The sequence below is a fragment of the Streptomyces sp. NEAU-sy36 genome (assembly GCF_013423905.1).
GTDB lineage: Bacteria > Actinomycetota > Actinomycetes > Streptomycetales > Streptomycetaceae > Streptomyces > Streptomyces misionensis.
The window spans coordinates 1,959,274-2,072,363 of record NZ_CP058977.1; the positions used below are offsets into that span (position 1 = coordinate 1,959,274).

The 113,090-nt window shown below is 72.5% G+C and carries 102 protein-coding genes, 3 rRNA genes and 4 pseudogenes (2 of these 109 only partly in view); 73 read left to right on the forward strand and 36 right to left on the reverse strand.

Annotated features, from left to right (window positions below; genetic code table 11):
• The 4 genes from HZZ00_RS08915 to HZZ00_RS08925 all read left to right on the forward strand — a co-directional run.
• Positions 1-221: the 3' portion of a CynX/NimT family MFS transporter gene (locus HZZ00_RS08915; RefSeq protein ID WP_180333435.1), read on the forward strand. Its footprint begins 1,138 nt before the window's first position; only the last 221 of its 1,359 coding nucleotides appear in the window; its start codon lies off the left edge, out of view; the stop codon is at positions 219-221.
• Positions 222-264: 43 nt separating this feature from the next.
• Positions 265-384, forward strand: coding sequence for an SGM_5486 family transporter-associated protein (locus HZZ00_RS38245; RefSeq protein WP_257585720.1), 120 nt, complete (start codon positions 265-267; stop codon positions 382-384).
• 211 nt (positions 385-595) lie between these two features.
• Positions 596-802, forward strand: coding sequence for a hypothetical protein (locus HZZ00_RS08920; protein WP_180331695.1), 207 nt, complete (start codon positions 596-598; stop codon positions 800-802).
• A 78-nt stretch (positions 803-880) separates the two neighbouring features.
• The gene (locus tag HZZ00_RS08925) at positions 881-1,399 is read left to right on the forward strand and encodes a histidine phosphatase family protein (protein ID WP_180331696.1); all 519 of its coding nucleotides are present in this window, start codon (positions 881-883) and stop codon (positions 1,397-1,399) included.
• Between the two features lie 67 nt (positions 1,400-1,466).
• Here the strand turns inward: HZZ00_RS08925 and serB are convergent, their stop codons facing one another.
• Positions 1,467-2,675: a phosphoserine phosphatase SerB gene (gene serB, locus HZZ00_RS08930; protein ID WP_180331697.1), complete on the reverse strand. Its 1,209-nt coding sequence runs from the start codon at positions 2,673-2,675 to the stop codon at positions 1,467-1,469.
• 286 nt (positions 2,676-2,961) lie between these two features.
• Here serB and HZZ00_RS08935 point away from each other — a divergent pair, with 286 nt between their 5' ends.
• The gene (locus HZZ00_RS08935) at positions 2,962-5,616 is read left to right on the forward strand and encodes an FHA domain-containing protein (protein ID WP_180331698.1); all 2,655 of its coding nucleotides are present in this window, start codon (positions 2,962-2,964) and stop codon (positions 5,614-5,616) included.
• A gap of 77 nt (positions 5,617-5,693) precedes the next feature.
• Here HZZ00_RS08935 and HZZ00_RS08940 read toward each other — a convergent pair whose 3' ends face one another.
• The 3 genes from HZZ00_RS08940 to HZZ00_RS08950 form a co-directional block, all read right to left on the reverse strand.
• The gene (locus HZZ00_RS08940) at positions 5,694-6,452 is read right to left on the reverse strand and encodes a transglycosylase SLT domain-containing protein (RefSeq protein WP_074991946.1); all 759 of its coding nucleotides are present in this window, start codon (positions 6,450-6,452) and stop codon (positions 5,694-5,696) included.
• Between the two features lie 302 nt (positions 6,453-6,754).
• On the reverse strand, positions 6,755-7,834 hold the full coding sequence (locus HZZ00_RS08945) for an S-adenosylmethionine:tRNA ribosyltransferase-isomerase (RefSeq protein WP_180331699.1): 1,080 nt from the start codon (positions 7,832-7,834) through the stop codon (positions 6,755-6,757).
• The gene (locus HZZ00_RS08950) at positions 7,831-8,526 is read right to left on the reverse strand and encodes an SDR family oxidoreductase (protein ID WP_180331700.1); all 696 of its coding nucleotides are present in this window, start codon (positions 8,524-8,526) and stop codon (positions 7,831-7,833) included. The genes HZZ00_RS08945 and HZZ00_RS08950 overlap by 4 nt, the downstream gene beginning before the upstream one ends.
• Before the next feature lie 238 nt (positions 8,527-8,764).
• Here HZZ00_RS08950 and HZZ00_RS08955 point away from each other — a divergent pair, with 238 nt between their 5' ends.
• From HZZ00_RS08955 to HZZ00_RS08965, 3 genes are all read left to right on the forward strand, one after another.
• A complete protein-coding gene (locus HZZ00_RS08955) occupies positions 8,765-9,910 on the forward strand; it encodes a GAF domain-containing sensor histidine kinase (protein ID WP_180331701.1) in 1,146 nt (381 codons plus the stop codon).
• Entirely contained in the window at positions 9,903-10,544 is a 642-nt protein-coding gene (locus HZZ00_RS08960; RefSeq protein WP_070025952.1) for a response regulator transcription factor, read from the forward strand. Before HZZ00_RS08955 ends, HZZ00_RS08960 begins: the two co-directional genes overlap by 8 nt.
• A 167-nt stretch (positions 10,545-10,711) precedes the next feature.
• Entirely contained in the window at positions 10,712-10,951 is a 240-nt protein-coding gene (locus tag HZZ00_RS08965) for a chaplin (RefSeq protein ID WP_180331702.1), read from the forward strand.
• A 984-nt stretch (positions 10,952-11,935) separates the two neighbouring features.
• Here the strand turns inward: HZZ00_RS08965 and HZZ00_RS08970 are convergent.
• Positions 11,936-12,724 carry a hypothetical protein gene (locus tag HZZ00_RS08970; RefSeq protein WP_180331703.1) on the reverse strand — a complete coding sequence of 263 codons (789 nt, stop codon included), beginning with the start codon at positions 12,722-12,724 and terminating at the stop codon, positions 11,936-11,938.
• Between the two features lie 150 nt (positions 12,725-12,874).
• On the opposite strand from HZZ00_RS08970, the gene HZZ00_RS08975 reads away from it, so the two are divergent.
• The 3 genes from HZZ00_RS08975 (at position 12,875) to HZZ00_RS08985 (ending at position 15,277) form a co-directional block, all read left to right on the forward strand.
• Entirely contained in the window at positions 12,875-13,672 is a 798-nt protein-coding gene (locus HZZ00_RS08975) for an ABC transporter ATP-binding protein (protein WP_180331704.1), read from the forward strand.
• A 70-nt stretch (positions 13,673-13,742) separates the two neighbouring features.
• Positions 13,743-14,174: an NfeD family protein gene (locus tag HZZ00_RS08980; RefSeq protein ID WP_180331705.1), complete on the forward strand. Its 432-nt coding sequence runs from the start codon at positions 13,743-13,745 to the stop codon at positions 14,172-14,174.
• 125 nt (positions 14,175-14,299) lie between these two features.
• Positions 14,300-15,277, forward strand: a complete 978-nt coding sequence (locus HZZ00_RS08985; protein ID WP_180331706.1) for an SPFH domain-containing protein — start codon at positions 14,300-14,302, stop codon at positions 15,275-15,277.
• A 141-nt stretch (positions 15,278-15,418) separates the two neighbouring features.
• Here the strand turns inward: HZZ00_RS08985 and HZZ00_RS08990 are convergent, their stop codons facing one another.
• The 3 genes from HZZ00_RS08990 to HZZ00_RS09000 form a co-directional block, all read right to left on the reverse strand.
• Entirely contained in the window at positions 15,419-15,925 is a 507-nt protein-coding gene (locus HZZ00_RS08990) for an HNH endonuclease (RefSeq protein ID WP_180331707.1), read from the reverse strand.
• 169 nt (positions 15,926-16,094) lie between these two features.
• The gene (locus HZZ00_RS08995) at positions 16,095-16,634 is read right to left on the reverse strand and encodes a YbhB/YbcL family Raf kinase inhibitor-like protein (protein WP_180331708.1); all 540 of its coding nucleotides are present in this window, start codon (positions 16,632-16,634) and stop codon (positions 16,095-16,097) included.
• 45 nt (positions 16,635-16,679) lie between these two features.
• A complete protein-coding gene (locus HZZ00_RS09000) occupies positions 16,680-17,462 on the reverse strand; it encodes a sporulation protein (RefSeq protein WP_070025960.1) in 783 nt (260 codons plus the stop codon).
• Between the two features lie 113 nt (positions 17,463-17,575).
• Here HZZ00_RS09000 and HZZ00_RS09005 point away from each other — a divergent pair, with 113 nt between their 5' ends.
• From HZZ00_RS09005 to HZZ00_RS38090, 5 genes are all read left to right on the forward strand, one after another.
• The gene (locus HZZ00_RS09005; RefSeq protein ID WP_180331709.1) at positions 17,576-18,226 is read left to right on the forward strand and encodes a DNA-3-methyladenine glycosylase; all 651 of its coding nucleotides are present in this window, start codon (positions 17,576-17,578) and stop codon (positions 18,224-18,226) included.
• A gap of 601 nt (positions 18,227-18,827) precedes the next feature.
• A 16S ribosomal RNA gene (locus HZZ00_RS09010) occupies positions 18,828-20,352 on the forward strand.
• Positions 20,353-20,655: 303 nt separating this feature from the next.
• Positions 20,656-23,774, forward strand: a 23S ribosomal RNA gene (locus tag HZZ00_RS09015).
• 105 nt (positions 23,775-23,879) lie between these two features.
• Positions 23,880-23,996 (forward strand): 5S ribosomal RNA (rrf, locus tag HZZ00_RS09020).
• Together the 16S, 23S and 5S rRNA genes form the textbook arrangement of a ribosomal RNA operon.
• A gap of 1,259 nt (positions 23,997-25,255) precedes the next feature.
• The gene (locus HZZ00_RS38090; RefSeq protein ID WP_219014078.1) at positions 25,256-26,032 is read left to right on the forward strand and encodes a tetratricopeptide repeat protein; all 777 of its coding nucleotides are present in this window, start codon (positions 25,256-25,258) and stop codon (positions 26,030-26,032) included.
• A 74-nt stretch (positions 26,033-26,106) separates the two neighbouring features.
• Here HZZ00_RS38090 and HZZ00_RS09030 read toward each other — a convergent pair whose 3' ends face one another.
• Complete coding sequence (locus tag HZZ00_RS09030; protein ID WP_180331711.1) at positions 26,107-27,390, reverse strand: DUF1015 family protein; 1,284 nt, start codon at positions 27,388-27,390, stop codon at positions 26,107-26,109.
• Positions 27,391-27,464: 74 nt separating this feature from the next.
• Here HZZ00_RS09030 and HZZ00_RS09035 point away from each other — a divergent pair, with 74 nt between their 5' ends.
• The 4 genes from HZZ00_RS09035 to HZZ00_RS09050 all read left to right on the forward strand — a co-directional run bounded on the left by HZZ00_RS09035 (position 27,465) and on the right by HZZ00_RS09050 (position 31,701).
• Entirely contained in the window at positions 27,465-28,493 is a 1,029-nt protein-coding gene (locus tag HZZ00_RS09035; RefSeq protein ID WP_180331712.1) for an HAD-IIA family hydrolase, read from the forward strand.
• Between the two features lie 78 nt (positions 28,494-28,571).
• Positions 28,572-29,615 (forward strand): iron ABC transporter permease, encoded by a 1,044-nt coding sequence (locus HZZ00_RS09040; protein ID WP_180331713.1) that lies wholly within the window; start codon positions 28,572-28,574, stop codon positions 29,613-29,615.
• A complete protein-coding gene (locus HZZ00_RS09045; protein ID WP_180331714.1) occupies positions 29,612-30,658 on the forward strand; it encodes an iron chelate uptake ABC transporter family permease subunit in 1,047 nt (348 codons plus the stop codon). Before HZZ00_RS09040 ends, HZZ00_RS09045 begins: the two co-directional genes overlap by 4 nt.
• Positions 30,659-30,888: 230 nt before the next feature.
• Positions 30,889-31,701: an ABC transporter ATP-binding protein gene (locus HZZ00_RS09050; protein WP_180331715.1), complete on the forward strand. Its 813-nt coding sequence runs from the start codon at positions 30,889-30,891 to the stop codon at positions 31,699-31,701.
• On the opposite strand, the gene HZZ00_RS09055 is transcribed toward HZZ00_RS09050, so the two are convergent.
• Positions 31,685-32,032: a sterol-binding protein gene (locus HZZ00_RS09055; protein WP_070028021.1), complete on the reverse strand. Its 348-nt coding sequence runs from the start codon at positions 32,030-32,032 to the stop codon at positions 31,685-31,687. The two genes, HZZ00_RS09050 and HZZ00_RS09055, sit on opposite strands and share 17 nt — an antisense overlap.
• A gap of 42 nt (positions 32,033-32,074) precedes the next feature.
• Here HZZ00_RS09055 and HZZ00_RS09060 point away from each other — a divergent pair, with 42 nt between their 5' ends.
• From HZZ00_RS09060 to HZZ00_RS09090, 7 genes are all read left to right on the forward strand, one after another.
• A complete protein-coding gene (locus HZZ00_RS09060; protein WP_180331716.1) occupies positions 32,075-32,389 on the forward strand; it encodes a hypothetical protein in 315 nt (104 codons plus the stop codon).
• 7 nt (positions 32,390-32,396) lie between these two features.
• Positions 32,397-33,212, forward strand: a complete 816-nt coding sequence (locus tag HZZ00_RS09065) for a TlyA family RNA methyltransferase (protein ID WP_070028019.1) — start codon at positions 32,397-32,399, stop codon at positions 33,210-33,212.
• The gene (locus HZZ00_RS09070) at positions 33,209-34,114 is read left to right on the forward strand and encodes an NAD kinase (RefSeq protein WP_070028018.1); all 906 of its coding nucleotides are present in this window, start codon (positions 33,209-33,211) and stop codon (positions 34,112-34,114) included. Before HZZ00_RS09065 ends, HZZ00_RS09070 begins: the two co-directional genes overlap by 4 nt.
• 110 nt (positions 34,115-34,224) lie before the next feature.
• On the forward strand, positions 34,225-35,187 hold the full coding sequence (locus HZZ00_RS09075) for an IS481 family transposase (RefSeq protein WP_180331717.1): 963 nt from the start codon (positions 34,225-34,227) through the stop codon (positions 35,185-35,187).
• A 290-nt stretch (positions 35,188-35,477) separates the two neighbouring features.
• Positions 35,478-37,220 carry a DNA repair protein RecN gene (gene recN / locus HZZ00_RS09080; protein WP_180331718.1) on the forward strand — a complete coding sequence of 581 codons (1,743 nt, stop codon included), beginning with the start codon at positions 35,478-35,480 and terminating at the stop codon, positions 37,218-37,220.
• A 40-nt stretch (positions 37,221-37,260) separates the two neighbouring features.
• Positions 37,261-38,007, forward strand: a complete 747-nt coding sequence (locus tag HZZ00_RS09085) for a hypothetical protein (protein ID WP_180331719.1) — start codon at positions 37,261-37,263, stop codon at positions 38,005-38,007.
• Positions 38,008-38,276: 269 nt separating this feature from the next.
• Complete coding sequence (locus tag HZZ00_RS09090) at positions 38,277-39,413, forward strand: glycosyltransferase family 4 protein (RefSeq protein WP_180331720.1); 1,137 nt, start codon at positions 38,277-38,279, stop codon at positions 39,411-39,413.
• A 4-nt stretch (positions 39,414-39,417) separates the two neighbouring features.
• Here the strand turns inward: HZZ00_RS09090 and HZZ00_RS09095 are convergent, their stop codons facing one another.
• Genes HZZ00_RS09095 through HZZ00_RS09105 form a run of 3 tightly spaced genes read right to left on the reverse strand, consistent with a single transcriptional unit; the run spans position 39,418 to position 44,339 of the window.
• Positions 39,418-41,067, reverse strand: a complete 1,650-nt coding sequence (locus HZZ00_RS09095) for a PucR family transcriptional regulator (RefSeq protein ID WP_180331721.1) — start codon at positions 41,065-41,067, stop codon at positions 39,418-39,420.
• Positions 41,068-41,111: 44 nt separating this feature from the next.
• Positions 41,112-42,494: an FAD-binding oxidoreductase gene (locus HZZ00_RS09100; protein ID WP_180331722.1), complete on the reverse strand. Its 1,383-nt coding sequence runs from the start codon at positions 42,492-42,494 to the stop codon at positions 41,112-41,114.
• 42 nt (positions 42,495-42,536) lie between these two features.
• Positions 42,537-44,339 carry a glycoside hydrolase family 15 protein gene (locus HZZ00_RS09105; RefSeq protein ID WP_180333436.1) on the reverse strand — a complete coding sequence of 601 codons (1,803 nt, stop codon included), beginning with the start codon at positions 44,337-44,339 and terminating at the stop codon, positions 42,537-42,539.
• Positions 44,340-44,942: 603 nt separating this feature from the next.
• Between HZZ00_RS09105 and HZZ00_RS09110 the strand changes: the two genes are divergently transcribed.
• The 11 genes from HZZ00_RS09110 (at position 44,943) to HZZ00_RS09160 (ending at position 57,499) form a co-directional block, all read left to right on the forward strand.
• Entirely contained in the window at positions 44,943-46,592 is a 1,650-nt protein-coding gene (locus HZZ00_RS09110) for a CTP synthase (RefSeq protein WP_180333437.1), read from the forward strand.
• Positions 46,593-46,675: 83 nt separating this feature from the next.
• Positions 46,676-47,305, forward strand: a complete 630-nt coding sequence (locus HZZ00_RS09115; protein ID WP_070028011.1) for an NUDIX hydrolase — start codon at positions 46,676-46,678, stop codon at positions 47,303-47,305.
• Between the two features lie 172 nt (positions 47,306-47,477).
• A complete protein-coding gene (locus HZZ00_RS09120; protein WP_180331723.1) occupies positions 47,478-49,565 on the forward strand; it encodes a tetratricopeptide repeat protein in 2,088 nt (695 codons plus the stop codon).
• A gap of 134 nt (positions 49,566-49,699) precedes the next feature.
• On the forward strand, positions 49,700-50,824 hold the full coding sequence (gene ald, locus HZZ00_RS09125) for an alanine dehydrogenase (RefSeq protein ID WP_180331724.1): 1,125 nt from the start codon (positions 49,700-49,702) through the stop codon (positions 50,822-50,824).
• A 414-nt stretch (positions 50,825-51,238) separates the two neighbouring features.
• Positions 51,239-52,372: a ParA family protein gene (locus HZZ00_RS09130; protein ID WP_146465362.1), complete on the forward strand. Its 1,134-nt coding sequence runs from the start codon at positions 51,239-51,241 to the stop codon at positions 52,370-52,372.
• Positions 52,357-52,899 carry a hypothetical protein gene (locus tag HZZ00_RS09135; RefSeq protein WP_180331725.1) on the forward strand — a complete coding sequence of 181 codons (543 nt, stop codon included), beginning with the start codon at positions 52,357-52,359 and terminating at the stop codon, positions 52,897-52,899. The genes HZZ00_RS09130 and HZZ00_RS09135 overlap by 16 nt, the downstream gene beginning before the upstream one ends.
• A gap of 18 nt (positions 52,900-52,917) precedes the next feature.
• Positions 52,918-53,943 (forward strand): ScpA family protein, encoded by a 1,026-nt coding sequence (locus HZZ00_RS09140; protein WP_180331726.1) that lies wholly within the window; start codon positions 52,918-52,920, stop codon positions 53,941-53,943.
• Positions 53,940-54,587, forward strand: coding sequence for an SMC-Scp complex subunit ScpB (gene scpB / locus HZZ00_RS09145; RefSeq protein ID WP_180331727.1), 648 nt, complete (start codon positions 53,940-53,942; stop codon positions 54,585-54,587). Before HZZ00_RS09140 ends, scpB begins: the two co-directional genes overlap by 4 nt.
• Positions 54,588-54,599: 12 nt before the next feature.
• Complete coding sequence (locus tag HZZ00_RS09150; RefSeq protein WP_180331728.1) at positions 54,600-55,664, forward strand: pseudouridine synthase; 1,065 nt, start codon at positions 54,600-54,602, stop codon at positions 55,662-55,664.
• Positions 55,665-55,734: 70 nt separating this feature from the next.
• Positions 55,735-56,742 (forward strand): ADP-ribosylglycohydrolase family protein, encoded by a 1,008-nt coding sequence (locus tag HZZ00_RS09155; RefSeq protein WP_180331729.1) that lies wholly within the window; start codon positions 55,735-55,737, stop codon positions 56,740-56,742.
• Positions 56,743-56,746: 4 nt separating this feature from the next.
• Positions 56,747-57,499 carry a DNA polymerase beta superfamily protein gene (locus HZZ00_RS09160; protein WP_180331730.1) on the forward strand — a complete coding sequence of 251 codons (753 nt, stop codon included), beginning with the start codon at positions 56,747-56,749 and terminating at the stop codon, positions 57,497-57,499.
• Positions 57,500-57,542: 43 nt separating this feature from the next.
• Here HZZ00_RS09160 and HZZ00_RS09165 read toward each other — a convergent pair whose 3' ends face one another.
• Both HZZ00_RS09165 and HZZ00_RS09170 read right to left on the reverse strand, forming a co-directional pair.
• Positions 57,543-58,241: a DNA polymerase beta superfamily protein gene (locus HZZ00_RS09165; protein ID WP_180331731.1), complete on the reverse strand. Its 699-nt coding sequence runs from the start codon at positions 58,239-58,241 to the stop codon at positions 57,543-57,545.
• A 21-nt stretch (positions 58,242-58,262) separates the two neighbouring features.
• Positions 58,263-58,733, reverse strand: coding sequence for a Rieske (2Fe-2S) protein (locus HZZ00_RS09170; protein WP_180331732.1), 471 nt, complete (start codon positions 58,731-58,733; stop codon positions 58,263-58,265).
• Positions 58,734-58,910: 177 nt separating this feature from the next.
• Between HZZ00_RS09170 and aroH the strand changes: the two genes are divergently transcribed.
• The 5 genes from aroH (at position 58,911) to der (ending at position 63,382) form a co-directional block, all read left to right on the forward strand.
• Positions 58,911-59,273 carry a chorismate mutase gene (gene aroH, locus HZZ00_RS09175; RefSeq protein WP_180331733.1) on the forward strand — a complete coding sequence of 121 codons (363 nt, stop codon included), beginning with the start codon at positions 58,911-58,913 and terminating at the stop codon, positions 59,271-59,273.
• On the forward strand, positions 59,270-60,355 hold the full coding sequence (locus HZZ00_RS09180; RefSeq protein WP_180331734.1) for a prephenate dehydrogenase: 1,086 nt from the start codon (positions 59,270-59,272) through the stop codon (positions 60,353-60,355). The genes aroH and HZZ00_RS09180 overlap by 4 nt, the downstream gene beginning before the upstream one ends.
• Positions 60,356-60,473: 118 nt before the next feature.
• Complete coding sequence (gene cmk, locus HZZ00_RS09185) at positions 60,474-61,169, forward strand: (d)CMP kinase (RefSeq protein ID WP_180331735.1); 696 nt, start codon at positions 60,474-60,476, stop codon at positions 61,167-61,169.
• Positions 61,170-61,222: 53 nt separating this feature from the next.
• On the forward strand, positions 61,223-61,825 hold the full coding sequence (locus HZZ00_RS09190; protein ID WP_257585930.1) for a 1-acyl-sn-glycerol-3-phosphate acyltransferase: 603 nt from the start codon (positions 61,223-61,225) through the stop codon (positions 61,823-61,825).
• Positions 61,826-61,900: 75 nt separating this feature from the next.
• Positions 61,901-63,382, forward strand: a complete 1,482-nt coding sequence (gene der, locus HZZ00_RS09195; protein WP_180331737.1) for a ribosome biogenesis GTPase Der — start codon at positions 61,901-61,903, stop codon at positions 63,380-63,382.
• 69 nt (positions 63,383-63,451) lie between these two features.
• On the opposite strand, the gene HZZ00_RS09200 is transcribed toward der, so the two are convergent.
• Together HZZ00_RS09200 and HZZ00_RS09205 are read right to left on the reverse strand one after the other, a co-directional pair.
• On the reverse strand, positions 63,452-63,850 hold the full coding sequence (locus HZZ00_RS09200) for a hypothetical protein (protein ID WP_180331738.1): 399 nt from the start codon (positions 63,848-63,850) through the stop codon (positions 63,452-63,454).
• Between the two features lie 67 nt (positions 63,851-63,917).
• Entirely contained in the window at positions 63,918-64,700 is a 783-nt protein-coding gene (locus HZZ00_RS09205) for a hypothetical protein (protein ID WP_180331739.1), read from the reverse strand.
• Positions 64,701-65,239: 539 nt separating this feature from the next.
• Between HZZ00_RS09205 and HZZ00_RS09210 the strand changes: the two genes are divergently transcribed.
• Complete coding sequence (locus tag HZZ00_RS09210; RefSeq protein WP_180331740.1) at positions 65,240-65,902, forward strand: transglycosylase family protein; 663 nt, start codon at positions 65,240-65,242, stop codon at positions 65,900-65,902.
• Positions 65,903-66,312: 410 nt separating this feature from the next.
• A complete protein-coding gene (locus HZZ00_RS09215; protein WP_070027992.1) occupies positions 66,313-66,528 on the forward strand; it encodes an I78 family peptidase inhibitor in 216 nt (71 codons plus the stop codon).
• A 104-nt stretch (positions 66,529-66,632) separates the two neighbouring features.
• Here HZZ00_RS09215 and HZZ00_RS09220 read toward each other — a convergent pair whose 3' ends face one another.
• Entirely contained in the window at positions 66,633-67,664 is a 1,032-nt protein-coding gene (locus HZZ00_RS09220; RefSeq protein WP_180331741.1) for a phosphatase PAP2 family protein, read from the reverse strand.
• 238 nt (positions 67,665-67,902) lie between these two features.
• Complete coding sequence (locus HZZ00_RS09225) at positions 67,903-69,144, reverse strand: glycosyltransferase family 39 protein (protein WP_180331742.1); 1,242 nt, start codon at positions 69,142-69,144, stop codon at positions 67,903-67,905.
• A gap of 254 nt (positions 69,145-69,398) precedes the next feature.
• Between HZZ00_RS09225 and HZZ00_RS09230 the strand changes: the two genes are divergently transcribed.
• Positions 69,399-71,024 (forward strand): MFS transporter, encoded by a 1,626-nt coding sequence (locus HZZ00_RS09230; RefSeq protein WP_180331743.1) that lies wholly within the window; start codon positions 69,399-69,401, stop codon positions 71,022-71,024.
• Positions 71,025-71,143: 119 nt separating this feature from the next.
• Positions 71,144-72,334: an acyl-CoA dehydrogenase family protein gene (locus tag HZZ00_RS09235; RefSeq protein ID WP_180331744.1), complete on the forward strand. Its 1,191-nt coding sequence runs from the start codon at positions 71,144-71,146 to the stop codon at positions 72,332-72,334.
• A gap of 36 nt (positions 72,335-72,370) precedes the next feature.
• On the opposite strand, the gene HZZ00_RS09240 is transcribed toward HZZ00_RS09235, so the two are convergent.
• On the reverse strand, positions 72,371-72,808 hold the full coding sequence (locus HZZ00_RS09240; protein ID WP_070027982.1) for a cell division protein SepF: 438 nt from the start codon (positions 72,806-72,808) through the stop codon (positions 72,371-72,373).
• A gap of 271 nt (positions 72,809-73,079) precedes the next feature.
• Here HZZ00_RS09240 and HZZ00_RS09245 point away from each other — a divergent pair, with 271 nt between their 5' ends.
• Positions 73,080-74,312 carry a DUF5685 family protein gene (locus HZZ00_RS09245; protein ID WP_180331745.1) on the forward strand — a complete coding sequence of 411 codons (1,233 nt, stop codon included), beginning with the start codon at positions 73,080-73,082 and terminating at the stop codon, positions 74,310-74,312.
• 7 nt (positions 74,313-74,319) lie between these two features.
• Here HZZ00_RS09245 and HZZ00_RS09250 read toward each other — a convergent pair whose 3' ends face one another.
• Complete coding sequence (locus tag HZZ00_RS09250) at positions 74,320-75,267, reverse strand: ABC transporter substrate-binding protein (protein WP_180331746.1); 948 nt, start codon at positions 75,265-75,267, stop codon at positions 74,320-74,322.
• A gap of 472 nt (positions 75,268-75,739) precedes the next feature.
• On the opposite strand from HZZ00_RS09250, the gene HZZ00_RS09255 reads away from it, so the two are divergent.
• The 9 genes and pseudogenes from HZZ00_RS09255 (at position 75,740) to HZZ00_RS39025 (ending at position 88,108) form a co-directional block, all read left to right on the forward strand.
• Entirely contained in the window at positions 75,740-76,597 is an 858-nt protein-coding gene (locus tag HZZ00_RS09255; protein WP_180331747.1) for an amino acid ABC transporter permease, read from the forward strand.
• On the forward strand, positions 76,594-78,351 hold the full coding sequence (locus HZZ00_RS09260) for an FAD/NAD(P)-binding domain-containing protein (protein WP_180331748.1): 1,758 nt from the start codon (positions 76,594-76,596) through the stop codon (positions 78,349-78,351). The genes HZZ00_RS09255 and HZZ00_RS09260 overlap by 4 nt, the downstream gene beginning before the upstream one ends.
• A 29-nt stretch (positions 78,352-78,380) precedes the next feature.
• Positions 78,381-79,142, forward strand: coding sequence for an amino acid ABC transporter ATP-binding protein (locus tag HZZ00_RS09265; protein WP_306856155.1), 762 nt, complete (start codon positions 78,381-78,383; stop codon positions 79,140-79,142).
• A gap of 44 nt (positions 79,143-79,186) precedes the next feature.
• Positions 79,187-80,041, forward strand: a pseudogene (locus tag HZZ00_RS09270) (FMNH2-dependent monooxygenase); the annotation flags it as partial.
• Between the two features lie 639 nt (positions 80,042-80,680).
• Positions 80,681-80,764: pseudogene (locus HZZ00_RS39180) on the forward strand (hypothetical protein); the annotation flags it as partial.
• Between the two features lie 285 nt (positions 80,765-81,049).
• Positions 81,050-81,949, forward strand: a complete 900-nt coding sequence (locus HZZ00_RS09275) for a S1 family peptidase (protein ID WP_180331749.1) — start codon at positions 81,050-81,052, stop codon at positions 81,947-81,949.
• 342 nt (positions 81,950-82,291) lie between these two features.
• Complete coding sequence (locus tag HZZ00_RS09280; RefSeq protein ID WP_180331750.1) at positions 82,292-83,374, forward strand: S1 family peptidase; 1,083 nt, start codon at positions 82,292-82,294, stop codon at positions 83,372-83,374.
• Positions 83,375-83,615: 241 nt separating this feature from the next.
• Positions 83,616-87,068, forward strand: coding sequence for a DNA polymerase III subunit alpha (locus HZZ00_RS09285; RefSeq protein ID WP_180331751.1), 3,453 nt, complete (start codon positions 83,616-83,618; stop codon positions 87,066-87,068).
• Entirely contained in the window at positions 87,065-88,108 is a 1,044-nt protein-coding gene (locus tag HZZ00_RS39025) for an ImpB/MucB/SamB family protein (RefSeq protein WP_180331752.1), read from the forward strand. Before HZZ00_RS09285 ends, HZZ00_RS39025 begins: the two co-directional genes overlap by 4 nt.
• Positions 88,109-88,126: 18 nt before the next feature.
• Here the strand turns inward: HZZ00_RS39025 and HZZ00_RS09295 are convergent.
• Positions 88,127-88,243: pseudogene (locus tag HZZ00_RS09295) on the reverse strand (cupin domain-containing protein); the annotation flags it as partial.
• A gap of 24 nt (positions 88,244-88,267) precedes the next feature.
• On the opposite strand from HZZ00_RS09295, the pseudogene HZZ00_RS09300 reads away from it, so the two are divergent.
• Together HZZ00_RS09300 and HZZ00_RS09305 are read left to right on the forward strand one after the other, a co-directional pair.
• Positions 88,268-88,625, forward strand: a pseudogene (locus HZZ00_RS09300) (MarR family transcriptional regulator); the annotation flags it as partial.
• 161 nt (positions 88,626-88,786) lie between these two features.
• Complete coding sequence (locus HZZ00_RS09305; RefSeq protein ID WP_180331753.1) at positions 88,787-89,647, forward strand: triacylglycerol lipase; 861 nt, start codon at positions 88,787-88,789, stop codon at positions 89,645-89,647.
• Positions 89,648-89,665: 18 nt separating this feature from the next.
• Here the strand turns inward: HZZ00_RS09305 and HZZ00_RS38255 are convergent, their stop codons facing one another.
• A complete protein-coding gene (locus HZZ00_RS38255; protein WP_107409100.1) occupies positions 89,666-89,800 on the reverse strand; it encodes a hypothetical protein in 135 nt (44 codons plus the stop codon).
• A 124-nt stretch (positions 89,801-89,924) separates the two neighbouring features.
• Between HZZ00_RS38255 and HZZ00_RS09310 the strand changes: the two genes are divergently transcribed.
• Positions 89,925-90,545: a bifunctional 2-polyprenyl-6-hydroxyphenol methylase/3-demethylubiquinol 3-O-methyltransferase UbiG gene (locus tag HZZ00_RS09310; protein WP_180331754.1), complete on the forward strand. Its 621-nt coding sequence runs from the start codon at positions 89,925-89,927 to the stop codon at positions 90,543-90,545.
• A 16-nt stretch (positions 90,546-90,561) separates the two neighbouring features.
• On the opposite strand, the gene HZZ00_RS09315 is transcribed toward HZZ00_RS09310, so the two are convergent.
• A complete protein-coding gene (locus HZZ00_RS09315) occupies positions 90,562-91,062 on the reverse strand; it encodes a DUF402 domain-containing protein (RefSeq protein ID WP_180331755.1) in 501 nt (166 codons plus the stop codon).
• Positions 91,043-91,972, reverse strand: a complete 930-nt coding sequence (locus HZZ00_RS09320) for a GNAT family N-acetyltransferase (RefSeq protein WP_180331756.1) — start codon at positions 91,970-91,972, stop codon at positions 91,043-91,045. The genes HZZ00_RS09315 and HZZ00_RS09320 overlap by 20 nt, the downstream gene beginning before the upstream one ends.
• A gap of 71 nt (positions 91,973-92,043) precedes the next feature.
• On the opposite strand from HZZ00_RS09320, the gene HZZ00_RS09325 reads away from it, so the two are divergent.
• Positions 92,044-92,412, forward strand: coding sequence for a GntR family transcriptional regulator (locus HZZ00_RS09325; protein ID WP_180331757.1), 369 nt, complete (start codon positions 92,044-92,046; stop codon positions 92,410-92,412).
• Between the two features lie 86 nt (positions 92,413-92,498).
• Here the strand turns inward: HZZ00_RS09325 and HZZ00_RS09330 are convergent, their stop codons facing one another.
• The 3 genes from HZZ00_RS09330 to HZZ00_RS09340 all read right to left on the reverse strand — a co-directional run bounded on the left by HZZ00_RS09330 (position 92,499) and on the right by HZZ00_RS09340 (position 94,677).
• The gene (locus tag HZZ00_RS09330) at positions 92,499-92,714 is read right to left on the reverse strand and encodes a hypothetical protein (RefSeq protein ID WP_180331758.1); all 216 of its coding nucleotides are present in this window, start codon (positions 92,712-92,714) and stop codon (positions 92,499-92,501) included.
• Between the two features lie 82 nt (positions 92,715-92,796).
• Positions 92,797-93,567 (reverse strand): DUF72 domain-containing protein, encoded by a 771-nt coding sequence (locus HZZ00_RS09335; protein WP_180331759.1) that lies wholly within the window; start codon positions 93,565-93,567, stop codon positions 92,797-92,799.
• A 15-nt stretch (positions 93,568-93,582) separates the two neighbouring features.
• Positions 93,583-94,677, reverse strand: coding sequence for a DUF5925 domain-containing protein (locus HZZ00_RS09340; protein WP_180331760.1), 1,095 nt, complete (start codon positions 94,675-94,677; stop codon positions 93,583-93,585).
• Positions 94,678-94,948: 271 nt separating this feature from the next.
• On the opposite strand from HZZ00_RS09340, the gene HZZ00_RS09345 reads away from it, so the two are divergent.
• A complete protein-coding gene (locus tag HZZ00_RS09345; RefSeq protein WP_180331761.1) occupies positions 94,949-95,752 on the forward strand; it encodes an SGNH/GDSL hydrolase family protein in 804 nt (267 codons plus the stop codon).
• A gap of 575 nt (positions 95,753-96,327) precedes the next feature.
• Positions 96,328-96,609, forward strand: coding sequence for a hypothetical protein (locus HZZ00_RS09350; protein ID WP_070027941.1), 282 nt, complete (start codon positions 96,328-96,330; stop codon positions 96,607-96,609).
• 158 nt (positions 96,610-96,767) lie between these two features.
• Here the strand turns inward: HZZ00_RS09350 and HZZ00_RS09355 are convergent, their stop codons facing one another.
• The 3 genes from HZZ00_RS09355 to HZZ00_RS09365 are packed head-to-tail and all read right to left on the reverse strand — an operon-like array spanning position 96,768 to position 99,745.
• Positions 96,768-97,964, reverse strand: coding sequence for a CaiB/BaiF CoA-transferase family protein (locus HZZ00_RS09355; RefSeq protein ID WP_180331762.1), 1,197 nt, complete (start codon positions 97,962-97,964; stop codon positions 96,768-96,770).
• A 48-nt stretch (positions 97,965-98,012) separates the two neighbouring features.
• On the reverse strand, positions 98,013-98,792 hold the full coding sequence (locus HZZ00_RS09360) for an ABC transporter permease (RefSeq protein WP_257585721.1): 780 nt from the start codon (positions 98,790-98,792) through the stop codon (positions 98,013-98,015).
• On the reverse strand, positions 98,789-99,745 hold the full coding sequence (locus tag HZZ00_RS09365; protein ID WP_180331763.1) for an ATP-binding cassette domain-containing protein: 957 nt from the start codon (positions 99,743-99,745) through the stop codon (positions 98,789-98,791). Before HZZ00_RS09365 ends, HZZ00_RS09360 begins: the two co-directional genes overlap by 4 nt.
• Positions 99,746-99,808: 63 nt before the next feature.
• Between HZZ00_RS09365 and HZZ00_RS09370 the strand changes: the two genes are divergently transcribed.
• On the forward strand, positions 99,809-100,519 hold the full coding sequence (locus HZZ00_RS09370) for a TetR/AcrR family transcriptional regulator C-terminal domain-containing protein (protein ID WP_180331764.1): 711 nt from the start codon (positions 99,809-99,811) through the stop codon (positions 100,517-100,519).
• 36 nt (positions 100,520-100,555) lie between these two features.
• Here HZZ00_RS09370 and HZZ00_RS09375 read toward each other — a convergent pair whose 3' ends face one another.
• The 3 genes from HZZ00_RS09375 to hmgA are packed head-to-tail and all read right to left on the reverse strand — an operon-like array spanning position 100,556 to position 103,841.
• Positions 100,556-101,710, reverse strand: coding sequence for a type ISP restriction/modification enzyme (locus HZZ00_RS09375; protein ID WP_180331765.1), 1,155 nt, complete (start codon positions 101,708-101,710; stop codon positions 100,556-100,558).
• Positions 101,711-101,736: 26 nt separating this feature from the next.
• Positions 101,737-102,486 (reverse strand): GntR family transcriptional regulator, encoded by a 750-nt coding sequence (locus HZZ00_RS09380; RefSeq protein ID WP_180331766.1) that lies wholly within the window; start codon positions 102,484-102,486, stop codon positions 101,737-101,739.
• A 44-nt stretch (positions 102,487-102,530) separates the two neighbouring features.
• Positions 102,531-103,841, reverse strand: a complete 1,311-nt coding sequence (gene hmgA / locus HZZ00_RS09385; RefSeq protein WP_180331767.1) for a homogentisate 1,2-dioxygenase — start codon at positions 103,839-103,841, stop codon at positions 102,531-102,533.
• Between the two features lie 194 nt (positions 103,842-104,035).
• Between hmgA and HZZ00_RS09390 the strand changes: the two genes are divergently transcribed.
• The 6 genes from HZZ00_RS09390 (at position 104,036) to HZZ00_RS09415 (ending at position 109,656) form a co-directional block, all read left to right on the forward strand.
• A complete protein-coding gene (locus HZZ00_RS09390) occupies positions 104,036-104,608 on the forward strand; it encodes a hypothetical protein (protein WP_180331768.1) in 573 nt (190 codons plus the stop codon).
• Positions 104,609-104,690: 82 nt separating this feature from the next.
• Positions 104,691-105,308, forward strand: coding sequence for a TetR/AcrR family transcriptional regulator (locus HZZ00_RS09395; protein ID WP_180331769.1), 618 nt, complete (start codon positions 104,691-104,693; stop codon positions 105,306-105,308).
• 451 nt (positions 105,309-105,759) lie between these two features.
• Complete coding sequence (locus HZZ00_RS09400; protein WP_074991905.1) at positions 105,760-106,428, forward strand: hypothetical protein; 669 nt, start codon at positions 105,760-105,762, stop codon at positions 106,426-106,428.
• Complete coding sequence (locus HZZ00_RS09405) at positions 106,415-107,077, forward strand: class F sortase (RefSeq protein ID WP_180331770.1); 663 nt, start codon at positions 106,415-106,417, stop codon at positions 107,075-107,077. Before HZZ00_RS09400 ends, HZZ00_RS09405 begins: the two co-directional genes overlap by 14 nt.
• An 89-nt stretch (positions 107,078-107,166) precedes the next feature.
• Entirely contained in the window at positions 107,167-108,558 is a 1,392-nt protein-coding gene (locus HZZ00_RS09410) for an aldehyde dehydrogenase family protein (RefSeq protein ID WP_180331771.1), read from the forward strand.
• 15 nt (positions 108,559-108,573) lie between these two features.
• Complete coding sequence (locus tag HZZ00_RS09415) at positions 108,574-109,656, forward strand: Zn-dependent alcohol dehydrogenase (RefSeq protein ID WP_180331772.1); 1,083 nt, start codon at positions 108,574-108,576, stop codon at positions 109,654-109,656.
• A gap of 23 nt (positions 109,657-109,679) precedes the next feature.
• Here HZZ00_RS09415 and HZZ00_RS09420 read toward each other — a convergent pair whose 3' ends face one another.
• Together HZZ00_RS09420 and HZZ00_RS09425 are read right to left on the reverse strand one after the other, a co-directional pair.
• The gene (locus tag HZZ00_RS09420; RefSeq protein ID WP_180331773.1) at positions 109,680-110,393 is read right to left on the reverse strand and encodes a helix-turn-helix transcriptional regulator; all 714 of its coding nucleotides are present in this window, start codon (positions 110,391-110,393) and stop codon (positions 109,680-109,682) included.
• A 50-nt stretch (positions 110,394-110,443) separates the two neighbouring features.
• Entirely contained in the window at positions 110,444-111,085 is a 642-nt protein-coding gene (locus HZZ00_RS09425; protein ID WP_180331774.1) for a TetR/AcrR family transcriptional regulator, read from the reverse strand.
• A 67-nt stretch (positions 111,086-111,152) separates the two neighbouring features.
• On the opposite strand from HZZ00_RS09425, the gene HZZ00_RS09430 reads away from it, so the two are divergent.
• The 3 genes from HZZ00_RS09430 to HZZ00_RS09440 all read left to right on the forward strand — a co-directional run.
• The gene (locus HZZ00_RS09430; protein ID WP_180333440.1) at positions 111,153-112,304 is read left to right on the forward strand and encodes an acyl-CoA dehydrogenase family protein; all 1,152 of its coding nucleotides are present in this window, start codon (positions 111,153-111,155) and stop codon (positions 112,302-112,304) included.
• A 61-nt stretch (positions 112,305-112,365) separates the two neighbouring features.
• Positions 112,366-112,656, forward strand: coding sequence for a YiaA/YiaB family inner membrane protein (locus HZZ00_RS09435; RefSeq protein ID WP_070027918.1), 291 nt, complete (start codon positions 112,366-112,368; stop codon positions 112,654-112,656).
• Positions 112,657-112,747: 91 nt separating this feature from the next.
• Positions 112,748-113,090, forward strand: the 5' portion of a protein-coding gene (locus HZZ00_RS09440; RefSeq protein WP_180331775.1) for a TetR/AcrR family transcriptional regulator. 281 nt of this gene lie beyond the right edge of the window; only the first 343 of its 624 coding nucleotides appear in the window; its start codon is at positions 112,748-112,750; its stop codon lies off the right edge, out of view.

Here is a 113,090-nt window from a genome sequence, read left to right on the forward strand (position 1 = left end):
CCCGCAGCGGTGCGGGGGTGGCCCAGCTGTCCGCGTTCGCGCAGAGCACCGGCTATCTGATCTCCATCCCCGGGCCGCTGCTGGTCGGCGTGCTCTACCAGCACAGCGGCGGCTGGGGACTGCCGATCGCCCTCATGGCGGCGCTGATGGTGCCCCAGATGGTGGTGGGCTTCCTCGCCGGACGCGACCGCACCGTGGAGGAGGAGGCCGCCGCGCGCTGACCCCCGCGCACGGAGACCGGGGGAGAGGTGCGAGACTGGGCGCATGCAGCCTGTGCTCGACCCGAACCCCCGCAACGGTCAGAAGAAGATGCTGCTCGTCTTCGGCTCCTTCTTCGCGATCTTCGTCCTCATCGCCATCGTCGCGACCGTCGCGTCCCCGTGACGCCGATCGCCCCGTGACGCCGCCCGCCCCGGGCCCTTCCACCACGGCTTTCCCGGCGGATGGTGGGGCTGGCCCCCCTGTCCCCTAGGGGGCAGGGCTCAGGGGTAACTGGGTGGAAAACCTGATGGGTTGGCGGCCATGGATTCCGTACCTTCGAGTGGTGACCGCACCGCGCGGTCACCGAACCGCTCGAAGGACCTCGGAGGCGATCATGTCCGCCCGCACCCACCACCGGACCCACCCGGCGACCACGGGCGGCGCCGACATACGGCTGCCCTGGTGGGCCCTCGCGCTGCCTGCGCTCGCCTTCGTCTTCCTGTTCCTGCTGATACTCAGCCCGTCCGACGCGCGCGCGGCCGGCTCCGACCCGGCCATACCCCGGCTCGTCGAGCACGCGCAGCAGCTGCTCGGACACTGACCGAGACCTGCCGTGCGCGGCTGGTTCGCGTGTCAACTCCCTGCGCCCCGTGGCCTGTTTCATGCGAAGCTGGGACGCATGAGCGTCGCAGAACCCCGCAGGATCGCCCTTTTCCGGCATGCGAAAGCCGACTGGCCCCAGGTGTCCGACCATGAGCGCCCGCTCGCCGAGCGGGGCCGCAAGGACGCGGCGGTCGCCGGACGCAAGCTGACCGACTCCGGCCTCACCTTCGACCTTGCCCTGTGCTCCACCGCGACCCGGACCCGCGAGACCTGGAAGCTCGCCGTCCACGAGCTGGCGCACCGGCCGAAGACCGTCTACGAGGAGCGGATCTACGAGGCCTCGCCCGGCGAGCTGATCGCCCTGCTCAACGAGGTCCCGGACGAGGTGGCGACGGTGATCCTGATCGGCCACAACCCGGGAGTGCACGGCCTCGCCGAGATCCTGTCCGGCTCGGCCGACGACGAGGCCCGCGAGCGGATGAACCGGCGGGGCTTCCCCGCCGCCGCCTTCGCCCTGCTGTCCTTCGAGGGTCCCTGGAAGAGCCTGGAGCCGGGGGCGGCCAGGCTGACCGGCTACTGGGCGCCCTCGGAGTGACCCGGAACCGGCGGCAGGGGCCCGGCACCGGCCGGACCCCTGACGTACGGCGGTGGGGCGGCGGGGCTCAGTCCTCGGCGTGGGTGTCGGCCGCCTCGACCTCTTCCCGGGTGATGCCGAGGAGGTAGAGAACCGTGTCGAGGAAGGGGAAGTTCACCGCGGTGTGCGCCGCCTGGCGGACCACGGGCTTGGCGTTGAAGGCGACCCCCAGTCCGGCCGCGTTCAGCATGTCCAGGTCGTTGGCGCCGTCGCCGATCGCCACCGTCTGCGCCAGCGGCACCCCCGCCTCCGCGGCGAACCGGCGCAGCAGCCGCGCCTTGCCCGCGCGGTCCACGATCTCCCCGGTGACCCGGCCGGTCAGCTTGCCGTCCACGATCTCCAGCGTGTTCGCCTGGGCGAAGTCGAGGCCGAGCCGCTCCCGCAGATCGTCGGTGACCTGGGTGAAGCCGCCGGAGACCACCCCGACCTGGTAGCCCAGCCGCTTCAGGGTGCGGATCAGGGTGCGGGCGCCCGGGGTCAGCCGGACCTCGTTGCGCACCTTCTCCACCACCGAGGCGTCGAGACCCGCCAGCAGCGCGACGCGCGCGTGCAGGGACTGCTCGAAGTCCAGCTCACCGCGCATCGCCGCCGCGGTCACCTCGGCGACCTTGTCCTCGCAGCCCGCGTGTGCGGCGAAGAGCTCGATGACCTCGTCCTGGATCAGGGTGGAGTCCACGTCCATCACGACCAGGCGCTGCGCGCGTCGGTGCAGGCCCGCCGCGACCACGGCGATGTCCACACCCAGGGCCGCGGCGTCCTGCGCCAGCGCGGTGCGCAGCGGCTCGGTCTCCACGCCGGAGACCGCGAACTCCACGGCGGTCACGGGGTACTTGGCGAGCCGGAAGATGCGGTCGATGTTGCCGCCGACCTTGGCGATGCGGGCGGCGATGGCCGCGGTCGACTCGGCGGTGAGCGGATGGCCGAGAACGGTCACCAGGGAGCGACCGAGGCCGCGCGGGCGGTTGTCGCCGTGTCCCGAGATGATCTCCGCCTGCATCTTCATCGACTCGGCCCAGCTGTGCACGGTGGCCCGCAGATCGCCCTCGATCCCGGCCGGCGGCTGGCTCACCAGCGCGCACAGGACCAGGCGTCCCCGCGTGACGACCTGCTCGATGTCGACCACGTCGACGGAGTACGCGGCAAGGGTGTCGAAGAGCCCGGCCGTGATGCCCGGCCGGTCCTTGCCGAAGATCTTGACGAGGAGAGTGGGGACCTCGGGGGTCTGCGCAGCATCCATGGTCCTCCCACCGTATCCGGCGCCCCGTGCCGCCCGCCCGCGAGGTCCGCCTGACGGACACGGAACAATAGGTGGCGAGGGGGCGTCCGGGACGTTGCGGACGGGAGGCCGCGAACCCCCAACTCCGCGCCGCCGTCCCCGGCGAGAGGCGGAGCGGACGTGGGCGCTCCGGGCAAGCCCGGGTTTCGGTCAGGGGGGCGGGCCTGAAATAGTTCCCCACGATGTTCGACATCCCTAGACTCCCCGCGATGGGGGCAATTCGGGGGACAACTCAGTGGGGCATGGAGTGCCGGAACTCGTACTGGAAACAAACGGACGTACCTGGACGCTCGATCCGTCCAGGCATTACACCCTGGGCAGGGATCCGCAGGGTGACATCGTCTTCGAAGACGCCAGGGTCTCCTGGCGGCACGCCACGGTCAGCTTCGACGGCCGCAGTTGGGTCGTCGAGGACCACGGCAGCACCAACGGCACGTATCTGCGGGGGCAGCGGATCCAGCGGTCCGAGATAGGCCCGGGCGTCTCGCTGCACCTCGGCAACGCGACCGACGGGCCGCGGCTGGATCTCGCCGGTGCCGCGATCGCCGCCGGCCTGCCGCAGCAGCCGCAGGCGCAGCAGGCGCCGTACGCCCAGGGCGCGGGCGCCGCGGCCTGGGCCCAGCAGCCCGCCGCGCCCGCCCACCAGGCGCCCGCCCAGGCCGTGCCCCACCAGGCACCCGCCCAGGCCGTGCCCCACCAGGCGCCCGCCCAGGCCGTGCCCCACCAGGCACCCGCCCAGGCCGTGCCCCACCAGGCGCCCGCCGCCCAGGTCCCGGGCCCCGGCTGGCAGCAGGCACCGCAGGCCGGCCCCTTCCCGCAGCAGCAGGCCGGACCCGGTGCCGCCCACACGAGGCCGGCGTCCGGGCCGGTGCACGGGGACCGCAGCCCGACCACGTTCCACCAGTTCTCGCTCGGCCGCGTGATGCGCATCGGCCGTGCCCTGGAGAACGAGCTGGTCGTCTCGGACCTCCAGGTGTCCCGGCACCACGCGGAGTTCCACTCGACGCCCGACGGCCGCTTCGAGATCCGCGACCTCGGCTCGCACAACGGCACGTACGTCAACGGTCACCCGGTGCCCAAGGGCGGCTCGGTACAGCTCGGCCCGGCCGACATCGTCGGCGTGGGCCACTCCACCTTCCGGATCGTCGGCGACCGCCTTGAGGAGTTCGTCGACACCGGTGAGGTCTCCTTCTCCGCGCGCCACCTGACCGTGACGGTCGACGGCGGCAAGCAGATCCTGAAGGACGTCTCCTTCGGTGTCCCGGAGAAGTCCCTGGTCGCGGTCATCGGACCGTCCGGCTCCGGCAAGTCCACGCTGCTCAAGGCGCTCACCGGCTACCGGCCCGCCAACCAGGGCGAGGTGCTGTACGACAACCGGAACCTGTACAAGCAGTTCGCCGAGCTGCGCCAGCGCATCGGCCTGGTCCCGCAGGACGACATCCTGCACAAGGAGCTGAGCGTCCGGAAGGCCCTGAAGTACGCGGCCAAGCTGCGCTTCCCGGCCGACACCACCGCGCAGGAGCGCGACGCGCGCATCGACGAGGTGCTGCGCGAGCTGAAGCTCGACATCCACAAGGACAAGAAGGTCACCTCCCTGTCCGGCGGTCAGCGCAAGCGCGTCTCGGTCGCCCTGGAGCTGCTGACCAAGCCGTCGCTGATCTTCCTGGACGAGCCGACCTCGGGCCTGGACCCGGGCATGGACCGCGATGTCATGCAGCTGCTGCGCGGTCTCGCCGACGACGGCCGGACCGTGCTCGTCGTCACCCACTCGGTGGCCGAGCTGGCGTTGTGCGACAAGCTGCTGGTGATGGCGCCGGGCGGCGCGGTGGCGTACTTCGGGCCGCCGGAGGAGGCGCTGAACTTCTTCGGCTACGACAGCTGGGCCGATGTGTTCTCCGCCTTCGAGAACTACCGCGACTACGACTGGGCGGGCCGCTGGAAGGGCTCGCAGCACTACACGATGTACGCGGCGGACATCGACGCCGTGGCCCCGCAGGCCGCGCACACGCCGCCGCAGGTCATCAAGCCGCCGAAGCCGCAGGCCTGGGGCTCGCAGCTGCTCACCCTCATCCGGCGCTATGTGTCGGTCATCGTCTCCGACAAGGGCTTCCTGGCGCTGACGGTGATCCTGCCCGCGGTGCTCGGCTCGGTCAGCCTGCTGATCAACCACGACCACGGGCTGCTGGTCAACCCGAAGATCGACCCGCGCACCGGCTTGCACGCCCCCAACGGCACCGCCACCACCGTGCTGCTGATCCTCGCGGTCGGCGCGTGCTTCGCGGGCGCCGCGAACTCCGTGCGTGAGCTGATCAAGGAACGGGTGATCTACGAGCGGGAGCGGGCGACCGGCCTGTCCCGGTCGGCCTACCTGATGTCCAAGGTGGTCGTGCTCGGCGCCGTCACCGTGCTCCAGGGCCTGATGGTCGGCCTGATCGGCTTCTCGTCCCGCGAGATCCCGGACCAGGGCGTCGTCCTCGGCGGCTCGACCCTGTTCGAGCTGTGCCTGCCGATCATGGCGCTCGGCTTCACCTCGATGATGGTCGGCCTGGTGATCTCCTCGCTGGTGAAGACCGCCGAGAAGACCATGCCGCTGCTGGTGATGTTCGCGATCATCCAGGTCGTCTTCACCGGCTGCCTGTTCACCCTGCACGGCACGCTCGGCGTCAACGAGTTCTCGTACCTGATGCCCTCGCGCTGGGCGGTGGCCGCGGCCGGCGCCACGCTCGACTTCAACGACATCGCCCCGAACAGCGACGACCCGGGCAGCACCGACCCGCTGTGGAACCACACCGCCTCGGCCTGGGGCCTGGACATGATCGTGCTGGTCGCGCTCGGTGTGATCTGCGGCTTCTTCGTCTCCCGCTTCCTGCGCCGCCACGAACCCGAGGTCATGCGCAAGTAGCCCCCGGTACGTCGAGAAGGGCGGCACCCCGCAACGGGGTGCCGCCCTTCGGCGTTCGTCAGAGGTCCGCGCCGACCTCAGTACGCGCTGTTGACGTTGTCCATGGAGCCGTAGCGGTGGGCCGCGTAGTTGCAGGCGGCGGTGATGTTGGCGACCGGGTCGTAGATGTTCCACGAGGTGCCGGGCACGTGGTACGTGTTGAAGGTGGGCTGGATCACCTGGAGCAGGCCCTTGGACGGGATGCCGTTGCGGGCGTTGATGTCCCAGTTGTTGATGGCCATCGGGTTGCCCGAGGACTCCCGCATGATGTTGCGGTGCAGGCCGCTGTAGCTGCCCGGGATGCCCTTGGCGCGCATGATGTCCAGGGACTGGCGGATCCAGCCGTCGAGGTTGTTCGCGTAGGTCTTCGCGGCGACGGTCTGCATCTGCGGGCGCTGCGCGGAACGGCCCGCGGCCTGCTTGGCGGAGCGCTCCTGGGCGGCCTTCTTGGCGGCGGCGTCGGCGGCGGCCTTCTTCGCGGCGGCCTCGGCGCGCTGCTTGGCGACGAGCTGGTCGGCGGCCTTCTTCTGCGCGGCGATCGCGTCGAGCTTGATGTTCTGCGTGCCGGCCCGGTCGGTGATCGGACCCTTGACGCTCGTCAGCGGGGCGTCCTGGGTGGCGACCTTGGCGACCTGGGCGGCGGTGGCGGGGGAACCGGTGGTGACGGTGTCCGCGTTGCCGGGGACGGCCGACAGGGCGATGGCGGCGGTGCCGAGAGCGGCGACACCGGCGACGGCGATCTTGTGCTGCTTGGTCAGGTTCCGACTATGAGCACGACTGAGGATGTTCTTGGGCATAGCTGTGGACCTCTTCGATAGCGCGGAGGTCGCTCCTGCGTCCGCCGGGGGAATCGGTTCCTCCCGCACAAAAGCCGCGGGCTGGACCCACGGCGCTGAGCGACGGAAGCAATTCTTAGCGGGCGCAAAATGCCCTGGCAAAGGTGTGACGTACGATCCTGGGTAGTGGATCAGGGAAGGGCAAAACGGGACAGATTGGACCATCTGTCCCGTTCGTGCGGGGGTGTTTATCTCCTATGCGCTTTCGTACGTGATGTGGGCCCTATGTGCGGGCTCACAGCGGGGGCAGAGCGTTCTCACCGTTAGTTGCCATCGCAACGCGTGCTGTGAGTGTCCTCCTCCGGAAGGAGGAGATGGAGGTCCCCGAACTCGTGCCACAGGTAGGGCCCTCGCAGCGCCTCCTCGTAGGCCCGGTCCACCGCGGCCCGACCGGCGATCGCCCGCAGCATCAGCAGGTGCGAGGCCTCCGGCTCGTGCAGCCCGGTCAGCAACCCGTCCACCACCCGCACCCCGCGCTCGGGCGTGACCACGAGATCCGTCCACCCCCCGGCCGCCCGTACCACCCCGTCCGGCCCCGCGGCCGACTCCAGCGCCCGCACGGCCGTCGTCCCCACCGCGAGCACCCGGCCCTCCCCGGCCGCCACCGCGTTCACCAGCCGCGCCGACGACTCCGGCACCGAGAAACGCTCCGGGTACGGCGGCTCGTGCGCCTCCGCCGACGCCACCCCCGTGTGCAGCGTGACCCGCGCGAACCCCACCCCCCTGCGCACCAGCTCCGCCACCAGCCGCGCGGTGAAGGGCCGCGCCGCGCTCGGCATCTCCGCGCTGCCCGCACCGTCCGGCGACGGCAGCGCGAACAGCGTCTGGTACGCCGACAACGGCTGGTCCCGCTCCGTGTAGGAGTAACGGATGGGCCGCCCGTGCTCCCGCAGCAGCTCCAGCACCCGGCCACCCACGGCCCGCGCCCACCACAGCCGATCCCCGCGCGCGCTCACCGGCTCCTCGACCACCAGCCGCGCTCCGTCCGCCAGCGCCACCTCCATCCCCGCACGCGTGCCCGTACGCGCGCGCGTGGTTCCCCTTCCATCCGGCTCCCGCAGTTCCACCGCCCAGCGCCCGTCGTCCCCGCGGGTGGAGAAGTGCACCACCACCCGGCCCGGCCCGAGCCGCCCGTCCACCGCCGCGGCCAGCGTCGGGGAGGTGTTCACCACCAGCAGGTCCCCGGCCCGCAACAGCGACGGCAGCTCCCGGAACGCGTGGTGCGCGACCCGTGTCCCCCGCGACACCAGCAGCCGTACGTCGTCCCGGTCCAGCCCCGGCCCCCGCTGCTCGGCCGGCACCTCCGCCGAGCGCTCCCGCGGGACCCGTACGACCGTGCTCATCGGCCCGCCACCAGCGCCTGCGCCGCGTACCGCCCGCTGGCCGGCCGCTCCGCCAGCAGCCGCAGGAACCCGGGCACGACGGCGGCGGGCGCCACACCCAGGTCCTCCTCGCCCGGCACGGCCGCCGCGTGCAGCTCGGTCGCCATGTCCCCGGGGTCCACCGCCCACACCCGCAGGCCCGGCTCCTCCACGGCCAGCACCGCCGCCAGCTGTTCCAGGGCCGCCTTGGAGGCGCCGTAACCGCCCCAGGTCTCGTACGCCTCCGTCGCCGCGTCCGAGCCCACCGCGATCACCGTGCCGGCCGCCGACGCCCGCAGCAGCGGCAGCGCCTCCTGGACCAGGCCCAGCGCGGCGGTCACATTGACCTCCAGTGCCCGTCGCAGCCCCGTCAGCGGCAGCTCCGCCAGCCGCACCAGCGGCTCGGCGCCGAGCGCGCTCGCGTTGTTCACCAGCAGATCGACCCCGCCCAGCTCCCGGGCGGCGGCCACCAGCGCGGCCCGGTGCCCGGCGTCCGTCACGTCCCCGGGCAGCGCCACCACCCGGGTGCCGTGCCCGCCGACGGCCGCCTCGGCCTTCCGCAGCGCCGCCGCGCCGCGCGCGTCCAGCACCAGGTCCCAGCCGAGCCCCGCCAGCGCCTCGGCGAGCGCCCGCCCCAGCCCCTTCGAGGCCCCCGTGATGATCCCTACCGGCATGACTACCGTCTCCCCTCGTCGCGGTCCGCCCCCTCGGGCGGCAGGGATCAACCTAGGAACGCACCCCGCGGCACCACCTCGGCCGCGAGCCGCAGAGCCGGCGGTCCCTTCGGCGTACATCACCGGTCCGGGGCCCCGGAGCGCCGGGGCCTGGGCCGTCCGTCCTAGGTCCAGCGGACGGGGCCGGTGCCGCGGTGGGCCGATCCGCCCCGACCGGCCCCGCCGGTACCGTGAGGACATGAGTCACGGCCCCCGGTCCGGCCTCGCCGCGGTGAGTTCCGCGCTGCTGGCCATGAGCAGGCACCTGGAGACGCGCGACGTCCTCAAGACGATCGTCGCCTCCGCCCGCGAGCTGCTCGACGCGCAGTACGCCGCCCTCGGCGTCCCCGACGACCACGGCGGTTTCGCCCAGTTCGTGGTGGACGGCGTCAGCGACGCCCAGTGGAAGGCGATCGGCCCGCTGCCCCGCCAGCACGGCATCCTCGCCGCGATGCTGCACGAGGCCCGCCCCCAGCGCCTCGCCGACGTGCGCCGGGACCCCCGCTTCGAGGGCTGGCCCCAGGCCCACCCCGACCTCGTCGACTTCCTCGGCCTGCCCATCCGCGCCGACGACGAGGTCATCGGCGCGCTGTTCCTCGCCAACAAGAACTGTCCCAAGCCGGACGGCGGCTGCGGCTTCACCGAGCAGGACGAGGAACTGCTCGCCCTGCTCGCCCAGCACGCCGCGATCGCCCTCACCAACGCCCGCCTCTACGAACGCAGCCGCGAACTCACCATCGCCGAGGAACGCTCCCGGCTCGCCCACGAACTGCACGACGCGGTCAGCCAGAAGCTCTTCTCGCTGCGCCTGACCGCCCAGGCGGCCGCCGCCCTCGTCGACCGCGACCCCGCGCGCGCCAAGGGCGAACTCCATCAGGTCGCCGCGCTCGCCGCCGAGGCCGCCGACGAACTGCGCGCCGCCGTCGTGGAGTTGCGGCCCGCGGCTCTGGACGAGGACGGCCTGATCGCCACCCTGCGCACCCAGATCCAGGTCCTCGACCGCGCCCACAGCGCCCGCGTCACGTTCACCGGTGCCGGCTACCGGGCGCTGCCCGCCGCCCAGGAGGAGGCCGTGCTGCGGGTGGCCCAGGAGGCCCTGCACAACGCGCTGCGCCACGCCCACGCCGAGCACGTCGACGTCAGCGTGGAGCGGCGCGGGGGCGGCGCGGTGCTGCGCGTCGCCGACGACGGCGACGGCTTCGACCCGGCCGCGGTGGGCCGCGCCGGACGGCACCTCGGGCTGGTCTCGATGCGCGACCGGGCGAGCGGGGTCGGCGGCACGCTGACCGTGGAATCGGCGCCCGGCAAGGGCACCACGATCGAGATGGAGGTCCCCGGTGGCTGAGCCCATCAAGGTGCTGATCGTCGACGACCACCAGGTCGTCCGCCGGGGTCTGCGCACCTTTCTGGAGGTGCAGGAGGACATAGTCGTCGTCGGCGAGGCGGCCGACGGCGCCGAGGGGGTCGAGCGCGCCGGGGAACTGCGGCCCGACGTCGTCCTCATGGACGTCCGGATGCCGGGCACGGACGGCATCGACGCCCTGCGCCGGCTGCGCGAACTTGCCAACCCCGCACGGGTGTTGATCGTCACCAGCTTCACCGAGCAGCGCACCGTGGTGCCCGCCCTGCGCGCGGGCGCCGCGGGGTACGTCTACAAGGACGTCGATCCCGACGCCCTGGCCGGCGCCATCCGCTCCGTGCACGCCGGGCACATCCTGCTCCAGCCCGAGGTCGCGGGCGCGCTGCTGTCCCAGGAGGAGGCCAACTCCGGTCAGGGCAGGGGCGGCTCGCTCACCGAGCGGGAGCGGGAGGTGCTGGGCCTGATCGCGGACGGCCGTTCCAACCGCGAGATCGCCCGTGCGCTGGTGCTGTCCGAGAAGACCGTCAAGACGCACGTCTCCAACATCCTGATGAAGCTCGACCTCGCCGACCGCACCCAGGCCGCGCTGTGGGCCGTGCGGCACGGGGTGAGCAGCTGAGGCGACCACGGCGCGTCAACCTGACGCCGCGCCGACACTCCCGTCCGGGCTGAGATTCATACCGTCGTGGGAATGTCACCCGGATGGCGCATCCCCCGGCGGTCTCCGCCGTTCTCCAGTGCGTGCCACGGAGAACCGCCGTGGCGAAGCTCAAGAGGGGTTGGAAAGTGAAGAACCTGAAGAAGGCAGCGGCCGTGACGATGGTGGCGGGTGGCCTGGTGGCCGCCGGTGCCGGCCTGGCCTCCGCCAACAGCCAGGCGGCCGGTGCGGCGCAGGGCTCCCCGGGCGTGATCTCGGGCAACACCGTTCAGGCCCCGGTGCACGTCCCGGTGAACGCGGTCGGCGACAGCGTCAGCGTCATCGGCGTGCTGAACCCGGCCTTCGGCAACCTCGGCCTCAACCACTGAGGAACCACCGCGTCGCCGTCGTCTGAGGCACAGGCCCCCCGGTCCAGCGGGGGGCCTTGTCACATCACCGGCCCGTACGAGCCCCGCTCACCCCGGCCCGGCGACACCCAGGGTGCCGGTGCCGCACCGGGCCGGCGGCTCCGCGCAGGACCAGTCGCCCCGGCGCCGCTCGTCGGCCCCCGGCCTCGCCCGGCCCGCCCGGCGGCACGCGGTAGCGGCGTCGGGCCTCCCGCCAGGGGCGGTGGGTTCGCCGCCGGCCCACTTGCGGCGGGCGGGTGCGGGGATGGTTCCGGGGTCGGTGCTTCCGTCCGGCCGGGGTCCCGGGGTTTCGTGCGGCCGACGGCCCAGGGGTGCCGGTGCCGTACCGGGCCGGTGGCTCCGCGCAGGATCAGTCGCCCCGGCGCCGCTCGTCGGCCCCCGGCCTCGCCCGGCCCGCGCCGCCGATCCACCACCTCGGCCCCACGCGGCCGGTCGGCGCACACGACCCCGCCGGCCCCGCACCCCGCGGCTCCGAGTCCGGTCGGACGATCCCCAGCGCGCTGCGTCCCCATTCGCCCCGGCGGGCCGGCCGCTGCCACCCGCGATCCCACACGCCGCGGCAACGCCCCAGAACCTCCCCGTCGGCCCGGCAGCCCCCGGACCCGGTCGGTCGCCGTACGCCGGGTTCGGGCCTCCCGCTGGTCCACATGCGGAGGCACCTCGGCCGCCCCGAACCCGCCCGCTCGTCGCCAACGCAGCCTCCGGCCGCCGCACCCCGGGCGAGTGCCGCCCCTGAGCCCCGGCCGCAGCGCCCCGCGCCGCCCCCGCCAGGTGTTTACGCCGTGCTCCCGGCCCTCCGCCCCCTGCGTGGGTACCGCCGGTTCCCGGGCCCCGGTCGCCGCGCCCCGTGAGCGCCGCTCCCGAGCCCGGCCGCCCGACGTCCACCGTCCCCCCGGCCTCCCCGGGCCCCCTACACCCGGCACTCCCGGCCAAAGCCCCGCAGGGTCACCGCACGCCCCGCTCCCGTTCCTCCACGATCGAGTTGTACGCCGCCACCTGCGCCCGGCGGGCCGTGCGCTCCACCGGGCGCAGGGCCTCGGTGCGGGCGGCGATCTCGGCGGCGGTGACCGCGGCGCCGTGGCCGTTGTCCTCGGCCAGGGAGATCAGGAAGGCGACCCGTTGGGCCAGCTCCAGGACGCGCACCGCGCGCGGCGGATAGCCGGGGGCCAGGACCTCGCGGCCGCGCTCCGCCCGGGCCCGGTACGCGTCGATCGCCGCCTCCGCCACCGGCCCCGACGCGGCGACGTCCAGCCGGGCGAGCACCGCCGTCGCGTCCCGCAGCGCCTCCGCCAGCTCGCGCTCCGCCTCGCCGAGGGAGGGCACGTCCGCGGGCGGGGCCTCCCGCACCGGCAGCACATGCCAGACCACCTCGGCATGGACGTCACCGGCCGGCCCCACCTCGTACGGCTCGGGCACCAGGCCGAACGCCGCGCCGAAGCAGACCACCGCCTCCTCCGCCTCCAGCGCCCGCGCGTTGAACTCCGGCGGCCCGCTGAGCCCCAGCGGATGCCCCGGCGCCGGCAGCGCCACCCGCAGCCCCGTCGTCCCCAGCGCCCGCAGCCGCCCCAGCGCGAGCGTGAGCCCGACCGGAGCGGCCTCCCCGGGCAGCCCCGCCACCCGGTGCACCGTGTCGTCGCCCACAATGGCGAGCGCTGCGTCATCCGGAGAGACAAGTCCGGCCAAAAGGGCATTTCCCCAAGCGGCGAGGCGCCCTGAACGTGGTTCCGTGAGCATGCCCCCACCCTAAGGACCGGACCGATGGAATGGACCGGTGCACTCGTGGCGTAGATTTCATATGGGCTGCGCCCACCGGCGCGGCGGACCGAGCCACAGGCGTACGCGACAGCCGGAACCGGCCACACTGCAAGGGGAGACAACGCGCTCATGAGCGATGTTCTGGAGCTTCAGGACGTATCCGTGGTCCGCGAGGGCCGGGCTCTGGTGGACCAGGTCTCCTGGTCGGTGAAGGAGGGCGAGCGCTGGGTCATCCTCGGCCCCAACGGCGCCGGCAAGACCACCCTCCTGAACGTCGCCTCCAGCTATCTCTACCCCACCAAGGGTTCCGTCACCATCCTCGGTGAAACCCTGGGCAAGCCCGGCACCGACGTCTTCGAGCTGCGCCCCCGCGTCGGCGTGGCCGGCATCGCCCTCGCCGAGAAGCTCCCCAAGCGCCAGACGGTCTTCCAGACGGTCCTCACCGCCGCCTACGGCATGACCGCCGGCTGGCACGAGGAGTACGAGGACGTGGACGAGCAGCGCGCCCGCGCCTTCCTCGACCGCCTCGGCATGAGCGACTACCTCGACCGCCGCTTCGGCACCCTCTCCGAGGGCGAGCGCAAGCGGACCCTCATCGCCCGCGCCCTGATGAGCGATCCCGAGCTGCTGCTCCTGGACGAGCCCGCCGCCGGCCTCGACCTCGGCGGCCGCGAGGACCTCGTGCGCCGCCTGGGCCGGCTCGCCCGCGACCCCATCGCACCCTCGATGATCATGGTGACGCACCACGTCGAGGAGATCGCCCCCGGCTTCACCCACGTCCTGATGATCCGTCAGGGCAAGGTGCTCACCGCCGGCCCGATCGAGCTGGAACTGACCTCCCGCAACCTCTCGCGCTGCTTCGGCCTGCCGCTCGTCGTCGAGCAGGTCGGCGACCGCTGGACCGCCCACGGCCTGCCCCTGTCCTGACCCCGCGCAAACCGGCCCCGCCCCTCAACGCGCCCTGTCCGCGGCCCGAACGGGGCCCTACGATGACCACGTGAACGACATCGACGCATGGGTGTGGTGGCTCGTCGGCGCGGCGGCGCTCGGAATCCCGCTCGTCGTCACCGCCATGCCCGAGTTCGGCATGTTCGCGGTGGGGGCCGTCGCGGCCGCCGTCGCCGCCGGTCTCGGCCTCGGCGTGGTCGGCCAGGTGCTCACGTTCCTCGTCGTCTCCGTCGCCCTCATCGCCGTCGTACGGCCCATCGCGGCCCGGCACGGCCGGCAGAGCCCGCAACTCGCCACCGGTGTGGAGGCGTTGAAGGGCAGACAGGCCGTCGTCCTGGAGCGGGTCGACGGCTCCGGCGGCCGCATCAAGCTCGCCGGGGAGGTCTGGTCGGCGCGCGCCCTGGACTCCGGCCGGGCTTACGAGGCGGGCCAGGAGGTGGACGTCGTGGACATCGAAGGAGCCACCGCGATCGTCATCTGAGCGATCCTGCCCACGAGTTGGGCCGGGGTCTGTCAGACTCGACGGGCAAGATCCTTTGAACTGCACGAGCAGCACGCACGAGATCGTCCGAAGGCGCCCAGGCGGAGAGGGGTACGGGGAACACGATGGAACCGGTCATCATCGTCCTGATCATTCTGGTGGTGTTGGTCTTCATCGCCCTGATCAAGACCATCCAGGTCATCCCACAGGCCAGCGCGGCCATCGTCGAACGCTTCGGCCGCTACACGCGGACCCTGAACGCGGGCCTGAACATCGTGGTCCCGTTCATCGACACCATCCGCAACCGGATCGACCTGCGTGAACAGGTCGTGCCGTTCCCGCCCCAGCCGGTGATCACCCAGGACAACCTGGTCGTCAACATCGACACCGTCATCTACTACCAGGTGACGGACGCCCGCGCGGCCACCTACGAGGTCGCCAGCTACATCCAGGCGATCGAGCAGCTCACCGTCACCACGCTGCGCAACATCATCGGCGGCATGGACCTGGAGCGCACCCTGACCTCCCGCGAGGAGATCAACGCCGCCCTGCGCGGCGTCCTGGACGAGGCCACCGGCAAGTGGGGCATCCGCGTCAACCGCGTCGAGCTGAAGGCCATCGAGCCCCCGACCTCCATCCAGGACTCGATGGAGAAGCAGATGCGCGCCGACCGTGACAAGCGCGCCGCGATCCTCACCGCCGAGGGCACCCGCCAGGCCGCGATCCTCACGGCCGAGGGCGAGAAGCAGTCCCAGATCCTGCGCGCCGAGGGCGAGGCCAAGGCCGCCGCCCTGCGCGCCGAGGGCGAGGCCCAGGCCGTGCGCACGGTCTTCGAGGCCATCCACGCCGGCGACCCCGACCAGAAGCTCCTGTCGTACCAGTACCTCCAGATGCTCCCGAAGATCGCCGAGGGCGACGCCAACAAGCTCTGGATCGTCCCCAGCGAGATCGGCGACGCCCTCAAGGGCCTGTCCGGCGCCATGGGCAACTTCGGCCCCCTCGGCGGCGGAGGCAACGGCGGCAACGGCAACGGCGGCGCCACCCTCCCGGCCCAGAACAACGGCCCGGCGACGGAACGCCGCGAGAAGCCCAGCATCGACTGAGGACCACCGCACGAACGCCGGCACCCTGCCCGCGCCCCTCACGGACGCGGGCAGGGTGATCGATCAAGCAGGAACGGACGACGGCCGGCCGGGCGGAACCCGCGGCCGCCGGGGAACGTCACGAGACGTCACTGCGCTCGGTCAGGCGGCGTCCTGGGCCAGCCAGTCGGGCAGTGCCGCCAAGTCCTCGGCGCCCAGCGCGAGCAGCATCGCGTCCGCCGGCGTCGGCTCGAACGGAGCCCTCAGCAACGTCATCCCGGCCTCCTCCGGAGTCCGGTCCGCCTTGCGGTGGTTGTCCTCCGCGCACGCGGCCACGGTGTTCAGCCACGTGTCCTGCCCGCCCTGCGCCCTCGGCACCACGTGATCCACCGTCGTCGCCCTGCGCCCGCAGTACACGCACCGGTGCCGGTCCCGCACCAGCACCCCCCGCCGCGACCACGGCGCTTGTCTTCGGAACGGCACCCGCACGTACCGGCACAGCCTGATCACCCGGGGTGCGGGTATGTCCACCGCGGCCCCGCGCATGCGCAGTTCGGGATGGGCCTGCTCGACCACCGCCTTGTCCTGGAGCACCAGGACGACGGCTCGGTTCAGAGTCACCGTAGACAGCGGCTCGAAGCTCGCGTTCAGCACCAACGTGTCACGCATCCGGCCCACCTCCCGTGTGGCAGCCGCCCACCCCCCGGCGGGCTTGGCTCAACTCTGGACGGGCGCGCCGAGATGGACAACGCAATAAAAAATGCCCGCCTCCGGTCGCTTCCAAGACCGGAGACGGGCGAACGTTCCATGAACGCCCGGCTGACTCGACGTGCCGCGCTCAGCCCTGCGCGGGGTTCTCGTACTCGCCGATGAGCTGCGCCCGCGCGAGGGTGTGGAACCGCAGGTTGAAGCCGACGACGGCCGGCGACGCGTCCGCGTCCGGGCCCAGCTTCTCCTGGTCCACCGCGTACACGGTGAAGACGTAGCGGTGCGGGCCGTCCCCGGGCGGCGGCGCGGCACCGCCGAAGTCCTTCGTGCCGTAGTCGTTGCGCGCGTGCACGGCGCCCTCGGGCAGCCCCTCGAACGTGCCGCTCCCCGCGCCCGCGGGCAGCTCCGTCACCGAGGCCGGGATGTCGAACAGCACCCAGTGCCAGAACCCGCTGCCGGTCGGCGCGTCCGGGTCGTAGCAGGTCACGGCGAAGCTCTTGGTCTCGGGCGGGAAGCCCTCCCACCGCAGCTGCGGCGAGGTGTTGCCCTCCGCGTGCACCTGAGCGCTCTTCAGCGTCGCGCCCTCCTCGACGTCCGCGCTCGTCACCGTGAACGACGGCACGGGCGGATGGAAGTCATGGGGGAGCGGCCGCCGCTTGAGCTCGGTCACCTCGGTACCTCCTGATCGATGATCTGGAATCAGCAGTTCCCGAGCCTAGAACCAGTTGCGCCTGCTGCCGACCTCGGACAGCCACTGGTTGAGGTACGCCGCCCAGTCGGTCCCCTGCCAGTCGTGCAGTCCCACCTGGAACGAGCGGTAGGTGTCCGAGCCCTCGCTGAACAGGCCCGGCTTCTTGTCCATCTCCAGCACGACGTCCATGGCGTGCCCGTCGGCGACGAAGCTCAGCTCCACCTGGTTCAGCCCCCGGTACTGCTGCGGCGGGTGGAACTCGATCTCCTGGTAGAACGGCAGCGTCTGCCGGGTGCCCCGGATGTGACCGCGTTCCATGTCGGCGCTCTTGAAACGGAAGCCCAGCTGGATGAACGCGTCCAGGATCGCCTGCTGCGCCGGCAGCGGGTGCACGTTGATCGGGTCGAGGTCGCCGGAGTCCACGGCACGGGCGATCGCCAGCTCGGTCGTCACCCCGATGTGCATCCCGCGCAGCGCCTGCCCGTCGATCATCGTGACCGGCGTCTCCCAGGGGATCTCCAGCCCGAACGGCACCGCGTGCAGCGCACCGGCCTGGAGCTCGAAGGCACCGCCGAGCCGCACCTTGGTGAACTCGACGTCCTGCTTGTACTCCTGGTCGCCGCTCTCGACCTCGACCCGCGCCTGAAGCCCGACGGAGAGACCCTCGATCGCCTGGTTCACGGAACCGCCCTGGATCCGCACCTCTCCCTGGACCACGCCGCCCGGTACGACGTTGACCTCGGTCAGCACCGTCTCGACCGAGGCCCCGCCGGCCCCGAGGCTCGCGAGCAGCTTCTTGAACGCCATTGACTCTCCCTTTACGAACGGACCTCGCCCCTACATACGCGCGCCGCCCCCTGGCCGGTTCCGCCCTGGTCGTGACCCGTCGGGATCACCCCCGTGGACTACCCTCGGAGGGCATGATCGCGCCCCCGGACCGTATGCCACTGCCCCGTGCCTTCTTCGACCGCCCGGTTCTCGAGGTCGCACCCGACCTCCTCGGCCGCGTCCTGGTCCGTACGACGCCCGACGGCCCGATCGCGGTACGCCTCACCGAGGTCGAGGCGTACGACGGCCAGAACGATCCCGGCTCCCACGCCTACCGGGGCCGCACCGCCCGCAACGCGGTGATGTTCGGCGAACCGGGCCACGTGTACGTCTACTTCACCTACGGCATGTGGCACTGCATGAACCTCGTCTGCGGGCCCGAGGGCACCGCGAGCGCCGTGCTGCTGCGCGCCGGCGAGATCGTCGAGGGCGCGGAACTCGCCCGCAAGCGCCGTCCCTCGGCCCGCAACGACAAGGAACTGGCCAAAGGCCCGGCCCGCCTCGCCACCGCGCTGGAGGTCGACCGCGCCCTGGACGGCACGGACGCCTGCGCCGTCGGTGAGACGCCGATGCGGATACTGACCGGCACCCCGGTCCCCGCCGCGCAGGTACGGAAGGGGCCGCGCACGGGGGTCGCCGGTGAGGGCGGGAGGGGCGACATCCACCCCTGGCGCTACTGGGTCGCGGACGACCCGACGGTGAGCCCCTACCGGGCCCACGTCCCGAGGCGCAGGCGAAGTTGACTCGCACCCGGAAGATGCGTAACGTATCCCGAGCCGCTGAACCGGGTACGGCGATCGCCTGCAGCCGGAGCGGCAAACCCACTACCAAGCTCCAACCCCTTCACCGGGGTCGTTTTCGACGTGTCCGCATGTGCGAATTCGAAGCCGAGGGACTCGATTATGAGCCTCCTTGGAAATGGGCTAACGTAGTGAATGTCGAAAGGGCGGCGGCGAAAGCCAAAAGCCCCGAGACAATCCCGCCGACCGGGAATCGGACGCCGAAAGGATCTGATAGAGTCGGAACCGTCGGAAAGGGAAACGCGGAAGCGGGAACCTGGAAAGCACCGAGGAAATCGGATCGAGAAAAGATCTGATAGAGTCGGAAACACCGAAGGGAAGCGCCCGGAGGAAAGCCCGAGAGGGTGAGTACAAAGGAAGCGACCGTTCCTTGAGAACTCAACAGCGTGCCAAAAGTCAACGCCAGATATGTTGATACCCCGTCCATCGGATCACCGATGGTCGAGGTTCCTTTGAAAAAACACAGCGAGGACGCTGAGGACCGAGGGGACTATTCCTCCTCTTGGTTCCGCTCCCGTGTGTGTCACCGGATCACCGGTAAACATTCACGGAGAGTTTGATCCTGGCTCAGGACGAACGCTGGCGGCGTGCTTAACACATGCAAGTCGAACGATGAAGCCCTTCGGGGTGGATTAGTGGCGAACGGGTGAGTAACACGTGGGCAATCTGCCCTGCACTCTGGGACAAGCCCTGGAAACGGGGTCTAATACCGGATATGACCATCTTGGGCATCCTTGATGGTGTAAAGCTCCGGCGGTGCAGGATGAGCCCGCGGCCTATCAGCTTGTTGGTGAGGTAATGGCTCACCAAGGCGACGACGGGTAGCCGGCCTGAGAGGGCGACCGGCCACACTGGGACTGAGACACGGCCCAGACTCCTACGGGAGGCAGCAGTGGGGAATATTGCACAATGGGCGAAAGCCTGATGCAGCGACGCCGCGTGAGGGATGACGGCCTTCGGGTTGTAAACCTCTTTCAGCAGGGAAGAAGCGAAAGTGACGGTACCTGCAGAAGAAGCGCCGGCTAACTACGTGCCAGCAGCCGCGGTAATACGTAGGGCGCAAGCGTTGTCCGGAATTATTGGGCGTAAAGAGCTCGTAGGCGGCTTGTCACGTCGGTTGTGAAAGCCCGGGGCTTAACCCCGGGTCTGCAGTCGATACGGGCAGGCTAGAGTTCGGTAGGGGAGATCGGAATTCCTGGTGTAGCGGTGAAATGCGCAGATATCAGGAGGAACACCGGTGGCGAAGGCGGATCTCTGGGCCGATACTGACGCTGAGGAGCGAAAGCGTGGGGAGCGAACAGGATTAGATACCCTGGTAGTCCACGCCGTAAACGGTGGGCACTAGGTGTGGGCAACATTCCACGTTGTCCGTGCCGCAGCTAACGCATTAAGTGCCCCGCCTGGGGAGTACGGCCGCAAGGCTAAAACTCAAAGGAATTGACGGGGGCCCGCACAAGCGGCGGAGCATGTGGCTTAATTCGACGCAACGCGAAGAACCTTACCAAGGCTTGACATACACCGGAAAGCATTAGAGATAGTGCCCCCCTTGTGGTCGGTGTACAGGTGGTGCATGGCTGTCGTCAGCTCGTGTCGTGAGATGTTGGGTTAAGTCCCGCAACGAGCGCAACCCTTGTCCCGTGTTGCCAGCAGGCCCTTGTGGTGCTGGGGACTCACGGGAGACCGCCGGGGTCAACTCGGAGGAAGGTGGGGACGACGTCAAGTCATCATGCCCCTTATGTCTTGGGCTGCACACGTGCTACAATGGCCGGTACAATGAGCTGCGATACCGTGAGGTGGAGCGAATCTCAAAAAGCCGGTCTCAGTTCGGATTGGGGTCTGCAACTCGACCCCATGAAGTCGGAGTCGCTAGTAATCGCAGATCAGCATTGCTGCGGTGAATACGTTCCCGGGCCTTGTACACACCGCCCGTCACGTCACGAAAGTCGGTAACACCCGAAGCCGGTGGCCCAACCCCTTGTGGGAGGGAGCTGTCGAAGGTGGGACTGGCGATTGGGACGAAGTCGTAACAAGGTAGCCGTACCGGAAGGTGCGGCTGGATCACCTCCTTTCTAAGGAGCACTTCTTACCGGGCTTGCCTGGTCAGAGGCCAGTACATCAGCGAATGTCTGATGCTGGTTGCTCATGGGTGGAACGTTGACTACTCGGCACGGTTCAGGATGGACCAGGCGCTAGTACTGCTCTTCGGAGCGTGGAACGCTGATCTGGTTGGCTGATCGTGTCGGGCACGCTGTTGGGTGTCTGAGGGAATGAACTTCTCCTCAGTCGCCGGCCCCGGTAAAGGTCCGCTTCGGCGGGTTGTGACGGGTGGCTGGTCGTTGTTTGAGAACTGCACAGTGGACGCGAGCATCTGTGGCCAAGTTTTTAAGGGCGCACGGTGGATGCCTTGGCACCAGGAACCGATGAAGGACGTGGGAGGCCGCGATAGTCCCCGGGGAGTCGTCAACCAGGCTTTGATCCGGGGGTTTCCGAATGGGGAAACCCGGCAGTCGTCATGGGCTGTCACCCGCTGCTGAACACATAGGCAGTGTGGAGGGAACGAGGGGAAGTGAAACATCTCAGTACCCTCAGGAAGAGAAAACAACCGTGATTCCGGGAGTAGTGGCGAGCGAAACCGGATGAGGCCAAACCGTATGCGTGTGAGACCCGGCAGGGGTTGCGTGTGCGGGGTTGTGGGATCTCTCTTCTGCGGTCTGCCGGCCGTAGGGCGAGTTAGAAACCGTTGATGTAGGCGAAGGACATGCGAAAGGTCCGGCGTAGAGGGTAAGACCCCCGTAGTCGAAATGTCAGCGGCTTGCTTGAGAGACACCCAAGTAGCACGGGGCCCGAGAAATCCCGTGTGAATCTGGCGGGACCACCCGCTAAGCCTAAATATTCCCTGGTGACCGATAGCGGATAGTACCGTGAGGGAATGGTGAAAAGTACCCCGGGAGGGGAGTGAAATAGTACCTGAAACCGTGTGCCTACAAGCCGTGGGAGCGTCGGAATGTGCTTGCACATTCTCGTGACTGCGTGCCTTTTGAAGAATGAGCCTGCGAGTTTGCGGTGTGTTGCGAGGTTAACCCGGGTGGGGAAGCCGTAGCGAAAGCGAGTCCGAATAGGGCGATTTAGTAGCACGCTCAAGACCCGAAGCGGAGTGATCTAGCCATGGGCAGGTTGAAGCGGAGGTAAGACTTCGTGGAGGACCGAACCCACCAGGGTTGAAAACCTGGGGGATGACCTGTGGTTAGGGGTGAAAGGCCAATCAAACTCCGTGATAGCTGGTTCTCCCCGAAATGCATTTAGGTGCAGCGTCGTGTGTTTCTTGCCGGAGGTAGAGCACTGGATAGGCGATGGGCCCTACCGGGTTACTGACCTTAGCCAAACTCCGAATGCCGGTAAGTGAGAGCGCGGCAGTGAGACTGTGGGGGATAAGCTCCATGGTCGAGAGGGAAACAGCCCAGAGCATCGACTAAGGCCCCTAAGCGTACGCTAAGTGGGAAAGGATGTGGAGTCGCACAGACAACCAGGAGGTTGGCTTAGAAGCAGCCACCCTTGAAAGAGTGCGTAATAGCTCACTGGTCTAGTGATTCCGCGCCGACAATGTAGCGGGGCTCAAGCGTACCGCCGAAGTCGTGTCATTGCAGCATATAGCCCTAACGGGTGTTGTGATGGGTAGGGGAGCGTCGTCTGCCGGGTGAAGCAGCACCGGAAGGTAGTTGTGGACGGTTGACGAGTGAGAATGCAGGCATGAGTAGCGATTCACACGTGAGAAACGTGTGCGCCGATTGACTAAGGGTTCCTGGGTCAAGCTGATCTGCCCAGGGTAAGTCGGGACCTAAGGCGAGGCCGACAGGCGTAGTCGATGGATAACCGGTTGATATTCCGGTACCCGCTGTGAAGCGTCAAACATCGAGCATCGTGATGCTAAGGCCGTGAAGCCGCCCTGGATCCTTCGGGTGAAGGGGAGTGGTGGAGCCGCTGAACCAAGCGGTTAGTAGGTGAGTGATGGGGTGACGCAGGAAGGTAGTCCATCCCGGGCGGTGGTTGTCCCGGGGTAAGGGTGTAGGCCGCAAGGTAGGCAAATCCGCCTTGCATACGGCTGAGACCTGATGCCGAGCCGATTGTGGTGAAGTGGATGATCCTATGCTGTCGAGAAAAGCCTCTAGCGAGTTTCATGGCGGCCCGTACCCTAAACCGACTCAGGTGGTCAGGTAGAGAATACCGAGGCGTTCGGGTGAACTATGGTTAAGGAACTCGGCAAAATGCCCCCGTAACTTCGGGAGAAGGGGGGCCACACCTGGTGAGAACACTTGCTGTTCGAGCTGGGGGTGGCCGCAGAGACCAGCGAGAAGCGACTGTTTACTAAAAACACAGGTCCGTGCGAAGCCGTAAGGCGATGTATACGGACTGACGCCTGCCCGGTGCTGGAACGTTAAGGGGACCGGTTAGCTTCACTTCGGTGGGGCGAAGCTGAGAACTTAAGCGCCAGTAAACGGCGGTGGTAACTATAACCATCCTAAGGTAGCGAAATTCCTTGTCGGGTAAGTTCCGACCTGCACGAATGGCGTAACGACTTCTCGACTGTCTCAACCATAGGCCCGGTGAAATTGCACTACGAGTAAAGATGCTCGTTTCGCGCAGCAGGACGGAAAGACCCCGGGACCTTTACTACAGTTTGATATTGGTGTTCGGTTCGGCTTGTGTAGGATAGCTGGGAGACTTTGAAGCGGCCACGCCAGTGGTTGTGGAGTCGTCGTTGAAATACCAGTCTGGTCGTGCTGGATGTCTAACCTGGGTCCGTGATCCGGATCAGGGACAGTGTCTGATGGGTAGTTTAACTGGGGCGGTTGCCTCCTAAAGGGTAACGGAGGCGCCCAAAGGTTCCCTCAGCCTGGTTGGCAATCAGGTGTTGAGTGTAAGTGCACAAGGGAGCTTGACTGTGAGACCGACGGGTCGAGCAGGGACGAAAGTCGGGACTAGTGATCCGGCGGTGGCTTGTGGAAGCGCCGTCGCTCAACGGATAAAAGGTACCCCGGGGATAACAGGCTGATCTTCCCCAAGAGTCCATATCGACGGGATGGTTTGGCACCTCGATGTCGGCTCGTCGCATCCTGGGGCTGGAGTCGGTCCCAAGGGTTGGGCTGTTCGCCCATTAAAGCGGTACGCGAGCTGGGTTTAGAACGTCGTGAGACAGTTCGGTCCCTATCCGCTGTGCGCGTAGGAGTCTTGAGAAGGGCTGTCCCTAGTACGAGAGGACCGGGACGGACGAACCTCTGGTGTGCCAGTTGTTCTGCCAAGGGCATGGCTGGTTGGCTACGTTCGGGAGGGATAACCGCTGAAAGCATCTAAGCGGGAAGCCTGCTTCGAGATGAGGACTCCCACCCACTTGATGGGGTAAGGCTCCCAGTAGACGACTGGGTTGATAGGCCGGATCTGGAAGCCAGGTAACTGGTGGAGGTGACCGGTACTAATAGGCCGAGGGCTTGTCCTCAGTTGCTCGCGTCCACTGTGTAAGTTCTGAGGCAACGAACGGTTGCCGGCTCAGAGCAGAACGCATAACTACAAAGTGTGCTTGTTCGCTCGAAACCATTAGGGTTTCGGTGGTTATAGCGTGAGGGAAACGCCCGGTTACATTCCGAACCCGGAAGCTAAGCCTCACAGCGCCGATGGTACTGCAGGGGGGACCCTGTGGGAGAGTAGGACGCCGCCGAACAATCTTTGGAGGACCCCTGGTCCCAGCGTTCAGCTGGGACCAGGGGTCCTTTCGTTTTTACAATGCTTGCGGTACCGAAGACAGGAGTCACCATGTCCACCAACTCTCCCGACGACCGACCGGAGCGCGACCAGCGGCGACGGGACAGTGGTGACCGGGGCGACCGCGGCGGCTACCGCGGCGACCGTGGTGACCGCGGTGGCTTCCGTCGCGACGACCGTCGCGATGACAACCGTGGTGGCGGCTACGGCCGTCGCGACGACAACCGCGGCGGCTTCCGTCGCGACGACGACCGTGGTGACCGCGGTGGCTTCCGGCGTGACGACCGCCGTGACGACAACCGTGGTGGCGGCTACGGCCGTCGCGACGACCGTGACCGTGGTCCGCGCCGTGACGACCGGGGCGACCGTGGCTTCCGCCGCGACGACGACCGCGGCGGCTTCCGCCGTGACGACCGCCGCGACGACCGCCGTGACGACCGTCCGTCGTACCGTCGTGACGACTCCCGTCCGTCCTACCGGCGCGACGACGACCGCGGTGACCGCGGCGGCTTCCGTCGTGACGACCGCCGCGATGACAACCGTGGTGGCGGCTACGGCCGGCGCGACGACAACCGCGGCGGCTTCCGCCGTGACGACCGCCGTGGCGACGACCGCGGTGAGCGCGGTGGCTTCCGGCGTGACGACCGGCGTGACGACCGCCGCGAGGGCGAACGTTCCTCGCGTCCGGCGTTCCAGCGGGACGACCGCGACCGCGGTCCGCGCCGTGACGACCGGGGCGACCGTGGCTTCCGCCGCGACGACGACCGCGGCGGCTTCCGCCGTGACGACCGCCGCGACGACCGTCCGGCGTACCGCCGCGACGACTCCCGTCCCTCCTACCGGCGCGACGACGACCGCGGCGGCTACGGCCGGCGGGACGAACGCCGTGATGACCGCCGTGACGACCGTCGGGACGAGCGTCCGGCGTACCGTCGTGACGACTCCCGTCCGTCCTACCGGCGCGACGACGACCGCGGTGACCGCGGTGGCTTCCGCCGTGACGACCGCCGTGGCGACGACCGGGGTGACCGCGGTGGCTTCCGCGGCCGGGACGACCGAGGCGGCCGTGGCCCCCGTCGTGACGACCGCGGCGGCCGCCCGGGTGGCTTCCGCGGCCGGGACGACCGAGGCGGACGCGACGACCGTCGTGGCGACGACCGCCGTGGCGGTGGCCGCTTCCGCGACGAGCGGGACCGCGACCGCGAGCCGATCAAGCGGCTGCCGATCCCGGAGGACGTCACCGGCGACGAGATCGACAAGGACGTCAAGCAGGAGCTGCAGAGCCTGCCCAAGACGCTCGCCGAGGACGTCGCCCGCAACCTGGTGATGGTCGCCCGGCTGATCGACGAGGACCCCGAGGGTGCCTACGGCTACTCCAGGGTCGCGCTGCGCCTGGCCTCCCGAGTGGCCGCCGTGCGCGAGGCCGCCGGCTTCGCCGCGTACGCGAACCAGAAGTACAGCGAGGCACTCGCCGAGTTCCGGGCCGCCCGGCGGATGACCGGCACCGTGGAGCTGTGGCCGGTGATGGCCGACTGCGAGCGCGGGCTCGGCCGCCCGGAGAAGGCGCTGGACATGGCCGGCGCCCCGGAGGTGCACAAGCTGGACAAGGCCGGCCAGGTCGAGATGCGGCTGGTCGCGGCCGGCGCCCGGCGTGACATGGGCCAGCTGGACGCGGCCATCGTCACCCTCCAGAGCTCCGAGCTCGCCTCGAACTCCATCCAGCCGTGGACCGCGCGCCTGCGCTACGCCTACGCCGACGCCCTGCTGGCGGTCGACCGGCGGGACGAGGCGCGGGAGTGGTTCGCCAAGGCCGTCGAGGCCGACCGGGACGGCAGCACCGACGCCTCCGACCGGCTCGCCGAGCTGGACGGCGTGGAGTTCGTGGACGCCCTGGACGAGCACGAGGACGAGCACGAGGACGAAGGCGAAGGCGAGAACGGCACCGGCGGCGAGTCCGCCGACGCCGCCCCGCAGCAGGACGGCGACAAGGACTGACGCGCGTCCGTGAAACGAGAGAAGGGGGCGGGTTCCCGAATGGAACCCGCCCCCTTCCGCATGTCCGGGAAGGCTCAGATCTCCAGCGCCCGCAGCACCAGTCCCGTCGCCGGCTTCGGCCCGAACGACGTCGACTTGCGGGGCACCGTCACGCCCTGGCGGGCCAGCTCGCGCACGACCTCCTCGCGCACCGGGTGCATCAGCACGGCCGTACCGCCGTCGTGCTCGGCCTTCGCGACGGTCGCGGCCGTGTCGTGGATGTAGGCGATATGGGCGGGGGAGTCCTCGGGGATGTGCCAGACGTGTTCCAGCAGGGTCGCGTGCAGCACCGTCGCGTCCATCGAGCGCCAGGCGGCCGGGCGGTCGGCCGGCACCGTGCGGGCCAGCAGGCCGGGGTCCGGGCGGTCCAGCAGGTGGAAGGCGCCGTCGCCGGCCAGCAGGAAGGCGTTGCTCGCGCAGGACGCGTCGGCCAGCGCCGCCAGCGCCTCGGGCAGCGGCACCCGGAGGTGCCGTACCCGGAACAGGCCCTCCACGGCGGCCAGCGCGTCCGCCACCGGCAGGCCGTGCAGCAGGCGGTGGATGGCGCGGACGCGCAACGGGTAGCGGGCCGTGTCGACCAGCAGGACCAGGCCGTAGTCCCAGGGGCCCGGCGTCTGCTGCTCGGCGCGCAGCCGCAGATAGGTGGCCCAGCGGTGGTGGCCGTCGGCGATCAGCGCCTGGTGGTGGGACAGGTCGTCCTGGACGCGGGCCACGTCGGCGGCGTCGGTGACGGCCCACAGCCGGTGCCGGACACCGTCCTCGGTGGTGGTGGCCAGCAGCGGAGGCTTCTCCACGGTGCGCTCCACGACCTCGGCGGCGGTGCCGTCGCCGCGGTAGCTCAGCAGCAGCGGCTCCAGGTTGGCGCGGGTGGCGCGCAGCAGGGCGGCGCGTTCGGCGACCACGGGGGGCATGACGTCCTCGTGCGGCAGCACCACGCCCTCGGCGGGTTCGCAGACCCGCAGGGCGCCGATGACGCCGCGCTGGAGCATGCCGTCGCCGTCCTGCTGCTCGTACACGTACAGGGCGGGTTCCGGGTCCGCGGCGAGGACGCCCTCGTCCAGCCAGCGGCGCAGCGTGTCGGCGGCCTGCTCGGTGCGGGCGCTCGGGGTGCCCGCCTCGGGGAGGATCAGCCGGACGATGTTGTACGGGTCCGCCGACTGGAGGTGGTGCACCCCGTCGGGCCGCACGACGACGTCGTACGGAGGGGAGGTGACGGAGGCCAGGCTGCCGACCCGGTCGGGGTCGTAACGAAGGCCGCGGAACGGGGTGAGTTCCAGGCCCCGGCGCGCCATTGCTTCCGAGTGACCTGCAGTGTCCATCCCGGCATCGTACGTGTGCCGGCGGCATGCGGGATGATCGGGGGAAAGGCGAGTGAACGAGGAGAGACACGGATATGAGCCAGGGCGTCGGTACCGGTCCGCGGGGCAGTGAGCGGCCCCTGAACGAGGCGTACGACACGGCACTGCTCGACCTGGACGGGGTGGTGTACGCGGGCGGGCGGGCGATCGCGCACGCGGTCTCCTCGCTGGAGCGGGCCCGCGCGGGCGGTATGCAGCTGGCGTACGTCACCAACAACGCGCTGCGGACGCCGCAGGCGGTCGCGGAGCATCTGACCGAGCTGGGGATACCGGCGGGCGCCGACGACGTCATCACCTCGGCGCAGGCGGTGGCGCGGCTGATCGCCGAGCAGGTGCCGGCCGGGTCGCGGGTGCTGGTGATCGGCGGCGAGGGGCTGCGGGTGGCGCTGCGCGAGCGGGGCCTGGTGCCGGTGGAGTCGGCGGACGACGATCCGGCGGCGGTCGTGCAGGGGTACGGCGGGATGGAGCTGCCCTGGGGGCGGTTCGCGGAGGCCTCGTACGCGGTGCGGCGCGGGGTGCCGTGGTTCGCGTCGAACACCGATCTGACGATCCCCAGCGGACGCGGGATCGCGCCGGGCAACGGCGCGGCGGTGGAGGTCGTGCGGATCGCGACGGGCAAGGAGCCGCAGGTGGCGGGCAAGCCGCTGCCGCCCATGCACCGGGAGACGATCCTGCGGACCGGTGCGCGGCGCCCGCTGGTGGTCGGGGACCGGCTGGACACCGACATCGAGGGCGCGTTCAACGGCGGGGTGGACTCGCTGCTGGTGCTGACCGGGGTCACCGACGGGGCCCGGCTGCTGGCCGCGTCCCCGGAGCACCGGCCGACGTACGTGGACGCGGACTTGCGGGGGCTGCTCACCGGCCAGCCGGAAATCACCCGAGAGGGTGAGGGTTTCCGGTGCGGTGGATGGACGGCGACGGCCGGGGCGGACCGGCTGGAGCTGTCCGGCGACGGCGAATCCCTGGACGGGCTGCGGGCCTTGTGCGCGGCGGCCTGGACGGCGGCCGGGGAGGGCTCCTGCGAGCTGGACGGGGGGAAGGCGCTGGCGCGGCTCGGACTCTGAGGCCCCCTCAGTTCGACGGCGGGGGCTTTCCGCACCCGGGGATCTCGACCTGAAGCGAGGATAGGCTAACCTAACCTCGTGTTGGTCGACAGTCCTCCGGAACAGCGCGCGGAGACCTCCCCCGCGTCCCCGACTCGCCGGGCGGTACGGCCCCTTGGGCTGGTGCTCGCCGTCGCGGTCCTGGTGCTCGTCGCCCTGGCGAGCATCGCGATCGGGGCGAAGGCGCTCTCCCTGGACCAGGTCTGGCACGGCCTGTTCCACGACACGGGGACGTACGGCGACGTCGTGGTGGACGAGCGGCTCGCGCGCACCGTCCTCGGGCTGCTCGCCGGTGCCGCGCTCGGGCTGTCGGGCGCGGTGCTCCAGGCCCTCACCCGCAATCCGCTGGCCGACCCCGGGCTGCTCGGCATCAACGCCGGCGCCTCGGCGGCCGTCGTCACCGCCATCACCTTCTTCGGCGTCACCAGCCTCTCCGGCTATGTGTGGTTCGCCTTCCTCGGCGCGGCGGCGGTGGGCGCGCTGGTGTGGTTCCTCGGCGGCAGCCGGGGTGCCACCCCGGTCCGGCTCGCGCTCGCCGGCACGGCGATCAGCGCGGCCCTGTACGGCTACCTCCAGGCCGTGATGATCATGGACGACGCGGCGCTGGGCCGGATGCGCTTCTGGACGGTCGGCTCGCTGGCCTCGGCCACGAACACGACGATCGCGCAGGTGCTGCCGTTCCTCGCGGCGGGCACCCTGCTCGCGCTCGCGCTGGCCCGGCCGCTGAACGCCATGACGATGGGCGACGACACCGCCCGCGCCCTCGGCGCCCGTCCGCACCGCACCCGGGCCCTGGCCATGCTGGCCGCCACCGTGCTGTGCGGCGCCGCGACCGCCGCCTGCGGCCCCATCGTCTTCGTCGGCCTCATGGTCCCGCACGCGGTGCGCTCCTTCACCGGCCCCGACCTCCGCTGGATCCTGCCGTACGCGGCCGTCCTGTCGCCGGTGCTGCTGCTCGGCGCCGACGTCGTCGGCCGGGTGGTGGCCCGCCCGGCCGAGCTGCAGGTCGGCATCGTCACCGCGGTCATCGGCGGCCCGGTCTTCATCTTTCTGGTACGACGACGGAGGACGGCCCAGCTGTGAGGACACACCCCAGGAGCCGTGCCGTACGCGTCCCCGGCGGCCTCTCGCTGCGCCTGGACCCGCGGGCGCTGATCGTCGTCGTCCTGCTGCTGGCCGCCGCGCTCGCGGCCGGAGTGGCGCTGATCGGCACGGGTGACGCGAAGATCCCGGCGGCCGACGTGCTGCGCACCCTCGCCGGGGACGGCACCGCCTACCAGGACTTCATCGTCCGCGAGCTGCGCCTGCCCCGTGTCCTGGTCGGGCTGCTGGTCGGCGCCTCGCTCGGGCTCGGGGGCGCGCTGTTCCAGTCCGTCTCGCGCAATCCGCTGGGCAGTCCGGACGTCCTCGGTCTGTCCCAGGGGGCGACGGCGGGCGCGCTGGTGGTGATCGTGCTCATGTCCGGCAGCGCCGCCGCGGTCACCGCCGGAGCGCTGGCCGGGGGACTGGTGACCGGGCTCGCCATCTACCTGCTGGCCTGGAGGCAGGGCGTGCACGGCTACCGCCTCGTCCTGGTCGGCATCGGCGTCGGCGCGATGCTCACCGCCGTCAACGGCTATCTGCTCACCAAGGCCGACATGGTCGACGCGGCCCGCGCCGTCGTGTGGATGACCGGCTCCCTCAACGGCCGCGACTGGGACCAGGTCTGGCCGCTGCTCGCGCTGTGCGCCGTCCTCGTCCCGCTGGTCCTCGCCCACGCCCGGGGCCTGCGGATGCTGGAGATGGGCGACGACACCGCCGGCGCCCTCGGCGTGCCGGTGCAGCGCGTGCGGCTGGTGGTGATGACCGGCGCCGTGCTGCTGACCGCGGCCGCCACCGCCGCCGCCGGCCCCGTCGGCTTCGTCGCCCTCACCGCGCCCCAGCTCGCCCGTCGGCTGACCCGCTCGCCGGGCCCCAACCTGGTGCCCTCCCTCTGCATGGGCGCCGCCCTGCTGGTCACCGCCGACTGGGCCGCGCAACGCGCCTTCGGCGCCGACCAGCTGCCCGTCGGGGTGGTCACCGGCGTCCTCGGCGGCGGCTATCTGCTGTGGCTGCTGGTCACCGAGCGCCGGGCGGGCCGGATATGACCGTCCCGCGCACGAACACCCCTAGGGCCTCTCGTCTGGATCATGCCGGGCTCGCGGGCTCTGGCACGCACATCTGCGGCGTTGTCGTCGGTCGCCAACTCCCCCACGCTCGGCTTCGCTCGCGCGGGGGCACCCCCATCGCGTTGACTCCCTCCTCCGCCTTGCATCTGCACGCACCAGACCCCGCTCCCTGATCCGGCCTGATCCAAACGAAAGACCCTAGGAGCACCGTGAACCGCCTGTCCGCCGAGCACGTCACCCTCGCCTACGACCAGCGCGTCATCGCCGAAGAGCTGTCGGTGGAGATCCCCGACCGTTCCTTCACCGTGATCGTCGGCCCCAACGCGTGCGGCAAGTCGACGCTGCTGCGGGCACTGTCCCGGATGCTCAAGCCGGACCGGGGCCGGGTCCTGCTGGACGGGCAGGCCATCCAGTCGCTGCCCGCCAAGCAGGTCGCCCGCACCCTCGGCCTGCTCCCGCAGTCGGCCGTGGCACCGGACGGCATCACCGTCGCCGATCTGGTCGGCCGGGGCCGCTACCCGCACCAGGGCCTGCTGCGCCAGTGGTCGGCAGAGGACGAGCGGGTCGTGGAGGAGTCCATGCGGCAGACCGGCGTGGACGGGCTCGCCGACCGGTACGTGGACGAACTCTCCGGCGGGCAGCGGCAGCGGGTGTGGATCGCCATGGCGCTCGCCCAGCAGACCCCGCTGCTGCTCCTGGACGAGCCCACCACCTACCTCGACATCCAGCACCAGATCGACGTCCTCGACCTGTGCGCCGAACTCCACGAGACGCAGGGCCGCACCCTGGTCGCCGTGCTGCACGACCTCAACCACGCGGCCCGCTACGCCACCCACCTGATCGCCCTGCGCGGCGGCGAGGTGATCGCCGAGGGCGCCCCCCACGACATCGTCACGGCCGACCTGGTCGAGCGGGTCTTCGGGCTGAAGTGCCAGGTCATCGAGGACCCGGAGACGGGCACCCCGCTGATCGTGCCGGCGGCGCGCAAGGCCCGTGGTCAGCGGGTCACAGCAGCTTCCTGAGCCGGAACAGGTCCAGCAGGCCCGCCTCCAGCCGCACCCGGCCCTGTCCCCAGGCGGTCGCGAAATGCAGCGTGCCGTCCACCAGTGCCAGCAGATCGTCGCCGGCCATCGCCAGCCGGATCTGCGCCCGCTCGCGCGGGGGCCCGGACAGGGTCTCGTCCACCACCAGGCGGCCCCCGGTCATCCGCCCGGCGAAGGTGATGCCGAGGTCGGTGATGTGGCAGCTCACCGAGCGCTCCAGGGCGGCCGCGGCGCCCACGTCGCCCTCGGCGCCCCGCATGTTGTCCGAAAGCTTCTCCAGTGCGGCACGGCACTCATCGATCGTGGCCATCGCCACCGACGGTACCGCAGCGGTTCGCGGTAGCGTCTGGGCATGAGCGAGTCCGCGTCCGAGGCCGAAGCCGGCGAGAACACCGCCCCGGCCGTTCCCGGGGGCGCACCCCCGAGCGAGCCCGAACCCGAGTACGAGCCCGCGGCCCCGGCCCCCCTGAACCTCCCGCGCCCCCCGACCGGCGACGCCGGGATCGACGCCCGGCTGGCGCGGCTGGCCGATGCCGACCACCTGCCCACCGACGGACATGTCGAGGTGTACGAGGATGTACACCAGGGGCTGCGCGACGCGCTCACCGCGCTCGACGCCCGCCCGGGACCACCGGCGCCCCCACCGTCGCACCAACACAGGAGCTGAACCGAACGTGGCAGGAGTCGCACGCCGTCGTCTGGACGCGGAGCTGGTCCGCCGGAAGCTCGCGCGCTCGCGCGAGCACGCCAGCCAGCTGATCGCCGCGGGACGGGTCACCGTCGGCAAGACCGTCGCGACCAAGCCGGCCACGCAGGTGGAGACCGCCGCCGCGATCGTGGTCCAGGCCGACGACAGCGATCCCGACTACGTCTCCCGGGGCGGCCACAAGCTCGCGGGCGCGCTGGCGGCCTTCGTTCCCCGGGGACTGGTGGTGGAGGGCCGGCGCGCGCTCGACGCCGGCGCGTCCACCGGCGGGTTCACCGACGTCCTGCTGCGCGCGGGCGCCGCCCATGTGGTCGCCGTGGACGTCGGCTACGGGCAGCTCGCCTGGTCCCTCCAGCAGGATGCCCGGGTCACCGTCAAGGACCGCACCAACGTACGGGAGTTGACGCTCGACGCGATCGACGGGGAACCTGTTGATCTGGTGGTGGGCGACCTGTCCTTCATCCCGCTCGGGCTGGTGCTGCCCGCCCTCAAGCGGTGTGTGAAGCCGGACGCCGACCTGGTGATGATGGTCAAACCGCAGTTCGAGGTGGGCAGGGAACGGCTCGGCAGCGGGGGTGTCGTACGGAGTCCGCAGCTGCGGGCGGAGGCCGTGCGAGGGGTGGCCGAGAAGGCATGGGAGCTGGGGCTCGGGGCGCGCGGCGTCACCGCGAGCCCGCTGCCGGGCCCCTCGGGCAACGTCGAGTACTTCCTGTGGCTGCGGTCCGGCGCCCCCCGCCTGGACCCGGCCGACGTCGATCGCGCAGTGGCGGAGGGGCCGCGTTGACACAGAATCTGGCGCGTACTGTTTTCCTGCTCGCCCACACCGGGCGGCCGGCGGCGATCCGCAGCGCGGAACTCGTCGTCAAGGGCCTGCTGCGGCACGGCATCGGTGTGCGCGTGCTGGAGGAGGAGGCGCGTGACCTGCCGCTCCCGGACGAGGTGGAGCTGGTGGGGGAGGCGACCCCGCGGTGCCTCGACGACTGCGAGCTGCTGATCGTGCTCGGCGGCGACGGCACGCTGTTGCGGGGCGCGGAGTTCGCCCGCGCCTCCGGGGTGCCCATGCTCGGCGTCAACCTGGGGCGCGTCGGGTTCCTCGCGGAGGCGGAACGCGATGACCTCGATCGGGTGGTCGACCGGGTGGTGGAGCGGTCGTACGAGGTCGAGGAGCGGATGACCGTCGACGTGGTGGTGCACCGCAACGGTGACGTGGTGCACACCGACTGGGCGCTGAACGAGGCGGCCGTGCAGAAGGCCGGCGCCGAGAAGCTGCTCGAAGTGGTCCTGGAGATCGACGGGCGGCCGGTGACGGGGTTCGGCTGCGACGGGGTGGTGCTGTCCACGCCGACCGGCTCCACGGCGTACGCGTTCTCCGCCGGCGGGCCGGTGGTGTGGCCCGAGGTGGAGGCGCTGCTGATGGTGCCGATCAGCGCGCACGCCCTGTTCGCCAAGCCGCTGGTGACCTCGCCGGACTCGGTGCTCGCCGTCGAGGTGCTGCCGCACATCCCGCCGGGGGTGCTGTGGTGCGACGGGCGGCGGACGATCGAGCTGCCGCCGGGGGCGCGGGTGGAGGTGCGGCGGGGCGCGGTGCCGGTGCGGCTGGCCCGGCTGCACCACTCGTCGTTCACCGACCGGCTGGTCGCGAAGTTCGCGCTGCCCACCACCGGGTGGCGCGGCGCCCCGCACTAGGTGTGTTGTCCCGGGACGTTGGTGACACGCGGGCTGGGTGCTTGAACAGGTGAGGGCCTTCTGGGTTCGGTGTGGATTGCGAAGTCTGCACCGACGTCCAGGAGGCCCTCGTGTCCCACCGTAATGCCCCGCTGACCCCGACCGGCAGGCTGCGGCTGGCCCGGTGTGTCGTGGACGACGGCTGGCCGCTGCGCAGGGCCGCGGAACGCTTCCAGGTCAGCCACACCACCGCCGCCCGCTGGGCAGGCCGCTACCGGCAGCTGGGCGCCGAAGGCATGCACGACCGCTCCAGCCGCCCGCACCGTCAACCCCACCGGACCCCGGCCGCCATCGAGGCACAGGTCGTGCGGCTGCGGCGCGAACACCGCATCGGCCCGCTGCGACTCGCGGCCCGAACCGGTATCGCCACCTCTACCGCCCACCGCATCCTGGTCCGGCACGGCCTGCCGGCTCTGGCCGCCTGCGACCGGTCCACCGGCGAGCCCGTGCGCCGCTACGAACGGGCCCGGCCCGGCGAACTGGTCCACATCGACGTCAAGAAACTCGGCCGCATCCCCGACGGCGGCGGCCACAAATTCCTCGGCCGCGCGGCCGGCCGGGCCAACCAGGACCGCCGCAGCGGCACCGGATACGCCTACCTGCACACCGCCCTGGACGACCACACCCGCCTGGCCTACACCGAAGACCTGCCCGACGAAAAGGCCGCGACCTGCGCCGCCTTCCTCACCCGGGCAACGGCCTGGTTCGCCCAGCGGGGCGTCACCGTCGAACGCGTCCTGACGGACAACGCCTGGGCCTACACGAAGAACACCTGGCGCGACACCTGCCGCGAGCTGGGCATCAGGCCCCGCTGGACCAGGCCCTGGCGACCGCAGACCAACGGCAAGGTCGAACGCTTCCACCGCACCCTGCTCGACGAGTGGGCCTACATCCGGCCCTACACCTCAGACGCCGAACGGCAGGCCGCGTTTCCCGACTGGCTGGACTGGTACAACTACCACCGACCCCACACCGGCATCAGCGGTTACCCACCAGCCAGCCGCGTCACCAACCTGTCCGAACAGCACAACTAGGGCCTCTCGTCTGGATCATGCCGGGCTCGCGGGGTCTGGCACGCACATCTGCGGCGTTGTCGTCGGTCGCCAACTCCCCCACGCTCGGCTTCGCTCGCGCGGGGGCACCCCCATCGCGTTGACTCCCTCCTCCGCCTTGCATCTGCACGCACCAGACCCCGCTCCCTGATCCGGCCTGATCCAAACGAAAGACCCTAGAGGCCCCGGGCAGGGCCCCGGCGCCGGGCCCGTCCGCCGCGGCCGCTCACCGGAAAGAGCGGCCTGTGTGCGCGCGACGCCCGAGACCTCGTATGGTCTGTTCCGTGTTGGAGGAGATGCGGATACGGTCGCTCGGAGTCATCGACGATGCCGTCGTCGAGCTGTCGCCGGGGTTCACCGCGGTCACCGGTGAGACGGGCGCGGGCAAGACCATGGTGGTCACCAGCCTGGGACTGCTGCTCGGTGGCCGGGCCGACCCGGCGCTCGTGCGGATCGGGGCCGGGAAGGCGGTCGTGGAGGGGCGGATCGCCGTGCCCGCCGACGCCGCTGCCGTGGTACGGGCCGAGGAGGCCGGTGCCGAGCTGGACGACGGCGCCCTGCTGATCAGCCGCACCATCTCCGCCGAGGGCCGCTCCCGGGCGCACCTGGGCGGGCGCAGTGTGCCCGTGGGACTGCTCGCCGAGCTGGCCGACGACCTGGTGGCCGTGCACGGCCAGACCGACCAGCAGGGGCTGCTGAAGCTGTCCCGGCAGCGCCAGGCGCTGGACCGGTACGCGGGCGACGCGGTCGCCGTGCCGCTTGCCAAGTACACCGGGGCCTACCGGCGGCTGCGCGCCGTCTCCGCCGAGCTGGAGGAGATCACCACCCGGGCGCGGGAGCGGGCACAGGAAGCCGACATGCTCCGCTACGGCCTCGACGAGATCGCCGCCGTGGAGCCGCGCGCCGGGGAGGACGCGGAGCTGGCCGAGGAGGCGGACCGGCTGGGGCACGCGGAGGCCCTGTCGTCCGCCGCGACCGCCGCGCACGCCGCGCTCGCGGGCAACCCCGAGGACCCCGAGGGCATCGACGCCCAGGCCCTCGTGGCGGGCGCCCACCGGGCCCTGGAGGCCGTGCGCTCCCACGATCCGGCGCTGGCCTCGCTCGCCGAGCGGATCGGGGAGATCGGCATCCTGCTCGGCGATGTGGCCGGCGAGCTGGCCGGGTACGCGGACGACCTGGACGCCGACCCGCTGCGGCTGTCCGCGGTCGAGGAGCGCCGGGCCGCCCTGAACGCGCTGACCCGCAAGTACGGCGAGGACGTGAACGCGGTCCTCGCCTGGGCCGAGCAGAGCGCCGCCCGGCTGACCGAGCTGGACGGCGACGACGAGCGGATCGCGGAGCTGACCGCCGAGCGGGACGCGCTCCGCGCCGAACTGGGCGGTCTCGCGCAGGCGCTGACCGACGCCCGCACCGAGGCCGCCGAGCGGTTCGCCGCCGCGGTGACCGCCGAGCTGGCCTCGCTGGCCATGCCGCACGCGCGCGTCTCCTTCGACATCCGGCAGACCGAGGACCCGGAGGGCGTCGAGGTCGGCGGGCGACCGGTCGCCTACGGCCCCGCGGGCGTGGACGAGGTCGAGCTGCTGCTCGCCCCGCACCCGGGCGCCCCGCCGCGGCCCATCGCCAAGGGCGCGTCCGGCGGCGAGCTGTCCCGGGTGATGCTCGCGGTGGAGGTCGTCTTCGCGGGCACGGACCCGGTGCCGACCTACCTGTTCGACGAGGTCGACGCGGGCGTCGGCGGCAAGGCCGCGGTCGAGATCGGCCGCCGGCTGGCCAAGCTCGCCAAGAGCGCCCAGGTCGTGGTGGTCACCCATCTGCCCCAGGTCGCCGCCTTCGCCGACCGGCAGCTGCTGGTGGAGAAGACCAGCGACGGCTCCGTCACCCGCTCCGGCGTCAAGGTCCTGGAGGGCGAGGAACGCATCCGGGAACTCTCCCGCATGCTGGCCGGCCAGGAGGACTCGGAGACGGCCCGCGCCCACGCGGAGGAACTGCTGGCGACCGCGCGGGCGGACCGGTAGCGGGAGCCGGCACACCGGGAGCGGGACTTAGGGTGACGGGATGACCGGCACCCGAAAGACCCGCTCCTTCCTGCTGTCCGCCGCCCTCACCCGGGCCGGCTACGCCCTGCTGCGCGCCAACCGGCCCGGCGCTCCCGGGCGTTGGCAGCGGACGAACCACGCCGGACGGGACGTCGAGCTGTACGCCGGGCCCGCCACGGCGCTGGGCACGGCGGTCGCCGCCGCCCGGGTGCACCCCGGGGCCGGGCTCGCCGTCCTGGCGGCGGGCTGCTGCGGGGCGTACGACGACGCGGCCGGCGACCACCGGCGCGGCTTCCGGGCCCACCTCGGCGCGCTGCGCGAGGGCGAGGTCACCAGCGGTGCCGTGAAGCTGTTCGGGATATCGGCGGCCGGACTGGTCGCGGGCGCGCTGCTCAAGGAGCGCCCGCTGGACAAACTGCTCGCCGGGGTCGTCATCGCGGGCGCCGCCCACTTCGTGAACCTGGTCGACGTACGGCCGGGCCGGGCGCTCGGCGCGGTGCTCGCGCTCGGGGCGCCCGGACTGCTGCGCGGCGGGCCCGGCGGGGAGCTGGCCGCCGTCGCCACGGGCGGTGCGGCGGCCGCGCTGCGCGAGGACGTCGGCGAGCGGACGATGCTCGGGGACACGGGGGCGCACGCGCTCGGCGCCACGCTGGGGGCGGCCGTGGTGGCGGGCAACGGGCGCGTGGGACTGCTCGCGCACGCCGTCGCCGTCGTGACCGCCGCCGTGTACGGGGACCGGGTCACCGCCTGGGCGAAGGCACTGTGAGCGCCTGACCTCGGGGGACGCGGAGGAGCGGCGTCAGCGGACACCGGGCCCTCTTCACCCGTGTGGGTGATGTGCTCCGGCGCATTGCCCCGGCCCGCCGTCCTGTGCGCCCATCCGCAATTCCCCAGCGGACACCGCCTGCTGGCATGCTGGACGGGGACACCGCCCGCGCGGGAGGCGCGCGAGGTGCGTTCCTCCGCCCCCGTGCGCCCGCTACTTTCTGTACGTTGCCTCGTGACCGCCCCACGCCGAACCAGGAGCCCGGCCCTGTGAGCCCCCTGAGCAGCAACGCACCGCACGGCCGGCCGCCGCTGCGCACCGTGCAGGTGCTGGGCGGGGGCAACGCCGGCAGTGGCGCGCACGTGCGCTCCCTGGCCGCCGGGCTGGTCGCCCGGGGCGTGCGGGTCACGGTGTGCGCCCCCACCGAGGCCGACCGTACCTACGACTTCACCGGCGCCGGCGCCAGTCACATCCACGTGCCGCGCAGCAGCGACCCCTCCTCGGTGACCGCGCTCCGGGCGGCCTGCGCCGACGCCGACCTGGTGCACGCGCACGGCCTGCACGCCTCCTTCCGGACCGCCCTCGCCCTCGGCGGCCGCACCACCCCGCTGGTCGTCACCTGGCACAACCGGTCGTACGCCGAGGGCGCGCGGGCTCAGCTGCTGCGCATGCTGGAGCGCCGCGTGGCCCGCTCCGCGACCGTGGTCCTCGGTGCCAGCCCCGATCTGGTCGACCGCGCCCGCCGCACCGGCGCCCGGGACGCCCGGCTCGCCGCCGTCACCCTGCCGGGCCGCCCCCGCCCCGCGGCCGTACCCGACGAGCGGGACCCGCGGCGGCCCAAGGCGCGCGCCGAACTGGGCGCCACCGGACGCCCGTTACTCCTCGCCGCCGGCGCCCTCGACAGGCACCGCGGGCACGAGACCCTGCTGGAGGCGGCGCGCGCCTGGCGGGACCTGGACCCGGTGCCCCTGGTCGTCGTCGTGGGGGAGGGCCCGCTGCGGCCGGCGCTCCAGCAGCGGATCGAGGCCGAGGAACTGCCGGTGCGGCTCCTCGGCGACCGCGACGACCTGCCCGCACTGCTCGGCGCCGCCGACCTGGCGCTGCTGACCGGCCGGTGGGAGTCCCGCCCGGTGCTCGCCCAGGAGGCGCTGTACGCGGGCGTCCCGCTGGTCGCCACCCGCGTCGGCGGCGTCCCCGACCTCGTGGGCGACGCGGCCGAACTCGTGCCGTACGGCGACCCGTCGGCGCTCGCCACCGCCGTCCGGCGCCTGCTCGCCGACCCGGCACGCCGGGAACTGCTGCGGGAGCGGGGCGGACGGCAGGCCGCGGGCTGGCCGACCGACGAGGAGACGGTGGCCCATGTGCTCAGCGTGTACGACGAGTTGACCCAGCCGCTGATCCTGTGAGCGGTCAGGGCACGTGGCGGCGGGCCCGCAGGGCGAGGCTCAGGGCCAGCACCGTCTGCGGGTCGTCGAGGTCGGTGCCCAGCAACTCGCCGATGCGGGCGAGCCGGTTGTAGAGGGTCTGCCGGTTCAGATGGAGTTCGCGGGCCGTCTCCGCCTTGCGGCCCGCGTGCGCGAGATAGGTCTCCAGGGTGGGCAGCAGCGGCGGCTTGGAGCGGCGGTCGTGGTCGCGCAGCGGACCGATCGCCCGGTCCACGAAGGCCGCGAGGTCCGGATGGTCGCGCAGCCGCCACAGCAGCAGATCGATGTCGAGGCGGCGGGCGTCGTACCAGGGGCGGTCGACGAGGCCCTGCGCCGCCGCCGCCGTCTCCGCCGCGTGCCGCAGCCCCGCCGAGGCCGCCGCCCAGCCGCCCGCCACCCCGACCACCACCACCGGCGGCGGACTGCCGGCCCGCCGCATCCCGGCACGCTCCACGCCCGCCCGCAGCGCCGCCGCCACCCGGTCCGCGACCGCCGATCGCTCCGGCTCCGCGCGCAGCCCGAGCAGCACCAGCACCCGGCCCTCCACCGGCCGCACCCCCAGCAGCACCGGCACGCCCACCGCGGCCAGCTCCTCGGAGACGGCCCGCGCGAGGACCGCCCAGCCGCCCCCGGCGGGGGACAGGGGGTCGCCGACCCGCATCACCACCGGCAGCAGCGGGCTGCCACCCGGTTTGAAGCCGAGCACCCGGGCCTGGGCGGGAGCGTCCTCCGCCGAGATCCGGCCCTCGGCCAGATCGGTGAGGAAGTCGCCGCGCCCGCGCGCCGCCAGCTCCTCCTCCTGCCGGGCCTGCATCAGCACCACGGCCAGGATGCCCGCGGCCCGCTCCGCGGCCATCCGGTGCACCGGCGCCAGCGGGGAACGCACCGGCAGCAGCACCAGCCGGGCCCGCACCGCGCCCGTGGTGCCGGGGCCGCCGCCGGGCACGTCCACCAGCACCGAACCGGCGGGCGGCGGGGCGTTCTTGTGCGGGCCGCGCAGCCCCTCCCACACCTGCAACGGGTCCGCGCCCTCGGGCCCCTCCCCGGCCGCGTACAGCAGCCGCCCGTCGGGGGTCTCCAGGAACACCGGGTTGCCGCCGAAGCCGGCCAGGATGCCCAGCACCTGCGGCACCCCGCCGCCGCCCAGCAGCGCCTCGGTACAGCGCCGGTGCACCTCCTCGGCCCGCTGGAGCAGCGCGTAGTGACCGTTGACGATCTCGGTGTGGATCTCCTCGGTGACCGCCACGAACGGCACCTCGCGGTGCAGCTGGACCAGCGGCAGCCCGGCCGCGCGCGCGGTGTCCACCAGCGCCGCCGGCAGCCGGCTGAAGCGCGGGCCCAGCTCCACCACCAGGGCGGCGATCCCGCGCTCGGCCAGCGTGCGCACGAACGCCCGCTGCTCGGCCGGGCGGGTGCCGAGCCCGTACCCGGTGGTGAGCAGCAGCTCGCCGCCCTTGAGCAGCGAGGCGATGTTGGGCACCTCGCCCGCGTGCACCCAGCGCACGGTGCGGCCGAGCCGGTCCGCGCCCGCCAGGATCTCCGGCAGCCCACTGCGCAGCCCGGGCAGCTCCAGGGCCCGCTGAACGGTGATCCCCGCGCCCTGCGCCTCGGGCCTGCTGTCCGTACCGCTGTCCATGCTGCGGACGCTACCTGCGAAAACGCAGGAATTGAATCTTCTGGCTAGACCGGCCTGATGTTGTGGTTGAAGCGGAAGACGTTGTCGGGGTCGTACCGCCGCTTCACCTTCTCCAGCCGCAGCGTGTTCCCCGCGCCGAGGCCCGCCCGGGCCCGCTCGGGGCCCTCGTCGCCGATCAGGTTCTGGCAGACGGCCCCGGTGCTCCACGGCCCCGCGGCGGTGCGCACCCGCCGCACCCAGCCGGTGCACCGCTCGTCGTCGGCCGGGTCCGTCCAGACGGCGAGCGGGTGCACCAGCCAGGGCGCGTCCCGGTACGCCACCGGGTAGGCGTGCGCGCCGGCCGCGACCGCCCCGCCCAGCGGGAACAGCGCCAGCCGGGTACCGGGCAGGGCCGGCATGTCCTCACCGAGGGCGCAGAAGACGTCGACCGCCGCGTCCGGCAGCGCGCCGAGGCACTCCGCCGAGCCGTGGCCGCGCAGCCCCGGCGGGATGTCGAGCAGGCGCTGCGCGTCGGCGTACGGCACCTCGCCCAGCAGGTGTGCCCCGTGCGGCAGCGCGAGCAACGGCGCGGCCAGGGCGCGCAGTTCCTCCGTGGCGCCCGCGCAGGTCAGCAGTGCCGCGCACAGCCGCCTGCCCGCCAGGCCGGGCGGCACCGACTCCGGTGGCGGGCCGGTGAGATACAGCACCGCTCCGCCCACCGCGTCCGGGGCGGCCCCCAGGACCTCCCGGAAGGCGCGCACCACCCGGGGCCCCGACTCCGCCGGACACAGCGTCAACGCCAGGCAGAAACGCGGAAGTTCGTGCAGTTCCAGGGTGAGTGCGGTGGCGACGCCGAAGTTGCCGCCCCCGCCGTGCAGCGCCCAGAACAGCTCCGGGTCGTCGTCGGGGCTCGCCCGCAGCCGCTCCGCGTCCGCGCTCACCAGCTCCACGGCGGCGAGGTTGTCCACGGCCGTCCCGAAGACGCGCTCCAGCCACCCGGAGCCGCCGCCGAGCACGAATCCGCCGACCCCGGCGCCGGAGGCCCTGGACCCCGTCGTCGCGAGGCCGTACGGCCGGACCGCCCGGTCCAGATCGCCCGTCGTGGCCCCGCCCCCGACCCGGACCGCCTCCGCGGCCGGATCGACCGTGACCTCCCGCATCCGCGACAGGTCCACCACGAGCGCGTTGTCACCGAGCGCGCGGCCGCCGAGGTCGTGACCGCCGCCGCGGACCGCCACCGGCAGATCCAGATCGCGTGCGAAACGCACCGCGCGGACCACGTCGGCCGTGTGCGCGCACCGCGCGATCACGGCCGGTCGCCGGTCGATCACCGCGTTGAAGACGGCCCGGGCTCCGTCGTAGCCGGTGTCTTCGGGCGCGAGGACGTCGCCGAGCAGGTCCTCGCGGAGTGCGGCGAGGGCCGTGCGCGCCTTCGAGCGGGGTGCCACGGTTTCCAGCGTGGCACCCCGGAGCGCGTCGGGGCACGGCCGTCAGCCGCCGTACGCCCCCGAGGCCGTCAGCCGCAGCGCCGTGTCGATCAGCGGCACGTGGCTGAACGCCTGCGGGAAGTTGCCCACCTGGCGCTTGAGGCGGGGGTCCCATTCCTCCGCGAGCAGACCGAGGTCGTTGCGCAGGGCGAGCAGCTTCTCGAAGAGCCTGCGGGCCTCGTCCACGCGGCCGATCATCGCCAGGTCGTCGGCCATCCAGAACGAGCACGCCAGGAAGGCGCCCTCGTCGCCGGGGAGGCCGTCGACGCCCTCGTCCTGGCCCTCGGTCGGGTAGCGCAGGATGAAGCCGTCGGAGGTGGACAGCTCGCGCTGGATCGCCTCGATGGTGCCGATGACGCGCTTGTCGTCCGGGGGCAGGAAGCCCATCTGCGGGATCAGCAGCAGGGAGGCGTCCAGCTCCTTGGAGCCGTAGGACTGGGTGAAGGTGTTGCGCTCCTTGTCGTAGCCCTTCTCGCACACGTCCCGGTGGATGTCGTCGCGCAGTTCGCGCCAGCGCTCCAGCGGGCCGTCCGCGTCACCGGACTCGATCAGCTTGATGGTGCGGTCCACCGCGACCCAGGCCATCACCTTGGAGTGCACGAAGTGCCGGCGCGGGCCGCGCACCTCCCAGATGCCCTCGTCCGGCTCCTGCCAGTGGTCCTCCAGGTAGCGGATCAGCTTCAGCTGGAGCAGGGACGCGTAGTCGTTGCGGGCCAGGCCCGTCATGTGGGCCAGGTGCAGGGCCTCGGTGACCTCGCCGTACACGTCCAGCTGGAGCTGGTGGGCCGCGCCGTTGCCGACCCGGACCGGGGCCGAGCCCTCGTAGCCAGGCAGCCAGTCCAGCTCGGCCTCGCCCAGCTCGCGCTCGCCCGCGATGCCGTACATGATCTGCAGGTTCTCCGGGTCGCCCGCGACCGCCCGCAGCAGCCACTCGCGCCAGGCGCGGGCCTCCTCGCGGTAGCCGGTGCGCAGCAGCGAGGACAGGGTGATCGCCGCGTCGCGCAGCCACGTGTAGCGGTAGTCCCAGTTGCGCACGCCGCCGATGTCCTCGGGCAGCGAGGTGGTGGGGGCGGCGACGATGCCGCCGGTGGGCGCGTAGGTCAGTGCCTTCAGCGTGATCAGGGAGCGGATCACCGCCTCGCGGTACGGGCCGTGGTACGTGCACTGCTCCACCCACTCGCGCCAGAAGTGCTCGGTCGCCTCCAGCGACTGCTCCGGCTCCGGCAGGGCGGGCGGCTCCTTGTGCGAGGGCTCCCAGGAGATCGTGAACGCGATCCGGTCACCGGGGGCGACCGTGAAGTCCGCGTAGGTGGTCAGCGACTTCCCGTAGGTCTCGACGTCGGTGTCGAACCACACGGAGTCGGGCCCGGCGACGGCGACCGTGCGGCCCTCGTGCTTGTGCACCCAGGGCACGACCCGGCCGTAGGAGAAGCGCATCCGCAGCACCGAGCGCATCGGCACCCGGCCGGTGACGCCCTCCACGATCCGGATCAGCTGGGGGGCGCCGTCGCGCGGGGGCATGAAATCGGTCACGCGGACGGTGCCGCGCGGGGTGTCCCACTCCGATTCCAGGATCAGCGAGTCGCCCCGGTAGCCGCGGCGGGCCGCCGTGGGCGGCTGGGAGTCGGCCGCGTGCGCCGGGCCGAGCCGCCAGAAGCCGTGCTCCTCGGTGCCCAGCAGGCCGGCGAAGATGGCATGCGAGTCGAAGCGGGGCAGGCACAGCCAGTCCACCGTGCCGTCCCGGCAGACCAGTGCGGCGGTCTGCATGTCTCCGATGAGTGCGTAGTCTTCGATGCGCCCGGCCACGTGCAACTCCAGTCGAACGGCCACGTCACCCCCGCGCAAGGGGGGCTGTCGCTAGTGCGGTCAAGGGGTCGTTGTTGTGCGTCGTTGAGCGGTGAAGCAAAGCAGCCCGCCGAGCCCTGAGGCAAAACGACAGTCTTTGCTCAACGAACTGCCGCGCTCTCGTTGTTCCGGGTGATTCGGGCGGGGGTGTGCCGTCGTCCGGCCGGGCCCGGCAGTGAATGTCCGAGCAGGATACGACGCACCCGGGTGATCCGCGTGCCGCTCCGGGCAACCTGTGTGCGCCGAACGAGTGAGCCCTTGGTGATGATCGTGTGGGGCGCACGGGACTGTGCTTACCCCTGGGGCGCAGGGGGCCGACGGGTCCTCCGCACCCCCGGTTCCGGTGCCACTGGGTGCGCGTCCGTACGCACAAGGTGGCCGAAAGTCGACGTATCCGTGCACGGAGCGTGGCCGGAAGCCATTGCCTCCGGGCGCTGATACCCTGGTAGCCCGTGGACCGGTGGGCCGAAACCCCCGAACCGCAGCGACGGCACCCTCGGAGCGATCCGGGGCGGACAGCCGCACCGCACGACAGCCAGCGACCACGGGAGCCCCCTCTTGGCCATGCCGCCGAAATCTACGACGACCAAGCACATCTTCGTCACCGGGGGTGTCGCCTCCTCGCTCGGCAAGGGCCTCACCGCCTCCAGCCTGGGCATGCTGCTCAAGGCCCGTGGCCTGCGCGTCGTGATGCAGAAGCTCGACCCCTACCTGAACGTCGACCCGGGCACGATGAACCCCTTCCAGCACGGTGAGGTGTTCGTCACCAACGACGGCGCCGAGACCGACCTGGACATCGGCCACTACGAGCGCTTCCTCGACCGCGACCTGGACGGCTCGGCCAACGTGACCACCGGCCAGGTGTACTCGACGGTGATCGCCAAGGAGCGCCGCGGCGAGTACCTGGGCGACACCGTGCAGGTCATCCCGCACATCACCAACGAGATCAAGCACCGCATCCGCCGCATGGCGACCGACGCGGTGGACGTCGTCATCACCGAGGTCGGCGGCACCGTCGGCGACATCGAGTCGCTGCCGTTCCTGGAGACCGTCCGCCAGGTCCGCCACGAGGTGGGCCGGGACAACGTCTTCGTGGTGCACATCTCCCTGCTGCCCTACATCGGCCCCTCCGGCGAGCTGAAGACCAAGCCGACCCAGCACTCCGTCGCCGCGCTGCGCAACATCGGCATCCAGCCGGACGCCATCGTGCTGCGCTGCGACCGCGAGGTCCCCACCGCCATCAAGCGCAAGATCTCGCTGATGTGCGACGTGGACGAGGCCGCCGTGGTGGCCTGCCCGGACGCCCGCTCGATCTACGACATCCCGAAGGTCGTGCACACCGAGGGCCTGGACGCCTATGTGGTGCGCAAGCTCGACCTGCCCTTCCGGGACGTGGACTGGACGACCTGGGACGACCTGCTGGACCGGGTCCACAACCCGGAGCACGAGGTCACCCTCGCCCTGGTCGGCAAGTACATCGACCTGCCCGACGCCTACCTCTCGGTCACCGAGGCGATGCGCGCCGGCGGCTTCGCCAACCGCGCCCGCGTGAAGATCAAGTGGGTCACCTCCGACGACTGCAAGACCCCGGCCGGCGCCAAGGCGCAGCTCGCCGACGTCGACGGCATCTGCATCCCGGGCGGCTTCGGCGACCGCGGTGTGCTCGGCAAGGTCGGCGCCATCCGCTACGCCCGCGAGAACAAGATCCCGCTGCTCGGCCTCTGCCTCGGCCTCCAGTGCATCGTCATCGAGGCCGCGCGCAACCTGGCCGGCATCCCGGACGCCAACTCCACCGAGTTCGACCCGGCCACCGCCCACCCGGTGATCTCCACCATGGCCGAGCAGCTGGACATCGTGGCCGGCGAGGGCGACATGGGCGGCACGATGCGCCTGGGCATGTACCCGGCCAAGCTGGCCGAGGGCTCCCTCGTGCGCGAGGCGTACGACGGCAAGGAGTACGTCGAGGAACGGCACCGTCACCGCTACGAGGTGAACAACGCCTACCGCGCGGAGCTGGAGAAGAAGGCGGGCATCCAGTTCTCCGGCACCTCCCCGGACGGCAAGCTCGTGGAGTACGTCGAGTACCCGCGTGAGACGCATCCCTACCTGGTCGCCACCCAGGCGCACCCGGAGCTGCGCTCGCGGCCGACCCGCCCGCACCCGCTCTTCGCCGGTCTGGTGAAGGCCGCGGTCGAGCGGAAGATCGCGGAGTAACGAGGGAGTTGTACGGTGGCCGGGGCGCGCGTGTCCGCGAGGACCGCGTCCCGGCCGTTCGTGCACATGGGGAAGGACAGGGCATGACGACGATCAAGGACACCCGCGAGGAGTGGGAGATCCGGGCGACGGAGACCCCCTTCGTCGGCAACAAGACCTCGGTGCGCACCGACGAGGTGGTCATGCCGGACGGCTCGGTGGTCCGCCGCGACTACCAGGTCCACCCGGGCTCGGTCGCCGTCCTCGCCCTCGACGAGGAGGACCGGGTGCTGCTGATCAACCAGTACCGCCACCCGGTGCGCCACAAGCTGTGGGAGATCCCGGCCGGGCTGCTCGACGTGCCGGGCGAGAACCCGCTGCACGCCGCCCAGCGCGAGCTGTACGAGGAGGCCCACGTCAAGGCCGAGGACTGGCGGGTGCTCACCGACGTGTACACCACCCCCGGCGGCTGCGACGAGGCCGTGCGGATCTTCCTCGCGCGCGATCTGTCCGAGGCCGAGGGGGAGCGCTTCGCGGCGGAGCACGAGGAGACCGACATGCAGCACGCGCGGGTGCCGGTCGACGAGCTGGTGCGCCTCGTGCTCGCCGGTGACGTGCACAACAACTGCCTGGTCGTCGGGGTGCTCTCCCTGGTGGCCGCGCGCGGCGGGGACGGGCTGGACGCGCTGCGCCCGGCGGACGCGCCCTGGCCGGCCCGCCCGTTCTCCTCCTGAGACCGCGCTGAACCCTATTGGTGTGACCATCGCCTGATCCGATCGGGCGATGTCCCCGTCGTCCTCGCCGTGCTCCGAGCGGAACGTCGCAGAGCGTGAACTAGGCTCTTCAACGCCCGTACCGGAAGATCCGGCGGGCTTGCGCGTGCGGTGTGGGACGGGAGTGTGGCCCGTGACGGATCAGGCGGTGGACACAGGCGGTGCGCGGCTGTCCGCGCCCTCGGCCGACGGGGACCATTTCCTGGGCCGCGCACGGGAGTTGAAGGAGCTGCGCGCCGACATCGAGCGCGCGGGCCTGGACACCATCTCCGGCCGGAAGGCGCCCCGCGCGCGGGTCCTGCTGATCGCCGGGCGCCCCGGTTCCGGCCGCACCACCCTCGCCGCCGAACTGGTCCGCCAGGTCGCGCACCGTTACCCCGACGGGGTGCTGCGCGCCCGGCTCGGCGAGGCCGACGGCACCCCGGTCCCGGTGGAGCGCGTCGCCCGCGAGCTGCTGGCCGCGCTGCGGGTGCCCGCGCCGGCCGGCGCCGCCGAGGACGATCTTGCCGAGGCCCTGCGCACCGCCCTCGCCGGCCGCCGGGCACTGCTGTTCCTGGACGACGCGGCCGGCGCCGAACAGGTCGACGCGCTGCTCCCGGACGCCCCGGACTGTTTGGTGGTGGCCGTCTCCAAGGGCCCGCTCACCGGCATCGCGGACGTCCGCCCCTGCACCCTGGGCGGCCTCGACACCAAGTCCGCCGTCGAGCTGCTCACCCGCTACACCGGCTCGGTCCGCGTCACCGTCGACCCCCGCTCCGCCGAGAGTCTGGCGGAGGCCTGCCAGGGCCACCCGGCCACCCTGGTGCTGGCCGGCGGCTGGCTCGCCGCCCGCCCCAAGGCCGCCGTCTCCGACCTCGCCAAGCGGATGCACACCTATGGGCAGGACGGCGCGGACGACGCCGACGCCACCCCACTGGCCCGCGTCTTCCGGCTGGTGCACGAGGAGCTGCCCGGCCCCGCCGCCCGGATACTGCGACTGCTCAGCCTGGCCCCGGCCGGCCCGGTCGACGACCAGACCGCCTCCGCGCTGGCCGGCTGCTCGGTGGAGGCCGCCCGTGCCACCCTGGACGACTTCGTCGCCCTCGGCCTGCTGCGGCGGGTGGACTCGCCGCTCGCCGAGTACGAGGTGCCGGGCTGGCTGCACCCGCTGCTGCGCGCCCTGGCCGAGGCACAGGAGCGGCCGGGGGAGCTCCAGCTGGCCCGGGCCCGGATGCTGGAGCGCACGGTACGGCTGCTGCACTCCTGCCGGGCCGTCACCGAGACCGACAGCCCGCAGTCCCGCGAGAAGATCCAGGCCCTGCCCCCGGCGGTGCGCTTCGCCGACCCCCGCGCGGCCGCCGAGTGGCTGCGCGTGCGCAGGCCCGCGCTGCTGGCCTCCGCCCGGCTCGCGGTGGCCGACGGAGAACTGGACACCCTGGCCAGGCGGCTGCTGTCGCAGCTGGTCAGGGCCTTCGCGGCGCATGTCGGCACCCAGGCCGCGGCCGCCGACCTGTACGGCGTGCACGGACTGGTGCTGGATGTCGCGCAGCGGCGCGGGCTGCCCCGGGAGCGGGCCGCGGCGCTGCTGAACCTGGGCGACCTGGACGCCCAGACCGGCCGCACCCGGGACGCGCTGGCCCGCTACCGGGACGCGCTGGACGCCGGACGCGAGGCGAACGACCCGTACGCGACCGGCCGCGCGATGGAATCCGTAGGCGGTGCCCACCAGGAGCTGGGGGACTACGACCGGGCCGCCGACTGGTTCGGGCGGGCGCTGGCGGACCGGCTGGCCCGCGGCGAGCGCACCGAGGCCGCCCGGCTGTACGGCCGGATCGCCACCGCCCACACCTACGCGGGCCGCTACGGCGAGGCGCTGCGGAACTGGCGGGCGGCCTGCGCGGCCTACCGCAAGAGCGGTGAAGTCGCGGCCCACGCAAGGGCGTTGAGCGAGATGGCCCGGGTGCAGGAGTACGCGGGACGGCCGCAGGAATCGCTGCGCACCTGCCAGGAGGCGGTGGAGTGGGCGCGGCGCGCGGACGACGTCCGCCTCCAGGCCGCGTTGCAGCTGCGCCTGGCCGACACCCTGGAGCGCCTCGGCGACCCGACGGCGGCCCGCTTGCACCGGGCCGCGGCCGGGCGTCTGCTGGGTGAGGAGGGCCCGGAACGGCCGTCACAGCAGGACACAAGCCTGGAACAGGACGCGAACGCCTACGAAATCCGAGGTGCATCGTCAGAAGATTGATGCAATGAAAGGCTAGACAGGCGGAACACCTTCATTAAACTGGCTCTGCCGCATGTTCCTGCGGTGTCTCCCGGTATGCCAAGGCATGTCTGGGTACGTCTGTAATGCACCCCCATACCCCTGAGCCAAGGACCGTGATCGACGTGAAGGTCGGCATCCCCCGCGAGGTCAAGAACAACGAGTTCCGGGTGGCCATCACCCCCGCCGGCGTGCACGAGCTGGTGCGCAACGGCCACCAGGTCGTCATCGAGCGGGGCGCCGGCATCGGCTCCTCGATCACGGACGCCGAGTACGTGGCCGCCGGTGGCCAGATCCTGGACACCGCCGACGAGGTGTGGGCCGCCGCCGACCTGCTGCTGAAGGTCAAGGAGCCCATCGCGGAGGAGTACCACCGCCTTCGCAAGGACCAGATCCTCTTCACCTACCTGCACCTGGCCGCCTCCAAGGAGTGCACGGACGCGCTGATCGAGTCCGGCACCACGGCCATCGCCTACGAGACGGTCGAGCTGCCCAACCGCTCGCTGCCGCTGCTCGCCCCGATGTCCGAGGTCGCGGGCCGGCTGGCCCCGCAGGTCGGCGCCTACCACCTGATGCGCGCCAACGGCGGCCGTGGTGTGCTGCCCGGCGGTGTCCCGGGCGTGACCCCGGCCAAGGCCGTGGTCATCGGCGGCGGCGTCTCCGGCTGGAACGCCACCCAGGTCGCCGTCGGCATGGGCTTCGACGTGACCCTGCTCGACCGCGACATCAACAAGCTGCGCGAGGCCGACAAGATCTTCGGCACGAAGGTCAAGGCGATCATGTCCAACGCCTTCGAGCTGGAGAAGGCCGTCCTGGACGCCGACCTGGTCATCGGCGCGGTGCTGATCCCGGGCGCCAAGGCCCCGAAGCTCGTCACCAACGAGCTGGTCGCCCGCATGAAGCCCGGAAGTGTCCTTGTCGACATCGCGATCGACCAGGGTGGCTGCTTCGAGGACTCCCGTCCCACCACGCACGCCGAGCCGACCTTCGAGGTCCACAACTCGGTCTTCTACTGCGTCGCCAACATGCCGGGCGGTGTGCCGAACACCTCCACCAACGCCCTCACCAACGCGACGCTGCCGTACATCGTCTCCCTCGCCAACAACGGCTGGGTCGAGGCGCTGCGCCGCGACGCCGCGCTCGCCAAGGGTCTCAACACCCACGACGGCAAGGTGGTTTACAAGGAGGTCGCCGAGGCCCACGGCCTGGAGCACGTCGAGCTGGCCTCGCTGCTCGGCTGACCTCCGCGACCAGGTGGGTCGCCAAGTCGCTCACCGGCAAAAGGCGATTCGTCAACACGTCTCGTCAACCGCCCACGCCCGGCCGGACCTTGCCCGACAAGGTCCGGCCGGATGTGTGTATGGTCACTTTGCGACTCTCGGTCAACTCGCCTCGAACGTAACCGTTCAACCGATTCGCACCCCGGTGAAACCTGCTGTGCGACGGCCGTACGCCCTTGACAGCGACATGTTTCATTGCCGACACATCCTGCCGGGTCCGGCGGATTGTGTTGCTGCGGACCGCCGACACGCCATAGAGTCGCCAACCGTCGGCATGGTGCCACGCTGACCTTGTCTAGAAGTTTCCTGGTCACCAAGGAGGTAAGACGACTTGTGAATGAGTCGACATTTTCTCCCGGGGGTGGTCAACCAGGAATGCCCGCAGGGGGCCAGGGGCCCGCGGGATTCGAGGCTGTCGGCTCCGTAGCTGTGCGCACCTTCGCAGCCCACCAGAGTCCGGGAGCGCCCAGGCCCCGGACAGCACACCAGAGCATGGATGGCCATCACGTGAACGCCATGGCCGGCGACGGAAGTGGCGCGCCCCACAACCACTTCGCCGACTACGACGAACTGCCCGAGGGGCACTTCTACGACCCCGACGCCGAGTACGAGCCCGATCCGGAGTACGCGGCCACGCTCGCGCCCGACGCGGCCCGCCAGCGCCGTGAGCGCATCGGTCCCACCGGACGCCCGCTGCCGTACTTCCCGATCCCGGGCCCGCTGACCGACCACGGCCCCGCGAAGATCATCGCGATGTGCAACCAGAAGGGCGGCGTCGGCAAGACGACGTCGACCATCAACCTGGGTGCCGCGCTCGCGGAGTACGGCCGGCGCGTGCTGCTCGTGGACTTCGACCCGCAGGGCGCGCTGTCGGTGGGTCTCGGCGTCAACCCCATGGAACTCGACCTCACGGTCTACAACCTGCTCATGGAGCGGGGCATGTCCGCGGACGAGGTCCTGCTGAAGACCGCGGTCCCCAACATGGACCTGCTGCCCTCCAACATCGACCTGTCGGCCGCCGAGGTCCAGCTGGTCTCCGAGGTCGCGCGCGAGTCCACGCTCCAGCGGGCGCTCAAGCCGCTGCTGCCCGACTACGACTACATCGTGATCGACTGCCAGCCCTCGCTCGGCCTGCTCACGGTGAACGCGCTGACCGCCGCGCACAAGGTGATCGTGCCGCTGGAGTGCGAGTTCTTCGCGCTGCGCGGTGTCGCGCTGCTGACCGAGACCATCGAGAAGGTCCAGGAACGGCTCAACCCCGAGCTGGAGCTGGACGGCATCCTCGCCACCATGTACGACTCGCGCACGGTGCACAGCCGCGAGGTCCTCGCCCGGGTGGTCGAGGCGTTCGACGACCACGTCTACCACACGGTCATCGGGCGCACGGTCCGTTTCCCGGAGACCACGGTCGCCGGTGAGCCGATCACCACGTACGCCTCCAACTCCGTCGGTGCCGCCGCCTACCGCCAGCTCGCCAGGGAGGTGCTCGCCCGGTGTCACGCCGAGTGAGTCTGCCGGGGGCCGACGAACTCTTCCGTACGACAGGGGGGACGGCGTTGCAGCCGTCGACTCCCCGGCGCGCGGCGGGCGGTGAGGCCCGGGTGCCGGCTCCCGCGCAGGAGAGCGACGACGTGGCCGCCGCCGAGGACGCGCCGCAGGCCGTGCCCGTGCAGAGCGGCGACGGCGAGGGCGTGGAGCACGTGGCGGCGGAGGCGGAGCCCGCCGACGCCGAGTCCCGCGGCCGGCGCCGGCAGTCCGCGGCGGACGGCCCCGCGGCCGCCGCCCAGCCGCGCAAGCGGGGACGGGCGGCGAGCCGCCGGCCCAGCGGGCGCGAGCGGCACGACGAGAAGATCACCGTGTACGTGTCCGCCGAGGAACTGATGGACCTGGAGCACGCGCGGCTGGTGCTCCGGGGCGAGCACGGACTCGCGGTGGACCGCGGGCGCATCGTGCGCGAGGCGGTGGCCGTGGTGCTGGCCGACCTGGAGTCCCGGGGGGACGCGAGCATCCTCGTGCGACGGCTGCGGGGACGTTAGCGGTAGCCTGCGGGGGCCATGACCTCGTTCGACCTCCCCGACCCCGGTACCGCCGGCCGTCGGCGTGCGCTGGGTCGGGGACCGGGCGCCGCGGCGCTCGAAGAGGCCCACGGGACGGTCGTACCGGAGGAAGGTCCTGCCGCCGGACCGGAACCCGAACCCGGGCCCGGACCGGAGCCGGCGCCCGAACCAGGGCCGCAACCCGCGCCCGACGAGGCACCCGACGACGCACCCGACGGCGTCTTCAAGGTCCGCCTCTCCAACTTCGAGGGCCCCTTCGACCTGCTGCTCCAGCTGATCTCCAAGCACAAGCTGGACGTCACCGAGGTCGCCCTGTCGAAGGTGACCGACGAGTTCATGGCGCACATCAGGGCGATGGGCCCGGACTGGGACCTGGACCAGACGACGGAGTTCCTGGTCGTGGCCGCCACCCTGCTCGATCTGAAGGCGGCCCGGCTGCTGCCCGCCGCCGAGGTGGAGGACGAGGCCGACCTCGCGCTGCTGGAGGCGCGGGACCTGCTGTTCGCGCGGCTGCTCCAGTACCGGGCGTACAAGCGGATCGCCGACATTTTCAACGCGCGCGTCGAGGAGGAGGCCCGGCGCCACCCCCGTACCGTCGGTCTGGAGCCCGAGCACGCCGAGCTGCTGCCCGAGGTCGTGATCAGCATCGGCCCCGAGGGGTTCGCCAGGCTCGCGGTCAAGGCGATGCAGCCCAGGCCCAAGCCGCAGGTCTACGTCGACCACATCCACGCCCCGCTGGTCAGCGTGCAGGAGCAGGCGCGGATCGTGGTGGCGCGGCTGCGGGAGCTGGGCGAGGCCGGCTTCGGGGCGCTGGTCGAGGACGCCGACGACACCCTGACCGTCGTCGCCCGCTTCCTGGCCCTCCTGGAGCTGTACCGGGAGAAGGCCGTCGCCCTGGAGCAGGAGACGGCCCTCGGCGAGCTGCTGGTGCGCTGGACCGGCGGGGACGGGGACGCGGCCCCGGTGGTCACCGACGAGTTCGACCGGCCACCCCGGCAGACCGAGGAGGAGAAGCAGCCGTGAGCGAGACGACCGAGGCCGCCGCGGGGGACGGCACCGTCGCCGGGCTGGAGCTCAAGCCCGCCCTGGAGGCCGTCCTCATGGTCGTGGACGAGCCCGCGACCGAGGACCACCTCTCCAGGATCCTGGAGCGGCCCCGGCGGCAGATCGCCGACGCGCTGCGCGCACTGGCCGACGAGTACACCGTGCAGGGCCGCGGCTTCGAGCTGCGCCACGTCGCGGGCGGCTGGCGCTTCTACACCCGCGCCGCCTACGCGCCCGCCGTGGAGCGGCTGGTCCTGGACGGCCAGACCGCCCGGCTCACCCAGGCCGCGCTGGAGACGCTCGCGGTCGTCGCCTACCGCCAGCCGGTCAGCCGCAGCCGGGTCTCCGCCGTGCGCGGGGTCAACTGCGACGGCGTGATGCGGACCCTGCTCCAACGGGGTCTGGTCGAGGAGGCGGGCGCGGAACCCGAAACAGGTGCGATCCTGTACAGGACGACGAACTACTTCCTGGAGCGGATGGGCCTGCGTGGCCTGGACGAGCTTCCGGAGCTCGCGCCCTTCCTCCCGGAGGCGGAGGCGATCGAGGCCGAGACCGAGGAAGGGGTCCCGTCGTTCGACCCGGACGCGCCCGACGCGCCGGGCGTAGAGGACGCAGACGACTAAGACGGAACTTTGATGCGAAGCAGCGGCAGCGGCAAGAGTGGCGGGCGCGGTAACTACCGCGGCGCCGGCAACAACCGGGACGAGCGGCAGGGGCAGGGCCGTCCCCGCAAGCCCCGCCCCGAGGAGCGCCGCTACGACGTGGGCCCCGGCGCGACCCAGGACGGCCCCAAGTCCGGGCGCGGCGGTTCGGCGCGCGGCGGCGCCAAGGGCGGCCCCAAGCAGCGGCCCCAGCAGGGCGGTCGTACGGCGCCCGCGCGCTCGCGTGAGTACGAGACGCGGGTCGAGGAGCGCAACCGGGAGCGGTACGCGGGCAAGAAGGACGTCAAGCTGCCCAAGACCTTCCCGGGCGCCGAGCAGGAGGGCGAGCGGCTCCAGAAGGTGCTCGCGCGCGCGGGCTACGGCTCCCGGCGCGCCTGCGAGGAGCTGATCGAGCAGGCCCGCGTCGAGGTCAACGGCGAGATCGTCCTGGAGCAGGGCAAGCGGGTCGACCCGGAGAAGGACGAGGTCAAGGTCGACGGCCTGACCGTGGCGACCCAGTCGTACCAGTTCTTCTCGCTGAACAAGCCGGCCGGCGTCGTCTCCACCATGGAGGACCCGGAGGGCCGCCAGTGCCTCGGCGACTACGTCACCAACCGGGAGACCCGGCTCTTCCACGTCGGCCGGCTGGACACCGAGACCGAGGGCGTCATCCTGCTCACCAACCACGGTGAGCTGGCCCACCGTCTCACCCACCCCAAGTACGGCGTGCGCAAGACCTACCTCGCGCACATCGTCGGGCCGATCCCGCGCGACCTCGGCAAGCGCCTGAAGGACGGCATCCAGCTGGAGGACGGCTACGCGCGCGCCGACCACTTCCGGGTGGTCGAGCAGACCGGCAAGAACTACCTGGTCGAGGTGACGCTGCACGAGGGCCGCAAGCACATCGTGCGCCGGATGCTCGCGGAGGCCGGTTTCCCGGTGGACAAGCTGGTGCGCACCGCCTTCGGCCCGATCACCCTGGGCGACCAGAAGTCGGGCTGGCTGCGCCGGCTGTCCAACACCGAGGTCGGCATGCTGATGAAGGAAGTCGATCTGTAGGCGGCACGCCTTGCGTCCGTCCGCCGTCCCCCTTTATTGTCACCATGACGATAAAGGGGGATGGTTTTTCATGTCCAAGCGGCCGGCCACCGGAGCGCTCCTCGGCCTCGCCCTCGGGGACGCCCTGGGCTTCCCGACCGAGTTCAACAAGGTGCCCGAGATCATCGCCAAGTGCGGGCCCTGGCGCGGGATGGAGTTGCCGCGGCGCGCCTTCGTCTCCGACGACACCCAGATGACGCTCGCCCTCGGCCGCGGCCTGCGCCGGGCGATGGCGCACGGCCCCCTCACGCCCGCGAGTCTGGAACCCCCGCTGCGCGAGGAGTTCGTGGACTGGTACGAGTCGCCGGACAACAACCGCGCGCCGGGCAACACCTGCCTGACCGCCTGCCGCCTGCTGATGGACGAGGGGCGCGGCTGGCAGGACGCCAGCCAGGTCGGCTCCAAGGGCTGCGGCGCCAACATGCGCGTCGCCCCGATCGGGCTCGCCCCCGGTCTGAGCGCCGAACAGCGGTCCGGCGCGGCCCAGTTGCAGTCCGGGCTCACCCATGGCCACCCCACCGCGCTGGCGGCCTCCGACCTCACCGCCCACGCGGTCCACCTGCTCGCGCGGGGCACCGAACCGGCCGCGCTGGTCGGGCGGCTGCGTGCCCACGCCCTCGACCGGCGCACCCGCTACGACCACCTCTGGCTCGGCGAGCTGTGGACCCGCTCCCAGGACCCCGGCCCCGAGCACTTCATCGCGCGCGGCTGGGACGAGTGTCTGGCGATCCTGGACCGGATCGAGGCGGCCGTCGCCGCCCACTCGCCGGAGACCGACCCGTGCGAGGCCACCGGCGAGGGCTGGATCGCCGAGGAGGCCTTCGCCACCGGGCTGCTGTGCTTCCTGCTCTTTCCCGACGAGCCCCTCACCGCGCTGCGCCGGGCCGCCTGCACCGCCGGCGACTCCGACTCCATCGCCTGCCTCACCGGCGCCTTCGCGGGCGCCTGGCTCGGCGCGGACGCCTGGCCCGCCGACTGGGCCGAGCGGATCGAGTACCGGGAGGACCTGTTGGCATTGGGCACGCTCTGGGACGCTTAGGCCCATGATCGACAACCTCGACATGGATCTCGCGCCCGTCGTCGCCGAACAGCCCGACCCTCTGCTGTTCGCCACCGTCTCCGGGGCCCATCTGTACGGCTTCCCCTCGCAGGACTCGGACGTGGACCTGCGGGGCGTCCACCTGCTGCCCACCGCCGACCTCGTCGGCCTGCGCGAGCCGGAGGAGACCCGGTCGAAGGCATGGGTGCGCTACGGGGTCGAACTGGACCTCGTCACCCACGACCTGCGCAAGTTCGTACGGCTGATGCTGCGCCGCAACGGCTATGTGCTGGAGCAGCTGCTCTCGCCGCTCGTCGTGCACACCGGCGAGGCCCACCGGGAACTGGCCGCCCTCGCGCCGGCCGTGCTCACCAGCCACCACGCCCATCACTACCGGGGGTTCGCGGTCACCCAGTGGCGGCTGTTCGAGAAGACCGGCGAACTCAAGCCGCTGCTGTACACGTTCCGTGTGCTGCTCACCGGCATCCACCTCATGCGCACCGGCGGCGTACAGGCCCACCTGCCCACCCTGGCGGCCGAGTGGGACGCGCCCGCGTACGTGCCCGAGCTGATCGCCGCGAAGGCGGAGCGGGAGCACGGGGTGTTCCCCGGGCTCGACCAGGCGCGGGTGGCCCAGGACGTGGAGCGGTTGCACCAGGCCCTCGACGAGGCACAGGCCGCGTCGGTGCTGCCGGACGCGGCGGGCGGTCACGAGGCGTTGCACGACTTCGTGGTGCGGATACGGCTGGCCGGCTGAGGGCCGGACGGGCGGGGCGCGGGTGCGGCCGGTGGCCGGCGGGTCAGGGGCGCGCCGGTGACGCCAGGGCGGAGGCGCGGCGGACGCGGAAGAGGAAGTCCGCCACCCGGGCCTGGTCCGGTTCCGGCGGCAGCGGGGTGCGGCCCAGCGCCGCCTCCGCCTCGGCCCCGAGCCGCGCCATCCGCGCCTCGACCTCGGCCCAGGGCACCTCGCCCCGCTTCACGGCCAGCAGCGGCTCGCGGGCGTCGCCCACGTCGATGCGCAGCTCGCCGGTGCGCAGCAGATCGCGGCAGCTGATCAGCAGCCGCAGCAGGTGCATGGCGTGCTTCCAGCGCGGGGCGCCCGTCGTGCGCACGTCGGCGTCGAGCTTCCTGCGCTGGCCGAGGGCGTAGCGGGTGAAGGTGCCGTACGCCCTGCGGGAGAGGAACGCGCCGCGCAGGGACAGCAGTTCACGGCCGGTGTCGTCCACCCGCTCCACCAGCGGGGAGTGCAGGCACTCCAGGATGTTCGGGTTGCCCCGCAGCGCCAGCTCGCAGAACCGCTCCAGCTCCCAGGAGAACCGCTCCTCTTCCGGCCCCTCCACATGTGTCGGCGGCTTCTCGAAGCGCCAGAACAGGGCGGTGGGCGCGAGGAACACGCCCCGCCGGTCGGTGTCGCTCGCCTCCGTGGCCAGGCCGAAGGCCCGGGAGCCCATGACACAGGAGTAGACGGTGTGGTCGCGTACCAGGTCCTCGGGCTGCATGCCCGGAGCCTACGCGGCGGTTCAGCCCAGCTGGATCGAGTTTCCCTCGACCTTGATCCGCTTCTCCTCCAGCGGCTTGGTCGCCGGGCCCTCGGCCACCGAACCGTCAGCGATCTTGAACTTGCTGCCGTGGCAGGGGCAGTCGATGGTGCCGTTCCGCACCCGGCTCACCGTGCACCCCATGTGCGTGCACACGGCCGAGAACGCCTTGAACTCGCCCTTCGACGGCTGCGTCACCACGATCTTCTGCCCGTCGAAGACCTTGCCGCCGCCCTCCGGGATGTCGCCGGTGCTCGCCAGCTTCTTCGCGTCGGCCGCCGGGGAGGTGGAGGCGGCCGGGGACGCCGGCCGCGTCGGGGAGGGGCTGTCCGTGCCGTTGCGGGTGTTGTCGGCGGCGGCGCTGGTGCCGCCGCCGTTGTTGCCGCCGCAGCCGGTCGCGAGCGCTGCCGCGCCCGTCGCGATCACCGTGCGCCGCGTCGCGCCCTGGGTCATCTCACCACTCCGTACACATGTCGGGATGCGGATACCGACGCTCCGATGAAAGCGTCGAAACCGGAAGAAACCGGTATACGCATCGTCTCAGCGATCGGGCGCCCAACGCTCCGCTGACGCGGGCTGACTACGCTGGACGGGCGAGCACGACAACACCTGTCAGCGAGGAGCGACGCCGTGGCGGTACGAGCGGTCCGGGGGGCCGTCCAGCTGGAGCGGGACGAGGCCGGTCACATGGACGAGCGGGTCGGCGCCCTGCTCACCGCCGTCCTGGAGCGCAACGGACTGGTCCCGGACGACCTGATCAGCATCTGGTTCACCGCCACCCCCGATCTGCACAGCGACTTCCCGGCCGCCGCCGCCCGCAAGCTGGGCATCGTCGACGTGCCCCTGATCTGCGCCCAGGAGCTGGACATCGAGGGCGCCATGCCCCGGGTCGTCCGGATCCTCGCCCATGTCGAGTCGGACCGGCCCCGCGCCGACATCGCCCACGTCTACCTCGGCGCCGCGGCCGCCCTGCGCAAGGACATCGCCCAGTGAGAACCGCACTCGTCATCGGCACCGGTCTGATCGGCACCTCCGCCGCCCTGGCCCTGACCCAGCGCGGGGTCACCGTGCACCTCGCCGACCACGACCCGGAGCACGCCCGGACCGCCGCCGCGCTCGGCGCCGGCACCGACGCGCCCCCCGAGGGCCCCGTCGACCTGGCGATCGTCGCCGCCCCGCCCGCGCACGTGGCCACGGTCCTCGCCGACGCCATGCGCCACGGACTCGCCCGCGGCTACCTGGACGTGGCCAGCGTCAAGGGCGGCCCCCGCCGGGAGCTGGAGGCGCTCGGCCTGGACCTCACCGCCTACCTCGGCACGCACCCGATGTCCGGCCGGGAGAAGTCCGGGCCGCTGGCCGCCACCGGCGACCTCTTCGAGGGCCGCCCCTGGGTGCTCACCCCCACCCGGGACACCGACACCGAGGTGCTCAACCTCGCCCTGGAACTGGTCTCGCACTGCCGGGCCGTCCCGGTCGTCATGGACGCCGACGCCCACGACCGCGCCGTGGCCCTCGTCTCCCACATGCCCCACCTGGTCTCCAGCATGGTCGCCGCGCGCCTCGAACACGCCGACGAGGCCGCCGTACGGCTGTGCGGGCAGGGCATCCGGGACGTGACCCGGATCGCCGCCTCCGACCCGCGCATGTGGATCGACATCCTCTCCGCCAACCCGGGCCCGGTCGCCGACCTGCTCGCCGACGTCGCCACCGACCTGGACGAGACCGTGACGGCCCTGCGCGCCCTGCAGTCCTGCGACGAGGACAAGCGGCGCGCGGGCAGCGCCGGGGTGGAGAAGCTGCTGCGCCGCGGCAACGCGGGCCAGGTGCGGGTGCCCGGCAAGCACGGCAGCGCGCCGCGGGTCTACGAGACCGTCGTCGTGCTCATCGACGACCAGCCGGGCCAGCTGGCGCGGATCTTCGCCGACGCGGGCCGCGCCGGGGTCAACATCGAGGACGTGCGCATCGAGCACGCCACCGGGCAGCAGGCGGGTCTGATGCAGCTCATGGTCGAACCGCACGCGGCCCCGGTGCTCAGCAGCGCGCTGCGCGAGCGGGGCTGGGCGCTGCGGCAGTAGGACGGCGAAGGCGGGCGGTGATGTGCGTCCGGACGAGTGACCCACACCCAGTAACCTTGTGCGGGGCGCTCTCGCACCCCGACCCCCGCTCACCCCGCACACCCAGGAAGGTGCCCTCGTGGAAAACGGCGCCGCCCCGACCGCCAAGCCCGTGATCGTCGCGATCGACGGTCCCTCCGGCACGGGCAAGTCGAGCACGTCGAAGGCCGTGGCCGCGCAGCTCGGCCTCAGCTACCTGGACACCGGGGCCCAGTACCGGGCGATCACCTGGTGGATGGTGAACAACGGCATCGACCTGGCGGACCCCACCGCCGTCGCGGCCGTCGCGGGCAAGGCCGACATCGTCTCCGGCACCGACCCGGCCGCCCCCACCATCACGGTCGACGGGGTGGACGTGGCCGCGGCGATCCGCACCCAGGAGGTCACCTCCAAGGTCAGCGCGGTCAGCGCGGTGCCCGAGGTGCGCGCCCGGATCACCGAGCTCCAGCGCTCGCTGGCGGCCGGCGCCGAGCGGGGCATCGTGGTCGAGGGCCGGGACATCGGTACGACGGTGCTGCCGGACGCCGACCTCAAGATCTTCCTCACCGCCTCCCCGGAGGCCCGCGCCGCCCGCCGCAGCGGCGAGCTGAAGGGCGCGGACCTGCACGCCACCCGCGAGGCGCTGATCAAGCGGGACACCGCCGACTCCAGCCGCAAGACCTCCCCGCTCGCCAAGGCCGACGACGCGGTCGAGGTGGACACCACCGAGCTCACCCTCGCCCAGGTCATCGAGTGCGTCGTCACCCTGGTCGAGGAGAAGCGGACCGGGAAGTGAGCCTGCCCTCCGAAAGAGGCGCCGAGGTAGGGCGGCGCATCGGCGTCGGCCTGATGTACGGCCTGTGGAAGCCGCGGGTGCTCGGCGCCTGGAAGGTGCCCGCCACCGGCCCGGTGATCCTCGCGGTGAACCACTCGCACAACATCGACGGCCCGATGGTCATGGGCGTGGCGCCCCGGCCGACGCACTTCCTGATCAAGAAGGAGGCGTTCGTCGGCCCGCTGGGCGACTTCCTGACCGGCATCGGCCAGCTGAAGGTGGACCGCGCCGCCGCCGACCGCACCGCCATCACCGACGCCCTCGGCGTCCTGGCGGCCGGGGGAGTGCTGGGCATCTTCCCGGAGGGCACCCGGGGCGAGGGCGACTTCGCCTCGCTGCGCGCGGGCCTCGCCTACTTCGCGGTCCGCAGCGGGGCGCCGATCGTGCCGGTGGCCGTCATGGGAAGCTCGGACCGGCCGGGACGGTTGATAAAGGCGCTGCCCCCGCTGCGCTCCCGGGTCGACGTCGTCTTCGGCGACCCGTTCGACGCGGGCGACGGATCGGGGCGGCGCACGCGCCGGGCGCTGGACGAGGCGACCGAGCGCATCCAGAAGCAGCTCACCGGCCACCTGGAAAACGCCAGGCGCCTGACCGGGCGCCAGGCGACACTTGAGTAGTGGCTCAGCCCACCCGGGACCAGCCCGGGGGCCTGTTCCACCGATCACCACGATGAACGACGAGGTACGGACTTCATGAACGACGACATCCAGCCCGACGGCTCGGCCGCGCACGAGTACGAGCACGGGGCTCTCGGCGACGCCGAGTACGCGGAGTTCATGGAGCTCGCCGCGGAAGAGGGCTTCGACATCGAGGACGTCGAGGGCGCCATCGAGGCGGCGGGCCACGGCCCGCTGCCCGTGCTCGCCGTCGTCGGCCGTCCCAATGTCGGCAAGTCGACCCTGGTCAACCGGATCATCGGCCGCCGCGAGGCGGTCGTCGAGGACAAGCCGGGCGTGACCCGCGACCGCGTCACGTACGAGGCCGAGTGGGCGGGCCGCCGCTTCAAGGTGGTCGACACCGGCGGCTGGGAGCAGGACGTCCTCGGCATCGACGCCTCCGTGGCGGCCCAGGCCGAGTACGCGATCGAGGCCGCCGACGCGGTGGTCTTCGTGGTCGACGCCAAGGTCGGCGCGACCGACACCGACGAGGCCGTCGTCCGGCTGCTGCGCAAGGCCGGCAAGCCGGTGGTGCTGTGCGCCAACAAGGTCGACGGCCCGAGCGGCGAGGCCGACGCCGCCTATCTGTGGAACCTGGGCCTCGGCGAGCCCCACCCCGTCTCCGCCCTGCACGGCCGCGGCACCGGCGACATGCTGGACGCCGTCCTGGAGGCGCTGCCCGAGGCGCCCGAGCAGACCTTCGGCACCGCGCTCGGCGGCCCCCGCCGGATCGCGCTCATCGGCCGCCCGAACGTCGGCAAGTCCTCCCTGCTGAACAAGGTGGCCGGCGAGGAGCGCGTCGTCGTCAACGAGCTGGCGGGCACCACCCGCGACCCGGTGGACGAGATCATCGAGCTGGGCGGCGTCACCTGGAAGTTCGTGGACACCGCCGGCATCCGCAAGCGGGTCCACCTCCAGCAGGGCGCCGACTACTACGCCTCGCTGCGCACCGCCGCCGCCGTGGAGAAGGCCGAGGTCGCGGTCGTCCTGATCGACGCCTCCGAGAACATCTCCGTGCAGGACCAGCGGATCGTCACCATGGCCGTCGAGGCGGGCCGCGCGCTGGTCATCGCCTACAACAAGTGGGACACCCTGGACGAGGAGCGCCGCTACTACCTGGAGCGGGAGATCGAGACCGAGCTGGGCCAGGTCGCCTGGGCGCCCCGGGTGAACGTGTCCGCGCGCACCGGCCGCCACATGGAGAAGCTGGTCCCGGCCATCGAGACCGCGCTCGCCGGCTGGGAGACCCGTGTGCCCACCGGCCGGCTCAACGCCTTCCTCGGTGAGCTGGTCGCGGCCCACCCGCACCCGGTCCGGGGCGGCAAGCAGCCGCGCATCCTCTTCGGTACCCAGGCCGGCACCAAGCCGCCGCGCTTCGTGCTCTTCGCCTCGGGCTTCATCGAGGCGGGCTACCGGCGCTTCATCGAGCGCCGGCTGCGCGAGGAGTTCGGCTTCGAGGGCACCCCGATCCACATCTCGGTGCGGGTGCGCGAGAAGCGCGGCACGAAGAAGAAGTAGCACCGCCGGTACGACGTGAAGGGCGGCCCCCGTTCCCGGGGGCCGCCCTTCTTCGTGGGTCCGGCACTCTCATGCGCCCCGGCGCGGTCCCGGCGGCAGCGCGGCGGGCACATGGTGCATCCCGTTGTCCTGCTCGGGCCGTCCGATGGTGCCGACCCGCTGCCACTGCGACTGCTGGCGGGCGTTGTAGGCCCCCGCGCTGTAGGCGCTGTAGGAACTGCTGAACGAACCCGCCCGATGGCCGCCGTACGACCATCCCGTCCGGTCCGGCAGACCGAAGGGGACGAACCTCAGCCCCTCCTCCCCACTGCGGTCGCCCGGCAGCGTGCGAAAGGCCTTGACCCACTCCGCGGAGAGCATGTCGAAGATCGGCGTGGCCGAGGCACCACCCACCCCTTCCTGCCCGGTCCGGGCGGACGGGACGGAGGAGAACGAGGACCGGCGGGGCGAAGTGTCGTATGCGTGCACGTATGTCCAAACGACGGCGCCCCCGAAGAGATGCGGTTTCGTGACCTGCCTTCGGGAGCGCGGTTGGTCAGGTACCGGCGAGCGGCAGCGCCGCCGCCACCAGCCTGCCCTGCGCCGCGGCCCGGTCGAGGGAGTCGCGCAGCAGGTCCTCGCGGGGCTGGCGGCCGATCGAGCCCACCGGGGCGGCGAACATCAGCACCTGCTGGTGCTTGTTGGCCGAGGCCCGCCAGCCGTCGGTGACCTGGAGCGGCTGGTGCGCCTGCCACCAGGCCACCGGCTGGCCGCCGTGCGGGCCCGGCTGGAGGACCGCGTGCAGCTGGCCCACCGCCAGCAGCACCGACCAGCCGTGCAGCACCGGCGGTACGGCGGCGATCTCGGTGACCGGCATGAAGCCCTGCTCGATCAGCAGCGGCAGGAAGTCGTCCCCGGCCCCGGTGGTGCCCGGGCGCACGATGGGCGAGGTGGGCTCGACGACCAGCGCGGGGTGCAACTCGCCCTCGATGAGGACGAGTCCGCTGGTCACGCCGAGCACCGCCTGCTCGGGCGCGGACCGCTGCGGCCCGTCGTCGGCGGCCTGTGCGCCGATGGAGCGGACGGCGCCCTGCAACTGCTCCTCGGTGACCTGGACGACCTGCGAGGGCAGGCAGCTGGCGTGGGCGAAGGCGAGGACAGCGGTCTCCTCGCCGACGAACAGGACGGTGCTGGTGCGCTCCTGCTCGGAGTCGCCCGGGGTGCGGCAGGACGTGCAGTCGTAACTGCCCGGGGCGTTCTCTCCGGCGAGCAGCCGGTCGGCTTCTTCGTCGCCGATCTCGGCGCGTACGGCGTCGCTGACGTCGAGCATGCGCGGCACGGGTGGCTCCCTTGGGATGCGTGCTGGACCGGTCGGGTGGCCCCCGGCCGATGAGCCCCAGGGTTCCGGGCTCATGAAGAAGACAACGGGCGTCCTGTGGTGGGAGTCACGCATGGCGGGGCACCGGTTCGAACCAACCCTCGCGCGCGGTCACCCATGGTGCGGAATCCGCCACTCACGGTCAACTCCGCGCCTGAGCAGGCGACTTGAAGGGGTGAAGTGGGTCACAGGAGACTGCCGGGCATGGTCGAAAAATCGGTAAATCGGTGTATGTAGTGGGTGGCCGAAAATCGCCGATACCCCGGGTAACGGTCAACTGGCCTGGAAGGACGGCCATTTGGTTGAAGTCCGGCGCCGACTCTCCCTACATTCCTCCGCCGTGTGCAACGAGCACCGCTCGGGTACGTCCGCCACCCGGCACCGGCAGCGCAGCAGCGCCGGCACCGGGGGCGCGGTCGGGGCGGGCGCGCGTCACCGCGGTCCTGCGCGGCGAGGCGCGTGCCGCCTGGGGGAGCCCGGGTCGCTGGAAAGGGAATTACATGTCCGAGTGTGCCGATACCACCCGCACCACCGCCCGTGACGACAGCACGCGCCGGGGCCGCACGACGGCCGTACTCGCCGGTGCCGCGCTGCTGGCCCCGCTGGGGCTGCTGGCCGCGACCGGCAACGCCGCCGCCGCGGACAACGGGGTGTGGGACCGCATCGCCCAGTGCGAGAGCGGCGGCAACTGGCACATCAACACCGGCAACGGCTACTACGGCGGGCTCCAGTTCTCGGCCCACACCTGGCGCGCGTACGGCGGCTCCGCGTACGCCTCCACGGCCGACCGGGCCTCCCGGAGCGCGCAGATCGCCGTCGCGACGCGGGTCCAGCAGGCCCAGGGCTGGGGCGCCTGGCCGGTCTGCTCGGGACGCGCGGGAGCGATGGGCTCCGCCCCCTCGCAGGTGAGCGTCGACAAGGGCCCGGCGAAGAAGCCGGCCCCGGCCAGGACGAGGAAGCCGGCCCCGGCCACCACGCCGAAGACCTCGCGGCACCCGTCCCCGTCCCGGGGCACGGGCGGCTACACGGTGCGCGCGGGCGACACGCTGTCCAGGATCGCCGAGCGGCACGGCACGACGTGGCAGCGCCTCTACGCCGCGAACAGGTCCCTGATCGGCGCCGACCCGGACGTGATCGTGCCCGGACAGCGGCTGACCCTCTGAGCCGTACGGTGCCGGGACCAGCCCGGTGCCAGGCCCCCGGCCCGACGGCCCCCCGGTTCCCGCCGGGGGGCCGCGCCGCGTAGCGCCCGCGCGGCATGTGCGGAATCCGTGAAAATCCCCATGCGGTGTCAGCTCGGGTGCCACGGAGCGGGATTCCCCGGAATCACGCTCCCGGCGTCTCCAGGTCTTCGCCGCCGAAGTTTCCGGCGGGTAATTGAAAGGGCTGCGGCGACACGAGGGAATTCAGTTCGAATGCCCCGGTGAGCGGTACGGAAACCCCCGGACGTGTGAGGGAGTTCGGCCGGAAGAGACTCCGGAAGCTGTGACAGAAGTGTGACCCTGGTCGGAGGCCGCTCTTACCCGGACGTGCCCGGCTTCCGTCACCGCGCGTCGCGGCCTAGCGTGGCCGCATGGCACCGATTCCCACTCCGCCAGCGGAGCCCCAGGACAGTCCGGACGGGTACGTCGGCCTCGACGCGGCGAGCGCCGAGCGGCTGGCCCGGCAGCGCGGCTGGTCGACCGTGCGGTCGCTGCCGCCGGGCGCGATCATCACCATGGAGTACCGGGCGGGCCGGCTCAACTTCGAGGTGCGCGACGGCCGGGTGGCCCGCGCCTGGAAGGGCTGACGCCCGCGCCCGCGCACGGCGAAGGCCCCGTTCCCTTGAGGGAGCGGGGCCTTCGCCGTGGGGCGGGGACGTGGTGCGTACCGGACCCGCCGCCGTCCCGGCCGTCAGCCGCCTGTCAGGGGACGGGCCGCCGGCTGGGAGGTGCCGCGGGGTACCCGGTCGCCGCCCGGCGGCCGGCGGCTGCCCGCCGGGGTGACCGGGCTGCGCTCGGAGCGGGCCGTGTGCGGTCCGGGTGCCAGGTGCACCAGGCCCCGGGAGGCGCGGGTGGAGGAGACCGGCTCGCGGGCCGGCGCGGACTGCTCGGCCTCCGCGCCGCGCGGCGCCTTGAGCAGCACCGGCGCCAGCGGGGCGGCCGGCTCGGGAACGGGCCGGCTGCGCCGTACACGCCAGCGGTCGCGCAGGTCGAACAGCCAGGTCTCGGTCTTGGCGATCAGCGGCTCGAACCACGGCAGGGCGAGCAGGATCAGCAGGCCGGCGGCCCAGCCGAGGAGCACGTCGCTGAGCCAGTGCGTACCGAGGTAGACGGTGGTGAGACCGACACCCAGCGAGGTGATCGCGGACCCCGCGGACAGCCAGCGCCGTGCGCGCGGGGTCGAGGCCAGATAGGCCAGGATGCCCCAGGTCACCACCGCGTTGGCGGTGTGTCCGCTGGGAAATATATCGCCGCCCAGACCCATCTCGTTCGAGCCGATCACGGTCGCGTAGTGCGGACCGAGCCGCCCCATGCCGTACTTGGCGGCGCCCACCGTGGCGTTCAGCAGCAGCAGCGAGGTGGCCAGGGTGAGCAGCGGGCGCAGGGTGTGCTGGCGCCAGGAGCGCCAGCCGAGCCAGGCCGCGACCATCACCGCGGTGGGGCCGCGCTGGCCGAGCACCACGTAGTAGTCGAGGAAGGCGTGGATCTGCGGCCACTGCTGGTACGGCCGGAAGAACATGACCTGCCAGTCGAGCCGGACGAGCCAGGAGGTGGTCACCACGGCCCACACGATCGCCAGGTAGAAGGCGAGGGTCGCGGAGAACAGCACGACCCGGTGCCGGCTCATCACCGGCACGTCGATATGGGCCGGCCGTTCCGGCTCCCGGTCCAGCCTGGCGAACACCCGGTCCAGACGCCGGGTGAGGTTCCGTTCGGTACGCACCCAATCGACGTTACAGCGAGTGAGCTGTGTTCCCGGTCGTAACAGCGGCTTTGTGATGACGATGTGATGTGGGAAACCTCTCAAGGGCGGTCGAATTCCGCCGGATTCCGCAATCACGCGAGGCCGCGCTCTGTAATTCCTTTGATCGTGCCGGGTGTTGTTTATATGGCGCTTATAAATGCGTTAACCCGGTCCTGGGCCGCAATTCCCCGGAGCTTCACCGGCCGGTACGCGTCGATCACGGGGGGCCGGAGCCGTTCAGCCAGAACGCCCCGTAGACCGCGGAGATGATCGCCAGCGCCGCCGTGACCAGGGCGGACCGGGAGACGCGCGTCCGGGCGAGGGCCTCGGCGAGCGGGAGGAGCACCGGGAAGGCGGGCAGCAGCAGCCGTGGCTTGGAGCCGAAGTAGCTCGACGCGCACAGGGCCAGCGCCAGCACGACCCCCGTGTACACCAGCAGTTCGACCGGCTGGCCCCGGCGCACTCCGCTGACGTACAGCCAGAGCAGCAGGACGACACCGGCGATCAGCCCGACGCCCGCGAGCGCGGACGAGAACGACGTGAACCTGTCGGCCACGAAACACGCGAAGGCGTATCCGCCGTCGAAGCCGTTGCGCCATCCGGCCTGTACGTCCAGATAGCCGAACGGGCCCTTGCCGGTGCGCCCACCGACCCAGAGCACGTAGCCGGCCGCGCCGAGCGGAGCGATCAGCATCCCGAGGAGACGACGGAGGGTGAAAGGGGAGGGGACGCGTGTTGACGGTCCCGCGGCGACGGAAGGGGCGTGCGCCGTCCGCCGCGCGCCGTCCGCGCGCGCCGCGCTTCGCTCCCGCACGAAGGAGATCACGGCCGCGGTCCACACCGCGGCCACCACCGCGCCGCCCACCGGCCGGGTCAGCCCCGCCAGCGCCGCGAGCAGCCCCGCGCTCACCCACCGCCCGGTCAGCAGCGCGTACAGCGCCCACGCCGCCAGCGCCGTGAACAGCGACTCGCTGTACGCCATCGACTGGACCACCGCGACCGGCAGCACCGCCCACAGCAGTACGGCGCAGACGCCCACCCGCCGCCCGTACACGTGCTCGGCGACCGCGTAGATCCCCGCCGCCGCGGCGAGCGAGGCGAGCAGCGACACCACGAGACCCGCGTGCGCGTACGACAGCGGGGTGAGCGCGTGCAGGCCCCGCTCCAGCCACGGCAGCAGCGGGAAGAACGCCAGGTCGGAGTGGACGTCGCCGTCGGGCAGCCGCACCTGGTAGCCGTAGCCCAGCTCGGCGACCCGCGTGTACCAGAGGGAGTCCCAGCGCGCGGTCAGCAGGGTGAGGGCGCTCTTGCCGCGCGCGGAGCTCCACACCGCCAGCACCACCAGGCCCAGGACGCGGACCGCCGCGTAGCCCACGAGGGCCGGGACCGCCCGGCGCGGCAGCGGTGCGGGCGGCGGCGGGGCGTGGGGGGCGGCCACGCGCGTCTCGAGTTCGGTCACGGGCTCGATTATCGACCGGACGGGGGAACGGACCGGCCGCCGGGGCGCGGTCGAGCGGGCGGGGCGTGGTGCACGACACAGGGGTAGCCTCCCGGGGGTGAGAGGTCCGCCACGTGTGGGCGCGGCGGACTCGCGTAGGCTGACGAGCCATCCCCGTGGACAGCGCGGGCCGGGGACACCACTCCTTCCCGGCCGTACGACAGGCGGTCCCCGTCGCCCCGCTCCACGCGAGGGAACATCTGGGAGGTACGTACATGTCCGGGACGCCCACGGCCGCCCTGCGGCCGCGCCGCCGGACGGCCGGGCCCGGTGCCAACCGCTGGGTCGTCCTCGTCGTCCTCTGCGTCAGCCTGCTGCTCGTCGCCCTCGACGCCACCGTGCTGCACGTGGCGGTCCCCGCGGTCACCGAGGACCTGCGGCCCGGCGCCACGGAACTGCTCTGGATCGTCGACGTCTACCCGCTGGTCTGCGCCTCGCTGCTGATCCTCTTCGGCACCCTCGGCGACCGCGTGGGGCGCAGACGCGTCCTGCTGCTCGGCTACGGCCTGTTCGGCGTGGCCTCCGCCGTCGCCGCGTCCGCGCACACGGCCGAGGTGCTGATTTTCGCCCGCGCCCTGCTCGGCGTCGGCGGCGCCATGATCATGCCCGCGACCCTGTCGATCCTCCGCCAGGTCTTCCCCGACCGGCGCGAGCGCGCCCTCGCCATCGGCGTGTGGAGCGCGGTCGCCGCCGTCGGCGCGGCGGTCGGCCCGCTGCTCGGCGGCTTTCTGCTGGAGCACTTCTGGTGGGGCTCGGTCTTCCTGATCAACATCCCGCTGATGCTGATCAGCCTCCCGGTCGGGCGGATGCTGCTGCCCGAGTCCCGGGGCGCGGCGGACGGCCCCTGGGACGTGACCGGCGCGCTGATGGCGGCGGCCGGCCTGTTCGGCGTCGTCCTCGGCGTCAAGCAGCTCGGCGGCGGCCACGCCCCGGCGAGCCCCTTGACCCTGCTGCCGCTGCCGGCCGGCGCGGCCCTGCTCGTCCTCTTCGTACGGCGCCAGCGGCGGCTGCCGCACCCGCTGGTGGACCTGCGCCTGTTCCGCAGGTCCGCGTTCAGCACCGCGGTCGGCTGCATCGTGCTGGCGATGCTCGCGCTGGTCGGCCTGGAGCTGATCGCCGCGCAGTACCTGCAACTGGTCCTCGGCCTGTCGCCGCTCGCCACCGGCCTGCGGCTGCTGCCGCTGACCGTGGCGGCGATGGCGGCGGGCCTGCTGGGCGCGCGGGTGCTGCGCCGGTTCGGACCGCGCCGGATGGTGTGCACCGGCTTCTGCGTGACGGCGGCCGCGGTGCTGACCCTGACCGCGATGGGCCGCGCAGACAACCCGGCGCTGCTGCTGTCCGGCTTCGTGCTGCTCGGCCTCGGCCTGGAGACCACGCTCTTCGGCGCCTACGAGTCGATGCTCAGCGAGGCACCGGCGGACCGGGCGGGCGGCGCGGCGGCGATCGGCGAGACCTCCTACCAGCTGGGCGCCGGCCTCGGCATCGCGCTCCTCGGCAGCGTGATGAACGCGGCGTACACCCCCCGGCTGCGCACGGTGCCCGGCGTCTCCGCCGCGGACGCGACCGCCGCCGGGCACTCGCTGGGGGAGGCCTACGACGTCGCGCACCGGCTCGGCGGCGCGGCCGGGGCCGCGCTGCGCCGGGCGGCCCGGGACTCCTTCGTGCACGGGCTGCACGTGACCCTGCTGGTCAGCGCGGGGCTGTTGCTGCTGGGCGCGGTGATGGCGCTGCGGCTGCCGCGGGTCATGCAGTGCGGGGCGGAGGCGGGGCCGGAGCCGGACGACGCCGGGCTGGAGCTGCCCGCCCCGCGCGCCTCGGAGAAGCCGCGGGTCTCCGCCTGACCCCTCTGGACGTACGGGACACTGCGCCGTAACGTCGGCTGCGCCACCATAACTAGCGCTGCTAGTTTTCAGGTGTCGCCGTGTACCGCAGTGTGCCTGACTGTCCCGGAGGGTGTTCCATGTCCGCGTCCGCGAAGCTGCCCCCGTTCGACGCTGCCGATCCGCTCGGGATCGACGACCTGCTGGACCCGGAGGACCTGGCGATCCGGGACACCGTCCGCGGCTGGGCGGCCGACCGCGTGCTGCCGTACGTCGCCGACTGGTACGAGAAGGGCGAGCTGCCGCAGATCCGGGAACTCGCCCGGGAACTCGGCGGCCTCGGCGCCCTCGGCATGTCCCTGACCGGGTACGGCTGCGCGGGCGCCACGGCCGTGCAGTACGGTCTCGCCTGCCTGGAGCTGGAGGCGGCCGACTCGGGTATCCGCTCGCTGGTCTCCGTGCAGGGTTCCCTCGCCATGTACGCGATCCACCGCTTCGGCAGCGAGGAGCAGAAGCGCGAATGGCTGCCGCGGATGGCCGCCGGCGAGGTGATCGGCTGCTTCGGCCTGACCGAGCCGGACCACGGTTCCGACCCCGCCTCCATGCGCACCCACGCCAAGCGCGACGGCGCCGACTGGGTGCTCAACGGCCGCAAGATGTGGATCACCAACGGCTCGGTCGCCGGGGTGGCCGTCGTCTGGGCGGGGACCGAGGAGGGCATCCGGGGCTTCGTCGTACCGACCGACACACCCGGTTTCTCCGCGCCGGAGATCAAGCACAAGTGGTCCCTGCGCGCCTCCGTCACCAGTGAACTCGTCCTGGACGACGTGCGGTTGCCCGCCTCCGCGGCGCTGCCGGAGGTGGTCGGGCTGCGCGGCCCGCTGAGCTGTCTGTCGCACGCCCGCTACGGCATCGTCTGGGGCGCGATGGGCGCCGCGCGCAGCAGCTTCGAGGCGGCCGTGGAGTACGCGAAGACCCGCGAGCAGTTCGGGCGGCCCATCGGCGGGTTCCAGCTGACCCAGGCCAAGCTGGCCGACATGGCGGTGGAACTGCACAAGGGAATCCTGCTCGCCCACCATCTGGGGCGGCGGATGGACGCCGGCCGCCTGCGGCCCGAGCAGGTCAGCTTCGGCAAGCTGAACAACGTCCGCGAGGCCATCGAGATCTGCCGTACGGCGCGCACGATCCTCGGTGCCAACGGGATCTCGCTCGAATACCCGGTGATGCGGCACGCGACCAACCTGGAGTCGGTGCTCACCTACGAGGGCACCGTCGAGATGCACCAGCTGGTGCTGGGCAAGGCGCTCACCGGGATCGACGCGTTCCGGTGAGCCCCCGGGCGGGGCGGGGCCGGTGAGGGCCCCGCCTCAGCTCTGGTTGAAGAAGCCGTCCGAGCGGTGCGCGGACGCGTCCCCGCTGATGATCTCCGTGTCGGCCGGGGTCAGCAGGAACACCCGGTTGGAGACCCGGTCGATGGAGCCGCGCAGGCCGAAGATCAGCCCCGCCGCGAAGTCCACGACCCGCTTGGCGTCGCCGGGCTCCATGCCGGTCAGGTTCACGATGACCGGGACCCCCTCCCGGAACAGCTCGCCGATGGCACGGGCGTCCCGGAAGCTGTCCGGCGTGACCGTGGCGATCCGGCGCCCCTTCTCCTGGGCCGTGTCCGTGGCCACCTGCACCCGAGGGTCGGTCACCCAGGCGTCCCTGGACGCGGTGCCCTCGGAGTAGTCGTCGTCGTAATAGCGCTCGTCATCGTTGTCGTCGACGAGGCCGAGCCACGCACTCGCCTTGCGTACCGATCCCATGGACGCCTCCTCTCACAGCGGTCTCTCGTGCTTCCGCACCTTCCCCTATGGTCATCCATGATGCTGACAGCGCGCCAAGTGGATAGTCGCCGCGCGGGGGGTTTGTGACGGTACTGGTGCACAGCCGATCCGTCGAGACACCTTGTCCCCCAAGGGTTGTGACACGTACGGCTGCTGACTGTGAGTGAAATATGATGGTCGGCGGCGGATGGGTGACACGCGGTGCGTCCGGGTGAGACGGCCGCCAAGGTCAACACTCGGGGGGATCGCGGTGTTCGGAATAGTCAGGCCCTGCGCGCACCGGCTCGGGGAGCGCTTCAAGAACGAGTGGATGGCGCACCTGTGCGGGCTCTGCCTCGCGCTGCGCGGCGACCACGGACAGCTGGCGCGGATCGTCACCAACTACGACGGCCTGCTGATATCGGTGTTGACGGAGGCTCAGCTCGGCCGTGCCGAGGGCGGCCGGCGCACCGCCGGGCCCTGCGCCCTGCGCGGGATGCGGACGGCGTCCGTCGCCCAGGGCGAGGGCGCGCGGCTCGCCGCCGCCGTCTCCCTGGTGCTGGCCGCGGCGAAGGTCCGCGACCACGTCGCCGACCGGGACGGGCTGCTGGCCCGCAGGCCCGTGGCCGCCGCCGCCCGCAAGGTCGCGGCGGGCTGGGGGCGGGCCGGAGCGCACAGCGGGGCGGCGGTCGGCTTCGACACCGGCGTCCTGGTGGCCGCCGTCGACCGGCAGCTCGGCATCGAGACCCTGGCCGGGCCCGGCACCCCGATCCTGACGGTCACCGAGCCCACCGAGACGGCCACCGCCGCCGCCTTCGCCCACACCGCGCACCTGGCCGGCCGGCCCGGCAACGCGGTGCCGCTCGCGGAGGCCGGGCGGCTGTTCGGGCGGCTCGCCCACCTGCTGGACGCGGTGGAGGACCAGGCGGCCGACGCCCGCACCGGCGCCTGGAACCCGCTCACCGCCACCGGCACCTCCCGCGAGGAGGCCCGGCGGCTCGCCGACGACGCCGTGCACGGCATCCGACTCGCCCTGCGCGACGCCGAGTTCAGCGACGGGAAGCTGGCCCACCTGCTGCTGGTGCACGAGCTGCCGCGATCGGTCGACCGGGCGTTCGGCACGACGTCCTGTGGTCACGCCGCACCCGAGGCCGCCTTCGGCCCGCCGCCCGCGGGCCCCTACGCGCCGGGGAAACCTGGCCCACAGGGGAACCCGTACGGGAACCCCCAGGGCAGGCCCCCGGGCCCGGACGGCGGGCCGCCGCAGGGCCCGGACAAGCGGGGCTTCTGGCTCGGCTGCGCCGCCGCCCTCGGGCTGTGCTGCACCTGCAAGGCGTGCTGCGCCGACGAGTTCGAGGGCCCCTGGTCGCGCAAGCGGCGCGAGGGCTGCTGCTCCGTCTGCTCGGACGTGGACTGCGGCGACTGCAAGGACTGCTGTGACGTCTGCGAGTGCTGCGGCAACTGCTGCAGTTGCTGCGACGGCGACTGCGGGTGCGACTGCTGACCCGCACTCAGTTCTTGATTTCCGGCGGGGAGATCCGCGACCGGTCGATCGCCGAGCCGGTCGTGCCCCACTTCTTCAGGATCCTGTCGTAGGTGCCGTCGGCGATCAGCCGGTTCACCGCCGCCTGGAAGGCGGGCGCCAGCTCGGTGCCCTTCTTGAAGGCGAAGCCGACGTCCAGGCGGTGGAACTCGTTGAGGAACTTCAGGCCCGGCTGCCGGGCGACGGCATAGCGCAGGCCGTTGATCGTGGACATCACGATGTCGCTGCGGCCCTGCTGCACCGAGGACCAGATCGCGCTCGGCTCGGCGTACGTCTGCACCTGGTACGGCTTCCGGCCCGCGTCCGTGCACAGGTGCTTGTTCTCCTCCAGGGTCGCCTCGAACGTGGTCCCCGCGCCGGTCGCCACGTTCAGCCCGCACAGCTGCCGCAGATCGGTGATCTTCGACAGCTTGCTGTCCTTGCGGGTGGCGAAGCCCTGGCCGTCGTTGATGTAGGTGACGAAGTCGATGGTCCTGCGGCGCTCGTCGGTGACCCCGAAGTTGCTCGCGCCGACGTCGTACTTGCCGCTGTCCAGGGCGGGCAGGATCGCCTCGAAACTCGCCTGGTCCACCGTCAGGTCGATGCCGAGGACCTTGGCGACCGCCTTGGTGAAGTCGACGTCCTGGCCGGTCAGCGTCTTGCCGTCGGACAGATAGGTGGTGCCGGGCGGGGTGCCGCCGACGCTGATCGCGACGGTGAGGCGGGTGGTGCCCGCGGGCAGCAGCCTCGCCGCCGCCGGGTCCTTCCTCTCGGCCGACACCACGTCGGTGGTCGGCACCGCGTCCGACTTGGCCGCCACCCCGGAGGCGTCCGCCCCGCCCGTGGTGGCGGAGCCGGCACCGCAGGCGGTGAGGAACAGGGCGGCCGAGGTGATGGCGGCGAAGGGCATGACATAGCGATAAATCGGCGTACGCATCGACTGCGGTCTCCTGAGACGGAAAAGGGCGTGCGAGAGCGCGAGGGGAGGGGAGGAACGCGTGTGAAGGCGAGCTACCGCGGAAGAAAGCGCGTGTGGAGGCGAGCTGCCGCGGGAGAAGAGCGCGGGGAAAGCGGAGAGCGCGAAGGACGCCCGCCGGACGCGGGCGCACGCAGGGGGTCAGCTCAACAGGAGGAGGACCACACGCGACCGAAGTCGATGTGGGAGCGGGTGACCAGCCACTGCTGTGGATGCATGGGGCAAGTGGAACAGGCATCCGGTTCCGCGTCAACCGGCTTGAGACGTAGCGCTCACAGTGTGGACGCCCTTGACAGCGCGGGCGACCGCTTGCGTACTCTCGGTGCACGGCCCTGCTGAGGGGCTCGGCCGTATCCGCGCCGCCCGGCGGCGCGCCTCCGTGTGAAGGCATCACCCGTTCCGACGTCCGACCATCGCGTCACGGAGCCTTCGCATGTCATCCGACACCCTCGCCCAAGCCCCCGCCGCCCCGGAGATACCCGGGCCCGCGGACGTCCCCCGGATCGTGCCCCAGCGCCGCTACGGCCAGTGGACCGCCGCCGTCGTCGTCCTCGTCCTGCTCGCCCTCGCCGTCACCTCCGTCGTCCGCAACCAGGCGTTCCAGTGGGACGTCGTCGCCGCGTACTTCACCACCGGCTCGGTACTGCGCGGGCTGTGGCTCACGCTGTGGCTGACCGCCGTGGTGATGGTCCTCGGCTTCGCCCTCGGCACCCTGCTCGCCGCCTTCCGGCTGTCCGCCAACCCCGTGCTGCGCGCGGTCGGCTGGGGCTACGTGTGGTTGTTCCGGTCCATCCCGGTGCTGGTGCAGCTGCTGCTGTGGTTCAACATCGGGGCGCTGTACCCGCAGGTGCTCGGCGTGAAGACGGTCAACCTGCTCAGCCCGGTCGCGGTCGCCATCATCGGGCTCACCCTGCACGAGGCCGCCTACGCCGCCGAGGTCGTCCGCGGCGGCATCCTCTCCGTCGGCCGGGACCAGATCGAGGCCGCCCAGGCGCTCGGCCTGAGCCGGTGGCGCCGCGGGTGGCGGATCGTGCTGCCCCAGGCGATGCGGTCCATCGTGCCGCCCGCCGGCAACATGCTGATCGGCACCCTCAAGGGCACCTCGATCGTCAGCGTCATCGCGGTCAACGACCTGCTGTTCTCGGCCCAGTTGATCTACCACCGCACCTACCAGGTGATCCCGCTGCTGATGGTCGCCACCCTCTGGTACGCGGTCGTCACCACCCTGCTCGGCATCGGCCAGCACTACGTCGAGAAGCACTACGCCCGCGGCACGGAGCAGGCCCGATGAGGCCCCAGCTGGTGATCGTGGGCGCCGGTCCGCGGGGGACCGGCCTCCTCGAACGCATCGCCGCCAACGCCCCCGAGCTGTACGCCGGTTCGGGCCTCGACATCCATCTGGTGGACCCCCACCCGCCGGGCGGCGGGCGCATCTGGCGGCAGGAGCAGTCGCCGCTGCTGTGGATGAACTCGCACGCCGAGGACGTCACCATGTTCACCGACGACACGGTGCGCATGGACGGCCCGGTGCGCGAGGGCCCCACCCTGCACGAGTGGGCCGCCCTGGACGGCCGCACCTTCGCCGACCGCCGGATCCAGGGCCGCTATCTGCGCTGGGTGTACGAGCGGGCCCGGGCCGCGCTGCCCCCGGACATCACCGTCCACCACCACCCCACCCGCGCCCTGCGCGTCGGCGGCCCCCGCGACGGACGCCAGCAGGTCTGGCTGGCGGGCCGGCCCCGCCCGCTCCAGGCCGATCTGGTGATCCTCGCCCTCGGCCACCTCGACGCCGAACTCGACCCGGAGCAGGCCCGGTTGGCCGCCCACGCCCGCACCCACGGCCTGACGCACCTGCCGCCCGACTTCACCGCCGACACCGACCTGTCCGCGCTGCGGCCCGGCGAACCGGTGCTCGTCCGGGGCTTCGGGCTGGCCTTCGTGGACCTCATGGTGCTGCTCACCGAGGGCCGCGGCGGCCGGTACGACGGCGACACCTATCTCCCCTCGGGCCGCGAGCCGGTGCTGTACGTCGGCTCGCGGCGCGGAGTGCCGTACCACTCGAAGATCGGCTACGACTGGACCGGCGACCGGCCCCCGCTGCCCCGCTTCCTCGGCCCCGCCGAGACCGACGCCCTGCTGGCCCGGCCGGACGGCTTCGACTTCCGGCGCGATGTGTGGCCGCTGGTGGAGAAGGAACTGGGCTTCGCCCACTACCACCGGCTGTTCACCGCCCACCCGGAGCGCACGGCCACCGCCTGGGCCGACTTCGAGAGGAGGTACACGGCCGCCGGCGACCCCGCCGAGCTGGCCGCGCTCGTCGCCACCGCCGTCCCCGACCCGGCCGACCGGCTCGACCTCGCCGCACTCGACCATCCGCTGGCCGGGGTGCGGTACGCCTCGCCGGAGGAGTTCCAGGACGGCCTGCGCGCCCGTGTCGAGGCGGACCTCAGACGGCGTCACGACCCCGCGCACAGCGCGGACCTGGGCGTCTTCCTCGGGCTGCTGTCCGTCTACGGGCAGCTGGTGCGGCTCGGGGACATCGGGCCCTGGTGGCACGGGTTCTTCAGCTTCCTGGCGTCCGGACCGCCCGGCCCCCGGCTGCGGCAGATGCTCGCACTCTCCCGGGCGGGCCTGCTGCGCTTCCTCGGCGCCGACATGACCGTCACCGCCGAGGACGGGGCGTTCCGGGCGGCCAGTCCCACCGTGCCGGGACACTCCGTCACGGCCCGCGCCCTGGTCGAGGCCCGGCTGCCCGCGCCCACCGTGGGCCGCGCCCGCGACCCCCTGCTGCGCGCCCTGCACGCCGACGGTGCCGCCGAGACCCCCGAGGGGCTGCTCCGGGTCGACCCGCGCGACGGCCGCGTCCTCGACGGCGCCGGACGCCCGCACCCCCGGCGCTTCGCACTCGGCCCCTACACCGACGCCCGCACCCCCGGCGCCTTCACCCGGCCGCGCACCGGCGGACCCGCCTTCCGGCAGAACGACGCCACCGCCCGGACGGCACTGTCCTTCCTGCGGGCCCGGGCCGGCCGCGCCGCCGCCTGAACGCCGCTCACGAACAAAGGATTTGGTCCATGACCGTCATGGTCGACATCAGGTCGGTGCACAAGAGCTTCGGCTCGCTCGACGTGCTCAAGGGCATCGACCTCCAGGTCCGCACCGGCGAGGTGACCGTCGTGCTCGGGCCCTCCGGCTCCGGCAAGTCCACGCTGCTGCGCACCATCAACCACCTGGAGAAGGCGGACCGGGGGGAGATCACGGTGGACGGCGCGCCGGTCGGTTACCGGCGCACCGGCGACCGGCTGTACGAGCTGCCCGAGCGCGAGGTGCTGCGCCGGCGCACCAAGATCGGCTTCGTCTTCCAGAACTTCCGGCTCTTCCCCCATCTCACCGTGCTGGACAACGTGGTCGAGGCGCCGGTGTCCGCGCTGAAGCGGCCCCGCGCGGAGGCGGTGGCGCGGGCGCACCGGCTGCTCGCCCGGGTGGGGCTGGCGGACAAGGCCGACGCGTACCCCGCGCAGTTGTCCGGCGGACAGCAGCAACGCGTCGCCATCGCACGGGCGCTGGCGCTGGAGCCCCGGCTGCTGCTCTTCGACGAGCCGACCTCGGCGCTCGATCCCGAGCTGGTCGGCGAGGTGCTGGACGTCATCCGCGACCTCGCCGCCCAGGGCACCACGATGATCGTCGTCACCCATGAGATCGCGTTCGCGCGGGAGGTCGCCGACACGGTGGTGTTCATGGCCGACGGGCGGATCGTCGAACAGGGGCCGCCCGAGGCGGTGCTGGCCGCACCGCGCGAGGAGCGCACGCGGGCGTTCCTGGCGAAGGTGCTGTGAGGACGGGACCGGCCGGGCGGACGAGCGGGCGGTACCGGCGGGGGATGCTGCATCTGGCCGCCGCCGTCGAGCCGCCCGAGGGCCCCGGCGCCGGGCCGTACGCGGAGCTGGCACGGCTCGCCGAGCACGGCCGGCTGGACTTCGTGACCCTGGGCGACCCGGCCGGGCGGCCCGGGCCCGAGGCGCTGGACCTGCTGGGCCGGGTGGTGCCGGCGACCCGGCGGATCGGGCTGGTGCCCGCCCTCGCCGAACCCTGGCCGGCGCCGGCCGCCCTGGCCGGAGCGGACTGGATCGGCCGGGGCCGGGCCGGCTGGCGGATCGTGGTGCCGCGGGCCGGGGCCCGGCCGCCCGCCCGCCGGGTCGCCGGGCAGGTGTCCCGGCCCCCGCACGGTCACCCCGTCCGCGTGGTCGACGCGGACACGAAGGAGGGCCGGACGACCGCCGCCCGGTACGCGGACGTGGCCCTGGTGCCCGCCGAGACCCCGGCGCAGGCCGCCGCCGTCTGCGATGAACTGCGGTCGACGGCGATCGCGTCGGGCCGCGATCCGGCCGCGCTGCGGGTCCTGGTGAGCCTGCGGGTCGACCTCGGCGGCGGTGAGCAGGCGGCCGAACCGGGGCACGGCGGAGGCGGGCCCCGGCCCAGCCCGATGGGTCCGCTGTACCGGGGCGGGCCGGTCGACCTCGCGGAACTGGTCGCCGCCTGGCACACCGAGGGGGCCGCCGACGGCTTCCACCTGGTCCCCGTCGAGCCGCGCCGCGATCTGGAACGCCTGGTCAACGGCACGGTGGCGCTGCTCCAGCACCGCGGCCTGTTCCGCACCTTCTATCCCGGCGCCACCCTGCGCGAGCACCTGGACCTGGCCCGGGGGGAGAGCGCCCCCCCGCCGAACCGGCGGACAGATGGAGGAGATGGTGTGACCACCGGCGCGGCCGACGAGTGGAAGCAGCGGTGCCAGAAGCGGGAGGAGTCGGTCACGGCCCCCTGCGGGCCGCTCGCCCTGACCGCCACCCCTTGGCCGGAAGACCATCCGGAGGGGCGACTTCCGGACATTCCGGGGAACTAGGTGGCGGACGGTCAGGGTGTTGTGCCGGAGGCCGCCGGGGCCGACGGGCCGCGGGGGGACCGCCGGCCCTTCCACGGGGAGATCCGGCTGGTCGCCGGCGGTGATCCGCAGGCCGTCTGGCGTCTCGGGCTCGGCGGGGGCGGCCGGTGGTGCTGGTCCGCGAGGACGTCCGGGGAGTGCGGGTCCGCGGCCCCGGAGCCGGGGCCCGCCGGGCCTTTCGGGGCTTCGAGGCCACCGCGTACGACCCCGGCCGGGCGGTGCCGGGCGGCTTCACGGCGTACGACGCGCAGCGCACCGCCCGGGTCGGCGACGCGGACGGCCGCGCCCGTGGGCCGGTCCTCGCCGGGGCACTCCCCTTCGCCCTGGGCGGCCTCGGGCGGACGCTGAAGGCGGCGCGCCGGGGGAGGGCCGCCGTGAGCGGTCCTCGCCGACGCCACCAGCGAAGACGGCGGCCTCCGGTTCCGCTTCCCGTACGTGCGCGCGCCGGGCTGCGAGGGCCGTACGACCGTCGGCTCCCACCGCGCCCGACTCCCGCCCCGCGCCCGCGCCGAGCACTCGCCGTGCCCCTTCCCGCCGCCCGGCGACACGCCGGACGTGGCCGTTCGGGCGGGGGAGCGGACGCCGCTCGGGCACCGGAATGCCACGGCGCGGCGACCTTTGGGCAAAGGAGGCCTAAAGTCCGACGGCCGAAAGGCACCCTTGTGCCTACCGGGCGTTCGGCCGAATACTCCCGTTCAGCGGTTGTCAGGGACATGCACATCGCAATCCGGTGGCACCCCTGGCTGCGCCTCACCGGGCCCCGACCCCACGCGGGCCCCCTACTTCCCTTGGAGGGAACGAGAAGTGAGGATCAAGCGCACCACTCCCCGCGGCGGTACGGCGAGACGGACCCGGCTGGTCGCCGTGGCCGCGGGCTTCCTGGCCGCGGCCGCGTTCGCCGCCCCCACCGCGAACGCGAGCGAGGCCCACCCGTTCAGCGCCGCGCAGCTCACCCAGGCGAGCGACTCGGTGATGAAGGCGGACGTCCCCGGCACCGCCTGGGCCGTCGACCCCGCGACCAACCGTGTCGTCGTCACCGTCGACAGCACGGTCTCCCAGGCCGAGATCGCCAAGATCAAGAAGCAGGCCGGCACCGACGCGGGCGCGCTCACCATCAAGCACACGGCCGGCACGTTCAAGCCGCTGATCAGCGGCGGCGACGCCATCTACGGCGGCCAGTACCGCTGTTCGCTCGGCTTCAACGTGCACAGCGGCAGCACGTACTACTTCCTGACCGCCGGACACTGCGGCCAGGTCGCCTCCACCTGGTACAGCAACTCCGGGCACACCACCACGCTGGGCACCAACGTGGGCTACAGCTTCCCGGGCAACGACTTCGCTCTGGTCAAGTACACCAACTCCTCGATCGCGCACCCGAGCGCGGTCGGCAGCCAGACCATCTCCAGCGCGGCCACCCCGAGTGTGGGCCAGACCGTCTACCGGCGCGGCTCCACCACCGGTACGCACAGCGGCAAGGTCACCGCGCTCAACGCCACCGTCAACTACGGCAGCGACGGCATCGTCTCCGGCCTGATCCAGACCACGGTCTGCGCCGAGGGCGGCGACAGCGGCGGCCCGCTGTACAACGGCTCCACGGCCTACGGTCTGACCTCCGGCGGCAGCGGCGACTGCACCTCCGGCGGCACGACCTTCTTCCAGCCGGTCACCGAGGCCCTGAGCTACTACGGCGTCACGCTTCCCTGACGTCCCCGCTCCGGCCGCGGCCGTGGCGAGCCCCCGCACACATCCGTGTGTGCGGGGGCTTCCTCGTGCCCGGGGCGTGAAGGAAGGGGAAAGGAACAAGCCATGCGAGCCGATCACGTTGGGGTGAGTGTTACTCGCTCGTAGTGTTTGCGGGGCGAAATTGCCTGGGCGGTGACGGACGGTCAGGCGGGAACAGGTGTGCGCAAGCCGTTGCCACGCGCGTCCGGAAGTCGGTCTTGTGTGTCCCCTGTGGGGTTCGGAAGAGTGGGCGCCCGTCAACCAGCCTTCAGGTCGTCGGGTCCCCACAACCCGGACGGCCATCCCCCCACAGGAGGACGTGAGTTGAAGCACCGACGCATACCCGGGCGGCGGCTCGTCATGACCGGCGCGGGCATCGCCGCGCTGGCTCTGGCAGGGGTCACCTTGCAGAATGCGAACGCCAGCGAGCCCGCGAAGTCCGTGGCGCAGCCCCGGCCGCTGTCCGCTCCGGCGGCCGCGAACCTCGCCTCCACGCTGAGTTCGCGCCTCGGTGGCGGCGCCGCGGGCAGCTACTACGACGCCAAGGCCAAGAGCCTCGTCGTGAACGTGCTCGACAGGGCCGCCGCGAAGACCGTCGAGGCCTCGGGCGCCAAGGCCAGAATCGTCGCCCACTCGCTCGCCGAACTCGACGGCGCCCGCGCGACGCTGAAGAAGGACGCGACCATCCCGGGCACGTCCTGGGCCACCGACCCGGTGTCGAACAAGGTGGTCGTCACGGCCGACAAGTCGGTCACCGGCGCGCGCTGGGCCAAGCTGAGCAAGGTGGTCCAGGGGCTCGGCGGCAAGGTCGAACTGAAGCGCTCCCGGACGGAGTTCAAGCCCTTCATCGCCGGCGGCGACGCCATCAACGGCTCCGGTGGCCGCTGCTCGCTCGGCTTCAACGTGGTCAAGGGCGGACAGCCGTACTTCCTGACCGCCGGGCACTGCACCGCCTCCATCTCCAGCTGGTCGGACGCCGACGGCAACGAGATCGGGCAGAACGCGGAGTCCCACTTCCCGGGCACCGACTACGGTCTGGTCAAGTACACCTCGGACACCGACCACCCGAGCGAGGTCGACCTGTACAACGGCTCGACCCAGAAGATCACCGGGGCGGCCGAGGCCACGGTGGGCATGAAGGTCACGCGCAGCGGGTCCACGACCCATGTGCACGAGGGCACGGTCACCGGCCTGAACGCCACCGTGAACTACCAGGAGGGCACGGTCGGCGGGCTGATCCAGACCGACGTCTGCGCCGAGCCCGGCGACAGCGGCGGCTCCCTGTTCTCCGGCGGCGAGGCGATCGGTCTGACCTCCGGCGGCAGCGGCGACTGCACCTCCGGCGGCGAGACCTTCTTCCAGCCGGTCACCGCGGCCCTGACGGCCACGGGCACCGAGATCGGCTGACCGCCACCCGGTTCTCCTTCCGACGCCCCGCCCCGGTCTCCCCGGGGCGGGGCGTCGTCGTCTCCGCCCCTGGTCCTGGCACCGTTCCGTTCCGGCCATCGCTCACTCCGCGCGATCGACCGCCTACTTGTTCGAATGAAGTCGCTGACCGGCGGTGATGGGGTTACAGTATTCGAACGAGCGTACGATGAACGTATCGGATGGAATGGCTGAAAAGGGGTGGGTGTGAGGGAGGTGCGGCATGGCGGGCTTCGCTCATCTGCATGTCGCGTCCGGTTACTCCGCCCGCTATGGCGCCGCGCACCCGGAGCAACTGGCGCGCAGGGCGGCCGAGCGGGGGGCGGAGGCCCTCGCGCTCACCGACCGGGACACGGTCACCGGCGTTGTTCGATTCGTGCGGGCGTGTGCGAAGGAAGGGGTGCGGCCGGTCCTCGGCGTCGATCTCGCGGTGGAGGGGATCGCCCCGCCGCCGCCCGTCCAGCGCCGGCGCACCCCGGCGCGCGGTGGCGCCCACGTGGTCGAGCCGCCGCTGCGGGTCGTGCTGCTCGCCCGGGACCGGGAGGGGTGGGCGCGGCTGTGCCGCATCACCTCGGCCGCCCATGCCGACGCGCTCGGCGGCACGGCCCCCGTGGTGCCGTGGGCCGCGCTGCGGGAGCACGGCGGCCCCGGCCTGATCGTCCTGCTCGGCCCGCTCTCGGAGCCGGTGCGGGCGCTTGCGGTGGGCCGGGAGGACGTCGCGGTGCGGCTGCTGGCGCCCTGGCGGGAGATCTTCGGGCGGGGGGTCCGGCTGGAAGCCGTTGCGCAGAAACGTTCGGGCATCGGTCCGGGGTCCCTGCGGCTCGCCGCCCGCACCCTCGCGCTCGCCGACCGCACCGGCACCACCGCCGTCCTGTCCAACGCCGTCCGCTACGCCGACCCCGGCCAGCACCGCCTCGCCGACGTCCTGGACGCCGCCCGGCTGCTGCGGCCCATCGACCGGCGCCGCCTGGACAGCGGGCAGCGCTGGCTCAAGGGCGAGCGGGAGATGACGGTCCTCGCCCGGATGGTCGCCGAGTGCGCCGGAGCCGACGAGCGACGGGCCCGCCGACTGCTCGCGGACACCGCCGCCACGGCCGCCGAATGCACCCTCGACCCCGGCCCCGACCTGGGGCTGGGCACCCCGCACTTCCCGGAGCCCGCCCTCTTCGGCGCCGAACCCGGGGCCGACGGCGCCGCCCGGCTGCTGCGCCGGCGCAGCGAGGAGGGCCTGGCCCGGCGGGGCCTCGACCGGGACCCGGCGGCGCTCGCCCGCCTCGACGAGGAACTCGCCGTGATCTCCCGGCTGCGCTACGACTCGTACTTCCTCGCCGTCGGCCAGGTCGTCGCCGACATCCGGGCCAAGGGCATCCGGGTCGCGGCCCGCGGCTCGGGCGCCGGTTCCCTGGTCTGCCACGCGCTGGGCATCGCCACCGCCAACCCGCTCGACCACCACCTGCTGTTCGAACGCTTCCTCAGCGTGCGCCGGGCCTCGCTGCCCGACATCGACATCGACGTGGAGTCCGCGCGCCGCCTGGAGTGCTACGACGCGATCTTCGAACGGTTCGGCAAGGAGCGGGTGGCGGTCACCGCCATGCCCGAGACCTACCGCGCCCGCCGGGCCCTGCGGGACACCGGACTCGCCCTCGGCATCGCGCCCGCGGAGGTGGACCGGATCGCCAAGAGCTTCCCGCACCTGCGCGCCGCCGACATCACCGGCGCCCTCGCCGAACTGCCCGAACTGCGCGCGCTGGCGGCCGAGGCGCCCCGGTTCGGGCCCCTGTGGGAACTGGCCGAGGGGCTCGACTCGCTGGTGCACGGCATGGCCATGCACCCCTGCGGTGTGGTCATCAGCGACGCCACCCTGCTGGACCGGCTGCCGGTGCAGCCCACCCCGCAGGGCGACTACCCCATGGCCATGGCCGCGAAGGAGGAGATCGAGGCGCTCGGCAACATCAAGCTCGACGTCCTGGGCGTGCGGATGCAGTCCGCGATGGCCCATGCCGTCGCCGAGATCGAACGGACCACCGGCGAACGCGTCGACCTGGACGATCCCGCACAGGTGCCGCTCGACGACGTCTTCGCGTTCAAGCTGATCCAGGAGAGCCAGACCCTCGGCCTGTTCCAGCTGGAGTCGCCCGGCCAGCAGGACCTGCTGTCCCGGTTGCAGCCGCGCAACCAGCAGGACGTCATCGCCGACATCAGCCTCTTCCGCCCCGGCCCGGTCGCGGGCGGCATGCCCGAGCGGTACATCGCGGCCCGCCACGGCGGCGCGCCGGCGTACGCCCACCCGGACCTGGAGCCGGTGCTCGCCGACACCTACGGCGTGACCATCTGGCACGAGCAGATCATCGAGACGCTGCGGGTGCTGACCGGGTGCGACCGGGCCTTCGCGGAGGTCACCCGGCGGGCGCTCGGCGAGAAGGAACGGCTGCCCGAGATCAGGGAGTGGTTCCACGGGCGGGCCCGCGCGCGCGGCTACGACGCGGCCGTGCGGGACGAGGTGTGGAAGACCGTCGAGGCCTTCGGGGCGTACGGCTTCTGCCGGGCGCACGCCGTCGCCTTCGCCGTACCGGCCCTGCAGAGCGCCTGGCTCAAGGCGCACCATCCGGCGTTCCTGCTGGCCGGACTGCTCGAACACGACCCCGGGATGTGGCCCAAGCGGGTCCTGGTCTCCGACGCGCGCCGGCGCGGGGTGCCGGTGCTGCCCGTCGACGTCAACCGTTCCCGGGCGCGGCACACCGTGGAGAAGGCCGACGGGGGGCAGTGGGGCGTACGGCTCGCGCTGTCCGCCGTGCACGGGATCGGCGAGCAGGAGTGCGCGCGGATCGAGGAGGGGCAGCCGTACGGCTCGCTGTCGGACTTCTGGCAGCGGGCCCGGCCCAGCCGGCCGGTCGCCGAGCGCCTCGCGGAGATCGGCGCGCTGGGCTGTCTGCACGACGGCCGGCTCACCCGCCGCGATCTGCTGCTCCAGATCGCCGAGCTCCACCGGGCCGCCCGCGGCCGGTCCGCGGGCACCGGCCAGCTCCCCCTGATCGCGGGCGCGGTCGGCGGGTCGGAGCCGAGCGGGCTGCCGGAGATGACCGGGCGCGAGGCGCTCGGCGCCGAGCTGAACAGCCTCGGCATCGACGTCTCCCGGCACCTGATGGAGCACCACCACCGGTTGCTGCGGGAGATCGGCGCGACCGACGCGGCGCACCTGGCCGGGCTGCGGGCCGGGCAGCAGGTGCTCGTGGCGGGGGTGCGGGCCTCGACCCAGACCCCGCCGATCGCCAGCGGCAGACGGATCATCTTCGTCACCCTGGAGGACGGCTCCGGCCTGGTCGACCTGGCGTTCTTCGAGGACTCCCACCCGGCCTGCGCGTACACCGTCTTCCACAGCGGGCTGCTGCTGGTGCGGGGCACGGTCCAGGTGCGCGGCACCCGCCGTACCGTCGTCGGCACCATGGCCTGGGACCTCGACCGGATCGCCGCCGCCCGCCGGGACCACGGCCCCGAGGCCGCGCTCGCCCTCCTCGGCGAGCGCCGCCCGCACCCGACGCCCGCCCAGCCGCGGCGCACCCTGGCCAACGGCACCACCGGCGCCCGGCTGCATCCGTACGCCGATCTGCTGCCCGCCGGCAGCCGGTCGGCCGACCTGAAGAAGTTCGGTTACACCAGTCCGGGGAGCGCGGGATGAGCATCCGTCAGCGGCATATCGCCCATCTTCATCTGCACGCCGCGCTGAGCGAGGAGCAGTACGGCGATGTAATCGAACTGGTGTCTGGTATCACACCCCATGTGCAGGCCGTGCCGCCCGACGCCGTCCAGCTGGACCTGACCTCGGCGCTGCGGTACTTCGACCTGTCGCCCTACGACCTGGTCCAGACGACGATGATGCGACTGAAGGCCCTCTACGGCATCGACAGCAGCGCCGGGCTCGCGGGCAACCGGATGCTCGCGGCCATGGCGGCCGACGCGTCGGCGCCGGGGGAGACCACCTGGGTGCCCGCCGACCGGGCCGCCGAGTGGCTCCACCCGCGCCCGGTCACCGCGCTGCCCGGGGTCGGCCGCACCACGGCGGCGACCCTCGGCCGGTACGGCCTGCACCACATCGGCCAGATCGCCGACCTGCCCCCGGCGACCCTGCAACGCCTCCTCGGCACCGCTCAGGCCCGGCTGCTGGCCGAGCGGGCCCGCGGTCACGACCCGCGCCCGGTCACGTCCCGGGAGCCGGCGGCGCACCTGACCGCCGACCTCGTGCTGGAGCGGGACTGCCTCGACCCGGCGGAGCAGCACCGGTCCGTCCTCGGGCTCGCCGACCGGATCGGCCAACTCCTGCGCGGCGAGCGGCAGGTGACCGGTCGGCTCACCCTCGCCGTGCGCTACGCCGACCGCAGCTCCAGCACCCGTACGCGCACCCTGCCGGAACCCACCGACCACTCGCCGGCCCTCGCCGCGGCGGCCCTGGGGCTGCTGGGCTCCCTGGGACTGCAACGGGCCAGGGTCCGCGCGTTCACCCTGCGCGCCGACGGCCTGCGCCCGGCCGCCGAGGCCTGCCGCCAGCTCTCCCTCGACCCCACCGACCAGCGCGCCCGCGCCGCCGAGGCCGCCGCGGATCGGGCCCGCCGCCGCTTCGGCCCCGACGCGGTCCGCCCGGCCGCCGTGACCCCGGGCCCGGTGCTCCGCCTGGCCCGCGGCGCACGCCCGCGCACGGTCGGCCGGCCGACGGCGGTGTGAACCCTCCCGCGGAGCGGCTCAGTTGGCCCACGGCGGCGCGATCCGGCTGCCGTCGGCCAGCCGTGCGGTGAGACCGATGACGCAGGTGACCCAGGAGAGCGCCGTGTGGCCGGTCGGGTTCTCCACGGCGAAGGCGGACCCGGCACGCACGGTGCCTCCGTGCAGAACTCCGAAGCCATGGCCCTGTCCGCCGCCTTGCTCGCCGTGGCGGGCGAACTCACCCAACGCATCCACGAGGGCGTCGTGGCGCGCGGTTTCGCCGAGCTGCGGCCCGCGCACGGGTTCGCCTTCGCCCGGCTGGTCCCCGACGGCGCAACCGTCTCCGACCTCGCCGCGCACCTGGCTCCGACCGCGTCGGCGGCGGCCGCTTCCGCCGCCCGGGTGCACTCCAGGCCCCTCGGGGTGACCAAGCAGGCGGCGAGTCAGCTGGTGGACAAGATTCGTGCGCAAGGGGTATGCCGAGCGGCGGCCGCATCCGGGGGACGCGCGGGCGCGGCTGATCGTGCTGACCGGGCGGTGACGGGCGGTCAGCCGGCCATGGCCGCCGGAAGTTTTACCCGCGCGTAACTTCACAGTCCGGCTACCCGCTCGTAACTTGACGGATGAACAGCATCCTCGTGATCCGGATCACCGGGACAGGCCGCCGCCGTACCCCTTGACCCGCAAGGAGATCACCCGATGCTGCCCTGGAAGCGCGTGCTCAGACCCCTCGCCGCCCTGTTCCTGTCCGCCGCCGCCGTCACCCTCCCCGCCACGGCCGCGCACGCCGACACCGCCGTCCACACCGGCTGGAACGACTACTCCTGCAAGCCCTCCGCCGCTCACCCCCGCCCCGTCGTCCTGGTGCACGGCACCCTCGGCAACTCGGTCGACAACTGGCTCGGCCTCGCCCCCTATCTGGAGGCCCGCGGATACTGCGTCTTCTCCCTCGACTACGGTCAGCTCCCCGGCGTCCCCGTCTTCCACGGCCTCGGTCCCATCGACCAGTCGGCCGCCCAGCTCTCGGCCTTCGTGGACCAGGTGCGGTCCGCGACCGGCGCCGCCAAGGTCGATCTCGTCGGGCACTCGCAGGGCGGCATGATGCCCCGCTACTACCTGAAGTTCCTCGGCGGCGCGGCCAAGGTCGGCTCGCTCGTCGGCATCGCCCCCGACAACCACGGTGCCACCCTCAGCGGCCTCACCAACCTGCTGCCCTACTTCCCCGGCGCCGAGGACCTGGTCAGGGCCACCACCCCCGGCCTCGCCGACCAGATACCCGGCTCCGCCTTCCTCACCAGGCTCAACGCGGACGGCGACACCGTGCCCGGCGTGCACTACACGGTCATCGCGACCCAGTACGACGAGGTGGCCACGCCCTGGCGCAGCCAGTACCTCAGCGGCTCCGACGTCCGCAACGTGCTGCTCCAGGACCTGTGCCCGCTCGACCTCTCCGAGCACCTGGCGATCGCCCTGACCGACCGGATCGCGTTCCACGAGGTCGCGAACGCCCTCGACCCGGCCCACGCGAGCCCCACCACCTGCGCCTCCGCCATCGGCTGACGCGGGCGCTCACCGGGATCAGCCGTCGGGCCACCAGGTGCGTGCGACGTCCTTGCGCACCTCCGGCCGCCCCGCGGGGCGCTCCTCCGCCTCCTCGCGGATGCGGCGGCTGTCCGTCCTCTTCAGGGGCTTGTGCAGGGTCGTACGGCGCATCGGTGCCTCCTTCGGCGACCACCGGGTTCCGTGTCGCCGTTCCGTGGTGTCACGGGGGCGGTCGCTGCTGGTGAGAGTCCCTCATCGATCCGGCACTGTCAGTGGCGTGTGTCACTCTCCGGCCATGACCGATGAGCACGAGCACACAGTGACGACTGCCCCGTCCGTGGACTGGGATGCACAGGCCGCCGGGTTCGACGCCGAACCCGACCACGGCCTGCGCGACCCCGAGGTGCGGGCCGCCTGGGCGGCCAGACTCCGGTCCTGGCTGCCCGGCCCCCCCGCCGACGTGCTCGACCTCGGCTGCGGCACCGGCAGCCTGTCGCTCCTCGCGGCCGGGCAGGGACACCGGGTGACGGCCGTCGACCTCTCCCCGGCGATGGTCGAGCGGGCCCGCGCCAAACTCACCGGCCACCGCGCGCGGGTGCTGTGCGGACCCGCCGAGGCCCCGCCGGTGGGACGGCTCCGGTTCGACGTCGTCCTCGTACGGCACGTGCTGTGGGCGCTGCCCGACCCGGCCCGGGCGCTGCGCCACTGGCGGGAGCTGCTGCGCCCGCACGGCCGGTTCGTGCTGGTCGAGGGCGTCTGGGGCACCCTGCACCCCGTCGGCATACCCGCCGGCCGGCTCACCGCCCTGCTCGCGCCGCTGACGGCCGACGTGCGCGTGGAGCGGCTGTCCGGCGACCCGGTGCTCTGGGGCAAGGAGGTGACCGATGAGCGGTACGCGGTGGTGGCGGCCGTATGAGGCGCACGGGAGAGCCTCAGGCCAGCAGCCGCGCGAAGCCGCCCTCGCGGGCCAGGCGCTCCAGTTCGTCGAGGGCGGCCACGGCCGCCCGCGCCGCCCGCGGGTCCGCCTCGGCCAGCCCGCTCGCCGCGAACTCGTCCTCGTCCAGCCGCCGTACGTCCCCGCCGTCCGCCGAGCGCCACAGGTCCAGGTCCAGGTCCTCCACCACCAGCTCCGCGCCGGTGCGCACCGCGGGCCGGGTGATGTCGCAGTACCAGCCCTTGACGGAGCCGTCCTCGGCGCGCACCTCCTTCACCGCGTACCACCGGTCGCGCCAGTAGTACTCGGTGAACACATCGCCCGGCTCGAAGCGGACGAAGCCGAAGTCGCGGACGCCGGAGCCCGCCCAGGGCGCCCGGACCACGATCCGGGTGCCGTCGTCCCCGAGCAGCCCGGCCGGATAACGGATCTTCGTGCGGCCGCCCTTGACCAGGGCGATCGTCAACTCGGCGGCGCTGTCAGGAGAGTTCGCGAACATAGTGGACCTCCGTGGCGCGGATCCGGTAACCGAGCCACTTGTTGATGGCGATCATGGGGTCGTTGCCGGCGTCGTTGCCCGTGAAGGCCTCGGTGACGCCGGCGGCGCGGGCGCGGTGCAAGGAGTGCAGCTTGGCGAGCTTGGCCAGGCCCCGGCCGCGGTGGGCGCGGGCGGTGCCGGTCATCGCGCTGGAGCAGCGGCCGTCGCCGTCGGTGAACACCAGGCTGAAGGCGACCGGACGGCCGTCGACGCACGCCGTCATGCTCAGCTCGCGGTCCAGCAGGGGGTGCTGCCAGGTCCGGGCGAGCCAGTCCTCGTAGTCCCGGTACTCGTAGGCGATCTCGCCCGGCTCGTCCCGCAGCGTCTCCGCGTCCAGTTCGAACAGCGGGCGCGGATCGTCCGCGAACTCCGCCGCCGCGCGCAGCGCGACGCCCGGCGGCGCGGCCGGGAGCGGCGGGAGCGCGGTGCCCGCCAGGTCCAGGCCCAGGAAGTGCGCGGACCGGCCGGCGCGGTAGCCGTGCCGCTCGGCGAAGGCGCGGTTGCCCGGCTCGTCGAGGACCCAGCTGTACACCTTGGTCGCGCCGATCGAGGCGAGGTACTCCTCGGCCGTGCGCAGCAGCAGCCCGCCCGCGCCGCGGCCCGCGCGGTCCGGGCGGACGTAGACGTTCAGCAGGCCCTGGCCCGGCTCGTCGCTGTCGTACGCCAGCAGCACCTGGGCCGTGCCGGTCACCTCGCCGTCCTCCTCCGCGACCAGCGGGCGGTAGCGGGCGCCGGGATGGGTGTGCAGCGCGTTGTGCCGGACCGAGTCCGGGGTGAAGAGGATGTAGGGCAGGGCCAGTCGGCGCACCCGGGCGAAGCCCTCGGTGTCGCCGGGAGCCTCGGGACGCAGGTCACGCACGATCACTGTCATGGGCAGGGACCGTACGGGCGGACGTGCGCGCGTGCCTCTCATTTTTCCGCCGGTGCGGGAGAATCGGGGCCGTGAGCCTGAAGATCCGCATCGATGACAGCGCGCCTCCGTACGAGCAGGTGCGGGCGCAGATTTCCGAGCAGGCCCGGTCGGGGGTGCTGCCGGTGGGGTACCGGCTGCCGACCGTGCGGGGACTGGCCGAGTCCCTGGGGCTCGCGGTGAACACGGTGGCGAAGGCGTACCGGGCGCTGGAGGGCGACGGGGTGATCGAGACGCGGGGGCGCCGCGGCACGTACGTGGCCGCCGCCGGGTCGGCCGCGCAGCGCGAGGCGTCCCTGGCCGCGCAGGCCTACGCCGACCGGGCCCGCCGGCTGGGGCTCGGTGAGGACGAGGCGCTGGCGGCGGTGCGGGACGCGCTGCGGGCGGCGTACGGGGGCTGAAGGCCCCGGCTGCCCACGACGAAGCCGTCGGCTGCCCCACGACGAGGACGCCGGCGGAGGGACGAGGCGTCCTGGTCGCAGGCGTCCTAGTCGTCCTCCTCGCCGTCGCGGCGCACGTCCCGCGCCATCGACCACATGCCCATGGACAGCACTCCGAGGACGGCGACCGAGAGCGTCGCGGCGAGCAGCAACTGGACGCGTTCGGTGATGTTCCGCGCCTTCAAGTGGACGACCCCGAAGTCGAGTTCGAAGCTGCCGCCCGGGGTGGCGGACGCGCCGTCGGCGCTCGTGCTTTCAGACATGGGGGCAGCAGACAGGATCGCGGACAACACGTCAAATCCACGGGTACCGGGCCCGCTTGACGGCCGGGGAACGAGGTGCGCGCTACCGGTGTGCCGCCGGCTCCGGTGTCCGTGTCGTCGGCAGGCCCGCCTTTCTCGCCGTCCGTCCGAAGGCCACCGCGTCCGCCACCGCCGCGCCGCCGGGGTCGTTGTTGAAGTAGGCGTACACGTCCTCGCCGTCGGGCCAGGCCGTGGCGATGCGGTCGGCCCAGGTCTCCAGCGAGCGCCGGCCGTAGCGGGGCCAGGGGCGGGCGCGGCCCTGGTGGAAGCGGACGTAGCCCCAGTCGGCGGTGCGCCACAGCGGGGTGACCGGGCGGGCCAGGACGTCCGCCCAGCACAGGGCCGCGCCCCGGGCGGCCAGCACCTCGCGCACCCGCGGTGTCCACCAGGAGTCGTGGCGGGGCTCCACCGCGATCCTCGTACCGGCCGGGAAGCGGGCCAGACAGGCGTCCAGCAGGTCCGGGTCGGCCCGCAGGGTCGGCGGTAGCTGGAGCAGGACCGGGCCGAGGCGGTCACCGAGGCCCGCCGCGTGGGTCATCAGCCGGTGCACCGGCTCCTCCGGGTCCTTCAGCCGCTTGATGTGGGTGAGGAACCGGCTGGCCTTGACCGCGACCACGAAGTCCGGCGGCACCCGCGCCCGCCAGGCGGCGAAGGTGTCGTACGACGGCAGCCGGTAGAACGCGTTGTTGATCTCCACCGTCGCGAAGAGGCGGGTGTACTCCTCCAGCCACAGGCGCGCCGGCACCCCGGCCGGATAGACGAGGTCCCGCCAGTCCTTGTACTGCCACCCCGAGGTGCCGACGAACAGGGTCACGCCTTCATCAAAGCACTACAGGTACAGACCCGCGTCCGCGCCGCTGCGGGCGCCCGGCACCGAGGTCGGTGCGGTGCCCCGGCGCAGCGCGTACAGCTCCGCCAGGGTGGCGCCCTCCCGGCCGACGCCCTCCTCGGTGCCGAGCCAGTTCACCGCCTCGTCGCGGGTGAGCGGGCCGACCTCGATACGGGCCAGGCAGCGGCCCGGCCGTACCACGGCGGGGTGCAGCCGCTCCAGGTCCTCGTTGGTGGTGACGCCCACCAGGACGTTGCGGCCCTGGCCGAGCAGGCCGTCGGTGAGGTTCAGCAGCCGGGACAGTGCCTGGCCCGCGGTGTGCCGGGCCTCGCCGCGGATCAGCTCGTCGCAGTCCTCCAGGAGCAGCAGCCGCCAGCGGCCCTTGCCGGTGCCGTCCTCCTCGCCGATCGCGATGTCCATCAGATAGCCGACGTCGGAGAAGAGCCGCTCGGGGTCGAGCACGCAGTCGACCTGGCACCAGTCGCGCCAGGAGCGGGCCAGGGTGCGCAGGGCCGAGGTCTTGCCGGTGCCGGGCGGGCCGTGCAGCAGCAGGAGGCGGCCCGCGATGTCCTCGGGGGTCGTCTTCATCAGCCGGTCCATCGCCTCGGCCACCGGCGCGGTGTAGTTGGGCCGGATCTCCGGCCACGTCCCCGCGGAGATCTGCCGGGTGGTGCGGTGCGGGCCGCGGCGCGGGGAGACGTACCAGAACCCCATGGCCACGTTCTCCGGCTGGGGTTCGGGTTCGTCCGCCGCGCCGTCCGTGGCCTGGTCGAGGATGCGCTGGGCCAGTTCGGGGCTGGTCGCGGTCACGGTGACGTCGGCGCCCCGGTTCCAGCGGGAGACCAGCAGGGTCCAGCCGTCGCCCTCGGCGAGGGTGGCGCTGCGGTCGTCGTCCCGGGCGACCCGCAGCACCTGGGCGCCCTCGGGCAGCAGGGTCGCGCCGGAGCGCACGCGGTCGATGTTCACCGCGTGCGAGTACGGCTGCTCGCCCGTCGCGAAACGGCCGAGGAACAGCGCGTCGACGACGTCGGACGGCGAGTCGGAATCGTCGACGTGGAGCCGGATCGGCAGAGCGTCGTGGGGGTTGGCAGGCATGTCGCCATGATCCGTCACCGATGCCCCGCGCGCACGGCATTTCCACCGCTTGTCCCGGGTGTCCCGAGGATGCGCCGGTCCCCGGAAACCCTTTCCGGCAGGGACGGCTGACGCCTTGTCAACACACTTGGCATGTACGCGCAATAGGTGAGCGGTAAACCTTTGGCGACGGTCTTATGGAGAGTCAAAAATTCTTGGCATGAACACTTCCAGTCAACGCGCGTAGTTGCTACTCAAGTTGTCGCAGAGTTCCTGCTACTCGGGAGGTTCCATGAGACGTTCCAGACTTGCCGGATTCGTTGCCCCGCTTCTCCTCGCCCTCGGCCTCGGCTTCACGCAGGCGGCGTCGGCGCAGGCGGCCAGCAACAGCGGTGGCTACGTGGCGCTGGGTGACTCCTACGCCTCCGGCGTCGGCGCCGGCAGCTACATCAGCTCCAGCGGTGACTGCGACCGCAGCACCAACGCCGCCGCGTACCTGTGGAACGCCGCGCACAAGCCCGCCTCGTTCGCCTTCAACGCCTGCTCGGGCGCGACGACCGACGACGTGATGGCCAACCAGCTCGGTTCCCTCAACTCGTCGACCTCGCTGGTGTCCATCAGCATCGGCGGCAACGACGCCGGCTTCGCGGACGTCATGCAGACCTGCGTGCTGAGCTCCGACAGCACCTGTCTGTCCCGGATCTCCACCGCGACCTCGTACATCACCAACACGCTGCCCGGGAAGCTGGACACCGTCTACAACGCCATCCACTCCAAGGCGCCCAACGCCCGCGTGGTCGTGGTCGGTTACCCGCGCTTCTACCTGCTCGGCCAGACCTGCCTCGGCCTGTCCGACACCAAGCGTTCGGCCATCAACAATGCCGCCGACACCCTGGACAGCACCATCCTGACCCGCGTCCAGGCCCACGGCTTCGTCTTCGGCGACGTCCGCTCCGCCTTCGCCAGCCACGAGATCTGCTCCGGCGACTCCTGGCTGCACAGCCTCAACGTCCTCGACGTCACCGAGTCCTACCACCCCACCGCCGCCGGCCAGTCGGGCGGCTACCTGCCGGCGCTCACCAACGCGGCCGGCTGACCCGAACGGGTGAGCCCCGCACGGGGCTGCACCGGGCCCGCCCTTCAGGGTGAACCCGCGGCCGGGCCCACGGCACCGATGTGAACTTCCGGAACTTCCCAGGCTCGTCCGCCGCGGCACGGCGCAGCGGCGGACGAGCCCGTGTGCGGTGGCGGGGGCCCCGCCGCCGCGCGGTCCGGGGGCGTGAGATGGCCCACGTTCCGCGCTCCCGGCCGGCGCCTGCCGCGGCCGGCCCGCCGCCGGGTCCATGGAGTGATCGCTTCCGCATCATCGGGGGCCGTTCGGCGCCCCCGGGCCCCCGCCGGGGCGCCGCGACCCCGGCCGGCGCGGGGCGGGCGCCCGACGGGCGTCACGCGCCGTGACCGTCGGGCCCGACGGCCGACCGGGCGCGAGCCGTCGGCCAGCCGGTTGTCCAACTCGCCCTGAAACCGGCCGCATTCGGAGAGTAGTCACCGAGGGTTGATCAACCCCCTTACGGGGAAGGTGAATCCCGTGGGCGAGATACACGTGTGCCCCAGTGGGGAGATAGGGTTACTCTGCCCGGGCCGGGTGGACTCGTACGGGTGGGGAGTGACATGGAACAGATAACAGTGCGCAGCAGGGCCAGGGTCCCTGCGATCACGTGCGGGAGCAGCGCGACCAGTTCGCGCCTCGACCGTCACCTGGCGGTGCTGGGCGGTCCCGCGATACCGCAGCAGAAGACCGTCGAGGCGACCTCGCTGATGCGGGAGCTGACGGCGCGCGACCCCAGGCGGGGGCACAGCGACCGGCGTGCGCGGGTCGGCCGCGTCTCGCTCTTCGCGCCGCTGCGCCGGCTGCGCCGTTCGCTGTTCGGCGGCCACCGAAGCGGCCACTGAGGCCGCCGCGAGGCGGTCGCGGAGCGACCCCCGCCCCGCCACCGACCGGCCCACGACAGTCGATCTGCCCTTGGCCGGTCACTGAACGGCCCCTTTGAGCGCCCACCCGGCGCTCACCGGGCGAACCGGCGGTCCTGGACCCCGTCCAGGGCCCGCGCTCAGGCCGCCACACCGTCCCGGCGCAACGCTGCGATCTCGTCGTCCGTCATCCCCACGGCACGCAGCAGCGCCCCGGTGTGCTGTCCGAGCGCGGGCACGTCGCCCATCCGAGCCTCCTTCCCGCCCGGCAGCGTGACCGGAGGCAGCAGCGCCCGCAACGGCCCCACCGGCGAACCCACCTGACGCCACCGCTCACGGGCCGCCAGCTGCGGATGCTCCGCCAGCTCGCGCAGATCCCGCAGCCGCGCACAGGCGATGCCCGCCTTCTCCAGCCGCGCGACGGCCTCGTCCGCGCCCAGCGCGCCCAGCGCCCGCGCCACCACGCCGTCCGTCTCCGTCCGGTGCGCGACCCGCGCGGCGTTCGTCGCGAACCTCGGATCGGTGCCCAACTCGGGCCGCTCCACCACCTGTTCGGCCAGCCGGCGCCACTCCCGGTCGTTCTGCACCGACAGCAGCACCCGGCCGCCGTCCGCCGTGGCATAGGCGTCGTACGGGGCGATCACCGCGTGCGCGAGCCCGGTGCGCGCCGGGGGCTCGCCGCCGTGCATCGTGTGGTGCAGCGGATGCCCCAGCCACTCGGCCAGCGCCTCCAGCATGGACACCTCCACCGGCCCGCCGCGCCCGGTCACACCTCGCCGCACCAGCGCCGCCAGCACCCCGGAGAACGCGTACATGCCCGCCGCGATGTCCGCCGCCGGGATCCCCGCCTTCACCGGCCGCTCCGGCGTCCCGGTCACCGACACCAGACCCGCCTCGCACTGCACCAGCATGTCGTAGGCCCGCTTGTCCGCGTACGGCCCCGAGGGGCCGTAGCCCGAGATGTCCACGGCGACCAGCCGCGGGTGGGCGGCGCACAGCGTGGCCGCGTCCAGCCCCAGCCGGGCCGCCGCGCCGTGCGCCAGGTTCTGCACGAACACGTCCGCGTCCGCGACCAGCCGCCGTACCACCGCGAGGCCGCGCGGGTCCTTCAGGTCGAGGGCGAGGGACTCCTTGCCCCGGTTGCACCACACGAAGTGCGAGGCGAGCCCGCGCGCCGCCGTGTCGTAGCCCCGCGCGAAGTCGCCCCCGTCCACCCGCTCCACCTTGATGACCCGCGCCCCCAGGTCGGCGAGCTGCCGGGTCGCGAAGGGCGCGGCCACGGCCTGTTCCACGGTGACGACGGTGATGCCCTCCAAGGGCAGCGGCTGCTGGTCCATGGGGTGGATGATCTCCCCTGCCCCGCGCCTTTGTCAGTACGTCCTCGGTCACTCGCCGCGGCCGTACCGGCGCACCGCGGCCGGCAGGAACACCGCGATCAGCAGGAGGCTCCAGGCGAGCGACCCGGCGACCGGGTGGGTCACCGGCCAGGCGGCGCCGGGCGGCACGGGCGCGTTGCCGAACAGGTCCCGCAGGGCGGTGGTCACCGCGCTGATCGGGTTCCACTCGGCGAGCGTCCGCAGCCAGCCCGGCAGGTGGTCCGTCGGGATGTACGCGTCGGACAGCAGCGGCAGCACGAAGGAGGAGGCGCCGAGCTGTCCGGCCGCGTCCTCGCTGCGGCTGAGCAGTCCCAGGAAGATCCCGGCGCAGGTGCAGGCGAACCGGAAGAGCAGCAGCAGCCCGACCGCGCCGGCCGCCGCGAGCGCCGACCCCTCGATCCGCCAGCCCACGGCGAGCCCCACCAGCAGCAGCGGCACCGTTCCGACGGCCGTCACCACGAGGTCCGCGACCGCCTGTCCGAGCGGTACCGCGGCCCGGCTCACCGGCAGCGACCGGAACCGGTCCGTCACGCCCCGGTGGGTGTCCGCGGCGGCCTGGAACATGCCGGTCATCAAGCCGCCCGCCGCGGTCGCGACCAGCAGCCCCGGCACCAGGAAGGCGCGGTACTCGCGGCCGGGCATGGCGATCGCGCTGCCGAAGACGTAGCCGAAGAACAGCAGCATGTTGACCGGCATCAGCTGGGTCAGCACGGCGAGGCCCGGGCTGTTGCGCACCCGGCGCAGCTGCCGTCCCGCCATGGCCAGTCCGTCGTACGCCAACGCGCTCACGCGGCACGCTCCTCGGTCTTGGCGGCCGCTCCGGTCAGCCGCAGGAACACGTCGTCCAGGGTGGGCGGGCGCAGACTCGCGTCGAGCAGCGGCACGCCCGCCGCGTCGAGTTCGCGCACCAGGCGGGGCAGGGTGAGCGTCGGGTCGGTGGTGAGGGCGCCCACGGAGCCGCGCGTGTGGTCGAACACCGGCTCGCGGCCGGTGAGCCGGTCCAGCACGGCGGCCGCCCGGTCCAGGACGGCCCGGTCGGTGACCACGGCCTCGGCGAACGAGCCGATCCGCGCCTTGAGTTCGGCGGGCGAACCGGTGTGCGCGATCCTTCCCCGGTCCATCAGGGCGATGTCGTCGGCGAGCTGGTCGGCCTCCTCCAGGTACTGGGTGGTCAGCAGCACCGTCGTGCCCCGCGCCGCGAGTTCGCGCACCGCCTGCCAGATGCCGGCGCGGCCGGCCGGGTCGAGGCCGGTGGTCGGCTCGTCCAGGAAGAGCACCTCGGGGCGGCCGATCAGGCTCGCGGCGAGGTCGAGGCGGCGGCGCATGCCGCCCGAGTAGGTGGCGGACCTGCGGTTCGCGGCCTCGGTGAGTCCGAAGCGCTCCAGCAGTTCGTCGGCGCGCGCGGCCGGACCGCGCACCCGGTGCAGCCGGGCGAACAGGCGCAGGTTCTCCCGGCCGGTCAGATCGCCGTCGACCGAGGCGTACTGCCCGGTGACCGCGATCCGGCGACGCACCTCGGCGGCCTCGCGGACCAGGTCGTGTCCCGCGATCCGCGCCGAGCCGGCGTCCGGTCGCAGCAGCGTGGTCAGCAGGCGCACCGCGGTGGTCTTCCCGGCGCCGTTCGGGCCCAGCAGCCCGCAGACGGTGCCGCGGGCCACCGCCAGATCGAGGCCGCGCAGGGCGGTCACCGCGCCGAAGCGCTTCTCCAGACCTTCACTAAGTACAGCGTACGTAGTTGGCATGTGTCGACCATAGCGCACTCCGTACGGTGTACGTAACTACGATGGTGGCCGAGGTGATGACCGATGGCAGTCCGAGGGGCCGTTCCCGAGGTGATCTGGGCGCGCCCCGAGCGCACCGGGCGGGGGCCGAAGCCGGCGTACACCCGCGACGACATCGCGGCGGCGGCCGTCCGCATCGCCGACGCGCGCGGGCTCGACGCGGTGTCCATGCGGCACGTCGCGGCCGAGCTGGGATGCGGCACGATGTCGCTGTACAACTACGTCCCCCGCAAGGAGGACCTGTACGAGCTGATGGCCGACGCGGCTGCCGCCGAACACGTCCTGTGGGAGCCGTGCGGCGACTGGCGAGCGGATCTGATGCGGGTGGCGCGCCAGACGCGGGAGCTGATGCACCGGCACCCGTGGCTGCCGCGCCTGATGTCACCGGTCTACGGGTTCAGCCCGCACACCCTGCGGTACCTGGAGCACTGCCTGGCCTGTCTGGAACCCCTGGCGGCCTCCTACGGGACCAAGCTGGAGCTCATCGCCATGGTCAACGGCGTGGTGACGACGTACGTGCGCAACGAGCTGGACAGCGCGCAGCGGGCGCGGGCGCTGCCGTGGTCGGAGGCGGAGGAGGCCGCGGTGCGGGGGGCCTACCTGGCCCGGCAGGTCGCGTCCGGGGCGTACCCGAGGATGGCGGCGGCGTTCGCGGAGGCCTCGGGGCCGGTGGATCTGGAGGCGGTCTTCGAGCGGGCGCTCGCACGGATCCTGGACGCGTACGAGCCGCGTTAGACCCTTTCCGCTGCCCCGGGATCCCGCCCGCGGCCGCTACAGCAGGGCGAACTGCCCTTCCGGGCCCTCCTCGGGGAGGTCCAGTACCGAGGCGGGCAGGCGGGCGGCCCGCGGCGGCGGCAGGACGCCCGCCCGGCGCAGGTCCGCCGCCGTGATCGCGGACGGCCCCGACCCGACTCCGCGCGGACGCAGTTCGGCCAGCAGTGCCAGGACCGTGATCAGCTCCAGCAGCTCCGAGGTCCACGGCTGGGGCCATGTCGCCGGGCCGATCGCCGCCAGTGTGCCGGGGGCGGCCGAAGCCGTGCGCGCGGCGAACCACGCTTCCAGGACGCGGCTGCCGTTCAGCTCGTACTCCCAGGCCGCCGCGGGGACGGGGGAGACGCGGCCCTCGTCCAGGTGGAGGGTCTCCTCCTCGGGGTCGTAGCGCAGGGTGCGGGGGCGCGGCGGCAGGGGCGCGCGGACGTAGGGGCGGCGGCCGCCGGGCAGCTTGGGGCGCTCGCCGTCGCGGCGCATCAGCCAGAGCGTGCGCCGGCCCAGCTCCACACCGGACGACCAGAGCCGGGGATCGTCGGTCAGGGGGACCGTGTGCCCGGGGCGCACGGCGGCGAGGACCCAGGCCAGGAGGTCGAGCGGGGCGACCCGCAGGCCCAGGCGGTCCGAGAGGAGGTCCAGCAGACCGGGGGCCAGGTTGGGTTCCGAGCCCCCGGGGCGGCGGTACAGGGGGTGGACGCGGCCGGTGCGCAGGAGGGGCAGGAGGGAGGCCGCCAGGACCGGGTGCCGCTCGTCGGGGGTCGTCACGGCGAAGACCTGGTGGGCGTCCGCCACGCGCCACAGCTCCGGGCGGGCCGCGTCCAGCAGCCGGTGGTCCGGGATCAGCCACTGCTCGTCGAAGGGGCCCGCGAGGACGCGTACCGGCTCCGCGCAGGGGCCCTCCGCGCGGGCCAGGCGCCGGGTGCCGGCGGCCCGGCCGGGCAACTGGGGCACGGCCGAGTGCAGGGTGCGGGCCCTGGTCGGCTCGAACAGCGCCTCGCGGTCCGGGAGTCCGGCCTTCAGCAGCGCGTCCCAGCGGGCCTTCAGGGAGGCGGGGTCGGGCGCCGTCGGCCAGGCGCGGCCCGGCCGCAGCGGTGCGACGGACCACGGCATGAGGTCCGCCAGCAGCGGAGCGTCGTCGTCGTACGGCACGCTGGGCATCGTACGGTCCCAGGGCACCGGCCGGGTCAGGTGGCGTCCAGGGTCACCGTGAAGGAGAAGCGGTCGCCCCGGTAGTGGATCACCGCCACGTCCAGCACCTGGCCGGCGGTGTCGTAGGTGACGCCCGTGTAGTGCAGGATCGGGCTGAGCAGCGGGACCTGGAGGAGGCGGGCGGTCTCCGGGTCGGCGAGCCGGGCCTCCACGGTGTCCGTGATCCGGGAGATGTCCGCCTTGACGACGTCCCGCAGCACCTTCGTCATCGGCCAGCGCAGCAGATCGTCCGGGTCGATCCGCGCGGCCAGTTCGGGGCGTACGTGGTTCACCGCGTGGTTGGTCGGCTCGCCGGTCTTCTCGTCGCTGCGCAGCCGGTGGTACGCGGCCACCTCCGTGAGCCCCGGGAAGCAGTCGACGAGCCCGCCCGGCACCGGCGCCGGACCGTGGCTCAGCAGCTTCGTGGTCATCCCGGACTGCTGGGCCACGATGGCGTCCACCGAGCCCAGCAGCCGCACCGGGGCGCCGCGCCGGGCATCGGGTTCGATGAACGTGCCGCGCCGCCGGTGCCGGCTGATCAGCCCCTCGTCCTCCAGTTCCTTCAGCGCCTGCCGCATGGTCAGCACGCTCACCCCGTAGTGCTCCGCCAGCCGTTCCTCGGTGGGCAGGCGCAGCGGGTCGGCGGGCGAGCGGCCCAGTATCGAGGCGCGCAGCGACTGCGACACCTGATACCAGAGCGGGAGCTTGCGGTTCAGGACGATCGAGTCCGGGGCGAAGGAGGTCACGCTGATATCCGTACCGTTCGGGAGCAACGGGCGCAACACGCGTGTCACACGCGGAAGTTGCGCTCCAGGCCGTGCCACACGTCGTCGTAGCGCCGCTGGAGGTGGTCGGCGCGGGCCGCGTGCGGGGTGAGCGTCACCGGCCAGCGGGTCTCGAACATGAAGGCGAGGCCGTCGTCGATCTTCTGCGGTTTCAGCTCGGCCGCGCTGGCCTTGTCGAACGTCTCCCGGTCCGGGCCGTGGGCCGACATCATGTTGTGCAGCGAGCCGCCGCCCGGCACGAAGCCCTCCGCCTTCGCGTCGTAGGCGCCCTCGATCAGGCCCATGTACTCGCTCATCACGTTCCGGTGGAAGTACGGCGGCCGGAAGGTGTCCTCGCCCACCAGCCAGCGCGGCGCGAAGACGACGAAGTCGACGCCGGCCAGGCCGGGGGTGTCCGAGGGGGAGGTCAGGACCGTGAAGATGGAGGGGTCCGGGTGGTCGTAGGAGATGGTGCCGATCACATTGAAGCGGCGCAGGTCGTAGACGTACGGCACATGGTTGCCGTGCCACGCCACCACGTCGAGCGGCGAGTGGTCGTACGTCGCCGTCCAGAGGTTGCCGCAGAACTTGTTCACCACCTCCACCGGGCCCTCGGTCTCCTCGTACGCGGCGACCGGCGCGCGGAAGTCCCGTGCGTTGGCGAGGCCGTTGGCGCCGATCGGGCCGAGGTCGGGCAGCCGGAACGGGGCGCCGTAGTTCTCGCAGACGTACCCGCGCGCGGAGTCGTCCAGCAGTTCCACCCGAAAGCGCACCCCGCGCGGGATCAGCGCCACGTGCGCGGGCTCCACGTGCAGCCGCCCGAACTCCGTGTGCAGCAGCAGCCCGCCGTGCTCGGGCACGATCAGCAACTCCCCGTCGGCGTCGGAGAAGACGCGCTCCATGGAGGTGTCGGCGTGGTACAGGTGCACGGCCATGCCCGTGCGCTGGGTCGCGTCGCCGTTGCCGCCGAGCGTCCACAGGCCCGCGACGAAGTCGGTCCCGGCGGCGGGCGCCGGCAGCGGGTTCCAGCGCAGCCGGTTGGGGTCGGGCACGGTCTCGGTGAACGGCGCCGTGCGGATCGACCCGTTGGCGGTCCGGGTGAACGCCGGGTGCGCGGCCGACGGGCGGATCCGGTACAGCCACGAGCGGCGGTTGTGGGCGCGCGGCTCGGTGAACGCCGATCCGCTGAGCTGCTCCGCGTACAGGCCGAGCGGTGCGCGCTGCGGCGCGTTGCGGCCCTCGGGCAGCGCGCCCGGCACCGCCTCCGAGGCGTGCTCGTTGCCGAACCCGGTCAGGTACGACAGTCCCTCGGCCGTCTTCCGCGCGTCCCCGCTCATGGTCGCCCCCACGCTCCTTCGCGCCACTGAGTACACCCATTCATTCCTATGCCACACCGTAGGATTACGCGGGGTGCCGCGCAAGGGGGCGGGCCGTCTTCGCGTCCGATCCCTGCCCTCGTCCCTCCGTGGTGCGCGGGGAACCAGACCTCGGACGGATTCCCGGCCGGGCCCCGGTGTTCTACGCTCCGGGCATGTCGTGGACGAAGGGGACCCGGAGACGGCTCGCCGCGCTCGCGGTGGGCCTCGTGTTCGCAACGGCGGGCTGCGCGGGGGGCGGCACGGCGCACGCGGGCGGGGCGAGCGGGGAGGCGGTGTCGCCCTCGCCGGTCGGCAAGGTGCTGCCCGGCACCGACGACGCGGGCCGCCACCTGCGCGAGGCCGGCGGCAGGGACGCACCCAAGGTCGCCGTGGAGGTCACCCCGGACTCCGCCGACGGCTGGGACGTACGCCTGACCTTCCGCCACTTCCGGGTCTCCACCCCCGGCGCGCGGCCCACCGCGGTGACCGGGCGCGGGCTCGCCTGCCTCTTCGTGGACGGCCGGCGCGTCGCCCGGCTGCGCGGCCCCCGCTACCGCCTGCCCGCCCGGCTCGTCCCGCACGGCACGCACCACGTCACCGCCCGGCTGTACGCCGACGACGGCACGGTGTGGGCCGTGCACGGCAAGCCGGTCCAGAGCACCGCCGACATAACGGTGTCGGACACCCGGCCGCCTGCCTCGCCCCGGCCGTCCACCGCGAACACGGCCCCGGTGACCGGCGGCTGAGCGCCCGGGGACGCGGCCGAGTGGCATGCGCGCCTCTCCGTACCCTGGGACGAGGTTCACCGGACCCCGGCGGAAAGGCATCATGAAGCCCGTGCCCCACGCGACCTCGCTCCGCCGCGCCCCCGTCCAGCGGCGCAGCGCCGAACGGCTGGCCAGGATCCTCGACGCCTGCGCCGAACTCCTCGACGAAGTGGGCTACGACGGCCTGAGCACCCGGGCCGTCGCGGTGCGCGCCGGCGTGCCCATCGGCTCCGTCTACCGGTTCTTCGGCAACAAGCGGCAGATGGCCGACGCCCTGGCCCAGCGCAACTTGGAACTGTTCGTCGAGCACGTCACGGGGCGGCTGGAGCGGGCCGGCGCGGGGGACTGGCGCGTGGCGATGGACGCCGTCCTGGACGAGTACCTGGCGATGAAGCGCACCGCGCCCGGCTTCTCCCTGGTCGACTTCGGCAACCAGATCCCGGTCGGCGCTCGCCAGACCGAGCCCAACAGCCGGGTCGCGGACCGGCTTTCGGACCTGCTGGCCGGTTATCTCGACCGCACCCCCGACGACGAACTGCGCCGGGCCTTCCTGGTCGCCGTGGAGAGCGCGGACAGCCTCGTCCAACTGGCCTTCCGGCTCGACCCGGAGGGCGACGAGGCGATCATCCACGAGACGCGCGAGCTGCTGCGGGCGTATCTCGGGCGGTTGCTCGACTGAGCGGCAGGCACGGGAGCGGTGGGGTCGGGCCACGGCGCCCGTGCCGTCCCGCGGCCGCTCAAGCCCGCGCCCGGGAGGCGGAGTTGCCGCCCGGTCCTCGTTGGCGCGAGGAGGCGCCCGCGTCGTGGTCGCGCGCGGTGCGGAGGGCGGCGGCCGGCGCCGCGGCCGTCCCGGCATCCGCTGGCGCGCGCCGTCACCGCCCCGGCGCCGGCACCGGGCGACCGCGCGACGGCGGTCTCCTCGACCCGCCGTCGGGGAGGCGCGGTCCTCGACGGCGTTCCCCGTCGGGCCGCCGTCGGCCTCCCGGCGAGGGCGCCGACGGGCGCGTTGCGCCGCCAGGGGGATATCTCACGGCGCGCCGGGCGCCGCTGCCGTCGGCCGCCGAGTGCATTGGGCAGAGTCCAGACGAGATCGATTTGTATGAAAATCGTCTGACTCGGAGGAAATGCGCATGCCCACCCGTACGTTCCCACGCACCGCCGGCACCCGCGCCGGTGCCACCGTCGTCCTGACCGCACTCGCCGCGGCGGGCGCGTCGTGGGTGGCGGCACCGACCGCCATGGCCCAGGGGGAGAACGGCGACATCAGAGTCCACCGAGTCGGCACACCCTTCGGCGTCTCGAAGGACGACCCGACGGTGTGCAGGTTCTACCTCGACGCGGTCAACTTCGACGTGCTCCCCGTCATCGCCTACACCATCACCCCCCAGCCCCCGCTGCCCACGGCCGCCACCGTCACCGGCACCATCCAGCTCGCCGGCGGCGCCGGGCACACCGACCCGCTGGGCCTCGCCGACGGCCAGTACCGGATCACCTGGGCGGTGGCCGGCGCGCTCAAGGAGAAGGTGTTCCGGGTCAACTGCCACGAGAACGGCGCCCCGGGCGCGCCCGGCCAGATCGAGGACCACCCGCAGCAACAGCAGCACAACGACGCCTCCTGGGGCCAGGGCGGCGGCGACCACAGCGGCCCGCAGGGCGGGGTGCACGCCGGTGGCGGCGGTCTCATCGACACCGCGGCCGCGTTCTCCCCGGTCGGCGCCGCCGCCGCGGTCGGCCTGGTCGCGGTGGGCTCCGTCGTGTACTTCCGGCTGAACCGCCGGCGGCCCCATGGCGCGGCGTAGGCGCCGACGCAGGCCCTGGTACCGGACCCGTGCCTACCGCCTCACCAGGACGGTCGTGCTCACGGCCGTCCTGGTGACGCTGATCGGCCGGTGCGGGGACGACGGCGCCCCGGACCGCACGGGCGTCGCGGCCGCGGGGGCGCGACCGGCCGGCGCCGACGGACGGGGCGCGCCGGACACCGCCCGCCCGCTGCCCCGGTCCCGGCCCACCTCCGTGCGCATCCCCTCCCTCGGGATCGACGCCCCGGTCACCGGGGTGCGGCTCGACCGCGACCGGCAGCTGGAGACACCGCCCTTCGACCGGCCGAAGGCCGTCGGCTGGTACGAGGGCGGCGCGACCCCGGGCGAGGCGGGCACCGCGATCGCCGTGGGCCACCGCGACACCCCGACCGGGCCGGCGGTGTTCGCCTCCCTTCCGCACATCAGGCCCGGCAAGCAGATCGAGGCCCGGCGCGCGGACGGCCGCACCGCCGTCTACACCGTCGACCGGGTGCAGGTCTTCGACAAGTCCGGCTTCCCCGACAAGGAGGTGTACGGCCGCTCCCGCCGCCCCGAGCTGCGCGTGCTCACCTGCGGGGGCCTGTACAGCAGGCGTACCGGCTACACGAGCAACGTGGTGGTGTTCGCCCACCTCACCGCGACCCGGTGAGGCCCGCCCCCGGTGCGTGTCTGGCGCCGGAAAACTATCGCCGCTAGTTTGGGCGGGGTCCAGTGGGACGAACGCCGGGAGGAAGCGGTATGCAGGCACACGACGGTCTCTACATCGACGGAGCATGGCGCCCCGCCGGGCACCCGGACGACGTGATCGAGGTCGTGAATCCCGCCGACGAGCAGGTCATCGCCCGGGTCCCGGCCGCCGGTGTCGCGGATGTGGACACCACCGTGCGCGCGGCCCGCGCCGCCCTGCCCGGCTGGGCCGCCACCCCGCCCGCCGTGCGCGCGGCCCGGCTGTCCGCCCTGCGGGACGTCCTGGCGGCCCGCAAGGACGAGATCGCCGAGACGGTCACCGCCGAACTGGGCGCGCCGCTCGCCTTCTCGCAGGCGGTGCACGCGGGCGTGCCCATCGCGGTCGCCGGGTCCTACGCCGAACTGGCCGCGAGTCGCCCCTTCGAGGAGAGGGTCGGCAACTCCACCGTCCTGCACGAGCCCGTCGGCGTGGTGGGCGCGATCACCCCCTGGAACTACCCGCTCCACCAGATCGTCGCCAAGGTCGCCCCGGCGCTCGCCGCGGGCTGCACCGTGGTCCTCAAGCCCGCCGAGGACACCCCGCTCACCGCCCAGCTGTTCGCCGAGGCGGTGCACGAAGCGGGCGTGCCCGCGGGCGTGTTCAACCTGGTCACCGGCCTCGGGCCGGTCGCCGGGCAGGCGCTCGCCGAGCACCCGGACGTGGACCTTGTCTCCTTCACCGGCTCCACCGCGGTCGGCCGCCGGATCGGCGCGCTGGCCGGCGGGGCGGTGAAGCGGGTCGCCCTCGAACTCGGCGGCAAGTCCGCCAACGTGATCCTGCCGAGCGCCGACCTCGCCAGGGCGGTGAACGTCGGCGTCGCCAACGTCATGAACAACTCCGGCCAGACGTGCAGCGCCTGGACCCGGATGCTGGTCCACCGCGACCGGTACGCGCAGGCCGTCGAGCTGGCCGGGGCCGCCGCCGCCAAGTACGGCGACCGCATCGGGCCGGTGGTCAGCGCCAGGCAGCGCGACCGGGTGCGCGGTTACATCGAGAAGGGCGTCGCCGAGGGTGCCCGGCTGGTCGTCGGCGGCCCCGAGTCCCCCCGTGACAAGGGCTACTTCGTCAGCCCGACCGTCTTCGCCGACGTCACACCGGAGATGACGATCGCACAGGAGGAGATCTTCGGCCCGGTGCTGTGCGTCCTGCCCTACACCGACGAGGAGGACGCCCTGCGCATCGCCAACGGCACGGTGTACGGTCTGGCCGGTGCCGTCTGGGCGGGTGACGAGGCCGAGGCCGTGGCCTTCGCCCGGCGGATGGAGACCGGGCAGGTCGACATCAACGGCGGCCGGTTCAACCCGCTGGCCCCGTTCGGCGGTTACAAGCAGTCCGGGGTCGGCCGGGAACTCGGCAGCCACGGCCTCGACGAGTACCTCCAGACCAAGTCCTTCCAGTTCTGAGGGAGTCCACCCGACATGGCCGTACGAGCCGCTGTCCTGCCCGCCGTCGGCGCGCCCCTGGAGATAACCGGCATCGAGCTGCCCGACCCGGGCCCCGGCCAGGTCCGGGTCCGCCTCGCGGCCGCCGGGGTGTGCCACTCCGACCTGTCCCTGGCCGACGGCGTGATGCGCGTGCCGGTCCCCGCGGTCCTCGGGCACGAGGGCGCGGGCACGGTGGTCGCCGTGGGCGAGGGCGTCACCCATGTCTCGCCCGGCGCGCCCGTCGTCCTCAACTGGGCGCCCTCCTGCGGCGACTGCCACGCCTGCGGGCTCGGCGAGGTCTGGCTGTGCGCCAACGCCCTCAACGGCTCCGCCGAGGTGTACGCCCGCACCGCCGACGGCACCGAGCTGCATCCCGGCCTGACCGTGGCCGCGTTCGCCGAGGAGACCGTCGTCCCGGCGGGGGCCGTGCTGCCGCTGCCCGAGGGCGTGCCGCTGACGGACGCCGCGCTCCTCGGCTGCGCCGTGCTCACCGGGTACGGCGCCGTCCACCACAGCGCCCGGGTCCGCCCCGGTGAGACCGTCGCCGTGTTCGGCGCGGGCGGGGTGGGGCTCGCCACCCTCCAGTCGGCGCGGATCGCGGGCGCGGCCCGGATCGTCGCCGTCGACGTCACCCCCGAGAAGGAAGCCCTGGCCCGCGCGGCCGGCGCCACCGACTACGTCCTCGCCTCGGCCGCCACCCCGCGCGAGATCCGCGCGCTCACCGGCGACCAGGGCGTGGACGTCGCCATCGAGTGCGCCGGGCGCGCGGTCAGCATCCGCGCGGCCTGGGAGTCCACCCGGCGGGGCGGCCGCACGACGGTCGTCGGCATCGGCGGCAAGGACCAGCAGGTCACCTTCAACGCCCTGGAACTCTTCCACTGGGGCCGCACGCTCTCCGGCTGCGTCTACGGCAACAGCGATCCGGCCCGTGACCTCCCGGTCCTCGCGGACCACGTCCGTACGGGCCGGCTGGACCTGTCGGCCCTGGTCACCGAGCGGATCGGCCTGGAGGACATCCCGCGGGCCTTCGAGAACATGCGGGTGGGGAAGGGCGGCCGGGCGCTGGTCGTGTTCTGACCGGCGCGGGCGGCGCGCGGGAGTCAGCGCAGCGCGTCCGCCGGGACGCCGAGCAGCGCGGACAGCTCGCGCTCGCCCGTCCCCGTCACCCGGACCGCCCGCTCGCTCCCGATCCGCTCGCACCATCCCGCCTCCAGCGCGTGCCGGCACAGCGCCGCCCCCGCCACCCCGGCCAGGTGGGGCCGGCGCTCGGTCCAGTCGAGGCAGGCCCGGGCCAGCGGGCGGCGCCCGCCGCCGTCCAGCTCGATGCCCGCGGCGGCGAACCACGCCAGCCCCGCCTCCGTCAGCGCGAAACCCGTGTCCTGCCGCAGCAGTCCCCGCGTGGTCAGCGCGTCCGTGAGCGTGATGCCGAGCCGCCCGGCGAGATGGTCGTAACAGGTACGGCCCCGCGCCATCGCCGACCCGGCGCTCGCCTCGCGCAGGGTGCGCACGGGCCGCCCCCGCGCCGGGGGCAGCTGCGCCGCGAGGTCCTCGACCAGCGTCGCCACCCGTGCGTCGGCCAGCCGTACGTACCGGTGCCGGCCCTGCCGCTCCTGCGCGAGCAGCCCGCCCGCGACGAGCTTGCCCAGATGCTCGCTCAGCGTGGACGCGGCGACCCCGGCATGCCGGGCCAGCTCGCCCGCCGTCCAGGCCCGGCCGTCCAGCAGCGCCAGCAGACACGCGGCCCGTGTCTCGTCCGCGATCAGAGCGGCCAGTGCCGCGAGCCCGGCCGCCTGGGGATCCTTCGTCCTGCCCATGCCGTCAAGGATGCGCCGGGCACCCTTCGGCCGGCACCGAAGGGTCCGGGCTACGAGCCACGCCGGATCAGCTCGTACTGCTGCGCCAGCCCGTCGAGCAGCGCGGTCAGCCCCGTCTCGAACGCCCGCTCGTCGATCTTCTCCTGCTGTTCGGCGAGCAGATGGGCCTGCCCGAGGTGCGGGTAGTCGGCCGGGTCGTACGCGCTGGCATCGTCCACGAAGCCGCCGGCGAAGGAGCCGAGCGCCGAGCCCATGATGAAGTACCGCATCAGCGCGCCGATGGACGTGGCCTGCGCCGGCGGCCAGCCCGCGTCGACCATCGCGCCGTACGCCGCGTCGGCCACCCGCAGCGCGGCCGGCCGGCGCCCGGGGCCGCGGGCGAGCACCGGGACGATGTTGGGGTGGGCGCGCAGGGCGGCCCGGTAGGAGACGGCCCAGTCGTGCAGCGCGGTCCGCCACGCGCGGCCGTCCTCGAACATCGACAGGTCGACCAGCGCGCTCACCGAGTCGGCGACCGCCTCCAGGATCTCGTCCTTGGTGCGGAAGTGGTTGTACAGCGAGGGCCCGCTCACCCCGAGTTCGGCGGCGAGCCGGCGGGTGGAGACGGCGGCCAGGCCCTCCCGGTCCACGAGTTCCCGGGCCGTCTGGACGATCCGGTCGGTGCTGAGCAGGGGCTTGCGCGGTCGGGCCATGGCGCACATAGTAGGGCTGCGGCTGTAAACTAGCACTGCTAATTTAAATGTGTGGGGTGATCGCGTGGTGAACCTGGAGCTGAGCGAGGAGCAGGCCGCCGTACGGCGGCTCGCGCGGGACTTCGTGGCGCGTGAGATCGCCCCGCACGTGGTCGCCTGGGACCGCGCCGAGGAGGTCGACCGGGGCATCGTGAAGAAGCTCGGCGACGTCGGCTTCCTGGGGCTGACCGTCCCCGAGGAGTACGGCGGCTCCGGCGGCGACCATCTCGCCTACTGCCTGGTCACCGAGGAGCTGGGCCGCGGTGACTCCTCGGTGCGCGGCATCGTGTCCGTCTCCCTCGGTCTCGTCGCCAAGACGATCGCCGCCTGGGGGGACGAGGAGCAGAAGCGGCGCTGGCTGCCGGGGCTCACCGCGGGCGAGTACGTCGGCTGCTTCGGTCTCACCGAGCCCGGCACCGGCTCCGACGCGGGCAACCTCACCACCCGGGCGGTGCGCGACGGGGACGAGTACGTCGTCAACGGCACCAAGATGTTCATCACCAACGGGACGTGGGCGGACGTGGTCCTGCTCTTCGCCCGCTCCACCGACGCCCCCGGCCACAAGGGTGTGAGCGCCTTCCTGGTGCCCACCGACACGCCCGGCCTGAGCCGCCGCGCCATCCACGGCAAGCTCGGCCTGCGCGGCCAGGCCACCGCCGAACTCGTCCTGGAGGACGTGCGCGTGCCCGCCTCCGCGATGCTGGGCCCGGAGGGCAAGGGCTTCTCGGTGGCCATGTCCGCGCTCGCCAAGGGGCGCATGTCGGTCGCGGCGGGCTGCGTCGGCATAGCCCAGGCCGCGCTGGACGCGGCCGTCGCCTACGCGGGGGAGCGCGAGCAGTTCGGCGGCCCGATCGCCCGGCACCAGCTGGTGCAGGAGCTGATCAGCGACATCGCCGTGGACGTGGACGCGGCCCGGCTGCTGACCTGGCGGGTCGCCGATCTGATCGACCGGGGCGAGCCGTTCGCCGTGGAGTCCTCCAAGGCCAAGCTGTTCGCCTCCGAGGCCGCCGTCCGCGCCGCCAACAACGCGCTCCAGGTCTTCGGCGGCTACGGCTACATCGACGAGTACCCGGCCGGCAAACTCCTGCGCGACGCCCGGGTGATGACCCTCTACGAGGGCACCAGCCAGATCCAGAAGCTCCTCATCGGCCGTTCCCTGACCGGGATCTCGGCGTTCTGAGTATCCGGCCTGAGTAGCCGAGCGGATGTGGCGCGGGCCACGTCCGCCGATGCTGTCGGTCATGAGTGACACACCGGTCAAGCAGCAGAGCACGGCCGCCTTCTACGGTCAGGCCGTCGCGTCCTTCGCGATCGCCATGGTGGCCACCTCCATCGGCATCTTCCGGCTGAACGCCGACGCCTGGGTGCGGGCCTTCCTGGCCATCGCCGTCCTGTACCTCGTCACCTCCGCCTTCACCCTCGCCAAGGTGATCCGGGACCGGCAGGAGGCCGGGCAGATCGTCAGCCGGGTCGACCAGGCCCGGCTGGACCGGCTGCTCGCGGAGCACGACCCCTTCGCCGAGAAGCTCTGACCCGCCACGGCCCCTGGGCTGCTGCACTAAGCGCTCGCTCACCGTCGGCGGTATGGTGGTGCTCCTGTCACCGAGAGGGGCTTGTGAAGCGATGAGTACGGCGGAGGAGACGACCGGCGGCGAGGCCGAGCCGTGGGAAGAGGTCACCCCTGACGCGGCCCGGCGGCTGCTGGTCGCCGCCGTGGAGGCCTTCGCCGAGCGCGGCTACCACGCGACGACGACCCGGGACATCGCGGGCCGCGCCGGCATGAGCCCGGCCGCGCTCTACATCCACTACAAGACCAAGGAAGAGCTGCTCCACCGGATCAGCCGCATCGGCCACGACAAGGCGCTGGACATCCTGCGCACGGCGGCCGGCCGCGAGGGCAGCGCCAAGGAGCGGCTGGCCGACGCGGTCAGCTCCTTCGTCCGCTGGCACGCGGGGCGGCGCACCA

Coding starts and splice junctions, on each gene's coding strand:
- HZZ00_RS38245 (WP_257585720.1), top strand. CDS start 265: ATGCAGCCTGTGCTCGACCCGAACCCCCGCAACGGTCAGAAGAAGATG.
- HZZ00_RS08920 (WP_180331695.1), top strand. CDS start 596: ATGTCCGCCCGCACCCACCACCGGACCCACCCGGCGACCACGGGCGGC.
- HZZ00_RS08925 (WP_180331696.1), top strand. CDS start 881: ATGAGCGTCGCAGAACCCCGCAGGATCGCCCTTTTCCGGCATGCGAAA.
- serB (WP_180331697.1), bottom strand. CDS start 2,675: ATGGATGCTGCGCAGACCCCCGAGGTCCCCACTCTCCTCGTCAAGATC.
- HZZ00_RS08940 (WP_074991946.1), bottom strand. CDS start 6,452: ATGCCCAAGAACATCCTCAGTCGTGCTCATAGTCGGAACCTGACCAAG.
- HZZ00_RS08945 (WP_180331699.1), bottom strand. CDS start 7,834: ATGAGCACGGTCGTACGGGTCCCGCGGGAGCGCTCGGCGGAGGTGCCG.
- HZZ00_RS08950 (WP_180331700.1), bottom strand. CDS start 8,526: ATGCCGGTAGGGATCATCACGGGGGCCTCGAAGGGGCTGGGGCGGGCG.
- HZZ00_RS08955 (WP_180331701.1), top strand. CDS start 8,765: ATGAGTCACGGCCCCCGGTCCGGCCTCGCCGCGGTGAGTTCCGCGCTG.
- HZZ00_RS08970 (WP_180331703.1), bottom strand. CDS start 12,724: ATGCTCACGGAACCACGTTCAGGGCGCCTCGCCGCTTGGGGAAATGCC.
- HZZ00_RS08975 (WP_180331704.1), top strand. CDS start 12,875: ATGAGCGATGTTCTGGAGCTTCAGGACGTATCCGTGGTCCGCGAGGGC.
- HZZ00_RS08985 (WP_180331706.1), top strand. CDS start 14,300: ATGGAACCGGTCATCATCGTCCTGATCATTCTGGTGGTGTTGGTCTTC.
- HZZ00_RS08990 (WP_180331707.1), bottom strand. CDS start 15,925: ATGCGTGACACGTTGGTGCTGAACGCGAGCTTCGAGCCGCTGTCTACG.
- HZZ00_RS09000 (WP_070025960.1), bottom strand. CDS start 17,462: ATGGCGTTCAAGAAGCTGCTCGCGAGCCTCGGGGCCGGCGGGGCCTCG.
- HZZ00_RS09005 (WP_180331709.1), top strand. CDS start 17,576: ATGATCGCGCCCCCGGACCGTATGCCACTGCCCCGTGCCTTCTTCGAC.
- HZZ00_RS09030 (WP_180331711.1), bottom strand. CDS start 27,390: ATGGACACTGCAGGTCACTCGGAAGCAATGGCGCGCCGGGGCCTGGAA.
- HZZ00_RS09035 (WP_180331712.1), top strand. CDS start 27,465: ATGAGCCAGGGCGTCGGTACCGGTCCGCGGGGCAGTGAGCGGCCCCTG.
- HZZ00_RS09055 (WP_070028021.1), bottom strand. CDS start 32,032: ATGGCCACGATCGATGAGTGCCGTGCCGCACTGGAGAAGCTTTCGGAC.
- HZZ00_RS09060 (WP_180331716.1), top strand. CDS start 32,075: ATGAGCGAGTCCGCGTCCGAGGCCGAAGCCGGCGAGAACACCGCCCCG.
- recN (WP_180331718.1), top strand. CDS start 35,478: ATGGTCTGTTCCGTGTTGGAGGAGATGCGGATACGGTCGCTCGGAGTC.
- HZZ00_RS09085 (WP_180331719.1), top strand. CDS start 37,261: ATGACCGGCACCCGAAAGACCCGCTCCTTCCTGCTGTCCGCCGCCCTC.
- HZZ00_RS09095 (WP_180331721.1), bottom strand. CDS start 41,067: ATGGACAGCGGTACGGACAGCAGGCCCGAGGCGCAGGGCGCGGGGATC.
- HZZ00_RS09110 (WP_180333437.1), top strand. CDS start 44,943: ATGCCGCCGAAATCTACGACGACCAAGCACATCTTCGTCACCGGGGGT.
- HZZ00_RS09115 (WP_070028011.1), top strand. CDS start 46,676: ATGACGACGATCAAGGACACCCGCGAGGAGTGGGAGATCCGGGCGACG.
- HZZ00_RS09130 (WP_146465362.1), top strand. CDS start 51,239: ATGCCCGCAGGGGGCCAGGGGCCCGCGGGATTCGAGGCTGTCGGCTCC.
- HZZ00_RS09140 (WP_180331726.1), top strand. CDS start 52,918: ATGACCTCGTTCGACCTCCCCGACCCCGGTACCGCCGGCCGTCGGCGT.
- HZZ00_RS09150 (WP_180331728.1), top strand. CDS start 54,600: ATGCGAAGCAGCGGCAGCGGCAAGAGTGGCGGGCGCGGTAACTACCGC.
- HZZ00_RS09155 (WP_180331729.1), top strand. CDS start 55,735: ATGTCCAAGCGGCCGGCCACCGGAGCGCTCCTCGGCCTCGCCCTCGGG.
- HZZ00_RS09160 (WP_180331730.1), top strand. CDS start 56,747: ATGATCGACAACCTCGACATGGATCTCGCGCCCGTCGTCGCCGAACAG.
- HZZ00_RS09165 (WP_180331731.1), bottom strand. CDS start 58,241: ATGCAGCCCGAGGACCTGGTACGCGACCACACCGTCTACTCCTGTGTC.
- HZZ00_RS09170 (WP_180331732.1), bottom strand. CDS start 58,733: ATGACCCAGGGCGCGACGCGGCGCACGGTGATCGCGACGGGCGCGGCA.
- HZZ00_RS09190 (WP_257585930.1), top strand. CDS start 61,223: ATGTACGGCCTGTGGAAGCCGCGGGTGCTCGGCGCCTGGAAGGTGCCC.
- der (WP_180331737.1), top strand. CDS start 61,901: ATGAACGACGACATCCAGCCCGACGGCTCGGCCGCGCACGAGTACGAG.
- HZZ00_RS09210 (WP_180331740.1), top strand. CDS start 65,240: ATGTCCGAGTGTGCCGATACCACCCGCACCACCGCCCGTGACGACAGC.
- HZZ00_RS09215 (WP_070027992.1), top strand. CDS start 66,313: ATGGCACCGATTCCCACTCCGCCAGCGGAGCCCCAGGACAGTCCGGAC.
- HZZ00_RS09230 (WP_180331743.1), top strand. CDS start 69,399: ATGTCCGGGACGCCCACGGCCGCCCTGCGGCCGCGCCGCCGGACGGCC.
- HZZ00_RS09235 (WP_180331744.1), top strand. CDS start 71,144: ATGTCCGCGTCCGCGAAGCTGCCCCCGTTCGACGCTGCCGATCCGCTC.
- HZZ00_RS09240 (WP_070027982.1), bottom strand. CDS start 72,808: ATGGGATCGGTACGCAAGGCGAGTGCGTGGCTCGGCCTCGTCGACGAC.
- HZZ00_RS09250 (WP_180331746.1), bottom strand. CDS start 75,267: ATGCGTACGCCGATTTATCGCTATGTCATGCCCTTCGCCGCCATCACC.
- HZZ00_RS09255 (WP_180331747.1), top strand. CDS start 75,740: ATGTCATCCGACACCCTCGCCCAAGCCCCCGCCGCCCCGGAGATACCC.
- HZZ00_RS09260 (WP_180331748.1), top strand. CDS start 76,594: ATGAGGCCCCAGCTGGTGATCGTGGGCGCCGGTCCGCGGGGGACCGGC.
- HZZ00_RS09265 (WP_306856155.1), top strand. CDS start 78,381: ATGACCGTCATGGTCGACATCAGGTCGGTGCACAAGAGCTTCGGCTCG.
- HZZ00_RS09285 (WP_180331751.1), top strand. CDS start 83,616: ATGGCGGGCTTCGCTCATCTGCATGTCGCGTCCGGTTACTCCGCCCGC.
- HZZ00_RS39025 (WP_180331752.1), top strand. CDS start 87,065: ATGAGCATCCGTCAGCGGCATATCGCCCATCTTCATCTGCACGCCGCG.
- HZZ00_RS09305 (WP_180331753.1), top strand. CDS start 88,787: ATGCTGCCCTGGAAGCGCGTGCTCAGACCCCTCGCCGCCCTGTTCCTG.
- HZZ00_RS38255 (WP_107409100.1), bottom strand. CDS start 89,800: ATGCGCCGTACGACCCTGCACAAGCCCCTGAAGAGGACGGACAGCCGC.
- HZZ00_RS09310 (WP_180331754.1), top strand. CDS start 89,925: ATGACCGATGAGCACGAGCACACAGTGACGACTGCCCCGTCCGTGGAC.
- HZZ00_RS09315 (WP_180331755.1), bottom strand. CDS start 91,062: ATGTTCGCGAACTCTCCTGACAGCGCCGCCGAGTTGACGATCGCCCTG.
- HZZ00_RS09320 (WP_180331756.1), bottom strand. CDS start 91,972: ATGACAGTGATCGTGCGTGACCTGCGTCCCGAGGCTCCCGGCGACACC.
- HZZ00_RS09330 (WP_180331758.1), bottom strand. CDS start 92,714: ATGTCTGAAAGCACGAGCGCCGACGGCGCGTCCGCCACCCCGGGCGGC.
- HZZ00_RS09340 (WP_180331760.1), bottom strand. CDS start 94,677: ATGCCTGCCAACCCCCACGACGCTCTGCCGATCCGGCTCCACGTCGAC.
- HZZ00_RS09345 (WP_180331761.1), top strand. CDS start 94,949: ATGAGACGTTCCAGACTTGCCGGATTCGTTGCCCCGCTTCTCCTCGCC.
- HZZ00_RS09350 (WP_070027941.1), top strand. CDS start 96,328: ATGGAACAGATAACAGTGCGCAGCAGGGCCAGGGTCCCTGCGATCACG.
- HZZ00_RS09355 (WP_180331762.1), bottom strand. CDS start 97,964: ATGGACCAGCAGCCGCTGCCCTTGGAGGGCATCACCGTCGTCACCGTG.
- HZZ00_RS09365 (WP_180331763.1), bottom strand. CDS start 99,745: ATGCCAACTACGTACGCTGTACTTAGTGAAGGTCTGGAGAAGCGCTTC.
- HZZ00_RS09370 (WP_180331764.1), top strand. CDS start 99,809: ATGGCAGTCCGAGGGGCCGTTCCCGAGGTGATCTGGGCGCGCCCCGAG.
- HZZ00_RS09375 (WP_180331765.1), bottom strand. CDS start 101,710: ATGCCCAGCGTGCCGTACGACGACGACGCTCCGCTGCTGGCGGACCTC.
- hmgA (WP_180331767.1), bottom strand. CDS start 103,841: ATGAGCGGGGACGCGCGGAAGACGGCCGAGGGACTGTCGTACCTGACC.
- HZZ00_RS09390 (WP_180331768.1), top strand. CDS start 104,036: ATGTCGTGGACGAAGGGGACCCGGAGACGGCTCGCCGCGCTCGCGGTG.
- HZZ00_RS09395 (WP_180331769.1), top strand. CDS start 104,691: ATGAAGCCCGTGCCCCACGCGACCTCGCTCCGCCGCGCCCCCGTCCAG.
- HZZ00_RS09400 (WP_074991905.1), top strand. CDS start 105,760: ATGCCCACCCGTACGTTCCCACGCACCGCCGGCACCCGCGCCGGTGCC.
- HZZ00_RS09405 (WP_180331770.1), top strand. CDS start 106,415: ATGGCGCGGCGTAGGCGCCGACGCAGGCCCTGGTACCGGACCCGTGCC.
- HZZ00_RS09410 (WP_180331771.1), top strand. CDS start 107,167: ATGCAGGCACACGACGGTCTCTACATCGACGGAGCATGGCGCCCCGCC.
- HZZ00_RS09415 (WP_180331772.1), top strand. CDS start 108,574: ATGGCCGTACGAGCCGCTGTCCTGCCCGCCGTCGGCGCGCCCCTGGAG.
- HZZ00_RS09420 (WP_180331773.1), bottom strand. CDS start 110,393: ATGGGCAGGACGAAGGATCCCCAGGCGGCCGGGCTCGCGGCACTGGCC.
- HZZ00_RS09425 (WP_180331774.1), bottom strand. CDS start 111,085: ATGGCCCGACCGCGCAAGCCCCTGCTCAGCACCGACCGGATCGTCCAG.
- HZZ00_RS09435 (WP_070027918.1), top strand. CDS start 112,366: ATGAGTGACACACCGGTCAAGCAGCAGAGCACGGCCGCCTTCTACGGT.